Below are 115343 nucleotides of genomic sequence, written 5' to 3'. Positions count from 1 at the left end.
CCCGATCTGCTGCAAAAGCTGCACGACAGCACCGACAAGATCGAGCGCAAGCTGTCGCCGGAAGCCAGCAAGAACGCCGAGATCGCGCGCGTGCCGACGGATGAGCCGTCGTTCCGCTTCCTCGTCAACGAAGACGCGATGGCGACCGAAAAGCTCTCGGAAGGCATCCGCGTGTTCGCAGCGGACGCGATCAAGCTCGAAAAGGTGATCGACGCGCTGCGCTGATCCGCGTCGCATCTTTTCACTGCGCAACAATAGCGCGCGCAGCCCGCAAGGCTGCGCGCGCTTTTTTATGCGCTTTTTGCGCCAGCTTTCTTGCGAGTTCATCGCATACTGTCAGCCCGCTGCGCGCGTTGCTTCGGTCAACACAGTTTCACATTCGACGCTCCCGCGACGACTACAATCGTTGACACGAATGCGTCGCTGCGCGTTCGCATGGAACGACATGTCAATTGAGTGGAGACATCGATGCAAGTCCAACCCTATCTGTTTTTCAATGGCCGCTGTGAAGAAGCGCTGAAGTTCTACGGTGAGAAGCTCGGCGCGCAGGTGCTGTTCCAGATGCGCTTCAAAGATGCGCCGCCGAGCCCCGAGCAGCCGATCCGCCCCGGCACGGAAGAAAAAATCATGCATTCGACGATCAAGATCGGTTCGACGGAACTAATGGCGTCGGATGGCAATTGCGACGGAACGCCCGTCACGCACTCGGGCTACAGCCTGTCGATCACCGTCGACGACCCGTCGCAGGGCGAAAAGACGTTCAAGGCGATTTCGGAAGGCGGCAACGTCGTGATGCCGTGGCAGGCGACGTTCTGGAGCAGCGGCTTCGGGATGGCCATCGACAAGTTCGGCGTGATGTGGATGGTCACGAACCCGCACGAAGGCGACAAGCACCCAAGCTGATACCAACCCCAAAATATCGAGCCGGTAAGCGAATCAGCGCGCGGCGTGCTCGCGATCTCCGCCTTCGATGTTCCAGTTCGGCTCGGCAGCAGCCAGCAACGCGCGCATGCGCTCGACCTGTTCCGCGAAGCGCTGCGCAAGCCAATATGGCCCCTGCAATTCAGGGGCCATTTCTTTGTGCGAAGCCTGCGCGCCTGTCAGATTTTCTGCGCTTTGTGCCGTCTCGTCAGCAGGCGGGCAAGCGAGCGTCTCCGCTGAAACCTCCTCCGGCATCCCGAACTGCGTCGCGCCCGCGAAGCGCAACGCGCGCGCGCTCGCAAGCAGCGTCATGCGCACCGCGTTCGTCTCCTCGCCGCACTCGCGCGCAAACGCTTCGCGTATTTCCGCGTGCGCGAGCGTGCCCGTCGACAGCATTTCCAGCGCGCTCAGCATCGAGCGATGCAGACGCTGGATGTCGTCGAGCCGCGCGATGGGCAAGTCGATTTCCTTCGCCACCGACGGCATCAGCGAGCGCAACTGCACGAGCCGCTTGCCCATGCGGATGAACGCGGCCACCTGCTCGTCGCCGCCGATGGGCACGCACGTCATCATCCGCGTGTAGAGGCGCGCGCACTCGCGCAGGTTGTCGGCGAGCAGATAGCGCCACGAATACGTTGCGTGCAGCGGCAGCGCGAACGAAAACGCGAGCGCGATCACGATGCCGATCAGCACGTTCAGCGTGCGCCACAGGCCCGTATCGATCATGTTGTCGCCGTGGCCCGCGACGATGCACATCGTGATCGCCGTCAGCAGCGCGACGTAACCGGCCGTGCCGATCGCGAACCACGCGCAGACTGCGGCAATCACCGACATCAGCACATACGTGAGCGGCAGCGAGTCGAACAGGTTCTGCTGCAGGATCAGCGCAAGCCCGAGCGCCGCGCCGAGCAGCGTGCCCGCCGCGCGCTCCGCCGCCTTCTTGCGGATATTGCCGTGATGCTGCAGCCCGCCGATCACCACCAGCAGCGTCACCGACGACCAGATGCCATGCGGAATGTCGATGCCCGTCGTCGCGAGAATCGACACGAGCATCGCGAGACCGACGCGCAGACTATGGAAGAACTTCGCGTGCCGGTAGCGATAGTACGGTGACGTGATCGCGCTCGCGATCCGTCCGATGCGCGCGCGGCGCGGCGCAAGGCGCGCGGTGACGGCATCGCTCGAGACGGGCGGCGTGCCGTTGCGCTTGCGTGACGGATTCGAATGCGGGTCTGCGAATGCCATCGGTCATCTCTCGTTGGGTCGAAACCACCAGACGAGCATAAACGATGTGAGCGGCATCGGCAGGAGACCGTCAGACCGCGCCACGCCAATGAAAAAGCCCGCAGCATCGGCTGCGGGCTTCGTGTGATTCAGACCGCGCAAACGGCGCGATCAGCTTTCGACCGGGTGGTCCAGATAGTCTTCCGGACTCGTGCGGTCTTCCGCGTGTTTCATGCCCGCTGCGCGCACGGCGAAGCTGACGACGATCGACACCACGAGGTTGACGATCAGCGACCAGACAGCCGCATAACCCGGAATCGCCATACCGCCGATGTGGATCGTATAGATCGAGCCCGCGAGCTTCAGCGAGATCGCCATCCACGTGCCGACGGCAATGCCCGCCGCCCAGCCGAGCAGCAGACCGCGATAGTCGAGCACACGCGTATAGAGGCCGAGCACGATCGCGGGCAGCGTCTGGATGATCCAGATGCCGCCGAGCAGCTGCAACTGGATCGCGTACGTGAGCGGCAAGCCGAGAATGAACGCGACAGCGCCCACCTTCACGATCAGCGAGACGAGCTTCGCGATGTTCGTTTCCTGCTCGTGCGTCATGTTGCGGTTGACGAACTCCTTGTGGATGTTGCGCGTGTACAGGTTCGCCGCTGCAATCGACATGATCGCGGCAGGCACCAGCGCGCCGATGCCGATCGCCGCGAACGCGACGCCGACGAACCACGACGGGAAGAAGTGCAGGAACAGCGCCGGCACCGCGAAGTTCGGGCCGAAGGCCTTGAAGTACGGCGCGAACTCCGGCATGTCCTTCACGCCCGCCGCGAGCGCCATGAAGCCGAGCAGCGCGAGCAGGCCGAGCACGAGCGAGTACGCCGGCAGCATCGCCATGTTGCGACGGATCGTATTGCCCGACGACGACGACAGAATCGCCGTCACCGAGTGCGGATACAGGAAGAGCGCGAGCGCCGATCCCACTGCCAGTGTCGCGTATGCGCTATAGCCGTTCAGGCTCGCCACGTCCGGCGCCTTCAGCAGCAGCTTGGCGGGCGGCACCGCGCTGAAGATGTGGCCGAAGCCGCCGAGTTGCGGCGGAATCACGATGATCGCGGCGCCGATCGTGATGTAGATCAGCACGTCCTTGACGACGGCGATCATTGCCGGCGCGCGCAGACCCGACGTGTACGTGTAGGCCGCGAGGATCGCGAACGCGATGATCAGCGGCAGATCGCCGACGAAGCCCGTCGTATCGAAGCCGAGTGCGCCGATCACCACTTCGATGCCGACCAGTTGCAGCGCGATGTACGGCATCGTCGCGACGATGCCCGTCACGGCGACGACGAGCGCCAGCATGCGGCTGCCGTAGCGTGCGTTGACGAAGTCGGCGGACGTGACATAGCCATGACGCTTCGCAATGCTCCACAGCTTCGGGAACACGACGAACGCAAACGGATAGATCAGGATCGTATAAGGAAGCGCGAAAAAACCCGTCGCGCCCGCGCCGAACACGAGCGCCGGCACGGCAATGAACGTGTACGCGGTGTACAGGTCGCCGCCCAGCAGGAACCACGTGACGACCGTGCCGAAGCGCCGGCCGCCGAGGCCCCACTCTTCCAGGTGCGCGAGGTCGCCGCGCCGCCAGTGGGCCGCGACGAAGCCGAGAATCGTGACGCCGATGAAGAACAGAACGAAGACGAAGGTTGCGATTGCATTCATCGTGCGCCTCCCTTCGAGCGGGTCTTCGTCTTGAAGTACACCAGCGCGGTGATCACGGCGCTGATCAGCACCCACAGGAGCTGATACCAGTAGAAGAACGGGAAGTCGAACAGTTGCGGTTCGACCTTGTTGTATGACGGCACCCAGATCATCGCGATCCAGGGCAGCAGCAACAGCCAGAGCCAGTGCTTGCTGGCCTTGTTGGCGGCGGCGTCGTGAGCCATGACGTCTCCTCTTTCCTTTTATTGAATTGTGGCCCGAGTTTGGCGGGCAGATGGACCCGGCTGCGGATAACAGCTCAGGCTCCCCGAAAGCATCGAAAGAGTATCGGAGTGGCGAACGACCGGTCAAGCAGGGCTGACCCTAAACGCAACGGTGTTGTCAATAGGAGAATCGTCGGGGAGTGTGGGAAAGGAGACCAAAGCGGATACTTCTGCCGCTTGATTGGACGGGCTGTGCTATGCCCTGTCGATTCGAGTGTGTTTGAGCCAAAGCCGCACTTGCAGCCGCATTGAAGCCGCTTTGATTCCGCCGTGCAGTGTCGATGGCACGGCGATTGCGCGCTGGCGTTGCACCAGCGCGGGGCCCGTGTGGTTACTGATGGCGTCGCTGGTTGCGACGCCTGTCGCGTTTCTTTTAGCGTTCGAACGCCGACGCGCGTCAGACCGCGAACGTGCCGTTCTGCCCCGTCGATTCCTGCAAGCCCTTGACCCACTTGCGCGCCGGCAACGCGAGCTGCGCTTCGAGCAGCTTCGCGCGCGCCTGCAACTGCGTGAACGGCACGTCGATGGCGGGCCCCGAGAACGCGATCGCGATGCGGTTGCCGTCGTGCACTTCCGGCAACGCGACGACGCGTCCGTCGAAGGCTTCGTTCAGCCGCTTCATGTTGCGCACGAAGCTCGGATGATCGCCGAACAGGTTGACGGTGGCCACACCCGCTTGCGCAAGGCATGCACGTGCGGCGCGATAGAACGCGACGCTGTCGAGCACCGGGCCGCGCGCCGTCGCATCGTACAGATCGATTTGCAATGCGCCGACCGTGCCGTGGTTCGCGCGGTCGTTGACGAACTCCCATGCGTCCGTCTCGCGCACGCTGAGACGCGCGTCGTCGGCGGGCAGGCCGAACATCGTGCGCGCCGCGATCACGACAGCGGGATTCAGCTCGACGGCTTCGACCTGCGCGCGCTTCAGGTAGCGGTGCGCGAACTTCGTCAGCGAGCCGGTGCCGAGTCCGAGCTGCACGATGCGCTTCGGCGTTTCGAGGAACAGCAGCCAGGCCATCATCTGCTGCGCGTATTCGAGTTCGATGTGATCGGGCTTCGACAGACGCATCGCGCCCTGCACCCATTCCGTGCCGAAGTGCAGATAGCGCACGCCGCCCTCTTCCGAGAACGTGACGGGCGCAAAGCGCGGCTTGCGCGGCGCTTCGATCATCGAGGCCTTTGCGACGCCGGCGAAGTCGTCTTCGTCACGCGCGGCACGCGTTTTCGCGCGCGAGATTCTTTGCTTCGAGACTGCGGACTCTTTGTTGCGGAAAGCACGCGCCTCGGCCGAAGCGCGCTTGATCAGTTTCGTCATGTAAGGATGTCGCGCCACAGGCGCAATTTTTGGTCGAACGAGAGCATAGCATTCGCGGGACTCGACGACGGCAGCACGAGAGTTTCGTAGCCGGCTGCGGCGATCACGGTCGCAAAGCGGCCCGCCGTCTTGCCATTGAAGCAGACCTTCGCGAGCTTCGGCGCGTACTCGCGCAGCGATGCGAAATCGTTGGGCGTCGCGTTGCGGATCGCCACGTCGAGACTGCCCTCGCGCGTGCACGCGGCAAGCACGTCCCACACGCCGACGCCATGCTTCAACACGTGCTCGAGACGCGTGGGGTAATCGAGTTCGGCCAGCGGTTCGCCGATCACTGCGCCGAGCAAGCGCCAGAACTGATTGCGCGGATGCGCGTAATACTGCGTCGCCGCGAGCGACGCCTCGCCCGGAAAGCTGCCGAGTATCAGCGTATGCGTGCTCTCGGCGACGACGGGAGGAAAGCCGCGCAGCATCAGCGGGCCTCCTCGCGCTTGTCGATGCGCCTGTCGACGCGTTTTGCGTTAACGTCGGCGCGCGACGCCGTGTGATCGAGCGCCTGGCCGTGATCGCGCGGCACGGGCTGTGCGATCTGCCCGAGCGCGCGCCGGTCGCCGCGCATCGCGAGCTTTGCCCACAGCGCGGGCAGCATGCATTCGGTGACCATCAGCGGCTCGCCATAGCGCTCGAACACCGAGCGCCGCGCGACGAGCGCATGCACGCGCACGTCGCCCGTTTCTTTCGACGCGAGCCGATACAGCGGATGCCGCGCCGTCACGCGCCGGCTCGCCAGCGACGAACGCGACACGCTGCTGTCGCTATACAACAGCTCCGCGAGCGGCCGCGTGCGCAGACGCCGCATCGCCTGCCAGACGCCCGTGCTCGGCGTGAGCGGCACGATGCTATGCGCGGCGACAAACGGCGTGCCGTCCACCGACAACGCCACTTCACGCACCCACACGGGCGTGCGCGACGCGATGCCGAGCGCGGCGTACTCGTCTTCATAGGGCAGATCGACTGCTTCGCGTGTCACGCGCACAGCCACCGCGCCGAGCGTGCGCAGATGAGCGGTCAGCGAACCGCCACGCGTGAGCCAGTCTTTTTGATCGGTCGAAAAACCTGGAAGGGGCGCGACGCGCCAATGGGCGTCGGCAGCATCGAAACGAATAGACATGGGCGGCATTATAGGGTCGCCAGAAAAAGCAGGCCTTCGAGACGCCATGTCCGCATGAATTCACCGACCGTTCCGGTACGCGGTTCGGACCGTTCGCCGTTCAAAGCGCCCGCCAAACGATGAAGATAACCGGCGAGCGCCGCGCTCTCATGCACGGCCTTTTATCCACAACCCAGGGAGCTTCAATTGACCGCTCAGGACAAAGCCACGTCGGACCGCGTCGCGCATCTCGCCGCGATCGTGCTCAAGCACTCCGCCGCATCGAAGATCGAGAAGGAACTCGCCGCCTCCGCGCTCGCGCAGCATCACACGACGAAGCACACGGGCGCGGCCATCGGCAAGATCGCCGCGCATGTGCTCAGCGACGCGCATGCATGCGCCGAAGCGAAGGAACTCGCGGGGTCGGTGCTTGCTCAGGTGCGCAAGCTGAATGGCGCGTCGCCACAGCGCTAACCGCACATCGCCGCACGAACGCTGCACAAAAAAATGCGCTGCCAAAGCAGCGCATTTCCTCTCTTCACCCCTTTATCGGGCAACGCGCATCAGCGCGCCAGCAACAGCGTATTCGTGCGCTTCACGAAGCTCGCCGGGTCTTCGAGCGAACCGCCTTCGGCCAGCAACGCCTGATCGAACAACAGGTGGCACCAGTCGTCGAAGTTCGCGTTGTCGGCGCTGAGGTTCTTGACGAGCGCATGTTCCGGATTCACTTCGAGAATCGGGTGCATCGCCGGCGCATTCTGGCCCGCGGCTTTCAGCATGCGCTGCAGGTAGCCGCTCATCTCGCCTTCGTCGGCGACGAGGCACGACGGCGAATCGGTCAGACGGAACGTCAGACGCACGTCCTTCGCCTTGTCCTTGAGCGTCTCCTTCATGCGCTCGACGAGCGGCTTCAACTCTTCGCTGACCTTCTCTTGCGCCTGCTTTTCTTCGTCGTTCAGCTGACCGAGATCGAGGTCGCCGCGCGCGACGCTTTGCAGCGGCTTGCCGTCGAAGTCCTGGAGGAACGACAGCATCCATTCGTCGACGCGATCCGTCAGCAACAGCACTTCGACGCCCTTCTTGCGGAACACTTCGAGATGCGGGCTGTTCTTCGCGGCCTGATACGTATCCGCCGTCACATAGTAGATCTTCGTCTGTTCGGGCTTCATGCGCGCGACGTAATCCGTCAGCGACACGTTCTGCTCGGACGAGTCGTTATGCGTCGACGCAAAACGCGCGAGCTTCGCGATGCGCTCCTTGTTTGAGAAGTCTTCGCCGATGCCTTCCTTCAGCACCTGGCCGAATTCATTCCAGAACGTCGCGTACTTCTCCTTGCCGGCGGCTTCTTCCGAATTCGCGAGTTCTTCGAGCATCGACAGCGCGCGCTTGGTCACGCCTTCGCGGATCGCCTTCACGTCACGGCTTTCCTGCAGCAGTTCACGCGACACGTTCAGCGGCAAATCGCTCGAATCGACGACGCCCTTCACGAAACGCAGATACGTGGGCAGCAATTGCTCGGCGTCTTCCATGATGAAGACGCGCTTCACATACAGCTTCAGGCCGCTGCGATGATCGCGGTTCCACAGATCGAACGGCGCATGCGCCGGCACGTACAGCAGTTGCGTGTACTCGCTGCGGCCTTCGACGCGGTTGTGCGTCCACGTCAGCGGGTCCTGGTGATCGTGCGACAGGTGCTGGTAGAACTGCTTGTACTGCTCGTCGGAAATGTCGTTCTTCGCGCGCGTCCACAGCGCGCTCGCCTGGTTGACGGTCTCGTCCTCGTCCTTCGCGACCATCTCGCTCTTCTCGGCGTCCCACTCTTCCTTCTGCATCAGGATGGGCAGCGCGACGTGATCCGAGTACTTCTGGATGATCGACTTGAGCTTCCACGCGGACAGCAGTTCGTCTTCGTCGGCGCGCAGATGCAGCGTGATCGTCGTGCCGCGCTGTGCGCGCTCGATCGCTTCGACCGAAAAATCGCCCTCGCCCGAGCTCACCCAGCGCACGCCTTCCGAGGCCGGCAAGCCGGCGCGGCGCGTCTCCACTGTGATCTTGTCCGCAACGATGAAGCCCGAGTAGAAGCCGACGCCGAACTGGCCAATCAGCGCCGCATCCTTCTGCTGGTCGCCCGACAGCTTGCCGAAGAATTCCTTCGTGCCCGAGCGCGCGATCGTGCCGAGGTGCGAGATCGTTTCGTCGCGGCTCATGCCGATGCCGTTGTCGTCGATGCTGACGGTGCGCGCCGCCTTGTCGAACGACACGCGGATGCGCAGGTTCGGATCGTTTTCATACAGCGCGTTGTTCGCGATCGCTTCGAAGCGCAGCTTGTCGGCCGCGTCCGATGCGTTCGAGATCAGTTCGCGCAGGAAAATTTCCTTGTTGCTGTACAGCGAGTGAATCATCAGGTGCAGAAGCTGTTTCACTTCTGCCTGGAAGCTCATGGTTTCTTGTGCCATGGTCGTTTTCCCTTTCTGTTGCTGGTTGATTCGAAGCAGACGATGCCCGTGCCGGCGGCGCTCGAAACGGGCGTTGCGCGCTCAGATGGGGTCGCGCGCCGCCGATTCAAGAGGCTCCATGTCATGAAGCGCGGCGCGCGACGCTGTCCAGATAGCCGCACAAAAACGCCGGCAGTGCCGGATCGCCGCAATTCGCGACGTTGAAGCGCATCCACGTGGTCGGCGACTGCTGCGGCGAGAACAGGCTTCCCGGTGTCAGCAAGAAGCCTTCCTCGTGGCCGGCGGCCGCGAGCGCATCGGCGTCGACGCCCGTATCCGCCCACACGAACATGCCCGCCGCCGGTGTCTGAAACATCCGCAGCCCCGTTTTTTCGAGCATCCGCACAGATTTGTCGCGCACGCCGTCGAGCCGCGCGCGAAGCCGCTCGACGTGCCGCCGGTAGTGCCCTTCCGTCAGGATCTTGTACAGCACGCGCTCGTTCAGTTCGGGCGTCGTCATGCCGACGAGCATTTTCTGGTCCGTGACGGCCTTCGCCACGTCCAGCGACGACGCCATGAAGCCGACCCGCAGATTCGCCGCGAGCGTCTTCGAAAAGCTGCCGAGATAAATGACGCGCCGCAGCTGGTCGAGGCTCGCGAGGCGCGTCGCCGCAAAGCCGGGCGGGCACAGGTCGCCGTAGATGTCGTCTTCGACGACGATGAAGTCGTACTCCTCCGCGAGCCGCAATATACGGAACGCCTGCGCCGCCGTCAGCGACGTGCCCGTCGGATTTTGCAGCACCGAGTTGATTACGAGCATTTTCGGGCGCCAGGTCTGCACGAGCGTTTCGAGCGCGTCGAGATCGGGGCCGTCCGGCGTGTACGGCATGCCGACGAGGCGCGCGCCCTGCGACGCGAAGCGCCCGAACATCTGGAACCACGCCGGATCGCCAACGATCACGGTATCGCCGGGTTGCACGTAGAGCCGCGCAATCAGGTCGATCGCCTGCGTGATGCCGGACACGAGCACGATCTGTTCCGGCGACGCGCCGATCTCCAGCTCTTCGAGCCGCGTCTGCAACTGCTGGCGCAGCGGCAGGAAGCCTTGCGGCGTGCCGAAGCCGAGCATCTGCGCGCCGCTTTGCCGGCCGAGCGTGCGCAGCGCGCCCGTGATCAGCTCGCCGTCGAGCCAGCGCGACGGCAGATAGCCGAGGCCCGGACCGCGCTCGGGCCGCGTCGACGTATGCAGCATGTTGCGCAACAGCCAGACGACGTCGATCGTGCTGGGCGCGGGCGCCGCATCGGGAGCGGCATTGGAAAGACGGCGCTCGACGGACACCGGCCCCGCGAGACGCTCACGCACGTAGAAGCCGGAGCCGCGGCGCGAATCCAGATAGCCCTGCGCGACGAGCCGCTCGTACGCCTCGACGACCGTGAAGCGCGACACGCCCTTGTCGAGCGCGAGCTTGCGGATCGACGGCATGCGCATGCCGGGGCGGAACACGCGCTCTTCGATGCGTCGGCGCGCCCACTGGACGAGCTGATCGACGAGCGTGAGCGCCGACGCGTCGTGGGGTGCGGGAATCAGATCGAGCGGGACGGACATGGCGGACTCCAGCTATGCGCTGCAAGGGCAACGTCGGAAACGACAACGGAAACAGGCTTGGCGGCCGTCGCGGAACGCGCGAAACCAGCGGAACAGGCCGCCGCCGCCGAACGGCATGCACGGTCGAACGGACGGCGATGTGACCGGACAACTGTACCGAACAGTATCGAGCCGATTGTACCGTTACTGTGCCGGTCACTGCCGGTACATTTGATTCGACGCTGCTGCTGTTTTCCCATTGCCCGCTTTATCAGACGGCGGCGCAAAGCCCGCCGATACCGGCCTTGCCGCACTGTGCATGGTCTGGCCGCGCCGAACGGTTACTCTTACAGATTAACCCTGGTGGCCCGGCATCCGGCAGACAGTTGCCTGCCGTAGCGGCTTCCAGCCGACCGACCGTTCCCTTGCAGCCATGACCGCACACACGCTACGACTCGACCATCTCGTTGTTTCCGCCCGCACGCTCGACGAAGGCACGGAGTACGTCGCCGATACGCTCGGCGTCGCGCCGTCGGGCGGCGGCGCGCATCCGTCGATGCGCACGCACAACCGGCTGCTCAATCTGTGGGGCGGCGTGTATCTGGAAGTCATCGCGATCGATCCGGACGCGCAGGAAACCGCGAACGCTCGGCCACGCCTGTTCGCGCTCGACGATCCCGCGACGCACGCGCGGCTCGCGAACGGTCCGTATCTGTCGCACTGGGCCGCGCGCGTCGAGCGGCCGAAGAATCTCGCGCTGTGGCAACAACAGTATCCGCAGCGCATCCCGACCGTCGTGCCGATGACGCGCGGCGATTTCACGTGGAGCCTCACGGTCGCCGACGACGGCGCGTTCCCCGCGTGGCAAGGCGCGGGCGATGGCATCGTGCCGTCGCTGATCCAATGGGACACGGCGCGCCATCCGTCGATGGTGCTGCCGGAAACCGGCCTGCTGCTCAAGTCGCTGAAGGGCTGGCATCCGCGAGTGGATCTCGTCGCGCAGCAACTGCAGTGGCTCGGCGCGCAAACGCTGATCGCGCTCGAAAGCACGGACGGCGCGCCTGCGCTCGCCGCCGAAATCGAAACCCCGAGCGGCCTGCGCACGCTCAAATAACCACACGCATGGAGAGACAGACGCAATGAAGCGCGAAACCCAAGGCATGCTGCTCGGCCTGATCGGCGTAATGATCTTCAGCCTGACGCTGCCGATGACCCGCATCGTCGTCGCCGAATTCAGCCCGCTGCTGAACGGCCTGGGGCGCGCGCTCGCCGCTTCCGTTCCCGCCGCCGCGCTGCTCGCGATCCGCCGCGAAAAGCTGCCGACCTGGCCGCAGCTCAAGGCCCTCGCTGTCGTGTCGCTCGGCGTGATCATCGCGTTTCCCGTGTTCTCGGCGTGGGCGATGAAGAGCGTGCCTGCGTCGCATGGCGCCGTCGTCAACGGCTTGCAGCCGCTGTGCGTCGCGATCTACGCGGCGTGGCTGTCGCACGAGCGGCCGTCGAAGGCGTTCTGGGCGAGCGCCGTCGCGGGCAGCGCGATCGTCGTCGCGTTCGCGTTGCAGGCGGGCGGCGGCGCATTCCAGGCAGGCGACCTGCTGATGCTCGTCGCCGTCGGCATCGGCGCGCTCGGCTACGCGGAAGGCGCGCGGCTTGCGCGGCAGATGGGCGGCTGGCAGGTGATCTGCTGGGCGCTCGTCGTGTCCGCGCCGTTCCTGCTGATTCCCGTTGCGTGGCTCGGCTGGGAGCAGCACGTCACGCATCCCGGCCCCGTCGCGTTGAAGACCTGGCTCGCGTTCGGCTACGTGACGCTGTTCTCGCAGTTCATCGGCTTTTTCGCGTGGTACGCGGGCCTCGCGATGGGCGGCATCGCGCGCGTCGGCCAGGTTCAGCTAATGCAAATCTTCTTCACGATGGCCTTTTCGGCCCTCTTCTTCGGCGAGGACGTCGCGGCCATCACGTGGATCTTCGCCGCCGCTGTGATCGCCACCGTAATGCTCGGCCGCAAGACTGCCGTGCACACGGCCGCGCGGCCCGTTCGCGCCGCCTGACAAGTTCGCGCGATAATCGCTTTTTTGACCGACCACCTGTTCAAGCCATACCGACGAGGAGACCATGAATCAAAGCGACCTCAATGCCCCGACCTGGCAATTGTCCGAACGCGCTCGCAAGCTGACCAGCTCGGCGATCCGCGAAATCCTGAAGGTCACCGAGCGGCCCGAGGTCATTTCGTTCGCGGGTGGTCTGCCTTCGCCGGCCACGTTCCCGGCCGAGGAAATGCGCGCGGCGTCCGACCGCATCCTGCGCGACTCGCCCGCCGCCGCGCTTCAGTACAGCGCAACGGAAGGCTACATGCCGCTGCGCGAGTGGGTTGCGCAACGCTACTCGGTGAACGGCGCGCAAATCCGTCCGTCGCAGGTGCTGATCACGACGGGCTCGCAACAGGCGCTCGACCTGCTCGGCAAAGTGCTGGTGTGCCCGGAAAGCCCCGTGCTCGTCGAAACGCCGACGTATCTCGGCGCGCTGCAATCGTTCTCGATGTACGAGCCGCGCTATGTGCAGGTGCCGACCGACGGCAACGGCCTGATCCCCGAAGGTCTCACGCCGGAACTGACGAAGGGCGCGCGCCTTCTGTACGCGCAGCCGAACTTCCAGAATCCGACGGGTCGGCGCCTGCCCGTCGAGCGTCGCCGCGCGCTCGCGGAGTTCGCGAAATCGGCGCCCTTCCCCGTCATCGAAGACGATCCGTATGGCGCGCTCGACTACAAGGGCGAGCCGCTGCCGACGATGCTGTCGATGGCGCCCGATCACATCGTGCATCTCGGTTCGTTCTCCAAGGTGCTGGCGCCGGGTCTGCGCATCGGCTACATCATTGCGCCCGAAGAACTGCACTTCAAGCTCGTGCAGGCCAAGCAGGCCACCGACCTGCACACGCCCAGCTTCACGCAGCGCATCGTGCATGAAGTCGTGAAGGACGGCTTCCTCGATACGCACGTGCCGAAGATCCGCGCGCTGTATCGCGACCAGTGCGAGGCGATGCTCGGTTCGCTCGAACGCTACATGCCGGACGGCGTTGCGTGGAACCGTCCGGAAGGCGGCATGTTTATCTGGGTGTCGCTGCCGAAGCACATCGACTCGATGAAGCTGCTCGAAGAAGCCGTCGCGCAAAACGTCGCGTTCGTGCCGGGCGGTCCGTTCTTCGCGAACGAGGCGCAGCAGAACACGTTGCGCCTGTCGTTCGTGACCGTGCCACCCGCGAAGATCGACGAGGGCATTGCGCGTCTCGCTGAACTGATTCGCGCGCGCGTGTAGGCGCATCGCGAACCACTCTTTCCATTCACCGACAAGGACACGTCATGGCTCAATCAAATGTGTATGACAAGCTGAAGGAACTGGGCATCGAACTGCCCGTAGCAGGCGCGCCCGCTGCCGCTTACGTGATGAGCGCGCAAAGCGGCAACACGGTGTATCTGTCCGGACACATCGCGAAGAAGGACGGCAAGGTGTGGGCCGGCAAGCTCGGCGACACGCTGAAGACCGAAGAAGGCAAGGCCGCGGCGCGCTCGATCGCAATCGATCTGCTCGCGACGCTGCACGCGCACGTCGGCGACCTGAACCGCGTGACGCGCATCGTCAAGCTGATGAGCCTCGTCAACTCGACGCTCGATTTCACCGAGCAGCACATCGTGACGAACGGCGCATCGGAACTGATCGCCGATGTGTTCGGCGAGCGCGGCAAGCACGCGCGCTCGGCATTCGGCGTCGCGCAGATTCCGCTCGGCGCGTGCGTCGAGATCGAGTTGATCGCCGAGGTGCAATAAGCGGCGCGTATTGCATGTATAGGCGCTCGTTGCGAGCGCCTTCATCGCCCGTTCGACGCCGACACGCCGTCGATGACGTGAACGCGTCATCGGCGGCGTGTTTTTTGTGCCTCTACTGTCGCGCGGGCTGGTCACAGTTGAAGTTGTGCCGACACACATGGAACGGTCCCACGTCGCTGCACACGCAACCAGGAAAAACACACCGAACAGGAAACAGACGATGCAAGAGAAAACCGTTCGCTTCAAACAGGTCGACGTGTTCACGTCGGTGCCGTTCAAAGGCAATCCGCTTGCCGTGATTTTCGACGCGGACGGACTCGACGCCGAACAGATGCAGGCAATCGCACGCTGGACGAATCTGTCGGAAACGACCTTCCTGCTAAAGCCGACCGACTCGTCGGCCGATTATCGCGTGCGCATCTTCACGACGCGCGGCGAGTTGCCGTTCGCCGGCCATCCGACGCTCGGCACCGCGCACGCGTGGCGCGAGGCCGGCAATCACGCGAAGCAGCCGGGACGTATGGTCCAGCAATGCGCTGCGGGCCTGATCGAATTGACGGAAGAAGATAGCCAACGCAACGTGTGGGCTTTCGCCGCACCGCCCGCGCGCGTGACGCCGCTCGCCGAAAGCGAATACCCGGCGCTCGCTCAAGCCTTGCGCAGCGATGCAATCGATTACACGGCGCAGCCCTGCGGCGTCGACAACGGTCCGCAATGGCTCGTCGTCCGTATGAATTCGGCCCGTGCGTGTCTCGCGCTCGAACCCGATGCCGCGCTGTTCGAGCGTGTCGCGAAGACGGTCGGCGCGCATGGCATCGCAGCCTACGGTCCGCACGATCCGAACGGACCCGCGACCTTCGAGTTGCGCTGCCTGATGATGGGCGGCGGCCTCGGCATTGGGGAAGACCCTGTGACGGGTAGTGCAAACGCCGCGCTGGCAGGATTGCTCACGCAGCAGAACCGCCGGCCCGGCGCGCAATACACGGTGCGCCAGGGTACGGCGCTTGGCCGTGCGGGCGATGTCTCCATCCGTTACGACGATGCGGCGGGCAAGACATGGATTGGCGGCGCATCCGTGACTGTCGTCGACGGCACTTTCAGGCTGCCATAGACGCCGCAAGCGTTCGCGTCGTTGCCGGAACTGACATTCACGCGTCACCTGGATGTTCTAAGAGTCGGCCGGATGCGCCGACACAAAAAAGCTAATTACACGTTCGAGGCCATTCATGCAGCCTGCATGAATGGCCTCGTTGCCATAATGGCTGTTGCCGATCCATTCACGCGATTCCTGACACACCGGATATTTTCGACTCAGTCTTTCAAACGCCCGCCTGGCGCGCCTGTCAGGCCAGCGGCGGCAACGCGCGCATGATTCGTTCGCATGCCCGCCGAGCCCAGCGTATACCCGATGCGCGAAACCTTTCTTAATTATTGGTCATTCAGTAATATCAAAATCGTAACCGTTGACCAACCGGGTGGTCTGGCTCGCCACCACGCCCCTGCTTCCCGCAGCAGTTGCGGCATATCAACCATTCGATACAGCCGGTTTTAACATTCGCGCAGTCGTTCGCAACGCAAGCACCGAAACGCAAGCACAGCCGCAACGCACAGGGTCACGGTCTATCCGATGAATCAGTTCCGCCTCTCTTCCGCGCGCGACGTCAGGCACCGTCTCGATCCGGCCGGTACGCGCCGACGCGCGCTGCTCGCGATTCCCGCGCTCGGCGTGCTGGTGCTCGTGCTGCTGTGGACGGTGATCTTCGCGCGTCTGTCGGTTGAGAAGGACACGACTTATCGCGAGGCGATGGCGTCGGCCGCTATTTTGTCGGCGGCGCTCGAACAGCACACGGTGAAGGCCATTCACCAGGTCGATCAGATTACGCGCTTCGTCAAATACGAATTCGAAAAATCGCCGGGCCGTTTCGATCTCACCAGCACGGTCGAAAAGGGCGTCGTGCAAAGCGAAACGCTCGTACAGGTGTCGCTGATCGACGAGCGCGGCAAGCTCATCGCGAACACATCGGAAACCAATCCGAAGCCGATCGATCTGTCCGACCGCGAGCACTTCAAGGTTCACGAGCACGAGAACGACGATCAGCTCTTCATCAGCAAGCCCGTGCTCGGCCGCGTCTCGGGCCACTGGACCTTGCAGATGACGCGCCGCCTGAATCATCCCGACGGCACGTTCGCGGGTGTCGTGGTCGTGTCGGAAGACCCGAGCTATTTCACGACCGACTTCTACAACAACGCTGCCATCGGTCGCGAAGGCGTGATCGCGGTGATCTCCGATAGCGGTGCCGTGCTCGCGCGCCGTACGGGCAACACAGAAAGCTCGCCAGGCGTGTTCACGGCGACGGGCGTCTATCCGACTTCGGAGCACGTGTCGGGCACCTACGTCGATTCGATCGACAACGTCACGCGCATCGTGTCGTACCGGCATATCGACGGCTATCCGCTCGGCGTGCTGGTCGGTCTGTCGCAGGCCGAAGAGTTCGCGGACTACAACCACACGCGCAACGTCTATCTGCTGATGGCGAGCTTCATCTCGCTCGCGATGCTCGGCTTCTTCGCGGTCGCCACGGGTCTGATCGGCAAGCTGCTCGGACGCGAGCGCGAGATGACGCATCTCGTCGAGTTCGATCTGCTCACGGGCCTGCGCAACCGCTACTCGACGCTGCAAAGCCTGCGTCACGACGTGGCGCAGCCGATGAACGTCGGCCACCTGGCGATCCTCTTCATCGACCTCGACAACTTCAAGACCGTCAATGACACGCTCGGCCACAACGCGGGCGACATCGTGCTGCAAATGACGGCCGCGCGTCTCGCCGATGCCGTCGCCGATGCGGGCGCCCTCTCGCGCATCGGCGGCGACGAGTTCGTCGTCGTGCTCAAGGGCGACGATGTCGAGAAGCGCTCGGTGATGCTCGCGGAAGTGATCTCCGACGTGTTCGCAAAGCCGTTCGAAGTGCGCGGCAGTTCGTTCGTGCTGCATGCGAGCATCGGCATCGCGCTCTACTCGGTGGCCAACGAAAGCGAAATCGATCTGCTGAAGAAGGCCGACCTCGCGATGTACAGCGCGAAGGACGCGGGCAAGAACTGCTATCAGTTCTACTCGCCGCATCTGTCGCATCGCGCGGACCATCTGATGAAGTGGGAACAGCAACTGCGCGTCGCGCTCGCCGACCAGCAGCTGTTCCTTGCGTATCAGCCGAAGATCGACCTGTCGCGCCGCTGCATCACCGGCTTCGAAGCGCTCGTGCGCTGGAATCATCCGCAGCACGGTGTGATTCCCGCGAACGAGTTCATCCCTGTCGCCGAGTCGACGGGCCTGATCGTGCCCATCGGCGATTTCGTGATCCGCACCGCGTGCCGGCAGCTCGCGCAGTGGCAGCAGCAGGGCTATGACACGCTGTCGCTGGCCGTAAACATTTCGGCCGTGCAGTTCTGGCGCGGCGATCTGTACGAAACGATTTCGCAGGCCATCGAGGAATCGGGCATCAGCGCGCGCCGCCTCGAACTCGAAATCACCGAGACGGCGATGATGGAGTATCCCGATCTCGTCTCCGAAAAGATCTTCGCGTTGAAGCGGCTCGGCGTGCGCATCGCGCTCGACGACTTCGGCACCGGCTATTCGTCGCTGTCGTATCTGAACCGCTTCTCGGTCGACACGCTGAAGGTCGACCGCTCGTTCGTGCAGGCGATTCCCGGCGACCGTAGCGTCTGCGTGATGGTGTCGGCCATCGTCAATCTCGCGCGTTCGCTCGGGCTGACAGTGGTGGTCGAAGGCACGGAGACGGAAGAGCAGATCGCGTGGCTCGCGGCACTCGGACATATCGAGGCGCAGGGCTTTCTGTTTTCACGGCCCGTGCCCGTCGAGGGCATCCCCGCGCTGCTCGAACGCTTCGGCGTGTGCGGCACGCACGGCATGCGGGTCGCGCACAGCAGCGACGCGGACAGCACCAGCGACGCTTCGAGCACCAGCGACGAATCGGCCTGAGGAACAACGCCGCATCGACGCGGCTTCGTTCCCGTCAGCCCATCCGGCGTCACCCAGGCAAGACATACAGGCAGGACATGAACGTTACCGGCGCGTATCGGGCGGTTTCGTCTAGACGCGCATGGCATCGACGCACGCCGGCGCGGGCATCGACGGCGCGCACCGCACAAGAAACTAACCCGACAGGTGTTCGCATGCGGCCAGCCCGGCACATGTCGGCGCTACGCGCGCCAACCACAGACGAAGCTGCACGAAGCAACGAGCGGGAGCCGCTCTGGGCGCTCTTTCGTGTCGTGTTCGGATTGTCCGCGCTGTCGTGGGGCGGACTCGCGCTGATGGCGCAGCTGGAGAATCACTACGTTGAGCGCGAAGAACGCCTGACGCACCTCGCGTTCTCCGACATCGTCGCGCTCGCGTGGATGGTGCCGGGGCCCGTCGGCTGCAATGTCGCGGTCCAGCTCGGCCATGTGTTGCGCGGACGCTCGGGCGCATGGGTCGCGGGCCTCGCGAGCGTTCTGCCCTTCTTCACGCTGATGACGGCATTCGCGATCTTCTACCGGACGCCGATCGTGCGTGAAGTCGCGTCGCAGACGTTGCTCGATCACTTCAGCGTCGTGCTTGCGACGCTGATCGGCGTGACCTGGTACAAGCAGACGCGCGCGCTCGTGCGCGGATGGCTCGAATGGACGGCAGCCGTGCTCGGGTGCATCGCGCTCGTCGGCGCGCATACACCCGCCGCCTACATCGGCCTGCTGGGCGTTGCGTTCATGTCGGGGTGGCTGCGCAGCGACGCGCGCGGCGAGCGCCTCGCGACGACGCTCAGCACGGGCGACTGGCGTCTTCTGATCGGCCTGGGTGTGCTGCTGCTGACGTTCGCGCTGCCCTTGCCGCATCGCTACGAACTCGCGCTGTTATGGCCGCGTCTCGCGGGCGCCGGACTGACGCTGTTCGGCGGCGGCTTCTCCGCGCTGCCCGTGCTGAAGACGCTGCTGGTCACACCGACAATCGGCGTCACGGACAACGAATTCACGCTGGCCTTCTCGCTGTCGCCGTTATCGCCGGGACCGCTTCTGAACGTGGTGCCGTTCTTCGGCTATCTGGTCGAAGGATGGCACGGCGCCCTGATCGCGACGATCGCGCTCTTCGTGCCGTCGGGTTGTCTCGTCGTGCTCGCGCAGCGCCATCTGCATCGACTGAAGACGAACCCGCGCTTCGAGCATGGGATGCGCGTGCTGCGCGCGGTGACGACGGCATTTCTCGCCGTCGCAGTGTTGCGCATCGTGCGCCATGTGCCGCTCGAACCATCCTGTCTCGTGACGGCCTTGTTCTCGGGCCTGTGCTTCGCGAAGCTAAAGCTGCCCGTGTATGCCGTGTATGGGACGGTCGCCGTCGCGTGCGGCGTGTGGCTGTATATCGGGCACGTGGCCTGACGCAGCGCTTCACCGACGCCGATGCAAGAAGCGCCGCCCATGTCGATGCATAAGCGGCGCTTTTGGGTGGAACGGCCGGGCGCTACAACCGCGCGGAAGCGAACATCAGAAACCGCGCGACAGCACCGCCACGCCGATCGTCACGATGCCGAGCACCAGGTTCACGATGACGAGACGCCGCACGGTTGCCACCGCCCGCGCGCCGTCGGGCCACTTCTGCGCCTGCACCGCGCGGCGGATGCGCGGGAACACCGCAAAACGGATATGCCCGAAGATCAGCATCATGATGATGCCGAGACCGGCCATCGCGTGCAGTTGCCAGGTGGCGTGGCCGCCGCCGAACTGCATCAGCAGAAAACCGCCCGACAGCAGAATGACCAGAACGGACACGCCCACCCAGTTGAAGAAGCGGCCGAACACCGATTCCCACAGCGGCAGCCGCAATTGCGGCGAGAGATCTTCGAGCGCCGGGCGCAAGCAGAAATGCGCGAACACCATGCCGCCGATCCACACGGCGACGCCCAGCAAATGCAGAAAGAGCGCGACTTCGATCGCCTTGTTCATATTTGTTTTCCTTTCCCGATGATGGCGCGCTGCCGTTGTGTCCTGTCGGTCGTGTCGATAACGTGTCGGCTCCGACATGAGCCAACGACCGCGTTCGACCCGCGACGTTATGCGCAGTTCATTCTCTGCGCTGATTTCTTTTGTATTGCGCCGTGAGAGACCCCGCTCACGGTTTTCGCCAAGGCGCGCGTCAGCAAAGCACACTGCAATGACGCGTGCCGCAGCGAAGATAGTACGGCCAGACGATCATGCCGTGCGCGGTGAATGAAGCCTGCACATTCCCCGCGCTCACACGGCTTACTCCTTATTCGCCCAGCACCGGACGCAGCGACGTCACCTTCAGCTTCGTGTCCGGCGCGCGTCCCTTGCGGGCGCGCTTGCCGACATGCGGGGCGAGCGCCTTGCTCGACAGCTGTTCCTCGGAAGGCTTGTTGCGGTAGATGCCTTGCAGCACGACGCCCGCATCGTTGATCGCGAGCGCCTGCGTCAGCGCTTCGTTCGGATCGAGCGCCACCAGCGTCACGCCGCGTCCGCCGCCCGACAGCGTCTTCATCTCGTCGAGACCGAACACGAGCAGACGCCCGCCGCCCGACAGACACGCGACCTGCGTAGCGTCCGGCAGCATCGGCATCGGCACGAGCGGCGTCGCGCCTTCGTCGATCGTCATGAACGCCTTGCCCGCCTTCACGCGGCTCACCATGTCGCCGACCTTCGCGATGAAGCCGAAGCCGTTCGACGATGCCAGCAGCAACGCCTGGTCCGCCGATGCCGCGAAGTAATGCATCAGGTGCGTGCCCGATTCGAGCTCGATCAGCGACGTGACGGGAACGCCGTCGCCGCGTCCGCCCGGCAGCTGCGAGACGGCCACCGAATACACGCGACCCTTGCTGCCCCACGCGATCAGCGTATCGGGCGTGCGGCACTGGAACGCGGCATAGAGACCGTCGCCCGCCTTGAACGTGAAGCCGGCCGGGTCGAGCCCATGACCCTTCAATGCGCGCACCCAGCCCTTCTGCGACACGACGACCGTCACCGGCTCGTCGACCACGCGCGCTTCGAACGTCGCGCGCTTTTCCTGCTGGATCAGCGTGCGGCGGTCGTCGCCGAATTGCTTCGCGTCCGCTTCGATTTCCTTGATCAGCAGGCGCTTCATCGCCGGTTCGCTGCCGAGCAGTTCTTCAAGCTTCGCTTTTTCGTCGCGCAGCTCGGACAGTTCCTTCTCGATCTTGATCTTCTCCAGGCGTGCCAACTGACGCAGCCGGATTTCAAGGATGTCCTCGGCCTGACGATCAGACAGACCGAACGCCTGGATCAGCGCTGCCTTCGGCTCTTCGGATTCGCGGATGATGCGGATGACTTCGTCGATGTTCAGAAAGACGATCATCCGGCCTTCGAGGATGTGAATCCGGTCGTTGACCTTACCCAGACGATGCTGCGAACGGCGCGTGACGGTCGTGAAGCGGAAGCCGACCCACTCGTGCAGCATCTCGGCAATGCCCTTCTGACGCGGACGGCCATCCGAGCCAACCATCACGAGGTTCAGCGTCGCGTTCGATTCGAGGCTCGTATGGGCGAGCAGCGTGTTCACGAACTCCGTCTGATCGATCGTGCGCGACTTCGGCTCGAACACGAGACGCACGGGCGCATCCTTGCCCGACTCGTCGCGCACGGCATCGAGCAGGCCAAGAAGCGTCTGTTTCGTCTGCAACTGTTCGGGCGTCAGCGACTTCTTGCCGAGCTTGATCTTCGGATTGGTCTGCTCTTCGATCTCTTCGAGCACCTTCTGGCCGGACGTGTTCGGCGGCAGTTCGGTGATCACGAGCTGCCATTGGCCGCGCGCGAGGTCTTCGATCTTCCAGCGCGCGCGTACCTTAAGACTGCCGCGCCCCGTCTCATACGCCTGCGAGATTTCCGCTTCGCTCGAAATGATCTGGCCGCCGCCCGGGAAGTCCGGGCCAGGGATGTACTGCATCAGTTCGGCGTGCGTGATCTTCGGATGGCGGATCATCGCAACGGCGGCCGCCGCAACCTCGCGCAGATTGTGCGACGGAATTTCCGTCGCGAGACCGACCGCGATACCCGACGCGCCGTTCAGCAACACGAACGGCAAACGCGCGGGCAACAGCTTCGGCTCTTCGAACGAGCCGTCGTAGTTCGGCATGAAATCGACGGTGCCCTGGTCGATTTCATCGAGCAGCAGTTTTGCGATCGGCGTCAGACGCGCTTCTGTGTAGCGCATCGCCGCCGCGCCGTCGCCATCGCGCGAGCCGAAATTGCCCTGGCCGTCGATCAGCGGATAGCGCATCGAGAAGTCCTGCGCGAGACGCACGAGCGCGTCGTACGCCGACTGGTCGCCGTGCGGGTGATACTTGCCCAGCACGTCGCCGACGACGCGCGCCGACTTGACGGGCTTCGCGTTGTCGCCGAGACCCATCTCGTTCATCGCATACAGGATGCGACGCTGCACGGGCTTCTGGCCATCGCTGACATCGGGCAGCGCGCGGCCCTTCACCACGCTCACCGCATAGTCGAGATACGCGCGTTCCGCGTAGTTGCCAAGCGTCAGGACATCGCCCTCGGGCGCTGCCGGCTCGGCAAAAAGATCGGGAGTGTTGTCGTCCATCTAGATTCCGTGTCCTTGTTCGGCGGCGCGCGCTTCGTGCTTCACATGCATTCGCTGGCACGAAGCGCAGCGGCGCTCAGATATCCGCTTCGACCTGGTTGCCCTTCTCTTCGAGCCAGCTACGGCGCGACGCCGCTTCGCCCTTGCCCATCAGCATCGTCATGCGCGCGACGGTCGCGTCGAAGTCGAGTTCGCCGAGCGCGACGGGCGACAGGCGCCGCGTGTCCGGGTTCATCGTCGTGTCCCATAGCTGCTCGGCGCTCATTTCGCCGAGGCCCTTGAAGCGGCTGATCGTCCATTGCGATTCGCGCAGGCCGTCCTTGCGCAGCTTGTCGAGAATCGCTTCGAGTTCGCCTTCGTCGAGCGCGTACAGCTTCTGCGCCGGCTTCTTGCCGCGCGCGGGCGCATCGACGCGAAACAGCGGCGGACGCGCGACATGCACGTGCCCGCGCTCGATCAGCTGCGGGAAGTGCTTGAAGAACAATGTGAGCAGCAGCACCTGAATGTGCGAACCGTCGACGTCGGCATCGGACAAGATACAGATCTTGCCGTAGCGCAGATTGGACAGATCGACGACGTCATCCGGGTTGTGTGGATCGACACCGATCGCCACAGAAATGTCGTGCACTTCGTTGTTGGCGAACAGACGATCGCGCTCCGTTTCCCAGGTGTTCAGCACCTTGCCGCGCAGCGGCAGAATGGCCTGATATTCCTTGTCGCGGCCCATCTTCGCGGAGCCGCCCGCCGAATCGCCCTCGACGAGGAACAGCTCGTTGCGGCCGATTTCCGTCGATTCGCAATCGGTCAGCTTGCCCGGCAGCACGGCGACGCCCGAACTCTTGCGCTTCTCGACTTTCTGGCCCGCGCGCGTGCGGGCCTGCGCCTGTTTGATGACGAGATCGGCGAGCTTCTTGCCGTGCTCGACGTGCTGGTTCAGCCACAGTTCGAGCGCGGGACGCGCGAACGACGACACCAGCTTCACGGCATCGCGGCTATTCAGGCGCTCCTTGATTTGCCCCTGGAACTGCGGGTCGAGCACCTTGGCCGAGAGCACGAACGAAACGCGCGCGAACACGTCTTCCGCGAGCAGCTTCACGCCTTTCGGCTGCAGGTTGTGCAACTCGACAAAGCTCTTCACGGCCTGGAAGAGGCCGTCGCGCAGACCCGCTTCGTGCGTGCCGCCCGCCGGCGTCGGAATCAGATTGACATAGGACTCGCGCGTGAGGGGGCCTTCTTCGCTCCACGCGACGACCCACGCCGCGCCCTCGCCCTCCGCGAACGTCTCTTCGTTCGAGCGCGAGCTTTCCGCGTAGCGCTCGCCTTCGAAGAGAGGAATCAGCAGGTCGCTGCCCGCCATGCCTTCCATCAGATAGCCGCGCAGACCGTCTTCGTATTTCCAGCTTTGGCGCTCGCCCGTTTTCTCGTTGACGAGGATGACCTCGACGCCCGGCAGCAGCACGGCTTTCGAGCGCAGCAGGCGTTGCAGTTCGCCAAGCGGCAAGTTAGGCGAATCGAAGTATTTCGGATCGGCCCACGCGGTCACGCGCGTGCCGGATTTCTTGTCGGTCCTGGCCGCGGCGCGCACCTGCAGCGGCTTGATGACGTCGCCGTGCGAGAAAGTGAGTTCGGCGACCTTGCCGTCGCGCCACACGGTAACGTCGAGGCGCGTGGACAGCGCGTTCGTCACCGACACGCCGACGCCGTGCAGACCGCCCGAGAACGTATAGGCGCCGCCCGCAGCCTTGTCGAACTTGCCGCCTGCGTGCAGGCGCGTGAAAACGATCTCGACGACGGGGACGCCTTCTTCCGGATGCAGGCCGAACGGAATGCCGCGGCCGTCGTCTTCGACGGACACGGAATGGTCGGCGTGCAGCGTGACGGTGATCTGACGGCCGTAGCCGCCGAGCGCCTCGTCGGACGCGTTGTCGATGACTTCCTGAATGATGTGCAGCGGGTTTTCGGTGCGCGTGTACATGCCGGGCCGCTGCTTGACCGGCTCCAGGCCCTTGAGCACCTTGATCGATGCTTCGCTATAAGCGGCGTTAGGCTTTTTCGTTGACATGGCTCGTTCGGGTCCGTCGGTTCATCGTTGTCCACATGTCTTGTGGACATGTGCGTGGACAATGCGTTGAGTTTTCAAAAAAAGCGAAACGAAACAACGGAGTGTGTGCGCTGCGCGACTTGCGTGCAGCGGCAGGTTGCTTTGCCTTTCTGCTTTCCGCGATTTTCCATCATGCCCGGTTACGGACGATACGCTGAAACGACCGTAGGAAGCAGGTTCGCGGGTATTTTACTGATTTCGATGCGCGGGGCAATTTAGACGGAAGATGTAGGACGGTTGGCAGGGGCGATTTGTTTGTATGTACACAAAGATTGCACGCCACTGTTGTCACCAAAATCTGCATATTGGTGTCAACCTGAGTCCCTGGAGCGTCAACGTGAGACCTTCCAATGCAATGCGCCAACATCGAACCGAGATCAGAAGCATCGTCGCGGAAAACCACGCCTGCAATGCACGCGTGTTCGGTTCAGCCGTCACAGGCGACGACCGCGAGGACAGCGATCTGGATCTGCTCGTCGATCCAACGCCCGAAATGACGCTGTTCGACATCGCACGCATTCAGCGGCAGCTTGAAGCGGTGCTTGGCGTGTCGGTCGACGTGTTGACGCCATTGGCGCTGCCTGAGTCATTTCGCGCACAAGTTATCAGTGAGGCGGTGCCGGTGTGAAGAAAAATGACTTGCGCATCGCCGACTACCTTGACCATATGCTGGAAGCGATCACCAAAATCCAGCGTTACACACATGGCATGGATGTCGATGCCTTTCATGCCAATTCACTCGTCCAGGACGGCGTGAGATGCAATCTGCAGATTATCGGGGAAGCGGCCCGCAACGTTGAGCGAGACCACGCCCATTTCGCCGCAGCACATCCAGACATGCCATGGGAGTTGATGTACCTGATGCGCAACCGCATTTCGCATGGCTACTATTCGGTCGATGTGGGCGTCCTCTGGCAACGGTGGTGCGCGATCTGCCGGGTCTGAAGCAGCAACTTGCCCAAATCCGGCGGCCGACGCCCTGGCTTTTTTCCGGGCGCGGCCACCTCGCGTTCACTTCCCCTTGCTCTCCAGCTCATCCCATCTTTCAATCGCCACAAGCAGTTCGTCTTCGATCACCGCATAGCGCTCCGTCAGACGCGCGCCTTCCTGCGCGTCCTTCACGAAGATCGAGCCATCCTCGATTTGCGCGGCGATCGTCTTCTGTTCGGCTTCGAGCGCCGCAATCCGGTCGGGCAATGCTTCCAGCTCGCGTTGTTCCTTGAACGAAAGCTTCACCGTGCGCTGCGCGTTGCGGCCCGCCGCGCTTTCCTTCGGCGCGGCCTCCTTCTGCGGCTCTTTGGGCGCGTCCTGCTGCGCGATCCGCTCGGAACGCTCGCTTTGAATCTGCCAGTCGGTGAAGCCGCCGACGTATTCGCGCCACTTGCCCTCGCCTTCCGACGCAATCACCGACGTCACGACGTTGTCCAGAAACGCGCGGTCGTGACTGACCAGCAGTACGGTGCCTTCGTAGTCCGTCAGCAGTTCTTCGAGCAGCTCCAGGGTTGGAATGTCGAGGTCGTTGGTCGGCTCGTCGAGCACCAGCACGTTCGCGGGACGCGCGAAGAGACGCGCGAGCAGCAGCCGGTTGCGCTCGCCGCCCGACAGCGACTTCACAGGCGAACGCGCGCGCTCCGGCGCAAACAGGAAGTCGCCGAGATAGCTCATCACATGCTTTTTCTGGCCGTTGATCTCGACCCAGTCGCTACCTGGGCTGATCGTATCGGCGAGACTCTTTTCGGGGTCGAGCTGCGCGCGCATCTGGTCGAAGTACGCGACCTGCAGATTGGTGCCGACGCGCACCTCGCCCTCGTCCGGCTGCAGGTCGCCGAGAATCAGCTTGAGCAGCGTTGTCTTGCCAGCGCCGTTCGGACCGACAAAGCCGATCTTGTCGCCGCGCATGACCGTCGTCGAGAAGCGGTCGACCACCGCGCGCGCGCCGTAGCGTTTCGTCACGTCCGTGAGTTCGGCGACGATCTTGCCGGACTTCTCGCCCTGCCCGACGTCGAGCTTCACGTTGCCCTGCACGTTGCGGCGTTCCGCCTGCTCCTTGCGCATCTGCACGAGCCGTGCGATGCGGCCGACGCTGCGCGTGCGCCGCGCCTCCACGCCCTTGCGAATCCACACTTCTTCCTGGGCAAGCAGCTTGTCGAATTTCTCGTTTTCGACTCGCTCGACTTCGAGCTGCTGCGCCTTGCGCGTCTGATACGCGGAGAAATTGCCCGGATACGACAGCAGCCGCCCGCGATCCAGTTCGACGATGCGCGTCGCGACGCGATCGAGAAACGCGCGGTCGTGCGTGATGAACAGCAGACCCGCGCGCTGCGCGATCAGCAGTTCTTCGAGCCAGCGAATGCCGTCGAAATCCAGGTGATTGGTCGGTTCGTCGAGCAGCAGCACATCCGGCTGCACGACGAGCGCGCGGGCCAGCGCGACGCGCTTCTGCATGCCACCCGACAGCGAGCCGACGCGCGCGTCGCCGTCGAGCCCGATCTGCGCGAGCGTCGTCGCGACGCGCGTGCGCCAGTTCCACGCGTCCGTCGCATCCAGCGACGATTGCAGCGCGTTCATCCGCGCGAGCAGCGCGTCGTGCTGCGCGCCTTCCGGCGTTTCTGCAAGCTCGTGCGCGACCGCGTTGTATTCGTCGAGCAGCGCGCTTGCGTGCGCGAGGCCCGCCGCGACCGTGTCGAACACCGACACGTCGGCGTCGAACTCGGGTTCCTGCGGCACGTAGACCGTCACGAGATCTTGCTGGCGCGTGATCAGGCCGTCGTCCGGCTTGGCCAGTTCGGCGACGATCTTCAGCAGCGACGACTTGCCCGCGCCGTTACGGCCGATCAGCCCGACGCGCTCGCCGGCTTCGAGTGAGAAATCCGCGTGATCGAGCAGCGCGACGTGGCCGAACGCCAGTTGCGCGCCCGTAATGGTGTAAAGCGACATGGAAAAATGAGGAAACCAGCGATGAGTCGGAAGCGCTCATTGTACCGGTCGATGGCGCCGACACTGAGGCGATACGGCCCGGCACGATGGCATAGGACGAATCGCATGGGCGTCGGCTGCGGCAACGCACGGACCACGAGGTCCGCGTCTTGCTCGAAGGCTCGAGACGCACGAATGCAGCGGCAAGCGCCAACCCGAGGCTGGCGTCGCAAGTGCGAGCGCTGCATTCGCGCCGATGCTTACTTCACGTCAATCGTGATGGTCTTGCTCATCTCCGGACCGTACGAACGATGCGCGCCGTCGCCGAAATCGAGCGTCAGCGTATGGTCGCCCGGCGGCAGCGTGAGTTCCGTTTCCGTCTGGCCCTTGCCGAAGTGGAGCGACTTGTCGTTGGCGGGAATGACCGCACCCTTCGGCAGCGGCTGGCCGTCGACGATCAGATGGTGGTGCCCCGTGCCCTCCGTCATCGTGCCGGCGGGCGCGACCTTCATGCCGTCGACGGCAAACTTCACGTGGACGGGATTGCTCACGGTCGCGCCGTCCTTCGGCTCGACGAAGGAGACGCTTGCAGCATGCGCCACGCCCGACACGACCAGCATGCCCGCGCACGCCGCGCCGGCCAGCCATCTGTAGTTCAGCATCGTTTTCCTCCTTGTTGAAAGTGACTCGAGAGGCGCGAGGCGCACCGACGTGTGCCCGCCGCGCAAAGCGGCGCCGCAACCGAAGGATAGTCATTCGCACCGGTCCGCACACAAGCCTGTTAGTCCGCCGCCTGCGCCTTCGCATTGATTTAGAACGATAAACGGAACGGGAGGCTCAAGCCTTCCAGCGAATTCCGGTAATATTGCGGATCGCCGCCGGGCGCCCAATAAAGGGGCAGAGCTGTGCGGATATTGCGTTGAATCGATGAAGAGTGTGTGTCGTGAGTGAAGTGATCGAATATAAGAGCTGGGTCTGCCTGATTTGCGGCTGGATCTACAACGAGGAAGAAGGTTTGCCCGAAGAAGGCATTGCGGCCGGTACGCGTTTTGCCGACATCCCGGATGACTGGCGCTGCCCGCTGTGCGACGTGGGCAAGGCGGAATTCGCAGTCGTCGAGTTCTGAGCGGATCGACGGGCATCGATATCGCGCCGATGTGGCGCTGATCCGCGAACGCCCCCGCCAGTCTCCGAAGCGTTCCGTCGTGCGTTATACTCTGCGCTCGTCGGCGGCTCCTCCCCGTAGTTCAATGGATAGAACGAGTGCCTCCTAAGCGCTAGATACAGGTTCGATTCCTGTCGGGGGGACCAGACACCAGTTCGGTGACGGAAAACGCGCCAATAAAAAACCCGCAACGGCTCACGCTGTGCGGGTTTTTTTTATTGGCTGCAATGCCTGCGTCGCATCGGACGCCGAGACTTCGACAGCGATGCGCCGTCTAGCGTCGGCGCGAGATCCGAACCGTCGCCAGTTGCTGTTGGTCCCGACGATCGAAGAATCGGGCCAGCGCGAACAGCGACGCAGCCGCCAGCGGCCAAAGCACAAAGAAAGTAACGAGCATGATCGGCTCCAAAAGCGAAATATCTGGCTTGAGTCTACCGGCTCGCGGCGCGGAGAGAATTACCGGAATTGCCAAAACACTGTTCCCTTTTTGATAGCAAAAGGGGCGCGTCGCTGCAGACGACGGCGTGGCGCGGATCGTGCGGCGGTTTCGCGGGCCGCACGCGTTCGGTCGGCCTCGACCGCACGTGACAAAATCACGCACCTTGCGCAACGCGCGCCAGGACTACGAAGGACACTTTCCATGGACATCAACAAGCAAGTCGCCGCCCTCACCGCTTCCGAACTGCAAACAGCGGGCGCAAGCCAGGCGACGGCCATCGCCGTCAGCGTGCTGCTGCGCCATCTGAGTTCGCCCGAGTTGTCGAAGCTGCTGAACTCGGCGTTCGAGAATCATCAGGCGGTGATGCTGCAAACGCCGTGGCCGGAACAGATGCTGCAAGCGTTCGAAGCGACACGACGGTTCCTCGAAGGCGCTGCCGCCCAGCCACCCGCCAGCCCGACGAATCCAGCCAATCCCGACGCGCCGGCCTGACACACCGCCCAGCGGCGTGCTGCCCCGGTTGCACCGCTCAGACGCGCCGGCAGCCTGTAACGCAGCGAACCAGCTAACCCGCCCGAGCCGCCTCCGGCGCGAGGCGGCATGAATTGCCACGCGCGCCATCCTGCGCCCGACGCCCGTCTGCCCCAGCCTCAAATCCCTGCGCTGCCGACCAGTGTGCGCTGTCCCACCCAACCCGCCATTTGTCTGACGACGAGCGGGCGGCATCCTCATATTATTTCGTCACTCCTCCGATACGTCAGGTTGAAGCGATGCGCTACCCATACAACCTCGCTGTCGCTGCTGGCCTGATGATCGTCGTGCTCACGTGCAGCCTCGCGCTGGCGCTGACTTGAGTCGACCAGGCAGCGCAGGCGAATGCCGCCCACAACGGCGCGCTGGCTGGACCGAAAAAAATATTTCCACAGAACCCTAAAGTTTTCCTGGCCCCTGCCGTAGAGCGGGCATGGACAACTTCCTCACTTCATCGGCGGGATCGTTCAAATCGACTCTGATCGATCAGGACATCGCGCACATTGCCCGCGTCATGCGGCCTTCAATGCACGGTGACCTGGGTGGGGCAATTCTCCCAGCCGCCTATTGGCGAAAGCGGCTCTTCGAGCTGCTCGATGCCGAGCATCTGACCAACTCGCAACTTTGCGCAGTCGACGACTTGCTGCTGCAACTCGACGACCTCTGCGCGAAGGAACTGGCGCCCCTGCCGGTGGCGACCGCGCAGCCCGCGGCCTCGCGCGACGCGAACCGGCATCGCGTGCGCCGTCGGCGCTGAGCGCGCGAGTGCGACGACGAGTGTGGCCACAAGCGGCTGGCAGCCCAGCCGCAGGGTGAACGCGCCCCGCGCATTTGACATTGGTTGACCCGCCACGCGCGTCCATCCACGATGCTGCTCGCGGCAGCGCGAACACCCGGCGGCACGGCGACAGCGTGAGCTGGCGCGCCGCCGGGGCTGCCCCTTCCCGTGTCATCGTGTCATCGCCGCTGTCAAAACATCCAAGCTGGGTATTTTCTCCGCCGACCGCGCCACGACCGCAAATTGGGGACATTAATAGGTCATAATGTCCGCAAAAATACCCAGCAAAGGACTCCTGTGACCCAGGCTTCGCCGCTTGACCTGCTAAAGCAGGCGCGCACCCGCTTCACACAAAAAGAAATCGCCGCGCATGTCGGCAAGGACATCAAGACGGTGCGCCGCTGGGAAAAGGGCGAAACGCCTTGTCCCGCGATGCTCGAACCGTCACTGCGGGCACTGCTGTATTCCACGGCTGGGCAAGGCATCTCGCCATCAACGGGCGATCATTCGTGCCTGCGCTTCATCGACCTGTTCGCGGGCATCGGCGGAATCCGCATGGGCTTCGAGACACACGGCGCACAGTGCGTGTTCACGAGCGAGTGGAACGATTTCTCGCAGAAGACGTATCGCGAGAATTTCCGCGACGAGCCCGCGCAACGAGAGGGCGCCGGGCAACACACGCTGATCGGCGACATCGTCACCTTTCCCGCCGACGACGTCCCCGCACACGACATCCTGCTCGGCGGCTTTCCGTGCCAGCCGTTTTCGATCGCGGGCGTCAGCAAGAAGAACGCGCTCGGCCGCCCGCACGGCTTCGAGTGCGCGACGCAGGGCACGCTATTTTTCGACGTCGCGCGCATCATCGCCACGCGCCGCCCGGCCGCGTTTCTGCTCGAAAATGTTAAGAACCTGCTGTCGCACGACAAAGGCCGCACGTTCGACGTAATCCTGCAGACGCTGCGCGACGAGCTCGGCTACGAAGTGCACTATCGCGTGATCGACGGCGCGCATTTCACGCCGCAGCATCGCGAACGGATCATCATCGTCGGCTTTCGCGGCAAGACGTCGTTCACCTGGGACGATCTGCGCCTGCCTGAAGAAGGTCCGCGTCTCGCGTCGATCCTGCACAGGACGGACGGCACGGAGCCCGTTCTGCCATGGGATAGCGAGCGTTTCTTCGATCACGCCGCCCGCCACGTTCAACCGAAGTACACGCTGACGCCCAAGCTCTGGACCTACCTGAAGAACTACGCGGACAAGCATCGCGCTGCCGGCAACGGCTTCGGCTACGGGATGGCGTATCCGCAAAGCGTGACGCGCACGCTGTCGGCGCGGTATCACAAGGACGGCTCGGAAATTCTCGTCTATCAGGGCGAGCGGCAGCGCCCGCGCCGTCTGACACCGCGCGAATGCGCGCGCCTGATGGGCTTTCCCGACACATACCGCATTCCCGTCAGCGACACGCAGGCGTATCGCCAGTTCGGCAACAGCGTCGTGGTGCCCGTGATGCGCGAAGTCGCGCGGATCATGCTGCCGCACGTGCTGGCGCTCACGCGCGCGGCGCACGCCGATGCCGCGGTGGAGCTGGCCGCCTGATGATCGATATCGTCGATGCCGCCACGCGCAGCCGGATGATGTCCGGCATTCGCGGACGCAACACGAAGCCCGAGGTCCTGATCCGCAGCCTGCTGCATCGGCGCGGCTTCCGCTTCCGGCTCGACGCGCGCGATCTGCCCGGCCGTCCCGACATCGTGCTGCCGCGCTACCGCGCCGTGATCTTCGTGCATGGCTGCTTCTGGCACGGTCACGACTGTCATCTATTCAAATGGCCGCAGACGCGCCCGGACTTCTGGCGCGAAAAAATCGGCCGCAACCGCGCCAACGATGCGAAAGCCCAAACCGCGCTGCTCGACGGCGGCTGGCGCGTCGCGACGGTGTGGGAATGCGCCTTGCGCGGAGCGAACCGGGATATCGACGGCGTTCTGCAACGGCTCATCGACTGGCTGCATGGCGACGCGCCGCTGCACGAGGAACGCGCCTGACGCACCGTTTGTTACGGCATTTGCCGCGCCACTTGCCGCATCGCCAGCGAGACCGACCGGCGCGCGTTTGCCGGCGAACATTGCAAGGCGCCGGTGCTACACTCGATTGGCCCCGCTGAAGTCTCTCCAGCGGTCTCTCAGCGGCTTCCATCCATCCTGGAACCACCCTTTGAAGGAGGCACACGATGGCTGATTTCCGAATCTGGTCGGACGACTTCCCCACCAACGGCTTCATGCCGAAAGCGCAGGAGATGAACGACAAGTCGTTCGGCGTCGACGGCGACGGCGAGAACGTCTCTCCGGCGTTGCAATGGGAGTCGCCGCCCGCCGACACCCAGAGCTTCGCGCTGACCGTCTACGATCCCGATGCACCCACGGGCAGCGGCTTCTGGCACTGGGTCGTCGTCAACATTCCCGCCGACACGCGCTCGCTGCCGCGCAACGCAGGCAAGGCCGACGGCAGCCTGCTGCCGCAAGGCGCGCTGCAGTTCCACAACGATTACGGCACGGTCGGCTTCGGCGGCGCTGCGCCGCCGCGCGGCGACAAGCCGCATCGTTACATCTACCGCATTCACGCGCTGAAAGTGGCGGACCTGCCCCTTTCCGCCGATACGACGAACGCGGTTGCGCGCTTCATGACGCACCTGAACGAAATCGATTCGGCGACATACACGGGCCTGTACGAGCTGAAGTAACGATGCGCGCCGGCAAGGCGAGCGCGTGGCCGCGCTTTGCCTCGCCCGCGCTTTCGCTGCGCAGCCCGCATGATCCGGCGTGAAGGCCTAGAGCAACGAGGCTTCACGCCGGGTCAGCACGGCCGTGCACCGTCCCATCGACGACAGGAATCACAATCCTGGACGCTACCGGCGGCCACGCATGGCCGCCCCGCCGTCCATCACAACAACACGATGCAAGCATCTTCTTCGAGGGACAACGGCAACACTTCCGGCGCGCCCGTCTCTGCTGCCGCGCCGCCCGCACCGGACGCCGAACTCGGCTTGCCGCTGCCGCAACGCTACTGGGCGATTCTCGTCGTCGCGCTCGGCATCACGCTCGCCGTGCTCGACAGCGCGATCGCCAACGTCGCGCTGCCGACCATCGCGCGCAATCTGCATGCAAGCGCCGCGAGTTCGATCTGGATCGTCAACGCTTACCAGCTGTCGGTGACGATCTCGCTGCTGCCGCTGTCGTCGCTCGGCGATCGGATCGGCTACCGGCGCGTCTATCTGAGCGGGATGGTGCTGTTCACGGTTGCATCGCTCGGCTGCGCGCTTTCCGGCTCGCTGCCGATGCTCGCGCTCGCCCGCGTGATCCAGGGCTTCGGCGCGGCGGGCATCATGAGCGTGAACACGGCGCTCGTGCGGATGATCTATCCGCCCGCGCGCCTCGGGCGCGGCATCGCGATCAACGCGATGGTCGTGGCGATTTCGTCGGCGGTCGGGCCGACCGTGGCATCGGGCGTGCTGTCCGTCGCGCCGTGGCCGTGGCTGTTCGCGATCAACGTGCCGATCGGCATTGCGGCGCTCGCGGTGGGCCTGCGCTCGCTGCCGCGCAACGAACGCCATCCGTCGCCATATGACTATCCGAGCGCGGTCATGAACGCGTTCGTGTTCGGCCTGCTGATCTTCGCCGTCGACGGGCTCGGCCACGGCGAACGGCATGGTTTCGTCGCCGTCGAGCTGATCGCCGCAGTCGTGATCGGCTACTTCTTCGTGCGGCGGCAACTCACGCAGCCCGCGCCGCTTCTTCCCGTCGATCTGCTGAAAATTCCGATCTTCGCGTTGTCGGTCGGCACGTCGGTGTGCTCGTTCTGCGCGCAGATGCTGGCGTTCGTGTCGCTGCCCTTCCTGCTGCAGAACCATCTCGGCATGTCGCAAGTGGAAACCGGCTTGCTGATGACGCCGTGGCCGCTCGTGATCGTCGGCGCGGCGCCGCTGTCGGGCGTGCTGTCGGACCGGATTTCGGCGGGCTGGCTGGGCGGCGCCGGACTCGCGACGCTCGCCTTCGGCCTGGTGCTGCTCGCGACGCTCGGCGCACACCCGACACCCGTCGACATCGTGTGGCGCATGGCGCTGTGCGGCGCGGGCTTCGGCCTCTTCCAGTCGCCCAACAACCGGACGATGTTGTCGGCCGCGCCGCGCCATCGCAGCGGCGGCGCGAGCGGCATGCTCGGCACGGCGCGCCTGACGGGGCAAACGCTCGGCTCGGCGCTCGTCGCCCTCGTGTTCGGTGTCGCGCCGGAGCATGGTCCCGTCATCTCGCTCTATCTGGCGGCGGGCTTTTCGGCGGTGGCGTCCGTCGTCAGCACGATGCGCGTGACGCAGCATGGCGCTGCGACGGCCGCGCGATAGTTTCAGCGCGTCAGTCACATCGCGCCCTTTCAGCCGCCGGCCCGCCTCATCCAGCCGTTTGCGCGCGAGCGGCTTCCGTCCCCGCACTTTGCGCCTATTCTGTAGTCGAAAGTTACGACCCGCCGCCGCTCTTCGCGACGGCCAGCGAGTCTTTCATTCTGGCCTTTGAACGATAGGGGGCGCCATGTCACTCATCGTCGCTGGACGTTTCACCACGTTCCCCGCCGCCGAAGACGCAGCACAGAAGCTCTTCGACAACGGGTTCCTCGGGGAAGACGTCACGCTGTTCTTCGTCAATCCGCGCGGCCAGCACGCACGCCATCCGCTCGACGAACACGCGGGCGCACCACCCACGATCTCGAGCGCGCTGCCGCCGACGCTGCATCTCCATCACCACGCGGTGACGATCGGCGCAGTCGCGGGCGCTGTAATCGGCGTAGCGGTGTTCTCGGCGTTTGCGGCGTCGATGCCCGTCGTCGTGATCGCGGCGGGTACGGGCGCGTATCTGGGCGCGCTGGTCGGCAGGATGGTGCACGCGCGCAGCCGTCCGCACGAGCATCACGACGTCGTGCATCACGAGTTGCGCAATTCGGGGGTGCTCGTGGCCGTGCACGTGTGCCCGGAGAATCAGATGGAAGCCGCGCGCATCCTGCGTGAAGCAGGCGGCGCGGACATCGAGCGCGCGACGGGCCGCTGGCAGCGCGGCAAATGGGCGGATTTCGATCCGCGTCAGACGCCCGTGCCGCTGACCGACCTCAACCAGCAGCAAGCCTGAGCCCGCCCGGCTGGAAACGAAAACGGCAGCCGTTACAGGCTGCCGCTCCGGGGTGCGCACCTCGCAGGCGCCCCACTACGCGCACGCGCTCATGTCGCGCGACCACGTCATGCCGTGACGTCGGCGCGCTTGACCGCCTTCTCCGTCACCGATGAAGCCGTCGCGACGTGCCGCAAGTCCGCGAGGAACGTATCGCGCCACACCGACAGGTTGTTCTCGCGCAGCGGCGCCATCATGTCCGCGTGACGCGCCTGGCGCTCGGCGAGCGGCATCGACAGCGCGCGCTCCAGCGCCTCGGCCATCTGCGACAGGTCGAACGGATTGACGACCAGCGCGCCCGGCAACTGCTCGGCCGCGCCCGCGAACTGCGACAGCACCAGCACGCCAGGATCGGCGGGGTCCTGCGACGCGACATACTCCTTCGCGACGAGATTCATCCCGTCGCGCAGCGGCGTCACGTAGCCGACCTGCGACTGGCGGAACAGCGCCATCAGCAGATTGCGTTCGTACTTGCGGTTCAGGTACTGGATCGGCGTCCAGTCGAGCTGCGCGAAACGGCCGTTGATGCGCCCCGCCTCGCCTTCCAGGTTCTGGCGAATGCGCTGATAAGTCTGCACGTCGGAGCGCGTCGGCGGCGCGATCTGCACGAGCGACACGCGGCCGTGCCAGCCTGGCGCGTTCAGCAGAAGACGCTCGAACGCCTGGAAACGCTCGACGAGTCCCTTCGAATAGTCGAGCCGGTCGACGCTCATGATCAGCTTGCGGCCGCGCATCGCGTCGCGCAGGCTGCGGACCTGCTTGCGGTCGCTGAACTGCTCGGAGGCTTTCGCAATCGCGTCGGGATAGATGCCGATCGGATAGGCGGCGACCTTCAGGAAACGACCGTACGCGTGGACCATGTTCTCGTCGCTCGACGTGCCGTGATTGCCGCGTTCGATGTAATCAACGAACGACTGCCGGTCCGCGTCCGTCTGAAACCCGACCACGTCATAGCTGCACATGCACTTCACCAGCTCTTCGTGCGGCGGCACCGTGCGCATCACTTCGGGCACGGGAAACGGAATATGCAGGAAAAAGCCGATCGGGTTTTTCACGCCGAGATCGCGCAGGCACCGCGCGAACGGCAGCAGGTGATAGTCGTGGACCCAGATGATGTCGTCGGGCCTCACCAGTTCCTTCAGTTGCTGCGCGAGCGACGCGTTGACGCGCAGGTAGCCCGCGTATTCCTGGCGGTCATATCGCGACAGGTCGTTGCGATAGTGAAAAGTCGGCCACAGCGTCGCATTCGAGAAGCCGCGGTAGTACTGGTCGTAGTCGCGCTTGGTCAGCCCCACCGTCGCATAGGTCACGTTGCCCTGCTTTTCGATGACGGGCGACGACGGCTCGGCGGCAATCTCGCCGCTCCAGCCGAACCACACACCTCCCGTTTCCTTCAAGGCATCCAGCACCCCGATCGCCAGACCGCCCGCTGCGGGGCGTCCTTCCTGAGTCGGCGCGACGCGGTTTGAAACTACGATCAATCTGCTCATTGCGGCTCCACCTCATTCAGTTGACTTACATGCGGTGATACACCGACTGACGGCACGCAAATCTCATGCCGTGTTGCGCAAAATCACGGAATAAAAATGTATGTAAATGTGACAGACAAGAAAAAACTCGCTGCGCACATGGTTGCGCGCAGCAAATTATTCGCCTGTCGAATGAGCCCGGACCGGCTGGAAAACGCAGCTCAAGCGTCCTGCTCGGAGCCCAGGTCGCGCTGGTAATCCAGCCCTTCCTGGCGCGTGCCGCCCTGGTTGTGTTCCCCGTCAGGCGGAGCGTCGGGCGCGGCGCGGTTCTCGTGCGCCGGATCGGGTGTCGCTGGTTGATTGCCCGTGCCGCTGGCTGGGCGCTGATCGCGCTTCGAATGGCGCGCGGAGCGCCGCAATGCGGGATGTCTCATGATGGACGCCTCCAGGGAAGGCCACTGCCCGAACGTGGGGTCGCTCGGGCTGCATCACATTAGTCTAGGCCGATGAACGTAATTTGCCGGTAAAAAGTTCGCCGGTTTTGTAACCGATACATCTCCCAGGCCCGGCAATTGCACTCGCGAGGCGCATGCCCCACGAACGGCCGTAACGGCATTGAATTTCATGACCCGCCGCCTCGCAGCGCGGCGCCGGGGCGCGTATGCGGCGTCTGCGAGGGTTGCGGCGGCGGATCGCCGATGGGTGGCGTATCCGGTTCGACGGGTTCGCGCGTCGGATCGGGCACCGTGTCGGGCTGGTCCGGCTCGGGCGGTTGGCCGGGGTCGGGTGTGTCGGGTGTGTCGGGTGTGTCGGGTGTGTCGGGTGTGTCGGGTGTGTCGGGTATGGTGGGATCGGGGCGATGCGCGTGCAGATCGTGGACAGCGTCGTAATCCGGCATGTTGGACTCCCAGTTTTCGTTCGCTGTCGTCTCGCTTGCGCGATGCAACTGTCGAACTGAATTCAGCAAAGCCTGTGCCGTTCGGACGCCGTCCGATGTGGCGGTGAGGATGGGCGGCCGATTGATCGCGCTGACTGATCGGGCCGCCCCTCAGACGCCGCTCAGGCGTCCGCCTTGCCGAGCGCCTGGGGTTCGTCGCTGACGTCGTCGCCGTCGGCGCGGCCGGCGTCGTTGCCGTACTCGACGAGCCGGTTGTACAGCGTCTTCAGGCTGATGCCGAGAATCTCGGCGGCGCGCGTCTTGACGCCGCTGCACTGCTCGAGCGTGGCGAGAATCAGCTGACGGTCGGCTTCGGCCAGCGACGTGCCGAACGGAATCGTGATCGCCGTGCCCGCCGTCGGCTTCGACAGCGAAATCTGCAGCGGCACGGTGGCCGTGCTGTCCGAATCGGCGCTCGACATGATGTGCGCGCGCTGCACGTAATTCTTCAGCTCGCGCACGTTGCCCGGCCACGGATACGACAGCAGCATCTCACGCACGGCGGGCGGAAAGTGCTTCTTCGTGCCGTGCTGCTCGTTGAGGTCGTCGAGGAATGATTGCGCGAGCAGTTCGACGTCCTTGCCGCGCTCGCGCAGCGGCGGCAGGCTGATCGGAAACACATTGAGCCGGTGATACAGGTCGAGCCGCAGCTTGCCTTCCAGCACCGCCTGCTCGGGATCGCGGTTCGTCGCGGCGATCAGGCGCACATCCGTTTCGATCTCCTTCGTCGTGCCGACGCGCATGAACATGCCCGTCTCCAGCACGCGCAGCAGCTTCACCTGCAATTCGATCGGCATTTCGGTGATTTCGTCGAGGAACAGCGTGCCGCCGTTCGCGCGCTCGAAATAGCCCTTGTGCTGCCGGTCCGCGCCCGTGAACGCGCCGCGCTCGTGGCCGAACATCTCCGATTCGATCAGGTTCGGCGAGATCGCGCCGCAATTCACCGCGAGAAACGCATGCTTGCGGCGCAGGCTCAGCTGGTGCAGCGTCTGCGCGGCCACTTCCTTGCCCGTGCCCGATTCGCCGACGAGCATCACCGAGGCCGCCGTCGGCGCGACGCGGCTGATCTGGTCGTACACCTGCTGCATGACGGACGAGTTGCCGAGCATCAGGCCGAAGCGGCCCATGCGGCGCAGCTCGCCGCGCAGCGTGCCGATCTCGGCTTTCAGATCGCCGGCGCGCGGCAGGCGGCTCAGAATCGCCTTCACGCGCTGCATGTTGATCGGCTTCACCAGATAGTCGGCGGCGCCCATCTTCAGCGCGCTCACTGCCGATTCGACCGTCGCATGACCCGTGATCACGACGAACTCGACGCCCGAGCGCGGATCGAGATCTTCGAACAGATCGACGCCCGTACCGTCGGGCAGCTTCAGATCGGTGAATACGACATCGGGCATCTGTCGCACGAGCTGGATGCGCGCCTCGCGCAGATCGCTCGCCGTGGCCGTCGTCAGCCCGTCTTCCGCGATGATCGCCGCAAGCGCATCGCGGGTACCCGGATCGTCATCGACAATCAATACATGTGGCATCGCGTGTGGAAAGCTCGAAAGTACTGGTAGTGAACACGCACAGCCTGCGTTCGCCAGAAAGTTGCGACGACGAAAACGCCCGCGCGCTGCGATTCCAGGCCTGGGCCTGCGTCGCGACGCCGGACGCCTGAATCGGAAAAACTTTCCGACTTACCGCATCTGCGCAACAATTTCCGTAAATTTTGCCGTAAAACTCATATATTGTTGTGGTTTTTGATCATTATACGGCTTTGTACCGAAAAAATATCGGCAGTTGGCCGACAGGCGCGTGCCGTGTGCGCGACTGGCCGCAGCCGTGACGACAGCAGCATCATCCGCGCGGAAACGGCCATGCGTCGCCGCTCGCGCTGTGATCCGCGCCATTGCCGCCACGCGGATGCGCCGCGGGCGCCATGTGCGCGCCGGGCGGCTGCTCAGGGTCCGTCACCGAGCCGCCCTCGCCTTCCCAGCGCGTCAGATCGCGCGCGAGCGGCTGTTGCGCGCCGCGCTGCCGTTGCACCCAGCGCCAGGCCAGTACGCTGCCCACTGCGAACAGAGCGCCGAATATGCCGATTGTGGGTCGTGCCATCTTGAACTCCTTGTTGTCGTGAATGGGGACTGGGCGTCGTCAGCGCGCCCGACAGCGTCCACGAACGCCGATCACCGCGCCGCGAGCAAGCCGAGCGCGAAGCCGACGCTCGCCGCGATGCCGAGCGACTGCCACGGGTTCTGGCGCACGTAGCGTTCGGTCTGAACCGTCGCGCTGCGGTAGCGCCGCTGCGCCGACGTCTGCGCATCGCCGAGCGCCGCCTGCAACGTATCGACATGCGTGCGCAGCCGATCGCGCAAGGCATCGAGGCCCTCGCCCGGAACGGTCGCCGCAAGCCGCAGCATTTCTTCCGAGTCGGTCAACAGCACCCTGAGATCCTCGACAATTTTCTGCCTGCCCAACGCGAGCTGCTCGGTTGTTCCTGTCATTGCAATCTCCTTTCCGGCGCGGGACCGGTCTGTCTCATTGGCCGACGGCCGGTTCCGGTGGAGGCGAGCGCCGCGTCCTGGATTTTTCTTTGCGCCGTCTATTTACCCACTCACCGCCACGCATGGCGCGCGTCACCCGTTCGGCCTCCGGCGCTCGTCTATCCGCCCTTTCCGGTATCTTGCAACGGCCGTACCCGGCCACCCCTATGCGATCCACGCCTGCCCGCCGAGTTCCGCCTCGCGGCCGATTTCGAGATACATGCAAGGCGCGCAGAGTAGAGACAAAGTTGCCGGGGCGATTGCGCAACGGATGCAACTTTTTCCGCCATCTCGTGCCGATCGGACGTCAAAGTTTGCGCATTTCCAGCGAATGCCAAATTTACGCATGCCTTGCCGGATATGGCGCGCCAATGGTTAAATTGCCCTTTATGAGATAGTGGACTCACTAACAGAGCAGTCCACGCACTCGATACTGGCCTGCGCCATTCAGACACTCACCCGAAATTGCACAGGACACCCTTGGTTATGCCGTCAACCGATCTGGACTCGCCCGCCGCGGAAGCCGGTGGCAGCGCTCCCGCGCCACAGGGCAAGCAACGCACGGTGGAAGGCGTCCCCGGACTGAAGTCGTACGGCGTGCTGTACGGCTCGTCGCCGGTGATGCTGGATCTCTACGAGCAGATCGACCGCGTGGCCGCAACCGATGCGACCGCGCTCATCATCGGCGAATCGGGCACGGGCAAGGAACTGATCGCCCGCTCGATCCACGAGCACAGCGCGCGCAAGGACGGCGCGTTCGTCGCCGTCAATTGCGGCGCGATTCCCGACGAACTGATCGAAGCCGAACTGTTCGGCCACGAGAAAGGCAGCTTCACGGGCGCGGTGCAAGGCCGCATCGGTTACTTCGAGCACGCGAATGGCGGCACGCTGTTCCTCGACGAAGTGACGGAAATGGCGCCCGTGCGCCAGGTCAAGCTGTTGCGCGCGCTGGAAACGGGCACGTTCTATCGCGTCGGCGGCACCGAGCTGATTCGCGGCGACGTGCGCGTGATCGCCGCGACCAATCGTGACCCCGCCGTCGCCGTGAAGGAAAACGGCCTGCGCGAGGACCTGATGTACCGGCTTGCCGTGTTTCCGCTGCGCGCGCCGCCGCTGCGCGAACGCGAAGGCGACCGCGAGCTGCTCGCGCTGCATTTCCTCGATGAGCTCAACCGCCAGGAAAGCACGAACAAGGTCTTCAGCAAGCGGTCGATGGAAACGCTGCGCACGTGGTCATGGCCGGGCAACGTGCGCGAGCTGAAGAACGCCGTGTATCGCGCGTTCATTCTCGCCGAGAAGGCCGTCGAGTTGCCGCATCCGCATCTGATGTCGCGCGTGAAGAAGCCCGTCACGCTCGGCGATTCGATGAGCGTGTGGATCGGCACGCCACTCGCCGATGCGCAGAAGCAGATCATCCTCGGCACGCTCAAGTACTGCGGCGGCGACAAGCGGCGCGCGGCGAAGGCGCTCGGCGTGAGTCTCAAGACGCTGTACAACCGACTCAGCGCATACGGCGACGAAGATTCGAATTCCGACGAATCGTGACACGCGGCGCGCGATGCGTCGCGTGCCGTGTCACGCTCGTGCGCTTCGTTGCACGCTCATCTATCGCGCCTGAGGCAGCATCTCCTGCCGCTCATTACAGTCGATACTTCCAACGCGCCGCCACGCACGATGCGCACGTCCGCCCATAGCGGCGACGCTGCGCGGCCCGTCCGGGCATGCGGACTGCTAGCAAAATCAAACAGAAAGACAGCGGCCCTGCAGCATCTTTTGCAATTACTTGCACTTTCCCTATGCCAATTACAAAAGGCATCCTGCACAATGCCGCTGCGTAAAAATCAGACGCAGTCCGTCCTTCGTGCCGGCGCGGTCCGCGCATCGAAGGCACGAGCAGGAGCAATGACCAACAAATGCTAAAAGCCATGCACCGCAAAGCGCTCACGGCGCGGCCCGCAACGATGCGGCGTTCAATCTTTCCGGGCGCCACGCTGGCCGTAGCCGTCACGACGGCACTGAGCGGCTGCAGTTCGCTCTACTCGGAAGGCGCGACGGCGGGCGCCGGTATCGCCGGCGCGGCCATCGCCGGCAAAGTCACCAACAACGCGGCCGTCGCAACGGGTATCGGCCTTGGCGCCGTCGCCGCGGCGCGGGCGGGCGTCCAGTACTCCGAGCGCATCATCCATCGCAATACTCAGGACAGCATCGCAATCGCGGCGGGGCCGCTCGCGGTGGGCGCCGTCGCGCCGTGGAGCATCACCCATTCGGTGCCGCTCGAAGACGACGAGCATGGCCGCGTGACCGTGAGCCGGACGATCAGCATGGGCGAGCTCGACTGCAAGGAGATCGTGTTCTCCGTCGACAAGACGGCGACGAAGAACGTGCCCGCTTCGAGCGCGTTCTATGTCGCATCGATCTGCCGCGACGGCAATGCGTGGAAGTGGGCATCGGCCGAACCTGCAACCGAACGATGGGGCTCGCTGCAATGATCGCGTGCTCGACACACAAGCGGGCCTTGGATCGGCTGCGCTCGACGGCGTCCGCGCGGCTCGCGCTCGCCGGTGCGTTGTGCGTCGGCGCGCTGACGCTCATAAGCGGTTGCAGCTCGTCGTCCGTCGGCGCAGCGGCGGGCGCGGGCGCAGGCGCGGCGACGGGGCTCGTCACAGCGAATCCCGCCGTGGGCATCGGCGTCGGAATCGCGGTGCAGGCAGCCACCGACGAAGCCGTCGCGCGATATATGCGAGTCATGCATTCGGATCAGCAGAATGTGATCGCGGCGCTCGCGGGCGCGATGCCCGTCGGCGAAACGCGCGACTGGAGCGTCAAGCACGCGCTGCCCATCGAGAACGGCCACGGCCAGGTGCGCGTGACGCGCGCATTCGCTTCGTCGCTCGCGATCTGCAAGGAGTTCGTGTTCTCCGTCGTCGATGGCGACAAGCCCGACTCGAAGGTCTTCTGGTACACGGCTGCCGCATGCCAGCAGGACAACAAGTACTGGAAGTGGGCATCGGCGGAACCGGCTGTCGAGCGCTGGGGCAATCTGCAGTAACCAGAGCGCTGACTCGTCCCGTCGCACGATACGACGCAGACGCGTCGCATAAACACGAGGGGAGCCGCACGGCTCCCCTTCTGCATTTGCGCGCCCGAATCGATCGAGAGCGCAGGTCAGCAAGATCAGGACTCGACGTCCTCGAGACTGAAGATTTCCGTCTGGTCGTTGTACGAGAAGATCTCGGCATAACGGCCCCAGTTGATGACGGCATCGAGCGTCTCTTCCGCCGCGCTGTCGGACAGGAAGTCTTCCAGCTCCTGCTCGAAGCGCACTCGCGGCGCGCGATGTCCCGGGCGCTCGTTCAGCACCTTCTTGATCCGCGCCGCGAGCGGCACATGACGCAGCAGATGCTCGGCGAACATCATCTTGCGCTCCTGGGTGCCGAACTCGGCGAACACGCGCGCGGGCGGCGTCAGGAAAATATCGCCCTCGCGCACGTCCGCGAAGCCCAGGTGCTGCAGCACTTCGGCGACGGGGAACAGGTCGTCCACTTCCAGGTGCAGCGAGCGCGCGATTTCCGGCATATCCGCGCGGCCGTGGTAAGGCGCGGCCGCCAGCATTTCGATCAGACCCGCCATCAGGTTGGTCGACACGTGCGGCAGCCAGCTGTGCAGCTCCAGCCCCTTCTTCGTCGTTTCGTCCTTCTGACGCGCGGTCATCTTCGCGTAGATGTCGTCGACGAGGCGGCGGAACGCCGGGTCCAGACGATTGCGCGGATGCTTGAACGGCACCTTGATCTCGGCGATCACGCGGCCCGGATTCGACGAGAGCACAAGAATGCGGTCGCACATGAACACCGCTTCTTCGATGTTGTGCGTAACAATCAGCACCGATTTGATCGGCATGCGGCCCTGCGTCCACAGGTCGAGCAGATCGGTACGCAGCGTTTCGGCCGTCAGCACGTCGAGCGCGGAGAACGGCTCGTCCATCAGCAGCAGCGTCGGATCGACGACCAGCGCGCGCGCAAAGCCGACGCGCTGGCGCATGCCGCCCGACAGCTCGCGCGGATACGCGTTCTCGAAGCCGTCGAGACCGATCAGGTCGATCGCGGCCAGCGCGCGCTCGCGGCGCTCGCGCGCGCCGACGCCCAGCGCTTCGAGACCCGCTTCCACGTTCTGCAGCACGGTGAGCCACGGAAACAGCGCGAACGTCTGGAACACCATCGCGACGCCTTCGGCGGGACCTTTGAGCGGCTTGCCCATATAGGTCACTTCGCCGTCCGTCGGTTCGATCAGCCCGGCGATGATGCGCAAGAGCGTCGACTTGCCCGAGCCCGAACGCCCGAGCAGACCGACGATCTCGCCTTCGCGCAGCGACAGGTTGGCGTCGTCGAGGACGAGCAGTTCGCCCTGCGTCTTGTTGAACCCGCGGCACACGTCCTTGACGCGCAGAATTTCTTCGCCGAGACGCGGCGGCATCGGCGGCGTCTGGATCGGCGTGGCGGTAACGGCTTTAGGGTTTTGCATCGCGTTTTGCCTTCAATGAATCTCAATCGAGCCGCAGACGGCTTTCGGCATAGGCGTACATCGGACGCCACAACAGACGATTGAACAGGGACACGAACAGGGACATCACCGCGATACCCAGAATGATCTTCGGATAGTCGCCGGCGGCCGTGTACTGCGCGATATACGCGCCGAGTCCATGCGCCGCGACCTTCGTATCGCCCCACTGGACGGCCTCCGCAACGATGCTCGCGTTCCACGCGCCACCCGAGGCCGTGATCGCGCCCGTCACGTAGTACGGGAACACGCCCGGCAGCATCGCCTGGCGCCACCACTGCCAGCCGCGGATGCGGAAGTTCTTCGCGGCTTCCTTATAGTCGTTCGGATAGGCGCTCGCGCCTGCAATCACGTTGAACAGGATATACCACTGCGTTCCGAGCACTATCAGCGGCGAGAGCCAGATGTCCGGATTCAGATGGAACCTGACGATCACGATCACGAACACCGGGAACAGCAGGTTCGCCGGGAACGCCGCGAGGAACTGCGCGAGCGGCTGGACCTTTTCGGCGAGCGCCGGACGCAGCCCGATCAGCACGCCGAGAGGCAGCCACACCACCGATGCGAGCGCGATCAGCAGCGTCACGCGCAACAGCGTGAAGAGGCCGAGCACGAACACATGGCCGACCTCGTCGAGCGTCACGCCCGAGCGCACATACTCGATGACGCGATATACGACATACAGCGTGACCACGACGACGATCACGGCCCACACGATGTCGCCGGCCTTCGACGACTTCTCGCTCGCCGGCTTCGCGAACTTCACGTGACCAACGCTCGGCCAGCGGATCGGAATGCGCGCGGCCCTCGCGAACATCCAGCCGATAGGCACGAGCAGACGGTGAATCAGCCGCGTGCGGCGGATCAGGTCGAGCAGCCACGACTCGGGCGCGTCGCCGGAACTCGTGGTCTCCATGCGGAACTTGTCGGTCCACGCGACGAGCGGCCGGAACAGGAACTGGTCGTACGCGAGGATCACGACCGTCATCGTGAGAATCACCCAGCCGATCGCGTGCAGGTTGCGCCCGGAGATCGCCTGCGCGAGGTACGCGCCGATGCCCGGCAACGTGATCGTGTGATTGCCGACCGTGATCGCTTCCGATGCGACGACGAAGAACCAACCGCCCGACATCGACATCATCATGTTCCAGATGAGGCCCGGCATCGAGAACGGCACTTCGAGCTTCCAGAAGCGCTGCCATGAAGTCAGATGGAAGCCCTTTGACACTTCGTCCAGATCGCGCGGCACCGTGCGCAGCGACTGATAGAAGCTGAAGGTCATGTTCCACGCCTGGCTCGTGAAGATTGCGAAGATCGCGGCCAGCTCGGCGCCCAGTACGCGCGACGGAAAGAGCGCGAGGAAGAACGTCACCGTGAACGAGATGTAGCCGAGTACGGGCACCGACTGCAGGATGTCGAGAATCGGCACCAGTACCTGGCCCGCGCGGCGGCTCTTGGCGGCGAGCGTGCCGTAGACCAGCGTGAAGACGAGCGACGCGACCATCGCGGCGAGCATGCGCAGCGTCGTGCGCAACGCGTACTCGGGCAGGTTCGACGGATCGAGCGAGATCGGCTTCGCTTCGAGCGTCGAAATGGGCGCCATCGTCTGATGGAAGCCGATGAACGCCATCGCGATCAGGCAGATGATCAACGGAAACGCAATGAAGTCCCAGCGGTTGGGCAGTACCCGCCACGCCGACGCGTTGGCGGTACGGTTCAGGCTGAAGCCGAACACATCCATCAGGCGGCCCTCCCGTTGCACGGGAGCGCGAGCTCGCCGCAAGCCATCATGGCTACACCCGCAGGGCGCGCGGCGCGGCGGTCCGAGTTTCGATCCGGAAAGCGGAAATCAGGCATGACAAAACGCTAATGCGCGGTAGATCGTTGGCGTTGATACGCATTGGCCGGCAACGAAGACGTTGCGCGGCGCCCCGTGCCGGCCTGCGCACACGGCCGGCGCATTCGTCCGCGCGGCCGCCGCCGGCAGAACGGCGAGCTTTCCTCGTTTTGGACGGCACGACACTACTACAACCCGTGTGACAGAAACAACCGTTGACATTCAAATGTCACGCTGAATGGTTCTCGGAATGCATCTGTAAGCAGCGAGCCGCGCGGCGCCTCGCACCCAAGCCCGCGGACCGTCGCGCGCGAGCCACATTGGAATCGCGCCGCGCTATTCAGAAAGTCCCTTCCCAGGCCGTTAAAGACCACACGGGACTTTCAAGCGAGCAAATCCTGACTGGCGCCTTGCCGCGCGACGGTTAAAATCTGGAAGCGGCGTATCCAGCAGGCTGCCAGCAACGAGGACGGCGGACCGGCGCATCTATCCTGGGTCCGTGCGGCACACGGCGAAGATCGACAGGAACGGCCCAACGCCGGCGCGTTGCAACGAAAGGCTTTGTTGCATGAATCAGTCAGACGGATCAGAGGGTCGATGAAAAGGACAATCTTGCGCCAGGCATCGGGACCGGCCAGTTTCATACTGGTCGTGATCGCATGCTGGTTCGCATCCGGCCTGGTCGCGGACCGGATGGTACAGCAAGAACTGGATGCCGCCTTGCGCCAGCAGCGGCAGATGTCCGGCTCGATCGTCTACAACATGGCCGAAGTGATCGCGAGCGACCTGGCGATGTCGCGTGCCATACCCGCCACCATGGCCGAACTCGGCGTGATCCAGCAGGCGCTGACGCACTCGCAGAATTATGCCGTTTCAGGCGTCGACGGGGAACCCGCTCATCGGGAAGAATTGCTGAAATCGCCCGAGCTGGCGGGCATCGACGGCTTTCTGCGCGACGCTCAGGGCTTCTCCGGCCTCGACATCATCTGGCTCGTCAACGCGAACGGACTATGCGTGGCCGCGAGCAACGCGCAGAACGCGCAGTCGTTCGTCGGCATCGACATGCGCTCGCGCAGCTATCTGACCAACGCGCTGCTCGGCGCATTCGGCGAGGCGTACGGCGTGGGCCGCATGAGCGGCGAGCCGGGCATTTTCATTTCCGCGCCCGTCTACGACGATGGGCTGCTGGTCGGCGCGATCGTCGCGAAGGTCGGCATCGCGCGGCTGCGTCACTGGGTCGCGCACGCAGGCACCTTCGTCACCGACGACAACGGCGTGATCATCATGGCGCACAACGCCGCGCTCGAAGGTGAGGCGCTGCCGAACTCGCGCGTCACGCAGATGCGCGAGGCCGAGCGCATGAGCACCTATCACCGCGACCACTTCCAGCCCGTGCAGATCCGGGCCGTCAAGGGGCAGGTGCGCCGCGATGCGCCGTGGGTGCCGCCTGAGATCGCCGAGCAACTGTTCGACATGCCCGGCCAGCCGGTCCCGACGCTCTACCAGTCCCGCGAAGGATTGAATTCGGGGCTCTCCGCGCATCTCGTCGATCCTCTCGCCGCCTGGCCCGAACTGATGCGCAATCACAAGCGCGATCACCTGCTGGTGTTCCTGACGCTCGCGGGTACGGTCGCGCTGGCCTGGGTGATCACCGTGTCGTACCTGCGCGAGCGGCGCCACCACCGCGCGACGCGCGTGCTCGCCGAGCAGTTGCAGTCGGCCAATACGCTGCTGTCCGCCGAGGCCCGCCACGACGCCCTGACAGGCGCGCTGTCGCGGCGCTATTTCCTCGACCTGTTGCGCCATGAGATCGACCGTGCGCATGCGGCGGGCGAGCCGCTCTGCATGGCGATCGCCGACCTCGATCACTTCAAGCAGATCAACGATCGCTTCGGCCACGCGGCGGGCGACCGCGCGCTCGAACATTTCGTCGACACGTGCCGCAGCGAGCTGCGCGGCAGCGACGCGATCGGGCGGCTGGGCGGCGAGGAGTTCGGCATTCTGCTGCCCGCGACGGCACTCGGCGCGGGGCTCGAAGTAGTCGAGCGCCTGCGCGTGAGGCTCAAGTCGATGCCGTCGACGAAGCTGCCTCCGTCGGTGGGCTTGAGCGTAAGCATCGGCATCACGGAATTGTCGCAGGAGGATTTGCCGGAGCGCATCGTCAGCCGCGCCGACCAGGCGCTCTATACGGCAAAACAGGGCGGCCGCGATCGCAGCGAAGCCGTTCCGCCCGACGACACCGCGCCGCCCACGCGCGCGTCCGCCAGCGTCTGGTGATCCTCTGAAATGCGCGGTCAGGTACGCGCATGGTGTTTGCGGGCCATGCAGCCTGCATCCCTGTGCCGAAGCCGCCGGGCAAGCGAAGCGCAAGCAGGTATCATCGACTTTCGAACGAAGGTTGTGATCACCGCTATACGCTCCCCGGAGGTTCGCATGAAGGGAAATCTGGTCATCGTCTGCCGCGATCAGGACGCTGACGCTTTCGATCATCTGCTTGCAGAGTACGGCGCGTTTCAGACACGCCTGTCGTCGACCGCGTGGTATCTGAAACTCGAAGTGGCGCCGGAAGTGATCCAGGAAGAAATCCTGGCGCGTCTTGGCAAGTACACGACGCACTACATCTTCGAGGCGGACACGGTCACGTGGAATACCGTCGACAGCGAAGCGGCCGCCGCGCTCAACTCGCTCTTCACCGAATAGGCGCGACCCTCTCGCCTCGCGCGCAGCGCGCATGAAAGGGAATGACGGGCGTCACTGCCCGTCGATACTCATCAAGTTCCGTCGATCCTTCTCACCCCGCGCAGCGGATCACCAGGCGCTTTCCGAGGTCGCCGCCGCGCGCGACTCTAATTCCAATGGGAACGTCATCTGCACGCGCAGCCCTCGCCCGCCGTTGGTTGCGGCGTCGTTGTTGCCGATCTGCCATTCGCCGCCCGCGCGGCGCACGAGCCGCTCGACGATTGCGAGCCCCAGGCCGCTATGGCCGTTGCCGCCGCGCGCGGGATCGAGCCGCACGAACGGACGGCTTGCGTTGATCAGGTCCTGCGCGGCAATGCCACTGCCGTTGTCGCTGATGGTCAGCGTGAAGCCGCGCGGCGTGCGCGCCGTGGAAACGACAACGGGCGGCGCGCCATACGCATGCGCGTTATCGAGCAGATTCGACAGGATGCGGTCGAGCGTCGCCGCGGGCAGCCTGAATCCGGGACCGGCGCACAAATCCGTCTGCACCGTCGGCGCGCCCGACGATACCGCACGATAGCTGCGCACCACGCGCTCGCACTGCGCATCCACTTCGACGGGCTCGCTGCGATCCGCGCCGTCATGCGCGAACACCAGAAACTGCTCGACGATATGCGTCATCGAATCGACGTCGCGCACGACGCCGTCGCGCATCTTCGGTTCGTCCATCATTTCGGCGCGCAGCCGCAGACGCGCAAGCGGCGTCTTCAGATCGTGCGCGACACCCGCGAGCATCACGGCGCGGTCGTGCTCCGTGCGCTCGACTTCCTGGACCATCTGATTGAAGCCGTGCGTCAGCTGACGCAACTCGCGCGGCCCGCGTTCGCGCAACGGCGGCACGGGCAGGCCGCGCCCGAAGCGCGCGACAGCCTGCGCGAGCGAGCGCAGCGGCTGCTGCAACTGCCACGCCGCGAAGAGCGCCGCCATCACGCCCGCCGAGAAAATGATGCCGAGCCACAGCACCATCCGGTCGAGCGGCCGCGGCGGCCGCAATGGCTGCACGGGCACGACGATCCAGCTCGCGTCGCTCGCCGAGCGCACCCATAACGTGGGCGGCTTGCCGGGCGCGCCGATGCGCACCTGCGTCGAGGTCGGCATGCGGTCGCGCACGTCGTCAAGGAAGCGGTTGAGCGGCATGGGCAGGTTTGGCGCATCGGGCGGCACGTCGTTGCTGGCGGGATCGACGAGACGCACGCGCGACGGTAGCGGCTGGTCGGGCTCGCGCCTCACGTGATCGCGCACGGCATCGACGAGAAACACCGCTTCTTCGACGGCGTAGCGCGTCTGCAACTGGTTGCGCTCGAAACGTACCAGCAGATACCACGCGAAATGCGACAGCAGCAGCACGCAGACGACCAGCAGCGCCAGCCGTCCGAACAGCGAATCAATTGGACGACGCATGTTGCTCGCCATCGGGGACGAACACATATCCGCGCCCGCGCACGGTCTGGATGAAGCGCGGAACGGACGGATCGGTTTCGAGGATGCGGCGCAGGCGCCACACCTGCACGTCAATGCCGCGGTCGGTGCCGTCGTATTCGGGACCGTGCAGCAGTTCGAGCAGGCGCTCGCGGGTGAGCGTGCGCATCGGGTGATTAACGAAGATCTTCAGCAGCGCGAATTCGCTGCCGGACAGCGTGAGCGGCTTGCCTTCCTGATGCAGCGTGCGCGACTGGAAATCGAGCGTGAAGCGGCCGAACGAAAACGGCTCGCGCTGCTCGGGCGCGGCCGCCGACGGCTGCGTCTTGCGGCGTCGCAACACTGCCTGCACGCGAGCGAGCAGCTCACGCGGATTGAACGGCTTGCCGAGGTAATCGTCCGCGCCGAGTTCCAGGCCAACGATACGGTCCACATCGTCGGCGCGCGCCGTGAGCATGATGACGGGGATATCGTCACCCGACGCGCGCAGCTTGCGCAGCGCCGTCAGCCCGTCGACACCCGGCATCATCAGGTCCAGCACGATCAGGTCGGGACGTTCGCGCTCGATGCGGCGTTCCAGAGAGCTGGCGTCATGCAGCACCGAAACCTCGATGCCTTGCCGGGCCAGGTAATCGCGCAGCAGGTCGCGCAGTTCGACGTCGTCATCGACGACAAGAATTTGAGTAGCCATGGCTTGAAGTGTAACGCGCGCCCCGACGGCTATTCGACCCAACTGACCCCCGAAAGGGTTACGGGGTGTTACCGCGAAAGGCACACGTAATGTCGCGTAACTTCCGCAAGGATACGCGTAACACGCCCCTCGTTCGATCCCTCTACGCTGTGCCTTACCGAATGCACGCCCGTCCACCTTCGAGACAGGCGGCATCGTCGGCTAGTCATCAAGGAGCACTGTAATGTCCAAAAAAACATCACGCTTTCTCGCCGTCGCCGCTGCATCGCTCGCACTGAGTCTCGGGTCCGCGTTCGCCGCGCAGCCCCAAGGTGGCCCCGGTGGTCCCGGTGGCATGGGCCCCGGCGGTCCCGGCTGGCACCACGGCCACTTTATGAAGGAGCTGAACCAGTTGCACGGGCAGCTCAAGCTGAACGCGGATCAGGAAAAGCAATGGCAGGCCGCGCTCGACACGATGAAGCAAAGCCATGAAGCGGAACGCGCGAACCACGAGCAGATGCGTCAGCAGTTCAAGCAGATGCAGCAGCAGCCGATCCTCGACCTGAACGCGATGCACGCCGCGCATCAGCAGATCGAGCAGAAGGACGCGCAACTGCGCGAACAGACGGCGACGGCGTGGCTCAACTTCTATAACGGCCTGAACGACCAGCAGAAGACCACCGTCAGCACCTCGCTCAAGCAGCACTTCGCGAAGATGGAGCAGCGTCACGAGAAGATGCGCGAGCGTTGGGAAAAGCATCGCGGCGACGCGGCGGCTTCGGCGGTGAAGCCGTAAGCGGCGATCGCACGTGACGCGTCGCGCAGGGCGGCGCGGTCGGCCGCCCTTGCCTCGCGCCGATCATCGCGTGCTACACGTAGAAGAAAACGCCACGGGAACGACATCCCGTGGCGTTTCTCATCGATGGTCCGGCGAAAGCGCGAACGCCCGGACGACAGCCTGACGGCTGGCGGCTTAACGCAACCGCCCCAGGTCGAACAGCAGCACTTCGGCGCCCTCGCCGTTCTCGAGCGTGACCGCGGACGCATCGGTGATCATCGCGGCGTCGCCTGCCTTCAGCGCTTCGCCGTTCACCGTCAGCGCGCCACGCGCGATGTGCACATACGCCTCGCGCCCAGCCGCTAGCGCATACTCGGCGCGCTCCGCGCCGTCGAAAAGACCCGCGTGGATCGACGCGTCGGCGTGAATCGTCACCGAGCCGTCGCGCCCATCCGGCGACACGACGACGCGCAGACGGCCGCGCTTGTCCGCATCGCTGAAGCGCTTTTCCTCGTAGCCGGGTTGATCGCCCGCGCGCTTCGGGATGATCCAGATCTGCAGCAGATGTAGCAGGTCTTCCTGCGACGCATTGAACTCGCTATGCATCACGCCCGTGCCGGCGCTCATGCGCTGCACGTCGCCAGGGCGGATCGTCGAGCCGTTGCCCATGCTATCGCGATGCGACAGCGCGCCGTCGAGCACATACGTGACGATTTCCATGTCGCGATGCCCGTGCGTGCCGAAGCCCTGCCCGCCCGCAATGCGATCCTCGTTGATCACGCGCAGCGGGCCGAAATGCATGTGCTCCGGATCGTAGTAATCGGCAAACGAGAAGCTGTGCTTCGAGTCTAGCCAGCCGTGGTTGGCGTGGCCCCGTTCGTCGGAGCGGCGAATCGTGATCATGTGACTCTCCCGTGAAAATTGGTGATGACGGGAAGAATGTATGGGCCGCGCGCGCCCGGAACAACCGCCGCCACTGCACCGGATCGTTCCGCAAATGACGGCAATGGCGACGGCCGTGCAATGCGCGCCGCATCGGTCGTGACGACATCCGCACGCATGCCGGGATATCGCGCCGCGCACGCATGTCTCTGGCGGCAAAGGGCTTTTTCCGCACGGCTGCCACACGACTGCCACTGGCACCGCGCCCGGGTTCGGGTAAAATACCGCGCTTTTTGGAAAGGGTCGACGCGCGTGCCGCGTCCGGACGGATCGCCGCTCACAGCGCGCGCCCCCGGACAGCAAGGGGAGCACGCCTCGCGGCCGCCTGGGTGGGGAAAGAGGCCGGCAAGCAGCAGGCCGCTTGGGTCAATGAATCGGCGGCAAATCGGTCAATTCGCCTTTAACCCGGGCAGCATAATTTTGTCCGCCTAGAATGGCGACGGCCGGCCACCAGCCGGCGGTCGCCGGCGCGGGACGGCACCGCGGCGATCGGGAAGTCAGGAGAAACATGAAGAAGCTCGCACTGTGCGTAGCGCTCGCAGTCATGGCCACGGGGGCTATGGCAAAAGAATGGAAAACCGTGCGCATCGGGGTCGACGCCAGTTATCCGCCGTTCGAATCGATGGCGCCGAATGGCCAGATGATCGGTTTCGACGTCGATCTGACGAAGGCGCTCTGCGCGAAGATGAACGTCAAGTGCGTGTGGATTCCGCAGGATTTCGACGGCATCATCCCGGCGCTGAAGGGCAAGAAGTTCGACATCATCGTGTCGTCGCTGACCGTCACCGACAAGCGCCGCGAGCAGATCGACTTCTCCGACAAGCTGTTCGACGCGCCCGCGCGCATGATCGCGAAGGCGGGCTCGCCGCTTCTGCCGACGGCTGAATTGCTGAAGGGCAAGCACGTCGGCGTCGAGCAGGGCACGACGCAGGAAGCGTACGCGAAGGCGTACTGGGAGCCCAAGGGCGTGACGATCGTGCCGTACCAGAACCAGGATCAGGTGTACGCCGATCTCGCGACGGGGCGTCTCGACGCGTCGCTGCAAGATGAACTGCAGGCTGACGCCGGCTTTCTGAAGACGCCGCGCGGCAAGGGCTTCGCGTGGGCCGGCCCGGAAGTGAAGGACCCGAAGACGATCGGCGAAGGCACGGCCATCGGCGTGCGAAAGGAAGACGGCGAGCTGAAAGCGAAGCTCAACAAGGCGCTCGCCGACATCCACCAGGACGGCACGTTCAAGCGGCTCGAGAAGCAGTACTTCGACGTCGATATTTATCAGAGCCGCTAGCCTCTGATGGGCGTGGGCGGGCCGCCTGCGCCGGCGTCGCGCAGCAAAGGCTCGGGACAGGCCCGGATGGGCTTGTCGCCGGGCTTCGTAATACAGTCGCACACGAAGTAACGAACAAGCAGTAGCAAACAAGCTGGAAAACGCGCTGCCGGCCGGCAATGGTCAGGCAGTCATGATTCGCACAGCGGCATGCTGTGCGCCGCACGGGAGACATCGAAGGCGATACCGCATCGGCCTTCGCGCGACCCGCCGCAGCGCACGCGTTCCGCGTCTTTCGCGGCGCGCGGGAGCGTCGTCAAGGACTCACTATGTTCTTTCAAGGCTACGGCCCGCTCATCTTTGCCGGCACGGTGCAGACCGTCAAGCTGGCGATCCTGTCGCTTGCGCTGGCGTTTCTGCTCGGTCTGCTCGGCGCGGCGGCGAAGCTGTCGAAAAACCGCTTGTCGTATGGCATCGGCACGCTCTACACGACACTCGTGCGCGGCGTCCCCGATCTCGTGCTGATGCTGCTGCTCTTCTACAGCATCCAGATCTGGCTGAACAATCTCACCGACATGCTCGGCTGGGACCAGATCGACATCGATCCGTTCGTCGCCGGCGTCGCCGTGCTCGGCTTCATCTACGGCGCGTATTTCACGGAGACTTTCCGCGGCGCGTTCCTCGCGGTGCCGCGCGGCCAGCTCGAAGCGGGCGCCGCGTACGGCATGACGGCCTGGCAAGTGTTCTCGAGGATCATGTTCCCGCAGATGATGCGCTTCGCGCTGCCCGGCATCGGCAACAACTGGCAGGTGATGGTCAAGGCGACGGCGCTCGTGTCGATCATCGGCCTCGCGGACGTCGTCAAGGCATCGCAGGATGCCGGCAAAGGCACGCTGCGTTTCTTCTTCTTCACGCTGATGGCCGGCGCGATCTATCTGGCGATCACGACAGTGTCGAACTTCGTGCTGATGTACCTCGAAAAACGCTACTCGACTGGCGTGCGCAAGGCGGAACTATGATCGAGCTGATCCAGGAATACTGGCGCAACTATCTCTATACGGACGGCTACCGCTTCACGGGCGTCGTCATCACGCTGTGGCTGCTCGTCGTGTCGATCGGCCTGGGCTTCTGTCTGTCGATACCGCTCGCTGTCGCGCGCGTGTCGAAGAAGAAATGGCTCGCGGGCGCGGTGTGGCTGTATACCTACATCTTCCGCGGCACGCCGTTGTACGTGCAACTGCTGCTCTGCTATACGGGCCTCTACAGCCTCGAAATGATTCGCTCGAACGCGCTGACCAACGCGTTCTTTCGCGACGGCATGCATTGCACGCTGCTCGCGTTTACGCTGAACACCTGCGCGTACACGACGGAGATTTTCGCGGGCGCGATCAAGGCGACGCCGTACGGCGAAATCGAAGCCGCGCGCGCCTATGGCATGTCGCAGTTCACGCTGTATCGCCGTGTGATCCTGCCGTCGGCGCTGCGCCGCGCCTTGCCGTACTACAGCAACGAAGTGATCCTGATGCTGCACGCGACCACCGTCGCCTTCACCGCGACCGTGCCGGACATCCTGAAGATTGCACGCGACGTCAACTCGGCGACCTACCGTTCGTTCGACGCTTTCGGCATCGCCGCCCTGCTCTATCTGATCGTCTCTTTTGCGCTCGTCTGGCTCTTCCGCCGCGCCGAGCGCCGCTGGCTCGCTTATCTGCGCCCGCAAGGCAAGTAACGACGGCGAATAAGCAAGTCAAGGAACCCGATGAACACTCAAGCCACACAGCAAATGCTTTTCGTCGACAACCTGCACAAGCAGTACGGCGACAATGAAGTTCTCAAAGGCGTCACGCTGCGCGCGAACCGCGGCGACGTGATCAGCGTGATCGGTTCGTCCGGCTCGGGCAAGAGCACGATGCTCCGCTGCATCAACTTCCTCGAGCAGCCGAACGCTGGGCGCATCTTCGTCGACGGCCAGGAGATCCGCACGCAGAAGGACAAGCACGGCGCACTGCGCGTGTCGGACCAGAAGCAGTTGCAACGGATGCGTACGAAACTTTCGATGGTGTTCCAGCACTTCAACCTGTGGACGCACATGACGGTGCTCGAAAACGTCATCGAAGCGCCGCTGCACGTGCTGGGCATGTCGCGCAAGGATGCCGAGGAGCGCGCCCGCACGTATCTGGAGAAAGTGGGCCTCGCGCCGCGCGTCGAGAAGCAGTACCCGTCGCATCTGTCAGGCGGCCAGCAGCAGCGCGTGGCGATCGCCCGCGCGCTGACGATGAACCCCGACGTGATGCTGTTCGACGAGCCCACTTCCGCGCTCGACCCCGAGCTGGTCGGCGAAGTGCTGAAGGTCATGCAGACGCTCGCGGAAGAAGGCCGCACGATGATCGTCGTCACGCACGAGATGGCGTTCGCGCGCAACGTGTCGAATCACGTGATGTTCCTGCATCAGGGGCGCGTCGAAGAGGAAGGCCATCCGGATGAAGTGTTCAGGAACACGAAGAGTGACCGCCTCAAGCAGTTCCTGTCGGGCAGCCTGAAATAATTCCGTGATGTAGTTTATGTAGCATTACAGGGCGCTTACCGGCGCCCTTTTTCATTGCCCTCGCGACGCCTCCCTGTCCCTCCTGCGCCACATCAAAGCTTCGGCATCCCAACATCTGCACCACCAACGGACCGGAACGCCCCTACTCCCGACGATTTATCGCGTCAATAGAGGCAATCCTTGACACCACTCGTTAACAACCGTGCTTCCCTTGTCGGACAAGGCCCGGAGCTCTATTCAAAGCCCTCCGCACGCCACTTGTCTCACAGTGGTATTGCAATTTAGAGACATCTTTACCGAGCATCGCTAATTTATTCGCCAACCGAGGGGTATTTTGCTAAATTAGTAACGAAAGTAGCAAAACAAAGTTCAAGAAAAGTAGTTTCACTTCAAAACAAACGTATAGGAGATACCGGTCGCGAGAGAGATCGGCGTGACGATCAGACAGCCTCGAAGCTGCATCGACAAACAACCGATCACCCGCCCATCTCCCTGAAAGGGATTCCTGCTCGGCGCCGCTGGCGTCCGGGCACCACTCGCAGTACTGGCTTTACTTTTTGACAGGGTATGGAGGAGAAGATGAAGAAAGCTTTGGCTGCCGCAGCGCTGCTGACTTTCGGCGTTGCAGCACACGCACAGAGCAGCGTGACGCTGTACGGGCGTCTGGACGCTGGTCTGGAGTACATGTCGGGTGTGCCGACGAACCCGAACGCAGCGGGTGCCGCGCAAAGCAGCACGCACCGTTTCCGTGCGGAGAGCGGCGACTGGGGTACCAGCCTGTGGGGCTTGAAGGGCGCTGAAGATCTGGGCGGCGGCACCAAGGCCGTGTTCCAGTTGGAAGGCTCGTTCAACACGATGACGGGCGCAGGCCCTGGCGGCGGCGGTCTTTTCAATCGTTGGGCGACGGTCGGCTTCGCGAACAACCAATACGGTACGTTCACGATGGGCCGCATGCTGTTCATCTCGAACGGCGTGTGGGACTTCGATCCGTTCGGTCAGTCGAACTGGTCGTCGGCATCGCTGGTGCGTGGCCGCAACTGGCCGCAATCGAGTAACAACGTCGCTTACCAGTCACCGAAGATAGCGGGCTTTGACTTCTACGGCCAATACGCGCTGTCGAACGCGACGAACTGGAACGGTAACGGCACGACGCCGCAAGGCCGCGAAGCCGGTGCGCAGGTCACCTACACCTCGTCGCTGTTCCAGGTTCGCGGCATGTACGACGAAATCCGCAACCCGGGCAACGGTGTGCTGTACGGCCCGCAGACGGGCCTGATCAACACGGCTAACGCGCCGGGCGGCGTGTACTCAGCGTCGCGCGAATACTCGGCGATGGTCAACGTGTTCCTGGGCCAGTTCAAGGTTCAGGCTGCCTACCAGGCTGTCCGTACGTCGGGTGCAACGGGCGTTCTGCCTGGCCAGCCGACAACGCTCGATCACGAATGGGGCGGCGTGACGTGGCAAGCAACGCCGGCAGCGGCGCTGATCGCAGCCGTCTACCACGTGAACGGCAACAACGGCGCAGGCAACGCGACGATCTACACGATCGGCGGCTCGTACAACCTGTCGAAGCGCACGCTGCTGGACATCCAGATCGCAACGGTCCAGAACAGCAAGACGGCTAACTACGGCCTGAACGCGAACAACCCGGGTACGGCAGTCGCAACCGACAACCCGCTGCCGGGTCATAGCCAGTCGGGCGTGTATGCAGGTATCCAGCACTCGTTCTAATCGAACGGTGCAAACAGAAGAGCTTTAACGGAAACAGTTTTCACGCTGCTGCGAGAGGCGCGTATCGGTGCGATGTCCGAAAGGGTGTCGCACCTTTTTTTATTTGCGCGGACGGCGAAGTTCAAAACCGAAGTTCAAAGCACTCCGCTTGTGCATCGAAGCACCGGCGCAGTGCAACGCCGGCGCGTAATCCGACGCGATGCGCGACCCCGCGAAGCGGGACGCGCAAGTAGACCGCTTATACGGCCGCTTCGTTCTCCTCACCCGTGCGAATGCGGATCACGCGCTCGACATCCGCGACAAAGATCTTGCCGTCGCCGATCTTGCCCGTGCGCGCCGCGCCGATGATCGCATCGATCACCTGATCGGTCTGGTTGTTCGCGACCACGACTTCGATCTTCACTTTCGGCAGAAAATCGACCACGTATTCGGCGCCGCGATAGAGCTCGGTGTGCCCTTTCTGACGGCCGAAGCCTTTGACCTCGGTGACGGTCAGCCCCGTCAGGCCGACTTCGGCGAGCGCTTCGCGGACTTCGTCGAGCTTGAACGGTTTGATGATGGCGGTGATGCGTTTCATGGCAGGCCTCGTCTCGGTTCGAAAAAGGAAGGTTCAGATGCGTTAGATTCTACGCCGCACTGCACACCTTGCCAGCATGGGCACGACGCCGCGTGCAGCGGCGTACACGCGGCAGCAGATAAAGACGGGGCTCAGGCGGCTTTGTCCGGAACCGTTGCAAGATCATCGGTCCAGACAGTCGCTTCCGAATCGCTCGGCGCACGCCAGTCGCCGCGCGGCGACAGCGATCCGCCCGAGCCCACCTTCGGCGCATTCGGCACGCAGCTCCGCTTGAACTGGCTCGTCTTGAAGAAGCGCCACAAAAAGATGCCGAGATTGCGCTTGATCGCGGCGAGGTCGTACTCGTTGCGCGCGACGTGCGCGCCTTCCGGCCAGCCGCCCCTCTCCTTGTCGCGCCATGCGTGCAGCGCGAGGTACGCTACCTTCGAAGGCGCAAAGCCGTAGCGCAGGATGTAGTACAGGTTGAAGTCCTGCAACTCGTAGGGCCCGATGAACGACTCGGTCTTCTGTTCAATCGCCCCCGCCGCCTTGCCGGGCACCAGTTCCGGGCTGATCTCGGTGGCGAGAATATTGAGCAGCGTGCCGGAACCGCTCTTGCCGATCGCGCCCGTCTCCGCAACCCAGCGCACGAGGTGCGTGATCAGCGTCTTCGGCACGCTCGCGTTCACGCTGTAGTGCGACATGTGATCGCCGACGCCATACGTGCACCAGCCGAGTGCCAGTTCGCTCAGATCGCCCGTGCCGATCACGATGCCGTTGTGGAAATTGGCGAGACGGAACAGATGGTTCGTGCGCTCGCCCGCCTGCACGTTCTCGAACGTGATGTCGTACTTCGCCTCGCCCGCCGAATACGGATGGTCGAGGTCCTTGAGCATCTGCTCGCAGCTCGGCCGGATGTCGATTTCCATCGACGTGCAGCCGACCACTTCCATCAGCTCGCGCGCCTGCTTCAGCGTGCGGTCGCTGGTCGCGAAGCCCGGCATCGTCACGCCGATGATGTTCGTGCGCGGCAGCTTCAGACGGTCCATTGCCTTCGCGCAGACGAGCAGCGCATGCGTCGAGTCGAGCCCGCCCGACACACCGATCACGACCTTCTGGATATTCGACGCCGACAGCCGCTGCACGAGCGCCTGCACCTGGATGTTGTAGACCTCGTTGCAGCGTTCGTCGCGGCGCCGCGTATCGGCGGGCACGTACGGGAAGCGCTCGACCTTGCGCTCGATCGGCAACGCGCGCGACGTATCGTGATCGATCGCGATGCGCACGATCCGGAACTTCGCCACTTCTTCCTTGTGACGCTGCACCGACATGCCGAAAGTCGTCTGCCGCATGCGTTCGTGCGAGAGCCGCTCGAGATCGACGTCCGCGAAGATCAGGTGCGAGTCGTCGAGAAAGCGCTCGGACTCGGCGAGCATCTCGCCGTTTTCGCAGATCAACGCCTGGCCGTCCCACGCCATGTCGGTCGACGATTCTCCGCGGCCCGCCGACGTGTACAGATACGCCGCGAGACAGCGCGCCGACTGCTGGCCGACGAGTTGATGCCGGTAGCCCGACTTGCCCACCACGATGTTCGACGCCGACAGGTTCACGAGCACCGTCGCGCCCGCAAGCGCCGCGAACGACGACGGCGGAATGGGCACCCACACGTCCTCGCAGATCTCGACGTGAAAGCGGAAGTCGGGCACGTCCGTCAGTTCGAACAGCAGCGACGCGCCGAACGGCACGCGCTCGCCGAGCAGATCGATCTCGCGCGCGACGGCGCTGTCGGCGGGCGTGTACTGGCGCGCTTCGTAGAACTCGCCGTAGTTCGGCAGATAGCTCTTCGGCACCACGCCGAGCACGGCGCCGCGCGCGACGACCACCGCACAGTTGAACAGGCTGTGGTCCACCTGCAGTGGCATGCCGACGATCAGCGCGGCGGACAGCTTCTTCGACGCATCGACGATCTTTGCCAGCGCGGTCTTGCATGCATCGAGCAGCGCGCCCTGATGAAAGAGATCGTCACAGGTATAGGCGGGCAGGCCAAGCTCGGGAAACGCGACGAGCGCCGCACCCTTCGCGGCGGCTTCGCGCGCGAGCTTGAGCGTCTCGTCGGCGTTGAAGGCGGGGTCGGCCACCCGGCAGCGCGGCACACCCACCGCGACGCGCGCAAAGCGATGCGAATACAGGTTAAAGAAATTGCCTTTCATGTCAGAGATTCCTTCGGGCGCGTGCGTCGGCCAATCGAACGGATCGAACCAATCGAACGACAGGCGGTCACGCGAAACGGCTGCTATCGAACAGCGTAGATGATAAGCGGTAAGCGTATTCCAGGTCTCGATCACGTGCGCGCAAGCCTTCACGCAATCGCCGCGCCCGCCTCGGAAACCACGCTGCGCACTTCGCGCGCGCATTTGCATTAACATGGCCGTTCGTCGCGCCGCGATGGAGTTAGCGCCTTGCCATCGAATCGTCGTTGCATCGAGGCGAACTGGTCCCGCGCGCAGCGTCCGTATATCCGCATCATTCAGTCCTGTCGGGTCGCGAGCCCACGCGAGCGCGCCAACAGTACCGCCAACGGTCGAACAGATTGAACCAGGAACGTTTTGATTACAGCGCGGGCATTCTCGCTTCGCCGCTCGAAGTGGATGCCGTCGAGTGGAACGCGCTGCTCAGCCAGCAGGCGCAACCGACGCCTTTCTTGCGCCACGAATTCCTGAGCGCGCTGCACGCGACGCAATGCGCCGTCGCCGATACGGGCTGGGCGCCGCAGTTCGTCACGCTGACCGATCCGCGCACGGGCAAGCTGGCCGCGGCCGCGCCCGTCTATGCGAAAGGCCACTCGTACGGCGAGTATGTGTTCGACTGGGCATGGGCGGACGCGTACAAGCGCAACGGACTGCCCTACTATCCGAAGCTGCTGTGCGCGGTGCCCTTCACACCCGTGCAGGGCACGCGCCTCATCGCCGCCGACGAGCACGCTCTGCGCCATCTCGCCGCCACGCTGGTCGCATTCGCCGAGCAGGCCGACGTGTCGTCGCTGCATGTGCTCTTCCCCACCGAAACGGAAGCGCAGGTGTTGACGGACCTCGGCATGATGCAGCGCGAAGGCGTGCAGTTCCACTGGATCAACGAAGGCTACCGCGATTTCGACGAGTTCCTGTCGACGCTCGAACAGAAGAAGCGCAAGAACATCCGCGCCGAACGACGCAAGATGCGCGAGGCGGGTATCACGTTTCGCCGCGTGCCGGGCGAAGACATCAGCGACGCCGAATGGCGCTTCTTCAGCAAGTGCTATCGGCAGACGTACCGCGAGCACTTTTCGAGTCCGTATCTGAATCTCGACTTCTTCCGGATGATCGGCGCGTCGATGCCCGAGAATCTGATGCTGGTGATCGCAGAATACGAGGGCAAGCCGATCGCGAGCTCGCTCGTCGTCTATCAGCGAGACGGCGCGAATGCGGGCGGCACGCTGTACGGGCGCTACTGGGGCGCGCTCGAACACGTGCCCTGCCTGCACTTCGAGACCGCGTACTATCAGCCGCTCGAATTCTGCATCGAGCAGAAGCTCGGCGTGTTCGAAGGCGGCGCGCAGGGCGAACACAAGATGGCGCGCGGCTTCATGCCGACCGTCACGCGCTCGGCGCACTGGCTCGCGCATCCGGCATTCTCGGATGCCGTCGCGCGGTTTCTCGACAGCGAGAAGAATCACATCCACGCGTACGTCGACGAACTGCGCGAACACAACCCGTTCAAGGACTAGGCGCGCGCGATGCCGTGGTTTCTGTATCTGATCGAATGCTCGGACGGCAGCGTCTACACGGGCATCGCCACCGACGTCGCGGCGCGCTTCGACAAGCACTGCAACGGCACGGGCGCGCGCTACACGCGCTCGCGCAAGCCCGTGCGCCTGCTCGCGACGTTCGAACTCGCCGACCGGTCGAGCGCATTGCGGGCCGAGTACCGCGTCAAGCAGCTCGCGCCCGCGCAGAAGCGGGAGCTGGCGTCGGGAACGCGGACGCTCGAATCCGTGCTGCCTGCGCTGAGCGAAGCAGAGGCGCCGGACACCGGGGAAGCCTGATCCGGACTCGTGATCCGCGCCGCGCCGTTGTCCGCGCAGCAACAGTGTTTTCAATAATCGCACCTCGACGCGCCCTTGGCCCGAAAGCATACTTCCCCACACCGAATCGATACCGACGCAGTGCCTTTACCTGGCAGGAACCTCAAGGGGAAAGCAAATGGACGAGCGTAAGCGTGACAGCATGATTGCGTATCTGCGCAGCCGCATGGCGCAGGTCGGCATCAAGATCACCGATCTCGCGGCTGCACTGGCCGAAGAGCGCACGCGCCAGAAGTCGGCGCGCTTTCGCAGCGCTTCCGGCGATACGTGGGACGGTAAAGGAAATCTGCCGCAGTGGCTGAGCCAGGCCGTGAGCGCCGGTCAGTCGATGGAGCACTTCGTCGTCGAGAAGCGCGCCACGCGGTCCAAACCAGCGGCACGCCCGACCGTCGACTGGCGCCGGGACCCGTTCGCCGGCACGCGGCTCGCGACAGCGCGCCCGCAGTAAGGGCGCGCAGCGTCGACGCCCAAAAAACAAAACGCTCCCGAAGGAGCGTTCTGCCAGCAGACTTTCAGCGTACCGATTACTTCTTGTAGTTCGCGACGCCTTCGCTGATTTCCTTGTGGGCGGCATCGACGCCCGCCCAGCCCTCGACCTTCACCCACTTGCCCTTCTCGAGCGCCTTGTATTGCTCGAAGAAGTGCTTGATCTGATCCTTCAGGTATTGCGGCACGTCGTCGATCGACTTCAGGTCTGCCGTCATCGGGCAGATCTTGTCGTGCGGCACGGCGATCAGCTTCGCATCGACGCCCGATTCGTCCGTCATCTGCAGCATGCCGAGCGCGCGTGCGCGTACCACGGAGCCTGCCAGCAGCGGGAACGGCGTGATCACCAGCACGTCGACGGGGTCGCCGTCGCCCGACAGCGTCTGCGGAATGAAGCCGTAGTTCGCGGGATAACGCATGCCCGTGCCGATGAAGCGATCGACGACGAGCATGCCCAGTTCCTTGTCCGCCTCGTACTTCACCGGATCGCTTTGCGCCGGAATTTCGATGATGACGTTGAAGTCTTGCGGGAGGTCTTTACCAGGGGGGACGTGATTGAAGCTCATGGCACTCTCTGATCAGGATGAAATGTGAAAGATGGCGCGCGGCGCGCGCTGCGTTCGCGATACGGAACGCGGCGCCGCAACCCGGACACTGCGGAATGCGCCATTATAGCCAATCGGCCAATGACATCCTCGTGGCGATCGGCGCGATAATCGTCGTACGACGGGCGGCTCCCGTTCGCTGCGGTGCCTGTTGTGCCGGCATCCTTCGCCGGCATCCGTCTTTAGCCGCCGAGCATCGCGCGCGCTGCCAGTCCTTATCGACGGTTCCGTTGTGCCCGTCATGCGCGCGCAAGGCCATCGTCGTCCGCTGTCCCGTTTTTTCGTTGATCGTCCTCTGTCGCCTCAGGCAAGGAGCATGTGTGGAAGAAGCGAAACACTTCATCGGCGGTGAATGGGCCGCGTCATCGGGCTGGGAGACGATCCCCGTCGTCGATCCCTCCGACGGCCAGCCGTTCACGACGCTCGCACGCGGTACGGCCGCCGACATCGATACCGCGGTCCAGTCCGCGCGCCGCGCGTACGACGGCGCATGGGGCGCCGCCAGCGCGGCCGAGCGCGGCCGTCTGCTGTACCGGCTGTCGATGCTCGTCGCCGCCTGCCACGAAGAACTGGCGCAGATCGAAGCACGCGACACGGGCAAGCCGCTCAAACAGGCGCGCGGCGACGCGGCCGCGCTCGCGCGTTACTTCGAGTTCTATGCGGGCGCCGCCGACAAGCTGCATGGCGAAACGCTGCCCTACCAGAACGGCTACACCGTCTTCACGATTCGCGAGCCGCACGGCGTCACGGGCCACATCGTGCCGTGGAACTATCCGATGCAGATCTTCGGGCGCAGCGTGGGCGCAGCGCTTGCGGCGGGGAACGCGTGCGTCGTGAAGCCCGCCGAGGACGCGTGCCTCTCGGTGCTGCGCGTCGCCGAACTCGCGGCCGAAGCGGGCCTGCCGGCGGGCGCGCTCAATGTCGTCACGGGCTACGGACACGAAGCGGGCGCGGCGCTCGCGCGCCATCCCGGCATCGATCACATTTCGTTCACCGGCTCGCCCGAAACGGGCAAGCTCGTCACGCAGATGGCCGCCGAAAACCACGTGCCCGTCACGCTGGAGCTGGGTGGCAAGTCGCCGCAAATCGTCTTTGCGGATGCCGACCTCGACGCCGCGCTGCCGACGCTCGTCAACGCGATCGTGCAGAACGCCGGGCAGACCTGCTCGGCGGGCAGCCGCGTGCTGATCGAGCGGAGCATCTACGAGCCGCTGCTTGACCGGCTCACGACCGCGTTCAACGCGCTGCGTGTCGGCCCGGCGCACGCGGATCTCGACTGCGGTCCGCTGATCAGCGCGAAGCAGCAGCGCCGCGTATGGGACTTCCTGTCGGATGCGCAGCACGACGGCATCCCAATGGCGGCGCACGGCGAAGTCATCGCAGAAGCGCCGGAAGACGGCTTCTATCAGGCGCCGACGCTGCTGCGCGACGTGCCGCCCACGCACCGCCTCGCGCGCGAAGAAGTGTTCGGCCCGGTGCTCGCCGCGCTGCCTTTCGCCGACGAAGGCGAAGCGCTGGCGCTGGCCAACGGCACGCAGTACGGGCTTGTCGCGGGCATCTGGACGCGCGACGGCGCACGCCAGCTGCGCATCGCGAGACGCGTGCGCTCGGGGCAGGTGTTCATCAACAACTATGGCGCGGGCGGCGGCGTCGAGCTGCCGTTCGGCGGCGTCAAGCATTCGGGCCACGGCCGCGAGAAGGGCTTCGAAGCGCTGTACGGCTTCACGGTGCTGAAGACCATCGCGATCAAACACGGCTGACGCATAACTCCAAGCAACGCGAAACCATTCGCGCAACAACAGCAACCATCTTTCATGGACCGGGAGCAAGGACCGAGGCACCGACTCCCATTGACATAGGAGACATCATGCGGCTGACAGGCAAAACGGCCATCGTCACAGGCGGCGGCTCGGGCTTTGGCGAAGGCATCGCGAAAACCTACGCGCGCGAAGGCGCGAACGTCGTCGTCAACGATCTGAACGGCCCGGCGGCCGAACGGGTCGCGAGCGAGATCGCGCTGGCGGGCGGCAAGGCAATTGCCGTCGCGGGCGACGTCACGCGCGCGGACGACTGGAGCGCGTTGCGCGCCGCCGCCATCGAAGACTTCGGCAGCGTGCAGATCGTCGTCAACAACGCGGGCACCACGCATCGGAACAAGCCGGTGCTCGAAGTCACGGAAGCCGAGTTCGACCGCGTGTACGCCGTCAACGTGAAGAGCATCTACTGGAGCGTGCGCGAATTCGTCCCGTACTTCCGCGAGCGAGGCGGCGGTGTGTTCGTCAATATCGCATCGACGGCGGGCGTGCGGCCGCGCCCTGGGCTCGTCTGGTACAACGGCAGCAAGGGCGCCGTGATCGTCGCGAGCAAGGCGCTTGCCGTCGAGCTCGGGCCGGACCGCATTCGCGTGAATTGCGTGAACCCGGTGATCGGCGAGACGGGACTGCTGACGGAGTTCATGGGCGTCGAAGATACACCTGAGAACCGGCAGAAGTTTCTGGCGGGCATTCCGCTCGGCCGCTTCTCGACGCCGCAGGACATCGCGAATGCCGCGCTTTATCTGGCGTCTGACGAGGCCGAGTTCATCACGGGCGTGTGCCTCGAAGTGGACGGCGGACGCTGCGTGTAGCGGCACGTGCAGTGTGCTTCCGCGCAGGGCGTTCCGCCCATGCGCGCAAGCACGCCGCGCGCCGTACCGCGTGACTCGCGTCAATCGCTGAAAACTCGGTGTTTTCCCCGACGTCAAGCGGCTTTTCAGCGCGTATTGAACGTTTAGAATCGCGAACGGCGGTACGTCATTTCCACAATAACGAGCTTTACATAGGACCGGCGTAAGGCGTCAAAACGCCAACGCTGGTCGATAGGAGACACGCGTGTCCAGTCCTGCGAATCCGCTTCACCATCCCGGCGCAGGCGCGCCTTCCACTTTCGAAGAGGCGACCTACAGGAAAGTCGCCTGGCGTCTGACGCCGCTTCTGATGCTCAGCTATGTCGTCGCGTATCTGGATCGCGTGAACGTCGGCTTCGCGAAGCTCGGCATGAGCGCCGATCTGGGTCTCTCCGACGCCGTCTATGGCTTCGGCGCGGGCATCTTCTTCATCGGCTATTTCATCTTCGAAGTGCCGAGCAACATCATCCTGCACCGCGTCGGCGCGCGGGTGTGGATCGCGCGGATCATGGTGTCGTGGGGCATCATCTCGATGCTGACGATGTTCGTCACCACGCCCACCATGTTCTACGTGATGCGCTTTCTGCTCGGTCTCGCGGAAGCGGGCTTCTTCCCCGGCATCATCCTGTACCTGACTTACTGGTATCCGGCGCACCGGCGTGGCCGCATGACGACCTGGTTCATGACGGCCATCGCGATTTCGGGCGTCGTCGGCGGGCCGATCTCGGGCTACATCCTGAAGGCATTCAATGGCGCGAACGGCTGGCATGGCTGGCAGTGGCTGTTTCTGCTCGAAGGCATACCGTCTGTGATCGTCGGCATTCTGGTGTTCGTCGTGCTCGACGACCGCATCTCGAAGGCGAAGTGGCTGACGGACCAGGAGCGCGAACTGCTCGAGCGCAATATCGCCGCGGAAGAGGCGACGAAGGAAGATCACTCGATCGGCAAGGTGATGATGAGCCCGCGCGTGCTGCTGATGAGCCTGATCTACTTCTCGTTCGTGATGGGCCTGTACGGCGTGAGCTTCTGGCTGCCGACCATCATCAAGTCGACGGGCGTCACCGATGCGTTCATGATCGGCCTGCTTTCGGCGATCCCGTTCGCTGCCGCCGTGATCGCGATGGTGCTCGTCGCGCGCAGCGCCGACCGCACGCGCGAGCGCCGCTGGCACGTCGCGCTGCCGGGCTTCGCGGGCGCGCTCGGCCTCGTGTTGTCCGTGGTCTGGGCGCACGATACGACGCTCGCGATGGCCGCGCTCACACTCGCGACGATGGGCATCATCACGACGCTGCCGCTCTTCTGGAGCCTGCCGACGTCCTTCCTCGCGGGCACGGGCGCAGCGGCGGGCATCGCGATGATCAACTCGATCGGCAATCTCGCGGGCTTCCTGAGCCCGTACGCGGTGGGCTGGCTCAAGCAGATCACCTCCACCACCGACTCGGGCATGTACATGCTCGCCGCGTTCATGATCCTCGGCGGACTGCTCGCGATCAGCGTGCCCGCGCGGCTCGTGAACAAATAACCGCCTACCGGTCGTCCGGCTTCGCGCAAGAAAAAACCCTCGGTGACTACCCAGTCACCGAGGGTTTTTCACTTGAGGCCCGAGCCGTTCAGCGCATCAGACGATATTCATCGCCAGCGCGCTCTCGCGATAGTGCTCGCTCGCCTTCGATGCATCGCCCAGCTGTTCGTGCAGCCGCGCGAGCGCGCGGTGCGAGCGGATCTTGAGCGTCTCGTTGTCGGCTTGCTTCAGCGCCTGTTCGAGGAACGATTGCGCCTTGCCCCACAACTGCTGATGCAGACACAGACGGCCCAGCGTGAACAGCAGATCGGCGTCGTCGGGGCGCTCCTTGCGCCAGCCTTCGGCCTTCTGGATCAAGGGCAGCGCATCGCCGCCCGTCGTATCCGGATAGCGGCGCAAGAGGCGCGCGTCCCAGTTCTGCGCAAGCGCGTCCTCGACGATCTTGCGCGCCTCCTGCGGACGGTTCAGCGCGACCAGCAACTCGGCTGCGAGATCGGCGAGGCGCGGCGAATGGCGCTCGGTCGGCGTCAGCGAATGCCACAGTTCGAGCAGCGCGTCGGCATTGTGCCGGCGATCGCGCAACAGGTTTTCCGCCGCCAGTTGACGTAGACGCACGGCCACGGCGGGATGAATCGCCTCACGCTTTTCGAGCGTCTTGACGAGCTTGAGCACTTCGCCCCAGTTCTTCAACTGCTGCTGCGCGCGCAGCGCGATCTGCTGCGCGTGAATGCGGCGGCCGCCCTGCGACTGCATTTCGGTGAGCGCGAGCAGCGCGCCATCGGCATCGCGGCCATCGGCGCGCATGTCGGCCGTCGCCATCAGACGCGCATCCTGCCAGTCGGCTGCATCGATCTGCGCGAGATATTCGTCGCGGCGCGCGTACTCGTGCATCCGGTGCGCGGCGTTCGCCGCGATCAGGCCCGCCGCGCCCTTGTTGGCCGGATTCGCGAGCGAATCGCGTGCGGCCTTTTCGGCGCGCGAGAAACGCCCGGCATATAGATTCGCGATCGCGTCACGCAACGCCGAATGCGCCTTCGCGACGCGCTGACGCGCGCGGTACGCGGCCACGCGACGCGGCATGTCCCAGATGTTGCGCACGATGCGCAGCAGCACATACATCACGATGAACGTGACGATGAGGCCGACGACGAACAGGTTCAACGAAATATCGACGCGATACGGCGGATAGACGAGCAGCACCTGGCCGGTGTCGAAGCGCCCGACGAGCGCGAGCACGACGGCGATCGCGAACAGGAATGCGAGCCAGAGAAGTCCACGCAGCGCCATGATTAGCCCCGGTTCCGGTATTGATGCACGGCCTGCAGGCTCGTATTCAGGTTCGGCACTTCGACGGCCCCCGAGCCCTGGTCGACCTCCTTCACGAGATCGCGCGCGGTCTGCACTTTCTTCGACGACGCGTCGAAGTAACGCGCTAGCGCCTCATCCGCGGCGTTGAGATCGGACTTGAGCGTGGTCTGGTTTCGCGCGAGCAGCGCCAGTCGCGCCGACAGCAGACGCAGCTTCAGGTTCTCGCGCAGGAAGTAGCCCTGATCGGGGGACACGAGCATCGTATCGGCGTGATCGAGGCGGCGCACCTGCACGAGACTGGTCAGCTGCTGGCCGACGCCCGTCACGAACTGGTTCCACCACACCTTCCACTTCGGCTCGCCCGTGGCGGCCGCGACGCGGTCGACGTCCTTCGGCTCGGCCGCGCGCGGCGTCGCGTGCGCGATGGGCGCCTCGCCTGAAAGCGGCAGCTGGTCGACCTGGTCGATCGCGTCGTCGAGCTTGATCGCGAGGCCTGTCAGATCCGTCGAAGGCGCCGACTTCAGCTTGTCGATGTCCTGCGCGATCGCCTTGCGCACGGCCAGCACCTGCGCGCCGTCCGAGGCGGCGAGGCGCGTGTCGGCGCTTTGCAGCGCGAAGAGCGCGAGCTGCGTGTTGCCCGTCAGCTGCAACTGCTCGCTGGCGCTTGACAGCATCTGGCCGACTTCGGCCATCGTCCAGTCGTCGCGGTTGCGCGCGAGATCCGCGTATTGCTGCTGCAGCGCCTGTTGCGCGTTCTGCGCATCGGCGAGCTTGCCTTCGAGCTGCGCAATCTGCGCGTTGGCGGCTTGCACGGTCGCGACGGCCTGCTCCGTCTTCACGCGCAGCTCGGCCGTCGATGCGTCGTTGGCCTGCTGGCGATGCGACAGTTGCTGATCGAGCTTGATCACCCTGCGGTTCAGCGCGAGGCCGCCCGCGACCGCCACGATGAGCACCAGTGCGATGACGATCCAGAGCAACCCCGTGCCCTTGCCGCGTTTCGGTTGCTGCATTTCGTAAGGCGTAAAGGGCTGATTCGGCGGCAGCGTGGTGGCGGGCCGCGGCGCGGCATTGGGCGTGGGATTCGTGGATGCGTTGGTATCAGTCATGCGTTCTTGTGCCGGGTTGGACTGGACCGGTTGAACTTCGGAAGGAACAGCGAGGGACAACAGCGTGCGCGCGATACGTTCATCGCCCGCACCGGACACCGTAATGCTATCAAAACCCAATCCCCGCGCGGTTTCCGCGATGCGCGGATGGGGCGCGACGAACATCGCGCGTTTCAGTTGCGCCTGCTCGCCGACGGTCAGATGGTCATTCGCGAGTTCGCCGAGATTGCGCACGCCTTCGGAGCTGGTGACGAGCCACGCGTGCGGCGTCTTCGATTCGCCGGACAGCAGCGCATGAACGCGCGACCATGCGCCGATCGACGGCTCGGGCACGAGCCGCCGGTAAGCCGCGACGGTCTCCACTTCGGCGCCCGCTTCGCGCAGACGGTCGGCGAGCCATTCGCGGCCGCCGTCGCCGCGCACGATCAGCACGCGCTTGCCTTCGAACGCGTTCTCGCCCAGCGACGCTTCGAGCGCCGCGTACAGCGCTTCGGAGTCGAAGCGCGCGCCGTCGTTGTCGTCGGCGGGAGCGCCCGGGCTGATCACCGTGTAAGCGGGCGCTTCGACGCCGTGCTTCGCGAGCGCCGCGACGCTGCCCGGGCCGACGACGCCGACGGGCAGCGCATGCGGCCAGATCGCGTCATGGCGCGCGAATGCGTAATCGACGGCGTTCGGCGACACGAACACGACGAGCGCGTACCGGTCGAGCGACGCGAGCGCCGCGCGCAGCGGGCCTTCGTCGTCCGCGGGCGCGATCTCGATCAGCGGAAATTCGACGGTCGCGACACTCGCGTCGTGCAGCAGCTTGGCGAGCGCGTCCGACTGTCCCGCCGGCCTCGTCAGCACGACGGTCAGGTGCGCGCCGCGCGACGGGCCTGCGCCGTCCGTCGACGGGGAATCAGCGGATGTCGTGTTCGAGCCGGCCGCCATCACGGGGCATTCGCCGGCCCGCTCGCCGTGCTGAGCGCGCGGACGATGTCCATCGCGCCTTGCGCTTCGAGCTGGCTCGCGACTTCGCGGCCGAGTTCGAGCGCGGCGCCCGTGGTCGGCGCGGGCGCCGAGGCCTGGGCGGAGAGCACGCGCTGCCCGTCGGGCGTCGCGACGATGCCACGCAGATGCAGCGCGCCGTCATGCCAGATCGCGTAGGCCGCGAGCGGCACTTCGCAACTGCCGCCGAGCGCGCGCGACACCATGCGCTCCGCTTCGACAGCGGCGGCCGTGTGCTCGTGATGCAGCGGCGCGAGCCACGCGGCGAGGTCCGCGCGGTCCGCGCGAATCTCGATGCCGAGCGCGCCCTGGCCCGCGGCGGGCAGGCTGTCGGCGGGATCGAGCAGCGAACGGATGCGCCCGGCGAGACCGAGACGCTTCAGCCCGGCGGCGGCAAGAATGATGGCCGCGTAGTCGCCGCGATCGAGCTTGGCCAGCCGCGTATCGAGATTGCCGCGCAGCGGCTTCACGACGAGTTGCGGATAGCGCGCGCGCAGCATCGCTTCGCGGCGCAGGCTCGACGTGCCGATCACGCTGCCGGGCGGCAGCGCGGCAAGCGTGTCGTACTGGTTCGAGACGAATGCATCGCGCGGGTCTTCGCGCTCCATGATGGTGGACAGCGCAAAGCCTTCGGGCAGTTCCATCGGCACGTCTTTCAGCGAATGAACGGCGAGATCGGCGCGGCCGTCGGCGAGCGCGTTCTCCAGCTCCTTCACGAACAGCCCCTTGCCACCGACCTTCGACAGCGTGCGATCGAGAATCTGATCGCCGCGAGTCGTCATTCCGAGGATTTTTACGTCACAAGATGGATATAATTTGTGCAGCGCACACTGCACGTGCTCGGCCTGCCACATTGCGAGGCGGCTTTCCCGCGACGCGATGACAAGCGTAGTGGGCGGCGTGAGCGAAAGCGTCTCGGAATTCATTGTTTGAGTCATTGAACGACGGGATGTAATAACAAACAATGTTAGCACGCGCTTCGGCAACCTCTCGCTGGCCGCACGGCCATGCCGAAGCAGTTCGATGGAGGAGACGGGTTCGCGCACGGTGTCGGCGCCGATTGCTCCATGAGCCGTATCGATTCGTGACTTGCGTGGCCGCCAGAAGCCCGAGCACGGTCGTTCGCGCGTCGAGGCGCCGCATGCGCGATCATCTAATGCGGCGCAGCACGCGCAACCGGCCCTTCCTCCATCGCGCGCCGCATCGTTGACAGGCTTTTAGCGCAGTTCCCCGCAGTAACCGAAGTTGCAGTCCACATTCTTTAGACCCTGGCTTTCCTGAGGAAACATCGTGACGTCTTCCGGATCGGCGCGCCCTGCCCGCCGCAACACTGCCTCGCCCGACGCTGCAAACACCGCATCGGCCGCTTCCGCCGCCAAGGCTGTCAAGGCCGCGAAGGCACTGAAAGCAACGCAAGCCCTCGAATCCGGCAAAACCGGCAAATCCACGAAGACCAAGGCGGCCAAAGCGGCCGCCAACAGCCTGTCGAAACGAATCAAGAACAACAGCGCCAGCAAGCAGCAGGCCGCGCCGCTGAAAGACAACGCCCGCACGCGCGAGGACAAGGATCAGCCGCTCTTCGAGGACATCCGCTATCTGGGGCGGCTGCTCGGCGACGTGGTGCGCGAGCAGGAAGGCGACGAGGTATTTGACGTGGTCGAGACGATTCGCCAGCACGCGGTGCGCTTTCGGCGCGAAGACGACAGCGTCGCCGCGCAGACGCTCGAAAAGAAATTGCGCGCGCTGTCGCCCGAGCAGACGGTGAGCGTCGTGCGCGCGTTCAGCTACTTCTCGCATCTCGCGAACATCGCCGAAGACCGCCATCGCAACCGCCGGCACCGCATTCACGATCTGGCCGGCTCGACGTCGCAGCCTGGCACGGTCGCGCACGCGCTCGACCGTCTCGTCGAAGCGAACGCCGCCGCGACGCCCGTTTTGCAGCAGTTCTTCAACGACGCGCTGATCGTCCCCGTGCTGACGGCGCACCCGACGGAAGTGCAGCGCAAGAGCATTCTCGACGCGCAGCACGACATCGCGCGGCTGCTCGCCGAACGTGACCAGCCGCTGACGGCGCGCGAGCACCTGCAGAACGACTTGCTGCTGCGCGCGCGCGTGACGTCGCTGTGGCAGACGCGCATGCTGCGCGATTCGCGCCTCACCGTCGCCGATGAAATCGAGAACGCGCTGTCGTACTACCGCGCGACCTTCCTCGAAGAAATTCCCGCGCTCTACGCCGATATCGAAGAAGCGCTGGTCGAGCATGGCCTCGACGCGCGCCTGCCGTCCTTCTTCCAGATGGGCAGCTGGATCGGCGGCGACCGCGACGGCAATCCGAACGTCACGGGCGAAACGCTTGAAAACGCGATCACGCGCCAGGCCGCGGTGATCTTCGAGCACTATCTGGAGCAGGTGCACAAGCTCGGTGCGGAGCTGTCGGTGTCGAACCTGCTGGCGGGTGCAAGCGAAGCGGTGAAGGCGCTCGCGGACGCCTCGCCCGATCACTCGCCGCACCGCACCGACGAGCCGTACCGGCGCGCGCTGATCGGCATCTATACGCGACTTGCCGCGAGCGCGCGCGTGCGCCTCGGCGAAGGCGTCGTGCCCGTGCGCAGCGCGGGCCCCGGCGTGCCGAAGATTCGCGCAATTCCGTATGGCGACGCTTCCGAGTTCGTACACGATCTGCATGTGCTGATCGAGTCGCTTGCCGAGCATCACGGCGCGTCGCTCGCGACGCCGCGCCTGTCGCCGTTGACGCGCGCGGCCGAAGTGTTCGGCTTCCATCTCGCGAGCATCGATCTGCGCCAAAGCTCGGACATTCACGAAGCGGTGATCGCCGAGCTGCTGCGCCGCGCGGGCGTCGAAAGCGACTACGCCGCGCTGCCCGAAGCGGACAAGCTCCGCGTTCTGCTCGCGGAGCTGTCGCAGCCGCGCCTGTTGCGCTCGCCGTACGTCGAATACTCGGATCTCGTGAAGAGCGAACTCGGCGTGCTCGAACAGGCGCGCGTGACGCGCGAGAAGTTCGGCGCGCGCGCGGTGCGCAACTACATCATTTCGCACACGGAGACGGTCAGCGATCTCGTCGAAGTGATGTTGCTGCAGAAGGAAGCGGGCCTGCTGCAAGGCTCGCTCGGCAATCCCGTCGATCCGGCGCGCGCCGGCCTGATGGTGATCCCGCTCTTCGAGACGATTCCCGACTTGCGCAACGCGCCGCACATCATGCGCGACCTGCTCGCGCTGCCGGGCGTCGATGCCATCATTGAGAACCAGGGCAAAGAGCAGGAAGTAATGCTCGGTTATTCGGACAGCAACAAGGACGGCGGCTTCCTGACGTCGAACTGGGAGCTGTATCGCGCGGAGCTGGCACTCGTGTCGCTCTTCAACGAGCGCAACATCACGATGCGTCTGTTCCATGGCCGCGGCGGCACGGTCGGACGCGGCGGCGGCCCGACGTATCAGGCGATCCTGTCGCAGCCGCCGGGCACCGTCGACGGCCAGATCCGCTTGACGGAACAGGGCGAAGTGATCGCGAGCAAGTTCGGCAACCCCGAGATCGGCCGGCGCAATCTGGAGACGGTCGTCGCCGCGACGCTCGAAGCCTCGCTGCTGCCGCACGGCAATGCGCCCGCGCAACTGCCCGACTTCGAGGAGACGATGCAGACGCTCTCCGACGCGGCGATGGCATCGTACCGCGCGCTGGTCTATGAAACGCCCGGCTTCACCGACTACTTCTTCTCGTCGACGCCGATCGCGGAAATCGCCGAGCTGAACATCGGCAGCCGGCCGGCGTCGCGCAAGCTGCAGGACCCGAAGCAACGCAAGATCGAAGACCTGCGCGCGATTCCGTGGGGCTTTTCATGGGGCCAATGCCGGTTGCTGCTGACAGGCTGGTATGGCTTCGGCAGCGCCGTGGCCGGATGGCTCGATGCGTCGGACTCGAATGTGGAGCGTGAGCGGCGGTTGAACCTGCTGCGCAAGATGCACAAGACGTGGCCGTTCTTCTCGAATCTGCTGTCCAACATGGACATGGTGCTCGCGAAGACGGACCTCGCGGTGGCGTCGCGCTACGCGGCGCTCGTCACGGACAAGAAGCTGCGCAAGCATGTGTTCGAGCGGATCGTCGCCGAGTGGGAGCGGACGTCGAATGTGCTTTCCGAGATCACGGGCAGGAAGGAACGGCTTTCCGATAATCCGTTGCTCGCGCGCTCGATCAAGAACCGCTTCCCTTATCTCGATCCGTTGAACCACCTGCAGGTGGAGCTGTTGAAGCGGCACCGCGGCGGGGATACCAACCTGCGCGTTCGACGCGGGATTCATTTGACGATCAACGGGATCGCGGCAGGGTTGAGGAATACTGGTTAATCGTTTTTTTGTTGTTTGCCCTGCGGGCGGCGGGTCTTTTTTGATTCGCCGCTTTTTTCTTTTTTGTCTGCGACGGCTTTTTTTGTGGTCGTTTCAGCGTGCCGCTGGCATTCGCGATTACGCCCCGCGGATGCCGGCAGCAAGCCATGAAAACCAAAACCTAAAAGCCGTCGCAGACAAACACCCTCAATACCCCTCGATCATCAACGCATCGAGCTTGAACGACCCATCGTCCTGCACATCGAAATAATCGCGGACTTCATCGGGCGCCGAAGCCCAGACAGAACGGATCGCAGCGATGCGCGCCTCGGGTGTCCTCATCCGCGCAACCCACGATGCGAACTCGATCGGCAGGCGCCACCTCTCGCGTACGACCGCGGAAAACCCGGTGGCGGCGAAAAACGCGAGCCACTCGTCAACGCGGTAGTCGCGGATATGCGAAGCGTCGCGCAGAACTTCGACTGCCTGAAGATGCGTATCGAGCAACGGATGATCGCTGCCGGCAATGTCGATGAACAGCACACGCCCGCCTCGCTTCAACACCCGCCGCACTTCGGCGAGCGCCAGCGGCACGTCGTGCCAATGATGCGCGCTCATCCGGCTGATCACCCAGTCGAACGACGCATCGGCGAACGGCAGCTTCTCGGCCGCGCCCTGCGAGGTCCGGATGTTCGACAGCCCGCGCTCCTGCGCGGCGGCGTCGACGGTGGCCAGCATCTGCGGCGCGATATCGTAGGTGACGACGGATCCGGCGTGCGGCGCAACGGCGAAACTCGCGTGTCCCGCCCCACACCCCATGTCGAGCACGGCCGCGCCCGGCGTCGCCGCGACGGCCGTCGCCAGCGCCTGCAAGTCCGCGCCCGTCGCGTGCACCTGGCTCGTCAGATACGCGGCCGCTGTCGAGCCGAACGCGTCGGCCACCTGATCGTGATGCTTCATCGTGTGCTCCTGTCGACCGGAGTTGGCGCTTTAGCGCCTTACTCCGATCCCGTACAAAGTTGTCGAGCCGAGCCGGCGCTTTAGCGCCCTACCCGTCCCGTGCAAATGGTTGCGGTTGCGGCCCTTTCAGGGTCGTCTGTGAGGCTCATGTCCCAAGACCCGAACGGGTCCGCGTATTCGCACGCCCCGTTCCAGTCGCTACAATAGAGCCCGTCCTGTACCGGTACAAGTCAAGCAATTATTCTGGTATCGAGATTACCAGCCACCGCCGTCCGCAACATGATCACGCCGTCTTCCGCCGATTCCGTCCCGCCCCTCGATGCATCGCCTGCCCGCGCGCTCGGCGAGTTTATCCGCGCGCATCGCGAGCGCCTGTCGCCGCAAGCCGTCGGCCTGCCGCCCGGCCCGCGCCGCCGCACGCCCGGCCTGCGCCGCGAGGAAGTCGCCCAGCTATGCGGCGTGAGCCCCACCTGGTACACATGGATCGAACAGGGACGGCCCGTGTCCGCGTCCGCCGATGCGCTCGCGCGCATCGCCGTCGCGTTGCAGCTGTCGCGGGCCGAGCGCGCGTATCTGTTCGAACTGGCCGCTCAGCGCGATCCCGCCGAGCCCGACCCCGCCGCCGCGGACACCCCCGCGATGCTACTCAAGACCGTCCAGCTCGTGAACGCGCCGGCCTACGTGCTCGACCGCCAGTTCACGGCGCTCGCGTGGAACGCGCCGGCGGCCGATCTTTTCGTCGGTTGGCTCGACGGCGAACATGATCGCAATCTGCTGCGCTACACGTTCCTGTCCCCGGATGCGCGCAGCCTGATCGTCGACTGGGAAATCCGCGCGCGGCGTCTAGCCGCCGAATATCGCGCCGATTCGATCCGCCATCAAAACGATGCGCCCACGCGCTCGCTGATCGATTCGCTGTCCGCGGCGAGCGATGCGTTCGCGCGCTTCTGGGCGTCGCAGGACGTCAACGAACGCGAAGGCGGCCAGCGCCAGTTCAACCATCCGCGCGACGGCCATGTCGTCTACAACCAGATCACGTTCAAGCCCGCGCATCGCGAAGATTTGAAACTCGTCGTGCTCGTGCGCGAAGAATGATATCTGCGCCGTTCGTGCTATCGGCCTCATCCGGTCTTCCCGCCGCGCCGCAAGGTTCGGCGCGCGACGGGTGTTAAAATCGACGTCTTCCCCGAGGCGGCGCAGCGATGCCGCGCCGTCCGCGTCTTCACCTCGCACACTGCCCATCACCATGACGTCCCAACTGCATAAAAAAGGCGAAGCCTGGTCGGCTCGCTTCTCCGAGCCGATGTCGGAACTCGTCAAGCGCTATACGTCGTCGGTTTTCTTCGACAAGCGTCTTGCGTTCGTCGACATCGAAGGCTCGCTCGCGCACGCGTCGATGCTGGCCGCGCAAAAGATCATCAGCGCCGACGACCTCGCGGCGATCCAGCGCGGCATGGCGCAGATCAAGGGTGAAATCGAGCGCGGCGAGTTCGAATGGCAACTCGATCTCGAAGACGTGCACCTGAACATCGAAGCGCGCCTCACAGCCCTGATCGGCGATGCGGGCAAGCGTCTGCACACGGGCCGCTCGCGCAACGACCAGGTCGCGACGGACATCCGCCTGTGGCTGCGCGGCGAAATCGACCGCATCGGCGATCTGCTGAAGGAGCTGCGCGTCGCGCTGCTGGACCTCGCGGACAAGAACGCCGCCACGATCATGCCGGGCTTCACGCACCTGCAGGTCGCGCAGCCGGTCACGTTCGGCCATCACCTGCTCGCTTACGTCGAAATGTTCTCGCGCGACGCCGAGCGCATGCGCGATTGCCGCGCGCGCGTGAACCGTCTGCCGCTCGGCGCGGCGGCGCTCGCGGGCACGAGCTATCCGATCGACCGCCATGCCGTCGCGAAGACGCTCGGCTTCGACGGCATCTGCGCGAACTCGCTCGACGCCGTCTCCGACCGCGACTTCGCGATCGAATTCACGGCTGCGTCGGCGCTCGTGATGACGCACATATCGCGCTTCTCGGAAGAACTCGTGCTGTGGATGAGCCCGCGCGTCGGCTTCATCGATATCGCCGATCGCTTCTGCACCGGCTCGTCGATCATGCCGCAGAAGAAGAACCCCGATGTGCCCGAGCTCGCGCGGGGCAAGACGGGGCGCGTGAACGGCCATCTGATGGCGCTGCTCACGCTGATGAAGGGCCAGCCGCTCGCGTACAACAAGGACAACCAGGAAGACAAGGAGCCGCTGTTCGATACCGTCGATACGGTTGCCGATACGCTGCGCATCTTCGCCGAGATGGTCGCGGGCATCACGGTCAAGCCCGACGCGATGCGCTCGGCTGCGCTGCAAGGCTTTTCGACGGCGACCGATCTCGCCGACTATCTCGTCAAGCGCGGTCTGCCGTTCCGTGACGCGCACGAAGCGGTGGCGCACGCGGTACGCATCTGCGATCAGCGCGGCTGCGATCTCGCCGATCTGTCACTCGATGAGATGAAGGCCGAGTTGCCGAACGTCGCATCGCTGCTCGGCGACGATGTGTTCGGCTATCTGACGCTGGAAGGCTCGGTGGCAAGCCGCAATCACCCTGGCGGCACTGCGCCCGATCAGGTGCGTGCGGCAATTGCGGCTGCGCGGGCGGCGATGAACTGATCGCTCGTTTGCTTGCACTTTTGCTTCACGCCAAAGGCGGATTCTCTTGCGAGAATTCGCCTTTTCGTTTCTCATGAGCGCGCGCCACGCACAGCAAAGGCCGGCACCATTCGATACCATCACGATGCAATTGCCCGCACAGGACTCCCATCGTCATGATCATTCGCCCGCAACTCCACTGGTTCCGCATGCTGCTCGCGTGGCGCGGCTCCGTCCTGCCCGAACTGCTGCCACGCCTCGCTCTCATTCTGCTGATCTCGATCGTCGCGCTCGCCGTGCACGTCCACGTGCTGCATATCAACGTGAACGTCAGCACCACGCCGTTCTCGCTGATCGGCATTGCGCTCGCGATCTTTCTCGGCTTTCGGAACAGCGCGAGCTATGACCGCTATTGGGAAGCGCGCAAGCTCTGGGGACAACTGCTCAACGAAACGCGCTCGCTCACGCGTCAGGTGCTGACGCTGTCATCCGCGCAGATCTCCGCGAACGACACGCATGAATTCGTGCAGATGCTGGGCGCGTTTGCGCATGCGCTGCGTCATCAACTGAGGGGTACCGATCCGTCGCAGGATCTGTCGTCAAGACTCGACAAAGCGCTCCTTGAACGCGTCATGATGTCGCGCTATCGGCCCGCGACGATCATGCTCTGGCTCGGCGAATGGGTGCAGCGTCAGGCGCGCGATAACAAGCTCGACGCATGGACGGTTCACGCGATCGACCGCAACCTCAACGGACTGTCGGATGTGATCGGCGGCTGCGAGCGGATCGTGTCGACGCCGCTGCCGTTTGCGTATTCGGTGATGATCCACCGCACCGTGTACTTCTTCTGTGCGGCGCTGCCGTTCGGCCTCGTGGAGAGCGTCGGCGCGTTTACGCCGATCTTCTCGGTGTTCGTCGCGTACACTTTCATGGCGCTCGACGCGATCGCATCGCAGATCGAAGAACCCTTCGGCACCGATGACAACGACCTGGCACTCGATGCGCTCTCCGCCAGCATCGAAGACGCAGCCCGCGATTTGCTCGCACAGCCTTCGCTGCACAGGGCGGAGTTGAAGGACGATTATCTGCTCACGTAACGCGCGAGCGTGCTTCATGAAACGCGCGCGCCGGCGACACCAGGCGCGCGCATTTGTCACGACAACTTTAGTCCGTCCCGCACTTCGGCGAACGCGGACCATACAACAGGCCGTTCGGGCCACCGCTCGACAGCAGCTTGCGGCTCGTCAGTCCGGCTACATCATGCGATTCGTCCGCCAGCGAATGCGCGACCTGCTTGACGGCCGCCTGCGCCAGCGCGCCGATCAGGCCACCCGTATTCACACTGAAGTTGTTGCCCAGTTCCTTGCCCGTCGCGCTTGCCGTGCCTTGCCAGAGCGTATCGCCCGAGCGCAGGTCGACGAGCTGTGACTTTAAAAACTGTCATTCGACGCATGAAGCGATTTGCGCGTCGTCACAATACGCGCATGCCACGCGAAGCCGCGCGGCATGGGCGAACGTCAGCAGGCGCAAGGCAATTGCGCCTGCCGGATGAACAGGAGACTTGAAGGAATGCGAGGCTGACGAACAGCCGGACTCAATCGTTGCCGGCCGTATCGCCCATGCGCTTCAACAGCGCAACGCGTGCGCCGATGATGTCGATTTGCGTGCGCGCGTCCATCAGCGGGACGGTTGCATCGCGATACGCGGTCCACGCGCGTTGCGCACGCGTCAATGTCGGGCGTGCGTGCGCGGGCAGCTTCGCATGCAGGCGCCGGTAATAGCGGTTCAGATCGAACATCGCGTGCTCGCATTGCGCGTCGAACGAACAGGCGCGCGGGCGCGTCTTCGGGTCCTGCTTGCCCGCGTTCGCCGCCACGCTGCGCAGCGCAAGCGCGCGGTCGCGCACGGGCTGCAACTGCATGTCCGCGCCGGCGATCTGATACGACGTGCCCTGCGTCGTGGCGAGCACGGCCGCGAGCAGCTTGCCGTCGGCGTCGCGCCACGCCTGCCAGCGGCGCTGGCTCTCTTGCCACTTCTTGCGCTGCGCGTCGGGCACCTTCGCGAGCACCTGCTGGAACGACTGGTCCATCGACGCCTGCCACGCGAGCCGCGCCGTGTCCGTGCAATGCACCTGCCCCGCCGCCGACGACATGTCCGCGCGCGCGAGACACATGCGCATCGATGCGTCGATGGGGTCGGCCGCTGCCGCTTCCGCGCGCGCCGCAGCGGGGGCGAACGTCAGCGCGGCGAGCGGCGCGAGCACGCCCAGCAGCGCCGCGTACGCAGCCGCGCGCGCACGACGCCGAAGTCCGAAGCGCGGTGCCTGTTTCATGATCACGAGTCGCGTACGCAGTCGACGAAGTACTCGATGCGCCCGTTGATCGTTTCGCCCACGAGGCCGTGGATATCCGTATGGAAGCCCGGAAAGCGCTCGTTGAACTCGCGCGCGAAACGCAGATAGCTGACGATGGTCTTGTTGAAGCGCTCGCCCGGAATCAGCAGCGGAATGCCCGGCGGATACGGCGTCAACAGGATCGACGTGACGCGGCCCTCGAGTTCGTCAATAGGCACGCGGTCGATCTCGCGGTGCGCGAGCTTCGCGAATGCATCGGACGGTTTCATCGCCGGCTCCATGCTCGACAGGTACATCTCGGTCGTCAGGCGCGCGATGTTGTTCGCGCGATAGACGCTGTGGATCTGCTCGCACAGATCGCGCAAGCCGATGCGCTCGTACGCCGGATGCTGCGCGACGAACTCGGGCAACACGCGCCACAGCGGCTGGTTGTTGTCGTAGTCGTCCTTGAACTGCTGAAGCTCCGTGACCATCGAGTTCCAGCGGCCCTTCGTAATGCCGATCGTGAACATGATGAAGAACGAGTACAGGCCCGTCTTCTCGACGATGATGCCGTGCTCGGCCAGGTACTTCGTGACGATCGCGGCGGGAATGCCCGTCTCGCCGAACTCGCCGTCCACGTCCAGGCCCGGCGTGATGATCGTCGCCTTGATCGGGTCGAGCATGTTGAAGCCGTCCGCGAGCGCGCCGAAGCCGTGCCAGCGGTCGTTCGGGCGCAGCATCCAGTCGTCGCGCGAGCCGATGCCCTCTTCCGCGAGTTCTTCCGGGCCCCATACCTTGAAGAACCAGTCGTCGCCATATTCGGCATCGACCTTGCGCATCGCGCGGCGGAAGTCGAGCGCTTCCGCGATCGATTCTTCGACCAGCGCCGTGCCGCCCGGCGGCTCCATCATCGCCGCAGCCACGTCGCACGACGCGATGATCGCGTACTGCGGGCTCGTCGACGTATGCATCAGATACGCCTCGTTGAAACGGTGGCGGTCGAACGTGCTGTTCTCGGAGTCCTGCACGACGATCTGCGAGGCCTGCGAAATGCCTGCGAGCAGCTTGTGCGTGGAGTGCGTCGCGAACACGAGCGCGCCCGTGCGCGGGCGACCCGCGCCGATCGCATGCATGTCCTGATAGAACTCGTGGAACTCGGCGTGCGGCAACCACGCTTCGTCGAAGTGCAGCGTGTCGAGCATGTCGCCGAGCAGGTCCTTGATCATCTCGACGTTGTAGATCACGCCGTCATACGTGCTCTGCGTGATCGTCAGGATGCGCGGCTTGAGGTTCGGGTTCTTCGCGAGCGCCTCGCGTGCGAACGGATTCGCTTCGATCTTCTTGCGGATGTTTTCCGGCTTGAACTCGTCGCGCGGAATCGGCCCGATGATGCCGAAGTGATTGCGTGTCGGCGTGAGGAACACGGGAATCGCGCCCGTCATCGTGATCGCGTGCAGGATCGACTTGTGGCAGTTGCGGTCGACGAGCACGATGTCGCCGGGCGCGACGGTCGCGTGCCAGACGATCTTGTTCGACGTGGATGTGCCGTTGGTCACGAAGAACAGATGGTCCGCGCTGAAGATGCGCGCCGCGTTGCGCTCGGAAGCAGCAACAGGCCCCGTGTGATCGAGCAGTTGGCCAAGTTCGTCGACGGCATTGCAGACGTCCGCGCGCAGCATGTTCTCGCCGAAGAACTGATGGAACATCTGGCCAAGCGGATTCTTCAGGAATGCGACGCCGCCCGAGTGGCCCGGGCAGTGCCACGAGTACGAGCCTTCGTCCGCGTACTGCACCAGTTCCTTGAAGAACGGCGGCGCAAGCGAATCCAGATACACCTTCGCCTCGCGGATGATGTGCCGCGCGACGAACTCCGGCGTGTCCTCGAACATGTGGATGAAGCCGTGCAGCTCGCGCAGGATGTCGTTCGGCAGATGGCGCGACGTGCGCGTTTCGCCGTACAGGAAGATCGGGATGTCCGCGTTGCGGCGGCGCACGGCGGCGACGAACGCGCGCAGGTCGATGATCGCGGGCGCCAGTTCGGGCACCTGGTCGTCGCCGTTCTCGACGTACGGCAGCAGCTCGTCGTCGTCGATCGACAGGATGAAGCACGACGCGCGGCTCGACTGCTGCGCGAACGAGGTCAGATCGCCATAGCTCGTGAGACCCAGCACTTCCGCGCCTTCTTTCTCGATGGCCTCGGCAAGCGCCCGGATGCCGGAACCGGAGATGTTCTCGGAGCGGAAATCTTCATCGATGATGACGACGGGAAAACGAAACTTCATGGGCGATTCTCCAAAAAGAACGACCGCTGCTTAGGGTCTGTTCGCATATGAAACGTGCATGCGTTGCCTCGGGAAGGGCCGCCCGCAAGGACTGCGACGCAGCGAATACCGGACGTCCCCCAAGGGGATTTCCTTCGGGGCATATTCGCAAGGAGCATGACGCAGCGGGCGGCCCTTCCCGGGGCAACCCCCGACATGAATTTCATTCTAGGGGAACACCCGATCCGGGCCGCAGGGCAAGGAGCAGAGGAGCGCCGTTTGGCCATGCCAAACAAGCGACGATCGACGCCGCCCTGCGGCCCGGATCGGGCGTTCGCATGTACGTTTCATATGCGAACAGACCCTGCTGCGCAGCGGTCACCTGGATAGCGGGTGATTCAATGCGCGTTATCGTTACGTCTTCGGCAACGTTACGCCATGCTGACCTTGGTACTTGCCGCCGCGATCCGCGTAGGATACGTCGCAAATCTCGTCGCTTTCGAAGAACAGCACCTGCGCAACGCCTTCATTCGCGTAGATTTTCGCAGGCAATGGTGTCGTATTTGAGAATTCGAGCGTGACGTGCCCTTCCCATTCCGGCTCGAACGGCGTCACGTTGACGATGATGCCGCAACGCGCGTACGTCGACTTGCCGAGGCACACCGTCAGCACGCTGCGCGGAATGCGGAAATATTCGACCGTCCGGGCGAGCGCGAACGAGTTGGGCGGGATGATGCAGACGTCGCCCTTGAAATCGACAAACGACTTCTCGTCGAAGTTCTTCGGGTCGACGATCGTCGAATTGATGTTCGTGAAGATCTTGAATTCGTCGGCGCAGCGAATGTCGTAGCCGTAGCTCGACGTGCCATAGCTGACGATCTTGCGACCGTCTTCCGTCGCGCGCACCTGATTCGGCGCGAACGGCTCGATCATCTTGTGCTCTTCGGCCATGCGCCGGATCCACTTGTCGGATTTGATGCTCATAGGTGAACGCTGCTGACGGGTTGTGTCGGGCCGGCGGACGCTTGCGCGCCGCTCACGGAGCGCGCGCCGCCAGACGAAAGGCGCTTATTTTACGCGATCACGGCACGCGTGCCCGATGCGGCGTGTATCGCCTCCACCCACGCGCCTTGCATCGTGCTTTCGCCGGAAAAACGGCCGCGGAAGGTGCCAGATAAATGGCCAGGGAAAGACGGACGGAGAACGATGTATTCGCGCGCTGCGCAAACGATTGGCCGACGCGGCGCAACGGCGTGCGATGCGCAACCCCATCTGGTGAACGACAGGAAGTTACGGGCGGATCAGCCCGCATGCAATGGCGGGGCCAGCGCTGTGCTGCGGATACGCATAGGGATCGGACGCGTCGCGATGCAGCAGCACGGCACGCTGCATCACGGAACGCACGCCATCGAGCGATACGTCCGGCGCGACGACGAAGCCTGCCGCCACACCCGCTGCGTCCGCGTGAATATTGCCGAGATCGCCTTCGACGCGCGCGCCGATCTTCAGGCGCTCCGCCGCCGGCGCAAATATGGCGCCCGCGCCCGAGCCGTCGGCGGAATTGCAGTCGCCGCGCTCGTGGACCTGTAGCGCGTGATCGCTGTTCGGCGGCAGGCCCGTCAGGTTGTAAGTCACCTGCACGCCGTCCGAGTGCTCGATGAACGTGACCATGCCGCGCGCGTTGTTGCCGAGCGTCGGCAGCAACTGCGCGTCTGCGCGTTTCTCCTGCGGCCTCAGGAAGCTGCACCCCGATAACAGGACACAGGTCGCAGCCAGGACGATGCTTGTCTTGATCGCCTCGCCGCCGATTCGTTTTCTCATGCGATCCTCTTGTCGAGCGCCGGCCGTCCCCGCGACCGCGTTGCCGGACCTGATGAAGCCGACATGATACCGCGAGCGGGCCCGCATTCAGACCCCTTTCAACCCGCCTCCTGAATGCCTGTCCGGCCGGCTGGCCTGGCCGGCCAGCCGGGTTGTGCCGCGAGCCACCGCCGCTGCGCGACGTCCCAATCGCGCAACGTGCGGCGCAGTGCGCCTTACGTGTTCTGCACGACGATGGTCGGGAACTTCGAGCTCATGTCACGCGAACGTTCGGCGATATGAATCGCGACCTTGCGGGCAATCGTCCGATAGATCTCGGCAACGCGGCCATCCGGGTCCGCGACCACCGTCGGATGACCCGAATCGGCCTGCTCGCGGATCGCGATGTCGAGCGGCAGGCTGCCGAGCACATCGACGCCGTACTCCTTCGACATCCGCTCGGCGCCGCCCGAGCCGAAGATGTGCTCTTCGTGGCCGCAGTTCGAGCAGATATGCAGACCCATGTTCTCGACGATGCCGAGAATCGGAATGCCGACCTTCTCGAACATTTTCAGACCCTTCTTCGCGTCGAGCAGCGCGATGTCCTGCGGTGTCGTGACGATCACGGCGCCCGTCACGGGCACGCGCTGCGACAGCGTCAGCTGAATGTCGCCCGTGCCCGGCGGCATGTCGACGATCAGATAGTCGAGATCCTTCCAGTTGGTCTGCCGCAGCAGCTGCTCGAGCGCGGACGTGGCCATCGGGCCGCGCCACACCATCGGGTTGTCCTGCTCGATCAGAAAGCCGATCGAGTTAGCCTGCAGGCCGTGGCCCGTCAGCGGGTTCATCGACTGGCCGTCGGGCGACTCGGGACGGCCTTCGATGCCCAGCATCATCGGCAGCGACGGGCCGTAGATATCGGCATCGAGAATGCCCACCGATGCGCCTTCGCTCGCGAGCGCCAGCGCCAGATTGACGGCCGTCGTGCTCTTGCCGACGCCGCCCTTGCCGGACGCGACGGCCACGATGTTCTTGACGTTGGGCAACAGTTTCACGCCGCGCTGCACGGTATGCGCGGCGATGTCCTGCGACACCTGCACCCGCGCTTCGGCAACGCCCGGCACGCCGCGCAGCGCATCGGCGACGAGCGCGCGGATCGTGTCGAACTGGCGCCTGGCCGGATAGCCGACTACCACGTCGACGCTGACCATGGCACCATCGACGGTGACGTTCTTGAAATTTTTAGCCGCGGCGAAAGGACGCTGCGTGTTGGGGTCGGTGATGGCTGCGAGGGCCGCGTCTATCAAAGCCCGATCGATGCTCATTGAGTCTCCGTGGGAACGCTCGGCGCGGCGCGCGATCGAAGGATGCGCGACACGCCTGAAATATTGAAAGAAATTGTTAGCCGGCATTGCCTAAAACCTGTCTCATTGGCACGCTTGCCGCGCAAGTTTCCTATAGGGCCGAATCGTCGCTGACTCAGTCGTCATTGTAGTGGCTGGCGTCGGGGCTTGCCGGAAGACCCTTTCCGGCTATCGGCGCGATCGCGTGCCCTGCATCTGTGTGTCGACCGTCTTACTCAAGAGGACTCAAGAATGAACGCAAAAATCATGACACGCCTGTCGGCATTGGCTATCGTTGGCGCGCTGCTCGGCGGCTGTGCAACCGAGCAAGGCACCAACACGGCCGTCGGCACAGGCGTCGGCGCCGGCACGGGCGCCGCGCTCGGCGCGATCTTCGGCGGCGGTAAGGGCGCGGCGATCGGTGCGGGCGTCGGCGCCGCGGTCGGCGGCGTCACCGGCTACAACTGGCAGAACATCAAGAACAAGCTGTCGGGCGCGACCAAGGGCACGGGCACGCAGATCTCCGAGCAGCCGGATGGCTCGCTCAAGCTGAACATCCCGAGCTCGGTCACGTTCGATACGAACAGCTACGCGATCAAGCCGTCGTTCGCGCCTGTCCTCACGCAGGTCGCGCAAACGCTGAACCAGAATCCGGAAGTGGTTGCGCAAGTCGTGGGCCACACCGACAGCACGGGCCAGGCCACCTATAACCAGACGCTCTCCGTCAATCGCGCACAAAGCGTGACGAACGCGCTGGCGCAGGACGGCGTCGCGCCGCAGCGTCTGTCGGCTTCGGGCATGGGCGCGAACCAGCCGATCGCCGACAACAACACGGAAGCGGGCCGCGCGCAAAACCGCCGCGTCGAAATCTATCTGCGCGCAATGGCGCAGCACGCGCAATAAGGACTGTGGGGAAAGGACGGGGGTCTGCCTAGCAGAGCCCCGTCCAGACAGGCTCGTACGGGAACGCAAAGGCAACGGCGTAGGACCAGGCCGAAGCGCCCTTAGAGCCTCGCAGCGGACCGCACAAGCGAATCGAAAAAATTTTCGAACTCTTCTGAAATTCCGCGGTCTGTCTTTACGGTACGCGTGCGGCGATGCCGCCGCGTCACCATTCTCCTCTTGTCGTTGTTGCTCCGGGGCCCATAGCCCCGGTTTTTTTTGCCTGCTCTCCGTCCCGCTCCGCAACGCGCCGCGCACTGCAAACGGGGCATCGCGACCTCTCGTCACATACGCTCAACTACGCGATGCATTCAATGTGAACGCAACGCGACTTCGCTCTGCGCGCCCAATCGAGCGGGACACGCATCGCCGCCACCTCGCAGCGAAATGACTGCTGAATGCCCGCGCTCACCTGCGCGCTGCCTCCATGGGTCCACGCTGGTAAAATCGACGATTCGGGCCGGTTTTACGCGCGACGACCATCCGCGAAGCCGCGTTCGACAACCCGAGCTGCACGAGCGGACACCCCGCCCGTGTGGTCCTGGGCGCAGCGCCGTCCGCGTTGACGTAGTGACGGCCGCCCGTACCTTCCGCCAGTCCATAGAACCCACATGTCAGCAACCGACGCCACCGCGGTTCAGTCCGCGGACCTCACCGCCGCCGGCGCGCCCGAGAGCCGCCGCCAGATCCTCGTCACGTCTGCCCTGCCGTACGCGAACGGGCAAATCCATATCGGCCACCTGGTCGAATATATCCAGACGGACATCTGGGTCCGCGCGCTGCGAATGCACGGGCACGAGGTCTACTACGTCGGCGCCGACGACACGCACGGCACCCCGATCATGCTGAAGGCGGAGCAGGAAGGCATTACGCCGAAGCAGCTGATCGACCGCGTGTGGCAGGAGCACAAGCGCGACTTCGACAACTTCGGCATTTCGTTCGACAACTACTACTCGACCGATTCCGAAGAGAACCGCGTGCTGTCCGAGTCGATCTACACGGCGCTGCAGGCGGCCGGCCTGATCGAAGCACGCGACATCGAGCAGGCATACGACCCCGTCAAGGAAATGTTCCTGCCGGACCGCTTCATCAAGGGCGAGTGCCCGAAGTGCCACGCGAAGGACCAGTACGGCGACAACTGCGAAGTGTGCGGCTCGACGTATCAGCCGACCGAGCTGATCAACCCGTACTCGGTCGTGTCGGGTGCAACGCCGATCAAGAAGACTTCGACGCACTACTTCTTCAAGCTGTCGGACCCGCGCTGCGAGTCGTTCCTGCGCGGCTGGGTCGGCGGCCTCGCGCAGCAGGAAGCGACCAACAAGATGCGCGAATGGCTCGGCGACGCGGGCGAAGCGAAGCTCGCCGACTGGGACATCTCGCGCGACGCGCCCTACTTCGGCTTCGAGATTCCGGGCGCGCCGGGCAAGTACTTCTACGTGTGGCTGGATGCGCCCGTCGGCTACTACGCGAGCTTCCGCAATCTCGCGCAAAAGCGCGGCATCGATTTCGACGCGTGGGTGAAGAAGGGCTCGACGACCGAACAGTATCACTTCATCGGCAAGGACATCCTGTACTTCCACACGCTGTTCTGGCCCGCGATGCTCGAATTCTCCGGCCATCGCACGCCGACCAACGTGTTCGCGCACGGCTTCCTGACCGTCGACGGCGCGAAGATGTCGAAGTCGCGCGGCACGTTCATCACGGCCAACAGCGTGATCGAAACGGGCATGAACCCGGAATGGCTGCGCTACTACTTCGCGGCCAAGCTGAACAGCACGATGGAAGACATCGACCTTAACCTCGAAGACTTCCAGGCACGCGTGAACAGCGATCTCGTCGGCAAGTACGTGAACATCGCGAGCCGCGCCGCCGGCTTCCTGATCAAACGCTTCGACGGCCGCGTGCAGGACAGCGCGATGCAGCATCCGCTGCTCGGGTCGCTGCGCGCCGCGATCCCGCAGATCGCCGCTCACTACGAGGCGCGTGACTACGGCCGCGCGCTGCGCCTGACGATGGAGCTGGCCGATTCCGTGAACGCGTACGTCGACACGGCCAAGCCGTGGGATCAGGCGAAGGACCCGGCGAACGCTGTCGCGCTGCATGAGACGTGCAGCGTGTCGCTCGAAGCGTTCCGTCTGCTGTCGCTGGCTCTCAAGCCGGTGCTGCCGAAGGTCGTCGAGGCAGGCGAGGCGTTCCTCGGCGTCGAGCCGCTGACGTGGACGGATGCGGACAAGCCGTTGAGCTCCGCGCGCGCGATCAACGCGTACAAGCACCTGATGACGCGCGTCGATCCGAAGCAGATCGAGGCGCTGCTCGCCGCGAACCGCAGCACGCTGCAGCCGGCCGCTGGCGCGGCAGCCGAAGCCGACAAGACTCAGGCGCAGGCCAAAGCCAAGGCGCACGCGAAAGCAACGGCGGCCGCCCACGGCGACGCGCACGCAAAGCCCGACGACAGCGGCATCATCACGATCGACGACTTCGCGAAGATCGATCTGCGCATTGCGAAGATCGTCGATTGCCGCGCAGTCGAAGGGTCGGACAAGCTGTTGCAACTCACGCTCGACGTCGGCGAAGAAAAGACGCGCAATGTGTTCTCGGGCATCAAGTCGGCGTATCAGCCCGAGCAGCTGGTCGGCAAGCTGACGGTGATGGTCGCGAACCTCGCGCCGCGCAAGATGAAGTTCGGCTTGTCCGAGGGCATGGTGCTCGCGGCATCGGCCGCCGATGAGAAGGCCGAGCCGGGCATCTACGTACTCGAGCCGGACAGCGGCGCGAAGCCCGGCATGCGCGTCAAGTAACGCGAGCGCATCGCGCTTTTGGCGCGATCAGACGCCGTACACGAAAGCACGTCTTCGGACGTGCTTTTTTTCGTCCTGGCTCCGGCATCTGTGATGGGGCAACGCAAAACGAGACGGAATAGCTTCCGCAGCCAAATCCTTTCTCAATCGATCTTGCCGATCTGGCGAAGAGCGAGCCGGCGCTCGCGACGAGCCTGGGCATGTCGATCGTGGGTTCGGCCGTCGTGATCTCGCCGGCAGCGCACGCAAAGCGCGAGCGCCTGATCGAATGGCTGCCCGGCGCGCTCGAAACCATCGACGACCTCGACGATTTGCCGGGCGCGGCCGTCTGCGGCGCGTACATGCATTGCAGCTACTCCGACCTGCCGACCCGCCATGCGATGAAGCGCGGCATCAGCCAGCTCGTGCGCAAGAAACTCGACTCGCTCGGTCTGCTCGCCCACGAGGCGGAAGTCGCACGCGCCCCCGCGTCGCAAGAACAGGCCGACCGCAAGCCGCTGATGATCGTCGTGCTCGAATGGTTCAACGGGGGCCATTCGATCTATCGCACGCATTCGCGCACGATGCTCGCGGCGCGCGAGCGCTTCGAAGTCGTCGCATTCGGCGAGGCGCAGCACGTGGACGAAGCAGGTCGCGCCGTGTTCGATCGCTTCATCCCGTTCGAGCATCCGGAGTATGTCGGCGAGATCGTCCGGCAGGTGCAGAACTTCGCGCGCGACAATCCGCCCGCCGTGCTGTACATGCCGAGCGTCGGCATGTTCCCGCACACGATCTTCATGACCAACGTACGCGTCGCGCCACTGCAGATCGCGGCGCTCGGCCATCCTGCGACGATGCACGCGTCGTGCATCGACTATGTGAGCGTCGAAGAAGATTTCGTCGGCGATCCTGCGTGCTTCAGCGAAAAGCTGATGCGCCTGCCGAAAGACGGCCAACCGTATGTGCCGTCGAAACTGCTCACCGACATCACGCCTGGCATTCCCGAGCGCGGCGCGTTCATCGACATCGCTGTGACCGCGAGCGCGATGAAGCTCAATCCGCGCTTTCTCGGCGCGTGCCGGCGGATCATCGAAACGGCCGGCATTCCCGTGCGCTTCCACTTCATGACGTCGTGGGCCGAAGGTCTCGATATCGCCTACGTGCGCCGGCTGATACAAGCGGCACTGCCGCGCGAAAACGTGCTGGTGTACGGCGGGATGAGCTACCCGGCCTATCTCAAGGTCATGAACACGATGGACATGTTCGTGAGCCCGTTTCCATTCGGCAATACGAACGGCATCGTCGATGCGCTCACGCTCGGTCTACCCGGCGTCAACCTGTGCGGCGCCGAAGTCTTCGAGCATATCGACAGCGGGCTTTTCGGACGCGCGGGCATGCCCGCCTGGTTGACCACGTATTCGATCGACGAATACGTGCGCGCCGCCGTGCGGCTCGCCACGCGGCATCCCGAGCGCGAGATGCTGCGGCGGCGGTTGATCGACGAAAAGGCCGTCGAACGGATCTTCGAGGGACGGCCCGAAGCGTTCGGCCGGATCGTGCAGGCGCTGGTGAATACGCAACGAGAGGCAGCATCGCGCTAACGCATCACGCGGCAATTTCCCACTTCGCAGCCAGCAGGCCGGCCGCTCGCGCAGCACGCCGGCCTTTTTTGATCACCGCCACAGCCGGTCGAAGCGCCGCGTGTACTGCAAGTCCATCCCCTGGAACGTGCCGCCGTACGCGGCCACCGACCAGTAGCGCGTCAGGTTCACGGTTGCCTTGATCGCGTTGCTCGCCGACTGCAGGCCCTGTTCATAGCCGATCACGAGCCACTCGCTCATCGCCTTCGACACCATCACGACCTGCGGATCGGTCAGCCCCACTTCGCTTCGGCCGATCGAGAATTCGTCGAGCCCGAACTCCTGTGCGATCCGCTTGCCGCTGGCACTGCCGAGCAGCGCGAGCGCCGTCGTCATCGTGCTCTGCTGGCCGACGTTGTTGCCCTGGTCGGTGCCGTGTCCGAACAGCAGCCACGAGAGCTTTTCGTTGTCGGGCACGGACGGCTCCGACACCAGCTTCGCGACGGGCGACTGGATCGTGCCCGTCACCTGCACGCCCGCCTCGACCTGCTGGTTGCGGCGCATCGCGAGAATGTTGATGCCGGGATTCGCGACCGGCCCGTTGAACGTGAAGAAGCCGTTTTCGATGCCGAGCTTGCGGCCGAACGCCGTATAGGTCGAACCTTCCGTCACGCGCACGTTGCCGACCGCGCGCAGCGGCATATTCGGCGCGCTCAACGCGGTGATCGTGCCGCGCAGGCCGACGTCCGCGCCCTGGCCGCGGAAGCGGAATTTCTGGCCGAGATCGATATCGATGTTCGCGCGCGGCGCCAACGCGCCGACCGGCTTGTTGGAATTGCCGGTTTCCTGCGGCTTGCCGCCCGCCACCGATCCGTCCGGGCGCACGACCACGACGTCGTCGCCGAGACGCGGCTCGCCCTTCTCGGGCATGTCGAACATCGCATGATCGATGACGAACTTGCCGTTGATCGCGAGCCCGCCCTGAGCGCCGGCGTTCGCCATGCTCGCGCTGCCCGACATCGTCAGCTGCCGGTCCGGCGCTGCGAAGAGTTCGAGCTTGTCGGCGACGATGTTCGCGGTCAAATCGGGCTCGGCGTTGTCGAGCCGCACGCGGCCCGTCGCGCGCAGCGTGCCCGATGCGCCGTGAAACTCGACCTGCTGGAAATCGACGAGGTTTTCGGAGAGTGCGATGTGCACCACGCCGTCCTTCAACTGCACGCCCTGATCGACGAGCGTCGCCGACAGTCCGTCGCCAAGCAGCGAGCCCGACAGGTTCGGCTTCGCGACGGTGCCGCCGAGCGCGAGCTTCAGCGCCAGATGGCCGTCGAGCAGATAGCTCGGCCCGAACAGGCCGCCCGTCGTCTTCAGCGATGGCACGTTCGCATTGATGCTGCCCGTGAGCGGCCCTTCCTGGTTGAGCGTCAGCACGCCGTCGCGTGGCACGAGCGCCGTATGCGCCGACGCGTCTATCACACCGATGCGGCTTGCCTGCGCGTGCACGGTCGCGTTCAGCTGATTGCCGCCGCTGAAGTCCGCGCGCGCGGCGATGTCGCTGATGCCGACGGGCGCATAGCCGCGCCCCACTTCGAGCGTGATGTCGCCGCCGCGCCGCTTCAGCTCGATATGGCCCGTCGCCGTGTCGGCGAGCGCGAAGTCCCAGTTGCCGTCGAAGACGAGATCGGTCTTGAGCGTCGACGGCACGCCCGTGAACTCCTGGCGCAATTCGAGCATCCGCGCGACCGACACGCCCGTCAGCGTGCCCGCCGACCGGATGCGCCCGTGATCGAGCGCGAACGACTTCAGATCGAGCACCGCGCCTTCGAGCGTCAGCCGCGTCGCGCCGAGCGTCACGCGCTGGCCGCCCGCGCTGACGGTGAGCGGCGATTCCATGTTCAGCGCGGGCGTGCCTTTGTTCGACAGGCGCGTGACGGTGCCATCCCAGTGCGTGCCGTCGCGCGCGTCGGTCAGCTTGCCGTTCGCGGCCAGCGCCAGGTCGAGCGGCCGGCCTTGCAGCGTCCCCTTCGCGGCGGCGTCGAGCGTATGTTTCGCGCGCGTGCCGTTCAGGCGCGCGGTGAGCGTGTTCAGCTCGACGCCCGCCGTGCCGACATCGCGCGCGTCGGTCGTGAAGACCATCGCGCCGTTCGCGCCGTCGCGCAGCTCGACGTGCCCTTCCGCATGCCCGAGCTTGTTCGACGCGAACACGACGTTTTCCGCCTTGTAGTCGAGCGCGACATTCGGATGCTCGAACGTGCCCGTCACGTCGCCCTGCGCCGCGACGAGACCGGCGAGACCGAAGCCGAGCCGTTCGAGACCGGGGGCGTCGACGTGAAAGCGCAGCCGGTCGCCGCGCGCGCCGAAGCTGCCTTGCAGGTCGACCTGATTGCCCGCGACGGAAAGATTCGCGCGGCTCGGCAGGATGCGCGAGCCGGCCAGTTGCACGGTGCCGCTGCCCGTCATCGGCAGGCCGTCGTAGACGCTTTCTCCGAGGCGGAATTCGGCTTTCGTCGTGAACACGGGGCCCAGCACGCCCGCCGCCGACAGCGTGCCGTTCACGCGCGCTTCGATCTTGCGCGACGCGGGGGCTCTCGTCGGTGAATTCGCCGGTGAATTCGCCGCTGTTTTCGTGGGCGCCTTCGTAGGCGAATCAGGCGCGCCCGTCGCGGAGTTCCGGCTCTTGCCCGACTTGCCCTTTGCTGAGCCGCCCTTGCCCGCCGATGCCGCCGCGCGCGACGGCGTTTGCGTGGTCAGCGTCAGCGGATCGAAATCGGTCAGCGTCGCCTTGAGGTTGTACGTGGAGTGCTCGTCGCGCTTGATCGCGCCGTTCAGGTCGATGCGGCCTTTGCCGGACGTGATGCGCACGTCGTTGAAGCTTGTGCGCGCCGGGTCCAGCGTGATCTTGCCTTGCGCGCGCAACGCCGACTTCGGATCGTTCAGATCGAGCGTGACGCTTTGTATATCGTCGTTCAGCCGGATCGAGACGGGCCCGGCGAACTGCGTCGCGAGCACGCTCGCTTGCAACGCGTTCAGGTCCAGCTTCGCGACCTGAAGATCGAACTGCCCGCGCTTGCCCGTCAGCGTGCCGGCGCCCGTTACGGCCGCGTCCTTCACGAGCCGCACGTTGAGGTTGGAGAGGCGCTGCGCCTGCGCGTCGAGCCGCACGTCGACATGCGCGTCGATCAGCGGCAGCAGGTGCTGGTCGATCGAGCCGGGCTTCGCGTTCACGATCGACACCGCGCCTTGCACAGCGAAAGCGCGCGCGCCGCCAGCTGAGCCAGGCCGCGATGCCGGCGTAGGGGCGCTCGCTACGCTTGCTGGATGGGCGGAACTGGCGACGCTGGCCGGGCTCGCGGCCTTGGCCGGACTTGCGGCAGCCACCGAATCCGCCGCGCTCGCCGCACCCACGCTGCTGGCGCCGCTCGCCGCGTCATGCATCACCTCATGCCCCGCCGCGTCGCGCTGCACGGGCTGCAATTCGGCGCGCACAGCGAGATCGGCAAGCGGCGCGCCGGGCGCGAAAGCCTGCGGATTCACGTGATCGAAAGTGAGCGTCGCGCGCTGCAAAGGCACGTCGGCGAACGGCGTCGCCTCGACGCGCGCATGGCCCGCCAGCTTCATCCCCGTCGCGTCGAGTTCGGCGACCAGCGTTTCGAGGGTGCCGGACAGATGCGCGCGCACCTGCACCGGCTCGTCGTTGACCTTGCCGGAATAACTGGCGTCGCCCGTCAGCGGAAACGGCCGCGCACCGTCGAGCTTCGCCGCCGCCGTCACCGCGCCGAACGGCGTGTCGAGCCGGTCGACGGACGCCTCGTGATGCCGGCCGTCGCTGCGCCCGTGGAATAGCAGCCGCGCGTATTCGGACGTCGATCCGCCTTCGTGCAGGATCAGCCTGTCGACGCTCAGATCGCGCACGGCCAGTTGCAGCGGCACGCGCAAGTCTTTGGGCAGGCTCATCGGCTCGGACTTCGAGGGGGACGGCGCGATGCGCGCGTCGACCGTGCCCACGTGCAGATAGTCGACGACGAAGCGCCAGGGCTTGTCGGACAGCGCCCATCGCGCGTCGATGCGGTCGATGCGGATATCGGTGCCGCTGCCGTCCAGACTGCGCCAGCGCACATCGCGCAGGTGCAGGCCCGTCGCGATCGCGCCGCCGTCAAGTTTGCCTTCGAGCTGCCCATGCAGCAGCTTCACGGCTGCCTGCCACGCGTAAGCGGTACCGCGCTCGGTGACGAACACGCCATACAGCGCGCCGCCGATCAACGCGACGAGCACGACGGGCACGGTGATCCCCCAGACGATCGCCGTCCACAGCCGCCTGCCGCCGCACGGCTTTTTCCCGGGCGGCGGCGTGCCGGACCCATCCGGGCCGCGAGGCGGCTCGCCGCCAGGCGGGTTGCCGCCTTGCGGGTTCTCTGATGGATTCGCGGATGTGTCCGTCGTCATGCTTGGGAATGGCTATCGGGTTCGGTGTGGGTTCAGTGAAAATCAGAAGGCGATGCCGAGCGTCAGATAAGGCCGCACGCTCTTGTTGCGAATGCCATAGGCGAGATCGACGTTCACGGGACCGACGGGGCTGCGCCAGCGCGCACCCATGCCGACGCCCGGATAGAAGACCTTTTCGCCCCAGGTATCGGTAGCCGTGCCGATGTCGAAGAACACCGCCGCGCCCCAGTCGCGGTTGAACCAGTGCTGATACTCGGACGAGCCCGTCATCAGATACTTGGTCGGCAGAATCGAGCCGCCAACGTTGTTACCGATACTCTGATACCCGTAGCCGCGCACCGAATTCGAGCCGCCCGCGCGGAACAGCAGAGACGCCGGCACGCCGCTCGACGGGCCGCTCGTGAATACGCCGCCCAGCTCCGCGCGGAACACGATCAGGTCGCGCGCGCCGACGGGCACGTACTGCTGGCCACGCGCATAGCCGCGAATGAAGGTCTGGTCGGTCAGGAAGCCCTTCACCGCGAAGCCCGCCTCGACGTGCAGCAGGTTGCCCGAGCGCGGGAACAGCGGATCGTCGGTATTGCGGCGCGTCCACGACCAGGCGGGCACGAGCGCGCGGCTCGTCGTCGGCGCCTGGGTGTTCTGGTCCAGCCGGTCCTGGTAGTACAGGATCGAGTACGCGTAGTCGATGTACTGCGATGTGCGCGTTCGCTGCACGCCCGCGCGCATACTGTAGATGCGCGTATCGGACACGTCCGTGCTGGTGTACGACGCGATCGCGCTATTGGTCCAGCCACGGCGTCCCGGCGGCATCGCGAGCTTCACCTCGCCGTACTGCTGGATCTGGTCGAGCCGCCCGGCGACGGAAAACGGCCACGCCGCGCCGAATGTATCGAGATACGAATACGAGCCCTGAATGTGCGCGCCCGTGTCCGTCGAATAGCCGACGCCGCCGCGCACGCTGTTGTACGGGTACTCGCTGACCTTCACATGCACGGGCGTTTCGAGCGGCTTTTCCGTATCGTTGCCGACGTCGATCGCGACGCTCGCGTAGTACGGCGTGTTCTGCAACTGGCGCTGCAGCTCCGTCACGCGCTGCACGTCGTAGACTTCGCCCGGCGAAATCGGATTGACGTTCTCGACGATGCGCTCCGGATAGCGCCGCGGCCCCGACACGTCGAGCTTGCCCATCGTGAACGTCGGGCCGCTGTCGAAGGTGACGGACAGTTTTGCTTCGTGCGTGCGCGGGTCGACGCGCGCCTCGGAGCGCGCGATCTTCGCGCCCAGATAGCGGCGCGCCTGAAGCGCCTTCAGCGCCGCGTCCTTCGCGTCGTCCCAGTCCGACTGCGTGAACGGATCGCCCTCGTGCAGCGAGAACGCAAAGCGCGTCGCGTTTTCCTGCGTGGGGTCTTCCGTCAGCACCGGGCCGCGAAACGACAGAGAAATCGACGAAATCGTCGTGCGCGGGCCCGGATCGACGAAAACGTGCACCTCTTTTTTATCGTCCACCGTGCGCACGTCGGTCCGCACGACGGGCGTGAAATAGCCTTGCGTCGACGCGAGATCGCGCACCTGCTGCGGCGTCGCCGTCACGAGGAAATCGAACTGCTCGGGGGAGATGTCGTCGCGTTTCGCGAAGCGGGAAATGTCGAGATGCTCTTCGAGCAGCTTGCGCAGCGAACGCGGCTCCGCCTCGACTTCCACCTTGAACGACGGCTTCGCGCGCGCGGCGTGGGCGTGCGACGCCGTCATCAGCAGCAGCACGCAGAGCCCGCACGACAGGCACGCGCGCAGCAACGCCGCCGCATACGATGCACGATGCATCGCGGGACGGTTGTTCACCAGGATTTCGTTGCGGCGTTTGCATGACCGCTCGATGGCCCACCCCGCCAAACACGACCTCCGGCTCTTATTGACGATTTGTTGAACAATGCCGACACCCCGCCAGTCAAGGCGCAGGGGAACCCCCGCTATTTGACCACATCGGCGCTCGCGCGCAATTTATCGAACGCGCCACGTCAGCCCGTGCGAACGCACATTGACGCATGCCCGACGCATGTCACGGGTGCCCGCCTTGGACGCCACAGGCCGCTCAGCGGTTCCGCTGACTTTTCGCTTGGCCTGCCCGGGCTTGCGGTAAAATCCTGCTCTGCACCGGCGGCCCCGCCTTCCAGGCCATCTTTCGGGCGCCGTCACCTTCATTCACGGACGTCGAGCCATGTATCAATCGGATATCACGCAGTTCCTGAACCAACTGAAGCAGCAAAAGCCCACCCTGGAGGAAGAGCAGCGTCGCGGCCGCGCGCTCCTGTGGGACAAGCAGCCGATCGACCTCGACGAACGCGCGTCCAATCAGGCTGCGCGCGTGAGGCAGACGCCGTACGTCTACTACCAGAACTTCTAAGTGACCACCGCCGACGAGGCCCGCGCCGCAACGGAAAAGTCCGATACAGCGCTCGCCACGCCCGCTACCGACTCGACGCCCGACACCGTCGACGGCATCGCTTTCGCTCGCCTGTACGGCGAGCCGCTCTTCAAGCTGCCGCAGGACCTGTACATCCCGCCGGACGCCCTCGAAGTCTTTCTCGAGACCTTCGAAGGCCCGCTGGATCTGCTGCTGTACCTGATCCGCAAGCAGAACTTCAACGTGCTGGACATTCCGATGGCCGAAGTGACGGCCCAGTACCTCGGCTATGTCGAACAGCTGCGCAAGACCAATCTCGAACTCGCGTCCGAATATCTGTTGATGGCGGCGATGCTGATCGAGATCAAGTCGCGCATGCTGCTGCCCGTGAAGAAGGCGGACACGGGCGAGGAAGCGGAAGACCCGCGCGCCGAACTGGTGCGCCGCCTGCTCGAATACGAGCAGATGAAGCTTGCGGCGCAGCGCCTCGACCAGTTGCCGCAGCTCGGCCGCGACTTCCTGCGCGCCGAGGTGTACATCGAACAGAGCATCACGCCGCGCTTCCCTGACGTGAACACGGACGACCTGCGCGCCGCCTGGGCCGACGTGATCAAGCGGGCGAAGCTCGTCCAGCATCACAAGATTTCGCGCGAAGAGCTGTCCGTGCGCGAGCACATGAGCGTAATCCTGCGCAAGCTGCAGAATGCGCGCTTCATGGAGTTTTCGGAGTTGTTCGACACGACGCGCGGCGTACCCGTCGTTGTCGTGAACTTTATCGCGATGCTCGAGCTGTCGCGTGAGTCGTTGATCGAAATCACGCAGGCCGAGCCGTTCGCGCCGATTTACGTGCGGCTGGCTTACCTGCCGGCCTGACAGACGGCGGCGTCGACGCGGGGGACAATCGTTGCGTCATACTCCCGCCTTAGCCGTCCGCGCACTCGCAGCAGAGCCTTCCGGGCGCTCCAGCAGATGCGCTCCCGGCAATGGCTGCGGCCCCAAAACCAGGGGCGAGACCCGGCGCCAGGCCAGGCGTTTACCCGCCGCCTCGATTTGGTGCACCACAACAACAAATCCACTACAATCCCGCGCTTCGAAGGCTTCAAAGCCGGCCCGGCCGGCTCTGCGTGGATATCACGAAAGCGCGCGACATTTCGCGCAAACGAGACAACCGCGAGCTATCCAGCGCCGCCGTTAGCGGCCCGAATGGCTCACAACACCGCCCGATCATGAAAGTCATCAGCTCGATCCAGGAATTGCGCGACCAGTTGCGCGGCCAGAACCGCACCGCCTTTGTGCCGACGATGGGCAACCTGCACGAAGGCCATCTGTCGCTGATGCGCCTCGCGCGCCAGCACGGCGACCCGGTCGTGGCGAGCATCTTCGTGAACCGCCTGCAATTCGGCCCGAACGAAGACTTCGACAAGTATCCGCGCACGCTCGAAGCGGACATCGACAAGCTGCAGAAGGAAAACGTCTACGTGCTGTTCGCGCCGACGGAACGGGACATGTATCCGCAGCCGCAGGAATACCGCGTGCATCCGCCGCACGACCTGGGCGATATCCTCGAAGGCGAGTTCCGGCCCGGCTTCTTCACGGGCGTCTGCACGGTCGTGATGAAGCTGATGTCGTGCGTGCAGCCGCGCGTCGCGGTGTTCGGCAAGAAGGACTATCAGCAGCTGATGATCGTGCGCGCGATGACCGAGCAGTTCGCGCTACCCACCGACATCATCGCCGCCGAAACCGTGCGCGACACCGACGGCCTCGCGCTCAGTTCGCGCAACCGCTATCTGAGCGAAGCCGAGCGCGCCGAAGCGCCAATGCTCGCGGTCACGCTCGGGCGTGTGCGCGAAGCCGTGCTGTCGGGTAGCCGCGATTTCGCGAAGCTGGAGCAGAAGGCGATGGCGTCGCTCGCCGCGCGCGGCTGGAAGCCGGATTACGTCGCGATCCGCAAGCGCTCGAACCTTGTCGCGCCCGCCGCGCACGAACTGGACGCGCCGCTCGTCGTGCTCACGGCCGCGAAGCTCGGCGTGACGCGTCTCATCGACAACCTGGAAATCTGAACTCAACCGCGGCGCCGGCACGGCGCCAATTCGCGCCCGGGCCAGGCCCAACGCGGGCCCAAGCTGCCAAAGCAGTAGCAACGCCAAAGGATTAGCCATGCAACGCAACATGCTGAAGTCGAAGATTCACCGCGCAGTGGTCACGCACTGCGAGCTGCACTACGAAGGCTCGTGCGCGATCGACGAAAACCTGCTGGAAGCGGCGAACATTGTCGAGAACGAGCGCATCGACATCTGGAACATCAACAACGGCGAGCGCTTTTCGACGTATGCGATCAAGGGCGAGCGCGGCAGCGGCATGATTTCGCTGAACGGCTCGGCGGCGCGGCGCGCGCAACTGGGCGATCTCGTGATCATCGCGGCGTTCGCGAACGTCGACGAAGAAGAGCTGAAGGCGGGCTGGAAGCCGGATCTCGTGTTCGTCGACGAAAACAACGTGATCAAGGGCAGCCGCGATCACGTGCCGACGCAAAGCTGGACCTGATCTGATCGCCAGCCACGGTCACTGGCAACAAAGGCTGAAGCGGCTATCCGATCGAAAAGCCGCGTTCAGCCTTTCTTCCCGCTCCCCTTCCCGCCCGAGCCTTTCCCGTTGAGCCACGCGGTAATCGACTCCCACTGCTCCAGATCCTTCTCGACGCGGCTTTTCGCGACGTCCCACAGCGTCAGGCCGTGCGCCGCCAGTTGCACGTAGTTCTGCGTATCGCGCAGGTAGCCGAGCACGGGCAGATCCAGGCCGTCGACAAAGCGATGCAACTGGTCCGCCGACTTCGTGCGCGCATCCACGCGCATGCCGACCACGCCGATCTCGATCGCGCCTTTGCGCACCGCCTTTTCCTTCGCGAGCCGCTCGAGAAATTCCTTGGTCGCGAGAATATCGAAGATGGATGGCTGCAGCGGCACGATCACCTTGTCCGCGAGCGATAGCGCCACGTTCAGCCGGTTGCCGTGCAGACCGGCGGGCGTATCGACGACGGCCTGCTCGAGACCCTTGGGCGGCTTGGAAGGCGCGTCCGGATCGACGTGCCACGTTTCGATGGCCGGCAGCGTTTCCGGACGCAGATCGAGCCACGCGTGCGCGGACTGCTGCCGGTCGAGATCCGCGAGCGCGACCCATTGGCCCTCAGCCGCGAAATAGCCAGCCAGATTGGTCGACAGTGTGCTCTTGCCCACACCGCCTTTTGGATTCGCCACCACGATCACCGTCATGAATTCTCCCGGGAAGATGGCTGGCGCTGCCAGCCGGTTTGCCGCTCGACTTCCGGCCCGCCCGCGCTCCGCGGCCCGCCGATACGGCCTGGGCGTTTTGGCACGGCGTGGGCCGATTATTCCAGCCGTTGATAATATCGGCAAAACCTGTTGCGTCGAAGTCCCTACGCTCCCGAGTGACGCTTCCAGCCCTTTTTTTCGAGAGTACGAGGATTATGAGCAAGCTGCGCAGCGATTACACGATCGACCGGCTCCACGAACGCCAGAAAGGCTCACTGCCTGGCTTGCTGGGCGTGCGCGTGATCGACCTCGCCGAAGGCACACTGACGGCCGAGCTGACCGTTCGCAGCGAGCTTCTCGCGCCGAACGGCTTTCTGCACGCAGCGACCGTGATCGCTCTCGCCGATACCGCGTGCGGCTACGCGTGCCTCGCGCATCTGCCCGACAGCGCACGCAATTTCACGACAATCGAATTGAAGAGTAATTTTCTCGGGACGTCGACGGAAGGGACGATCCGCGCGGTCGCGAAAGGCGTGCATCTGGGGCGCAGCACCCAGGTGTGGGACGCGACGGTGACCGATCCGACCGGCAAGACGATGGCTCTGTTCCGGTGTACGCAGATGGTGCTGTACTAACCACCGCAAGCCATCAACGACAAAAACGGCACGAGGCTCACGCCCGCGTGCCGTTTTTCGTTGCGAAGCTGGCAGCGCACCAGCCCCGGATCGCTGCATCAAGCGGGCTTGCGCGCCTGCCCGAGCGACTCCGCCTTCGCGCCGCCGACAGCAAAAAGACCATTGCCGAGCAGCGACTGCACGACGAGCGTGACGGCCCAGAACGCCGGATACTCCCAGCCGCCGTGCGGAGACGCAAAGCCCCAGCCGTTCGGCAGATGCACGGACAGCGCGCCGAGCATGAACGGCAGCAGCACGAGCGCGACCCAGCGGACCTGCACGCCGAGCAGCAATGCAATCCCACCAAACAGTTCGACGAACGTCGTCACGTAGGCGAGCCAGCCCGGAAAGCCGATCGACACGAAGAATTGCGCCGCGCCCGGCAGCGTGAAGACGAAGATCTTCTGCAGGCTGTGCGCCAGATACAGCACGCCCAGCGCGACGCGCAGGATCGTGGCGGCGAGATCGGCTTTGTTGCTCGCGGTCAGGTTCATGTCGGTTCCTTGGTGATGATGGTTTGACGGCGCGGGTTGCGCCGTCGATGGAACGGACTTTATTCGAACCGATGCATCAGAAAAACCGCCTTGCCGACTTAGATTAATTCGCGTCGAGAACGAATCAACCGACGGCCGCCCACAGGCGCTTCAGGTCGAGGTGCGCGGCGAGCGTATCGGCGAGCCGCTCCAGCGACGCCTCGCGCAGCGCCGGATAGTCGACGGGCTCGGCGTCCGCAAGCCCCGCCCACGCGAGCAGCGACGCGCACGCGGCGGGCGTATCGAAGAGACCGTGCACATAAGTCGCGAGAATCTGGCCATCGGCGGAGCGGGCGCCGTCGGGACGCGAGCGGCCGTCCGCGTCGCCGAGCAGCAGCGCGGGCGCGTCGAGCGCGGGGCCATACGTCTCACCCATGTGGATTTCATAGCCGGCGATATCGGCGGCATCGAAAGCGAGGCTCCCCGTCACGTTCGTGAGCGTCTTGTCGCGCGTAAGCGTCGTCGAGAAGTCGAGCCAGCCGAGGCCGGCGACCGTCGCGGGCGGCCCTTCGACGCCATGTGGGTCCGCGACTTCGCGCCCGAGCATCTGCATGCCGCCGCAAACGCCGATCACGCGCCCGCCGTAGCGCAGATGACGCTGCAACACGGCGTCCCAGCCCTGCGCGCGCAGAAACGCCAGATCGCCCTGCACGTTCTTCGAGCCGGGCAGGATGATCAGATCGGCGGGCGGCGGCGCGCTGCCCGCGCGCACGTAGTGAAAGTCGACTTGCGGATGCGCGCGCAGCGCATCGAAATCCGTGTGATTGCTGATGTGCGGCAGCGCGGGCACGACGACGCGCAACGTCCGCGCGGCGTCGCCGGCGTGCGTGGCGCGCAGCTCGCGCGGCAGCATGTCTTCGGCGTCGAGCGTGAGGCCGTGCAGATACGGAACGACGCCGAGCACGGGTTTGCCCGTCTTCGCTTCGAGCCATTCGAGCCCAGGCTTGAGCAGGCCGACGTCGCCGCGAAAGCGGTTGATGACGAAGCCACGCACGCGCGCTTGCTCGCTTTCGGAGAGACAGGCGAGCGTGCCCGTCAGATGAGCGAACACGCCGCCGCGATCGATGTCGGCGACGAGCACGACGGGGCAATCGACGGCTTCCGCAAAGCCCATGTTCGCGATGTCGCGCTCGCGCAGATTGATTTCGGCGGGACTGCCCGCGCCTTCGACGAAGATCGTGTCGTACGACGCCTTCAGCCGCGCATACGACTCGAGCACCGCTTCGAACGCGACGGGCTTGTAGTCGTGATACGCGCGAGCATCAAGATTCATGCGCGCCTTGCCGTGGATAATCACCTGCGCGCCGCGGTCGCTCGTCGGCTTGAGCAGCACGGGGTTCAGATCAGTGTGCGCATCGATGCCCGCGGCCACGGCCTGCAGCGCCTGCGCGCGGCCGATCTCGCCGCCGTCGACGGTCACTGCGCTATTGAGCGCCATGTTCTGTGGCTTGAACGGCGCGACCCGCGCGCCCGCGCGCCGCGCGAGACGGCACAGTCCGGCGACGAGCGTGCTCTTGCCCGCGTCGGACGTCGTGCCCTGGATCATCAGCGTGCCGCGGGGCACGTTCGAGGGCACATCGAGGGGCACGTCGGGCGCTTCAGTCAAAGCGGAAGAAAAAGCGGACACGGTGGCCATGTGCGCAGTCGGAGGAAGGGAAGCCCGCATTATCCCATCGCACTTGCGAGCGCGCGCTTTCGTCACGGCACATGCAGACACTGTCGGTACAATTACGCGATGATTTCCCGCGACCTCACCTTCGTCCTCGGCGGCGCGCGCTCGGGCAAGAGCCTGCACGCCGAAGGCCTCGCGACCGCGAGCGCGCTGCCCGTCACCTATGTCGCGACCGCGCGGATCGGCGACGACGAGTTCGCCGCGCGCGTCGCGCGCCATCGCGAGCGGCGGCCTGTGCACTGGTCGCTGCTCGAAGCGCCGCTCGACTTGCCGCAAGCGCTCGCGTCCATCGATCAGCCGGGGCAGTGCGTGCTGATCGACTGCCTGACCCTGTGGCTCGCGAACCTGCTGTGCCCCGCCGACGGCTCACAGCCTGTCGTCGATTACCTCGCGCGTTTCGCGATGCTCGAAGAAGCGCTTGCGCAGGCGCGCGCGAAGATCATCGTCGTCAGCAACGAAATCGGGCTCGGCGTCGTGCCGCTCGGCGCGGCGACGCGTCTTTATGTCGACGAGTTGGGTCGGCTCAATCAGCGCATTGCCGCGATCAGCACGCAGGTCACGATGATGGTCGCGGGCCTGCCTCTGCATCTGAAAACGGCGGACCGCTCATGATGCTGCTGTCATTGCCTCTCGTCGCAACGCTGGCGACGGCATCCGTCGCTATCGACCGATGGTTCGGCGAACCGCGCCGCGCGCATCCGCTCGTCGGCTTCGGCAAGCTCGCGGCGAAACTCGAAGCCGCGCTCAACACGGGACGGCGCGGCCGGCTGCTCGGCATTCTCGCGTGGCTGCTGGCCGTCGTGCCGCCCGTTCTCGTCGCGACATGGCTGGTGCTGGCGCTGCCGTTCGTGTTGGCGTGCGCGGTGCACATCGCGCTGCTTTATTTCGCGCTCGGCGCGCGCAGCCTGCACGATCACATCGCGCCCATCGGCCGCGCGCTCGCGAGCCGCGATCTCACGCAGGCGCGCGTGCTGACGTCGCGCATCGTCTCGCGCGAAACATCGCACGCGGACGAAGGCGCGCTGTCGCGCGCTGCCGTCGAATCAGCGCTGGAAAACGGCAACGACGCGATCTTCGGCGCGCTCTTCTGGTTCGCGATTTTCGGCGGGCCGGGCGCGCTCGCGTTTCGCCTCGCGAATACGCTCGATGCGATGTGGGGTTATCGGACGCCGCGCTATCTGAGTTTCGGCTGGGCGGCCGCGCGTTTCGACGATGTGCTGAACTGGCTGCCCGCGCGCCTCACCGCATTCAGTTACGCGTTGCTCGGCGACACGCGCACCGCGCTGCAATGTTGGCGCGAGCAGGCGCCGCGCTGGGACAGTCCGAACGCCGGGCCCGTGATGGCCTCCGGCGCGGGTAGCCTCAACGTGCTGCTGGGCGGCGCGGCCGTGTATCACGGCGTGATAGAACAGCGCCCCGTGCTCGGCGCGGGCCACACGGCGAGCGCGCGGCACGTCGAGGCAGCGCTGATGCTCGTCGAGCGGACCGTCATTCTGTGGCTCGCCGTCTTCATCGCGTTCGCGCTTTTAAGCGTGCCGTTTCAGGGCTAGCCGATGACACGATCCGTTCAGCACGGCGGCAACCTGCACGAAGCGGCACGCCGTTACGCGATCCCCTACGAAGCCTGGCTCGATCTGTCGACGGGCATCAATCCGCATGGCTACCCGGTGCCACCCGTTCCCGCCGATGCCTGGCGGCGTCTGCCCGATAGCGGCGACGGCTTCACTGAGCGCGCGGCGCGCTACTACGGCGCGCCCGATGCATCGCACGTGCTGCCCGTCGCGGGGAGCCAGGCGGCGATCCGCATGCTGCCGCGCGTGCTCGGGCGGGGCACTGTCGGCATTGCGCCATTGACGTACGGTGAATACGCGCCCGCATTCGCGCGCGCGGGGCATCGCGTGACGACGCTCGACATCGCGCGTTCGACGTTGCCCGATGACATCACGCATGCCGTCGTCGTGAATCCGAACAACCCGACAGCCGAGCATGTGAGCGCTTCGCTGCTGCTGCAATGGCATGAAGCGTTGCGCGCACGCGGTGGCACGCTGATCGTCGACGAGGCGTTTGCCGATTCGATGCCCGCGCGGTCGCTTGCTGCATGCACCGATCGCGAAGGACTTGTCGTGCTGCGCTCTCCGGGCAAGTTCTTCGGTCTTGCCGGCGTGCGCGCGGGTTTCGTGCTCGGCTGCCCCCGCCTGCTCGAAGCGCTCGACGAAGCGTTGGGCGCGTGGACCGTCAGCGGTCCTGCGCGTCATGCCGTGAGCGCCGCATTCGCCGATACAACATGGCAGCAAGCGATGCGTGAACGGCTCACGCAGGACAGCGCACGTCTCGTTGCGCTTCTCGACTCACAGGAATTCGACGTGCATGCGACGCCGCTCTTCGCATGGATCGCTGACCCGCGCGCCGAGCAACTGCATCGCGCGCTCGCGCAACAAGGCGTATGGACGCGGTTCTTCCTCGAACCCGCGAGCGTGCGCTTCGGGCTGCCCGCAACGGAAGCGCAATGGCTGCGCTTCGAAGAGAGCCTTCGGACGAGCATGGCAGCGCTATAAAAACGATGCGATCAAAACGATGCAACCAGCCCGACGATTCCGAGCACTGAGCGCAGCATTCGTGCTCGCTTCAATGCTGCTATATGCGAATGCAAACGCAAGCACACCGATAACCGTCACCGACGACACCAATACGCCCGTCACGCTTGCGCAACCCGCGCAACGCGTGATCAGCCTCGCGCCGCATGTGACCGAGATGATCTACGCGGCGGGCGGTGGAGCAAAGCTCGTCGGCGCGGTGAGCTATAGCGACTATCCGCCCGAAGCAAAACAGCTGCCGCGCGTCGGCGACAACAAGTCGCTCGACCTCGAACGCATCATCGCGTTGAAGCCCGATCTGATCGTCGTATGGCGGCATGGCAATGCGCAGCGCCAGATCGACCGCTTGCGCGAAATGCACATCCCCCTCTATGTCAGCGAGCCGCATCACCTCGACGATATCGCCGTCACGCTGACGAAGCTCGGCCAGTTGCTCGGCATATCGCAATCTGCCGATGCGGCAGCGCGCGCCTGGCGCGACGACATTGCCAGCCTGCGCGCACGCTATTCGACGCAGCCGAGTGTCAGCGTGTTCTATCAGGTATGGGACGAGCCGCTGATGACGCTCAACGGCGAGCACATGATCAGCGACGTAATCGCGCTATGCGGCGGCCGCAATGTATTCGCGAAGCTGGAACCGCTGGTGCCGACGGTCTCGACGGAAGCCGTGCTGGCCGCGAATCCGGAAGTCATCGTCACGGCCGCGCCCGGCGAGACGAAACCCGACCGGCCGCTGCCTTCGCTCGACAGATGGAAAGCGTGGCCGGGCATGACGGCCGTCGCGCGCAACAACCTCTTTGCAATCGACGGCGATCTGATCAACCGCCCCGCCCCGCGTCTCGCGCAAGGCGCGGCGCAACTGTGCAAAGACCTGGATATCGCGCGCTCGCGCCGACCGAATCGCTGAAGCAGAACTCAAAGAGAAACGTCAGGCGTTCCAGCGCACCATCGACCAGTCGTGCGTGACGTCGTCGCGGCGCAACCAGACGCAGCCCGACATATCGAGCGACCATTTGAGGCAGCGCTCGACGGGCAACCCGAGCACCGTCGCCGCGATCACGCGCATCACGCCCGCATGCGTGACGACATAGGCAGGCGACAGTTCGCGCGTCTGCTGGAGCGCGTCGAACCATGTGCGCACGCGGCTCACGAACTGCTCGACGCTTTCGCCGCCATGCGCACGCGCGCCTTCGAAGTCGTTCGCCCATGCGTCGATCAGCGCGCGATCGATATCGTTCCAGCGCTGTAGCTCCCACGTGCCGAAGTCCATTTCCTTCAGGCTGTCGTCGCAGCTATACGCGCAGCCGAAGTTCGCGGCGAGCGCGGCGGCCACCGACGCGCAGCGCGTGAGCGGACTCGACAGCAGCACGCGCGGCGCGGGCACCTGCAAGGTCGCGAGACGCACGGCCAGCGCGGCCGCCGATGCTTCCGGCGCATCGGCGAGCGCCACGTCGCTGTGGCCATAGCAGACGCCTTCTTCGACGTCGACAGCCGGGTGACGGATCAGAACGATATCCATGCGAGCCCCACCAGGTAAATGGCCAGTTCGAAGATCTGCTGGGCGAAGCCCAGACAGTCACCCGTATATCCGCCGATGCGCCTGACGAAATAACGGCCCAATGCAATACGCAACACGACCAGCACGAGCAGCGTGACACAACCGGCACGCCATTGCGGCCAGAAGAGCCACGGCACACCCAGTAAGATAGCGCAGCCAAACGCATTGCGAGACATGCGCTGCGCGACGGGTTTCGCCTTGCCTTCCGCGCGCACGTAATCGAGCGTGACGAGATAGCTGATCGCACATGCGCGGCTTGCCGCATGTGCCGCGATCATCAGCCACGCCGCGCGCAGCGGCGGCAGTGACGCGAGCGCTTGCCACTTCAGCGCGAGCGCGATCATCAACGCAATCGCGCCGAATGCGCCGATGCGCGAGTCGTGCATGATGCGCAGCGTATCTTCGCGCGCATAAGCGCCGCCGAACGCATCGACGCAATCGGCCAGTCCGTCTTCGTGGAATGCGCCTGTCACGAGCAGCGTCGTCGCCATCGAAAGCAGCACGGCCACGCCCGCCGGAAAGATGCGCAGTGCGGCCATGTACACGACCGCGCCCGCCGCGCCGACCAATGCGCCGACGAGCGGAAAGTAGCGCGCCGCCGCGTTCAGATAATGCGGCTCATAGCCGACCCAGCGCGGCACGGGCACGCGCGTGAAGTAGCCGAGCGCCGTGAAGAAATAGCGCAGTTCATTCATCGATGGCCGTCGCTTGCGGTTCGCTCTTCACGATTTAACCCTTCACGGTTCATCCGGACGCCCCTGTTCTTGCGCGCGCCTGGCATCACGCGTCGCGTTGCGCGACACCCGCCGATTCGAAGCTCGCCATCTCGTTGATGAACGCAACGGCCGCGCGCAGCAGCGGCATCGCCAGCGCCGCGCCCGTGCCTTCGCCAAGACGCAGATCGAGCGTGAGCAGCGGCGCGGCGCCGAAGTGATCGAGCATGCGCCGGTGCCCCGCCTCGTTCGATGCATGCGCGAACACGCAGTAGTCGCGCACGGCGGGCGCGAATGCATCGGCGACCAGCAACGCCGACGACGCGATGAAGCCGTCGACGACGATCGTCATACGCGCTTGCGCCGCCGCGAGATACGCGCCCGCCATCATCGCGATCTCGAAGCCGCCGAACGTCGCGAGCACGTCGAGCGGATCGTCGGGCGCAGCGTGATACGCGAGCGCCGCTGCCAGCACGTCGCGCTTCTTCGCGAGGCCGGCGTCGTCGAGACCCGTGCCGCGTCCGACGCATTCGTCGATTGAAATGCTGCACAGCCGGCTCATCAAACACGCAGCCGACGACGTGTTCGCGATCCCCATCTCGCCGAAGCCGATCACGTTGGTACCCAGCGCCGCATGATGACGCACGCGCTCCACCCCCGCGCGCATCGCGGCGAGCGCTTCGTCGCGCGTCATCGCCGGTTCTTGCGCGAAGTTGCGCGTGCCCTTGCCGATGGGTATGTCGACGAGTCTTTCATGCGGCGCGAAATCGTAGGCGACGCCCGCGTTCACCACTTCGAGCTCGAGGCCCGCGACGCGGCTGAACGCGTTGATCGCCGCGCCGCCCGCGAGAAAGTTCAGCACCATCTGCGCCGTCACGGCTTGCGGATAAGGACTCACGCCCGCGTTCGCGATGCCGTGGTCGGCGGCGAAGACGATCATCGCGGGACGCACGATCGCGGGCTGTGTCGTCCGCTGGATCATGCCCATCTGCAACGCGAGCGCTTCGAGTTGGCCGAGGCTGCCGGGCGGCTTGGTCTTCAGATCGATGACGCGTTGCATTTCGGCGCGCAGCGTCTGTTCGAGCGGCTCGACAACAGGCAGGGCGGACAAAGCGGGCAGTGAGGGCGAAGTGGTCATGTTCGTATCTGCGTAAGGTGTCTGCGTAAAAAACGCGGTTCATGCAGGGCCGGTGCGAGCCGATGGACGCGTTGCCGGAATCAGCGCTTCGTCGTCGCCATCGCGGATCAGCACGAGCGGATAGCCGAATGCGCGGCTCGCGAGCGGCGGCGTCAACACATCGTGCACGGGCCCCGCATGCGCGGCGCCATTGCCTTCGAGCAGCAGCGCATGCGTTGCGAAACGCCGCGCGAGATTCAGATCGTGACACGAGAACATCACTGTACGCCCGGCGCCGCGCGTCCATGCGTTCAATGCTTCGAGGCAATCGATCTGATGATGCAGGTCCAGATGCGCGAGCGGCTCGTCGAGCAGCAGCAACGGCGCGTCCTGGCACAGCACGGCCGCGAGCGCGACGCGCTGTCGCTCGCCGCCCGACAGCGACAGCACATCGCGCGAAGCGAAATCGGCGAGACCGAGCGTATCGAGCGCCGCATGCGCAGCCGCGCGGTCCTCGTCGCGCTCCCAGCCCCAGCCGGCCAGATGCGGAAAGCGGTTCAGCAGGACGATATCGAGCACGCTCGCGCTGAACGCATCGTGCGACGCTTGCGGCATCAGCGCGCGGCGCTGCGCGAGCCGCGCGAGCGGCCAATCGTTCACGCGCATGCCGTCGAGCTCGACATGACCTTTTGCCGGATGCAGCAGACCGGCGAGCGTCGAGATCAATGTGGTCTTGCCCGCGCCGTTCGGCCCGGCGATGCACCAGACCTCGCCCGGATGGAACGTATGCGTGAAATCGTCGAGCAGCGTGCGCGTGCCCGCGCGCAACGTCAGCCGGTCGGCGCGCAGCGTGAGTTCGATCGCGGCGCGGGCGTTCATGCGCGCCTCCGCCGCAACAGCATCCACAGAAACACGGGCACGCCCGTCAATGCCGTGATCACGCCGACGGGCAACTGAGCGGGCGCGATCACGATGCGCGCGATCAGATCGGCGCCCATCACGGCGACGCCGCCGCCGAGCGCGGCCGCGGGCAACAGCATCCGCTGGTCGTTGCCGAACGCGAGACGCAGCATGTGCGGCACGACGAGCCCGACGAAGCCGATCGTGCCGCCCGTCGTCACGGCCGCCGCGGCCGCCAGCGATGCGACGAGATACACGCGCAGCCGCGCGCGCATCACGGGCACGCCGAGCGCCTGCGCCGCTGCATCTCCGCGCAGCAGCACATTGAGCTGCGGAGCGGCGGGCACGATTGCGATCAACGCCACGCACAACGCGGCAAGCGCGAGCCACGGCATGCCGCCGCCGTTCAGATCGCCGGTGAGCCAGAACAGCATGCCGCGCAAACGGCTGTCGGGTGCAACGGTCAGCAGCAGCGTGATGATGGCGCCCCACCCCGCTGCGATCACGGCGCCCGTCAGCAGAAGACGCGGCGACGCGTCCTGCGGCTCCCCGCGCCACAATGCGCCGCGCGCGAGGCCGAGCACGAGCAGGATCGATGCGAACGCGCCGGCGAACGCGGATACATCGACGAGCCACCATGCGCAGCCCGTGATCATCGCGACGAGCGCGAAGCTCGCCGCGCCGCCCGACACGCCGAGGACATACGGCTCGGCGAGCGGATTGCGCAACAGCACCTGTAGCAACGCGCCCGCGAGCGCGAGCAGCGCGCCGCATCCGAAGCCCGCGAGCGCGCGCGGCAGGCGCAGCGTGCGAACGATCTCGACAGCGAGATCGCCCGCTGCATCATGCGACGGCAGCAACGCAGCGAACACGCGAAGCGGCGCAACGCTCACGCTGCCCAACGCGAGCGACGCCACGAACACGACGAGCGCGGCAACGGCGAGCGCGGCCCAGATCGCGAGCGCGCGCTTCGCGCTCATGCTTCGCGCGACATGAATGGGCTGACGTTGCACGGCGCCGTTCATCGCGTGTTACTGCTGCTGCCAGCCAAGCGTGATGTACGCGCCGCGCCGCGGCGTGTTGTACGTGTAGGCGAGTTCATAGTCCTTGTCGAAGAGATTCTGGATCTGCGCGGCCACATACCATGCCTTCGTGATACGGTAGCGCGCGGCCAGATTCACGATGCCATAACCGCCGAGCGGCGTGCCGCCATCGACGCGCTCGCCGCTCAGAATCCATTCCCCGCCCACGCGCCAGCTGCCGATATTGCGGTTCGCGGTGAACGACGCGAAGTGACGCGCGCGCCGGTTCAGATCGGTGTGCGTGTCTTCGTCGACGGGATTCTGGAACGTCACGGCCACGCGCACATCGGTCCTGCCGACATGTCCCGCCCACGATCCTTCGATGCCCTGCACCTTCGCATGACCGACGTTCTCTGCAACGTAGATGCCCGGCATCGTCTGCACATAGTCGATCAGGTTCGTATAGCGCGTCTCGAATGCAGTGAGCTTCATCAGGCCCAGCGCATCCGATGCGTACTGCAAGGCCGCCTCGA

Annotated in this window: 100 protein-coding genes, 1 tRNA gene and 1 pseudogene (2 of these 102 running past the window's edge); 54 read left to right on the top strand and 48 right to left on the bottom strand. The window is 64.8% G+C overall.

What is annotated here, in order from left to right:
* Together tal and GCT13_RS11805 are read left to right on the top strand one after the other, a co-directional pair.
* Window positions 1-225, top strand: the 3' portion of a protein-coding gene (gene tal / locus GCT13_RS11810; protein WP_152758062.1) for a transaldolase. Its footprint begins 729 nt before the window's first position; the window shows 225 of its 954 coding nt (coding positions 730-954); the start codon falls outside the window, past its left edge; its stop codon occupies window positions 223-225.
* Between the two features lie 243 nt (window positions 226-468).
* Window positions 469-903, top strand: coding sequence for a VOC family protein (locus GCT13_RS11805; RefSeq protein WP_087734493.1), 435 nt, complete (start codon window positions 469-471; stop codon window positions 901-903).
* Window positions 904-936: 33 nt separating this feature from the next.
* Here GCT13_RS11805 and GCT13_RS11800 read toward each other — a convergent pair whose 3' ends face one another.
* From GCT13_RS11800 to GCT13_RS11775, 6 genes are all read right to left on the bottom strand, one after another.
* Window positions 937-2166: an FUSC family protein gene (locus GCT13_RS11800; protein WP_152758059.1), complete on the bottom strand. Its 1230-nt coding sequence runs from the start codon at window positions 2164-2166 to the stop codon at window positions 937-939.
* A gap of 150 nt (window positions 2167-2316) precedes the next feature.
* Window positions 2317-3870, bottom strand: a complete 1554-nt coding sequence (mctP, locus tag GCT13_RS11795; protein ID WP_152758057.1) for a monocarboxylate uptake permease MctP — start codon at window positions 3868-3870, stop codon at window positions 2317-2319.
* Window positions 3867-4094 (bottom strand): DUF3311 domain-containing protein, encoded by a 228-nt coding sequence (locus tag GCT13_RS11790; protein WP_087734490.1) that lies wholly within the window; start codon window positions 4092-4094, stop codon window positions 3867-3869. Before GCT13_RS11790 ends, mctP begins: the two co-directional genes overlap by 4 nt.
* 436 nt (window positions 4095-4530) lie before the next feature.
* Complete coding sequence (locus GCT13_RS11785) at window positions 4531-5448, bottom strand: class I SAM-dependent methyltransferase (RefSeq protein ID WP_152758055.1); 918 nt, start codon at window positions 5446-5448, stop codon at window positions 4531-4533.
* Window positions 5445-5918, bottom strand: coding sequence for a DNA-deoxyinosine glycosylase (locus tag GCT13_RS11780; protein WP_087734488.1), 474 nt, complete (start codon window positions 5916-5918; stop codon window positions 5445-5447). The genes GCT13_RS11785 and GCT13_RS11780 overlap by 4 nt, the downstream gene beginning before the upstream one ends.
* Entirely contained in the window at window positions 5918-6616 is a 699-nt protein-coding gene (locus GCT13_RS11775; RefSeq protein WP_152758053.1) for a chorismate--pyruvate lyase family protein, read from the bottom strand. The genes GCT13_RS11780 and GCT13_RS11775 overlap by 1 nt, the downstream gene beginning before the upstream one ends.
* A 186-nt stretch (window positions 6617-6802) precedes the next feature.
* Between GCT13_RS11775 and GCT13_RS11770 the strand changes: the two genes are divergently transcribed.
* The gene (locus GCT13_RS11770; protein ID WP_152758050.1) at window positions 6803-7069 is read left to right on the top strand and encodes a hypothetical protein; all 267 of its coding nucleotides are present in this window, start codon (window positions 6803-6805) and stop codon (window positions 7067-7069) included.
* A gap of 89 nt (window positions 7070-7158) precedes the next feature.
* On the opposite strand, the gene htpG is transcribed toward GCT13_RS11770, so the two are convergent.
* The gene (gene htpG / locus GCT13_RS11765) at window positions 7159-9051 is read right to left on the bottom strand and encodes a molecular chaperone HtpG (protein WP_152758048.1); all 1893 of its coding nucleotides are present in this window, start codon (window positions 9049-9051) and stop codon (window positions 7159-7161) included.
* A 121-nt stretch (window positions 9052-9172) separates the two neighbouring features.
* A complete protein-coding gene (locus tag GCT13_RS11760; protein WP_152758046.1) occupies window positions 9173-10636 on the bottom strand; it encodes an aminotransferase-like domain-containing protein in 1464 nt (487 codons plus the stop codon).
* Between the two features lie 412 nt (window positions 10637-11048).
* Here GCT13_RS11760 and GCT13_RS11755 point away from each other — a divergent pair, with 412 nt between their 5' ends.
* The 7 genes from GCT13_RS11755 to GCT13_RS11725 all read left to right on the top strand — a co-directional run bounded on the left by GCT13_RS11755 (window position 11049) and on the right by GCT13_RS11725 (window position 19857).
* Entirely contained in the window at window positions 11049-11729 is a 681-nt protein-coding gene (locus GCT13_RS11755) for a VOC family protein (RefSeq protein WP_152758044.1), read from the top strand.
* Window positions 11730-11754: 25 nt separating this feature from the next.
* A complete protein-coding gene (locus GCT13_RS11750; RefSeq protein WP_152758042.1) occupies window positions 11755-12660 on the top strand; it encodes a DMT family transporter in 906 nt (301 codons plus the stop codon).
* A 64-nt stretch (window positions 12661-12724) separates the two neighbouring features.
* Window positions 12725-13921: an aminotransferase-like domain-containing protein gene (locus tag GCT13_RS11745; RefSeq protein WP_152758040.1), complete on the top strand. Its 1197-nt coding sequence runs from the start codon at window positions 12725-12727 to the stop codon at window positions 13919-13921.
* A gap of 44 nt (window positions 13922-13965) precedes the next feature.
* On the top strand, window positions 13966-14430 hold the full coding sequence (locus tag GCT13_RS11740; RefSeq protein ID WP_090864494.1) for a RidA family protein: 465 nt from the start codon (window positions 13966-13968) through the stop codon (window positions 14428-14430).
* A gap of 220 nt (window positions 14431-14650) precedes the next feature.
* Window positions 14651-15541, top strand: coding sequence for a PhzF family phenazine biosynthesis protein (locus tag GCT13_RS11735; protein ID WP_152758038.1), 891 nt, complete (start codon window positions 14651-14653; stop codon window positions 15539-15541).
* 516 nt (window positions 15542-16057) lie between these two features.
* On the top strand, window positions 16058-18427 hold the full coding sequence (locus GCT13_RS11730; RefSeq protein WP_152758036.1) for a bifunctional diguanylate cyclase/phosphodiesterase: 2370 nt from the start codon (window positions 16058-16060) through the stop codon (window positions 18425-18427).
* 194 nt (window positions 18428-18621) lie between these two features.
* On the top strand, window positions 18622-19857 hold the full coding sequence (locus GCT13_RS11725; protein ID WP_152758034.1) for a chromate transporter: 1236 nt from the start codon (window positions 18622-18624) through the stop codon (window positions 19855-19857).
* A 105-nt stretch (window positions 19858-19962) separates the two neighbouring features.
* On the opposite strand, the gene GCT13_RS11720 is transcribed toward GCT13_RS11725, so the two are convergent.
* The 3 genes from GCT13_RS11720 to GCT13_RS11710 form a co-directional block, all read right to left on the bottom strand.
* On the bottom strand, window positions 19963-20421 hold the full coding sequence (locus GCT13_RS11720) for a CopD family protein (RefSeq protein WP_087734477.1): 459 nt from the start codon (window positions 20419-20421) through the stop codon (window positions 19963-19965).
* Window positions 20422-20725: 304 nt separating this feature from the next.
* Window positions 20726-23044: a DNA topoisomerase IV subunit A gene (gene parC, locus GCT13_RS11715; RefSeq protein ID WP_152758032.1), complete on the bottom strand. Its 2319-nt coding sequence runs from the start codon at window positions 23042-23044 to the stop codon at window positions 20726-20728.
* A 76-nt stretch (window positions 23045-23120) separates the two neighbouring features.
* Entirely contained in the window at window positions 23121-25106 is a 1986-nt protein-coding gene (locus GCT13_RS11710) for a DNA topoisomerase IV subunit B (RefSeq protein WP_152758029.1), read from the bottom strand.
* 298 nt (window positions 25107-25404) lie between these two features.
* Here GCT13_RS11710 and GCT13_RS11705 point away from each other — a divergent pair, with 298 nt between their 5' ends.
* On the top strand, window positions 25405-25773 hold the full coding sequence (locus GCT13_RS11705) for a nucleotidyltransferase family protein (protein ID WP_152758027.1): 369 nt from the start codon (window positions 25405-25407) through the stop codon (window positions 25771-25773).
* Window positions 25770-26090: a HepT-like ribonuclease domain-containing protein gene (locus GCT13_RS11700; RefSeq protein ID WP_321574292.1), complete on the top strand. Its 321-nt coding sequence runs from the start codon at window positions 25770-25772 to the stop codon at window positions 26088-26090. The genes GCT13_RS11705 and GCT13_RS11700 overlap by 4 nt, the downstream gene beginning before the upstream one ends.
* 66 nt (window positions 26091-26156) lie before the next feature.
* Here GCT13_RS11700 and GCT13_RS11695 read toward each other — a convergent pair whose 3' ends face one another.
* Window positions 26157-28082, bottom strand: a complete 1926-nt coding sequence (locus GCT13_RS11695) for an ATP-binding cassette domain-containing protein (protein ID WP_152758025.1) — start codon at window positions 28080-28082, stop codon at window positions 26157-26159.
* 239 nt (window positions 28083-28321) lie between these two features.
* Window positions 28322-28723, bottom strand: coding sequence for a DUF4399 domain-containing protein (locus tag GCT13_RS11690; RefSeq protein ID WP_152758023.1), 402 nt, complete (start codon window positions 28721-28723; stop codon window positions 28322-28324).
* A gap of 272 nt (window positions 28724-28995) precedes the next feature.
* On the opposite strand from GCT13_RS11690, the gene GCT13_RS11685 reads away from it, so the two are divergent.
* The 9 genes from GCT13_RS11685 (at window position 28996) to GCT13_RS11640 (ending at window position 36142) form a co-directional block, all read left to right on the top strand.
* Complete coding sequence (locus GCT13_RS11685) at window positions 28996-29187, top strand: rubredoxin (protein ID WP_407670772.1); 192 nt, start codon at window positions 28996-28998, stop codon at window positions 29185-29187.
* Between the two features lie 110 nt (window positions 29188-29297).
* Window positions 29298-29372 (top strand) — tRNA-Arg (locus GCT13_RS11680).
* Between the two features lie 494 nt (window positions 29373-29866).
* On the top strand, window positions 29867-30157 hold the full coding sequence (locus GCT13_RS11670; protein WP_152758018.1) for a hypothetical protein: 291 nt from the start codon (window positions 29867-29869) through the stop codon (window positions 30155-30157).
* Between the two features lie 472 nt (window positions 30158-30629).
* The gene (locus GCT13_RS11665; protein WP_152758016.1) at window positions 30630-30953 is read left to right on the top strand and encodes a hypothetical protein; all 324 of its coding nucleotides are present in this window, start codon (window positions 30630-30632) and stop codon (window positions 30951-30953) included.
* A 318-nt stretch (window positions 30954-31271) separates the two neighbouring features.
* Entirely contained in the window at window positions 31272-32570 is a 1299-nt protein-coding gene (gene dcm, locus GCT13_RS11660; protein ID WP_321574290.1) for a DNA (cytosine-5-)-methyltransferase, read from the top strand.
* Window positions 32570-33016 carry a very short patch repair endonuclease gene (locus tag GCT13_RS11655; protein ID WP_152758012.1) on the top strand — a complete coding sequence of 149 codons (447 nt, stop codon included), beginning with the start codon at window positions 32570-32572 and terminating at the stop codon, window positions 33014-33016. Before dcm ends, GCT13_RS11655 begins: the two co-directional genes overlap by 1 nt.
* Window positions 33017-33201: 185 nt before the next feature.
* Window positions 33202-33711, top strand: a complete 510-nt coding sequence (locus GCT13_RS11650) for a YbhB/YbcL family Raf kinase inhibitor-like protein (protein WP_152758010.1) — start codon at window positions 33202-33204, stop codon at window positions 33709-33711.
* Between the two features lie 213 nt (window positions 33712-33924).
* A complete protein-coding gene (locus tag GCT13_RS11645) occupies window positions 33925-35367 on the top strand; it encodes an MFS transporter (RefSeq protein ID WP_152758008.1) in 1443 nt (480 codons plus the stop codon).
* Between the two features lie 184 nt (window positions 35368-35551).
* Complete coding sequence (locus GCT13_RS11640) at window positions 35552-36142, top strand: glycine zipper domain-containing protein (RefSeq protein ID WP_152758006.1); 591 nt, start codon at window positions 35552-35554, stop codon at window positions 36140-36142.
* A gap of 107 nt (window positions 36143-36249) precedes the next feature.
* Here the strand turns inward: GCT13_RS11640 and otsA are convergent, their stop codons facing one another.
* The 6 genes from otsA to GCT13_RS11610 form a co-directional block, all read right to left on the bottom strand.
* Complete coding sequence (gene otsA, locus GCT13_RS11635) at window positions 36250-37671, bottom strand: alpha,alpha-trehalose-phosphate synthase (UDP-forming) (protein WP_152758004.1); 1422 nt, start codon at window positions 37669-37671, stop codon at window positions 36250-36252.
* Window positions 37672-37871: 200 nt separating this feature from the next.
* On the bottom strand, window positions 37872-38084 hold the full coding sequence (locus GCT13_RS11630) for a hypothetical protein (RefSeq protein ID WP_152758002.1): 213 nt from the start codon (window positions 38082-38084) through the stop codon (window positions 37872-37874).
* 188 nt (window positions 38085-38272) lie between these two features.
* On the bottom strand, window positions 38273-38548 hold the full coding sequence (locus tag GCT13_RS48290; protein WP_193727638.1) for a hypothetical protein: 276 nt from the start codon (window positions 38546-38548) through the stop codon (window positions 38273-38275).
* A gap of 161 nt (window positions 38549-38709) precedes the next feature.
* Entirely contained in the window at window positions 38710-40116 is a 1407-nt protein-coding gene (locus tag GCT13_RS11620) for a sigma-54-dependent transcriptional regulator (RefSeq protein WP_152758000.1), read from the bottom strand.
* Window positions 40117-40426: 310 nt separating this feature from the next.
* On the bottom strand, window positions 40427-40684 hold the full coding sequence (locus tag GCT13_RS11615; RefSeq protein ID WP_152757998.1) for a hypothetical protein: 258 nt from the start codon (window positions 40682-40684) through the stop codon (window positions 40427-40429).
* Between the two features lie 71 nt (window positions 40685-40755).
* Complete coding sequence (locus tag GCT13_RS11610) at window positions 40756-41073, bottom strand: DUF883 family protein (protein ID WP_152757996.1); 318 nt, start codon at window positions 41071-41073, stop codon at window positions 40756-40758.
* 525 nt (window positions 41074-41598) lie between these two features.
* Between GCT13_RS11610 and GCT13_RS11605 the strand changes: the two genes are divergently transcribed.
* The 3 genes from GCT13_RS11605 to GCT13_RS11595 all read left to right on the top strand — a co-directional run bounded on the left by GCT13_RS11605 (window position 41599) and on the right by GCT13_RS11595 (window position 44161).
* Window positions 41599-42657 carry a sigma-54 interaction domain-containing protein gene (locus GCT13_RS11605; RefSeq protein ID WP_152757994.1) on the top strand — a complete coding sequence of 353 codons (1059 nt, stop codon included), beginning with the start codon at window positions 41599-41601 and terminating at the stop codon, window positions 42655-42657.
* 416 nt (window positions 42658-43073) lie between these two features.
* Window positions 43074-43601 carry a hypothetical protein gene (locus GCT13_RS11600; protein ID WP_227746791.1) on the top strand — a complete coding sequence of 176 codons (528 nt, stop codon included), beginning with the start codon at window positions 43074-43076 and terminating at the stop codon, window positions 43599-43601.
* Window positions 43602-43627: 26 nt separating this feature from the next.
* Window positions 43628-44161: a hypothetical protein gene (locus GCT13_RS11595; protein WP_193727637.1), complete on the top strand. Its 534-nt coding sequence runs from the start codon at window positions 43628-43630 to the stop codon at window positions 44159-44161.
* 125 nt (window positions 44162-44286) lie between these two features.
* Here the strand turns inward: GCT13_RS11595 and GCT13_RS11590 are convergent, their stop codons facing one another.
* Complete coding sequence (locus GCT13_RS11590) at window positions 44287-45630, bottom strand: ABC transporter ATP-binding protein (RefSeq protein ID WP_087734456.1); 1344 nt, start codon at window positions 45628-45630, stop codon at window positions 44287-44289.
* 22 nt (window positions 45631-45652) lie between these two features.
* Window positions 45653-47407, bottom strand: coding sequence for an ABC transporter permease (locus tag GCT13_RS11585; protein WP_152757992.1), 1755 nt, complete (start codon window positions 47405-47407; stop codon window positions 45653-45655).
* 693 nt (window positions 47408-48100) lie between these two features.
* Here GCT13_RS11585 and GCT13_RS11580 point away from each other — a divergent pair.
* Window positions 48101-49780, top strand: a complete 1680-nt coding sequence (locus tag GCT13_RS11580) for a sensor domain-containing diguanylate cyclase (RefSeq protein WP_152757990.1) — start codon at window positions 48101-48103, stop codon at window positions 49778-49780.
* Between the two features lie 156 nt (window positions 49781-49936).
* Window positions 49937-50203: a double-stranded DNA-specific endonuclease gene (locus tag GCT13_RS11575; protein ID WP_087734453.1), complete on the top strand. Its 267-nt coding sequence runs from the start codon at window positions 49937-49939 to the stop codon at window positions 50201-50203.
* Between the two features lie 108 nt (window positions 50204-50311).
* Here GCT13_RS11575 and GCT13_RS11570 read toward each other — a convergent pair whose 3' ends face one another.
* Together GCT13_RS11570 and GCT13_RS11565 are read right to left on the bottom strand one after the other, a co-directional pair.
* Complete coding sequence (locus GCT13_RS11570) at window positions 50312-51643, bottom strand: ATP-binding protein (RefSeq protein ID WP_152757988.1); 1332 nt, start codon at window positions 51641-51643, stop codon at window positions 50312-50314.
* Window positions 51627-52352, bottom strand: coding sequence for a response regulator (locus tag GCT13_RS11565; protein ID WP_087734452.1), 726 nt, complete (start codon window positions 52350-52352; stop codon window positions 51627-51629). The genes GCT13_RS11570 and GCT13_RS11565 overlap by 17 nt, the downstream gene beginning before the upstream one ends.
* 223 nt (window positions 52353-52575) lie before the next feature.
* Here GCT13_RS11565 and GCT13_RS11560 point away from each other — a divergent pair, with 223 nt between their 5' ends.
* Window positions 52576-53127, top strand: coding sequence for a periplasmic heavy metal sensor (locus tag GCT13_RS11560; protein ID WP_152757986.1), 552 nt, complete (start codon window positions 52576-52578; stop codon window positions 53125-53127).
* A gap of 177 nt (window positions 53128-53304) precedes the next feature.
* On the opposite strand, the gene GCT13_RS11555 is transcribed toward GCT13_RS11560, so the two are convergent.
* The gene (locus GCT13_RS11555; protein ID WP_152757983.1) at window positions 53305-54012 is read right to left on the bottom strand and encodes a pirin family protein; all 708 of its coding nucleotides are present in this window, start codon (window positions 54010-54012) and stop codon (window positions 53305-53307) included.
* 547 nt (window positions 54013-54559) lie between these two features.
* Here GCT13_RS11555 and GCT13_RS11550 point away from each other — a divergent pair.
* The 5 genes from GCT13_RS11550 to GCT13_RS11530 all read left to right on the top strand — a co-directional run bounded on the left by GCT13_RS11550 (window position 54560) and on the right by GCT13_RS11530 (window position 59591).
* Window positions 54560-55336, top strand: a complete 777-nt coding sequence (locus GCT13_RS11550; protein WP_152757981.1) for an ABC transporter substrate-binding protein — start codon at window positions 54560-54562, stop codon at window positions 55334-55336.
* A gap of 308 nt (window positions 55337-55644) precedes the next feature.
* Window positions 55645-56334, top strand: coding sequence for an ABC transporter permease (locus GCT13_RS11545; protein ID WP_152757979.1), 690 nt, complete (start codon window positions 55645-55647; stop codon window positions 56332-56334).
* Window positions 56331-57044: an ABC transporter permease gene (locus GCT13_RS11540; RefSeq protein ID WP_152757976.1), complete on the top strand. Its 714-nt coding sequence runs from the start codon at window positions 56331-56333 to the stop codon at window positions 57042-57044. The genes GCT13_RS11545 and GCT13_RS11540 overlap by 4 nt, the downstream gene beginning before the upstream one ends.
* Before the next feature lie 30 nt (window positions 57045-57074).
* A complete protein-coding gene (locus tag GCT13_RS11535) occupies window positions 57075-57860 on the top strand; it encodes an ABC transporter ATP-binding protein (RefSeq protein ID WP_152757974.1) in 786 nt (261 codons plus the stop codon).
* A gap of 579 nt (window positions 57861-58439) precedes the next feature.
* Entirely contained in the window at window positions 58440-59591 is a 1152-nt protein-coding gene (locus tag GCT13_RS11530) for a porin (protein ID WP_152757972.1), read from the top strand.
* A 238-nt stretch (window positions 59592-59829) separates the two neighbouring features.
* Here the strand turns inward: GCT13_RS11530 and GCT13_RS11525 are convergent, their stop codons facing one another.
* Together GCT13_RS11525 and GCT13_RS11520 are read right to left on the bottom strand one after the other, a co-directional pair.
* On the bottom strand, window positions 59830-60168 hold the full coding sequence (locus GCT13_RS11525) for a P-II family nitrogen regulator (protein WP_087734445.1): 339 nt from the start codon (window positions 60166-60168) through the stop codon (window positions 59830-59832).
* Window positions 60169-60299: 131 nt separating this feature from the next.
* Window positions 60300-62357 carry an NAD(+) synthase gene (locus GCT13_RS11520; protein ID WP_152757970.1) on the bottom strand — a complete coding sequence of 686 codons (2058 nt, stop codon included), beginning with the start codon at window positions 62355-62357 and terminating at the stop codon, window positions 60300-60302.
* Between the two features lie 380 nt (window positions 62358-62737).
* Here GCT13_RS11520 and GCT13_RS11515 point away from each other — a divergent pair, with 380 nt between their 5' ends.
* The 3 genes from GCT13_RS11515 to GCT13_RS11505 all read left to right on the top strand — a co-directional run bounded on the left by GCT13_RS11515 (window position 62738) and on the right by GCT13_RS11505 (window position 64715).
* The gene (locus tag GCT13_RS11515; protein ID WP_152757968.1) at window positions 62738-63910 is read left to right on the top strand and encodes a GNAT family N-acetyltransferase; all 1173 of its coding nucleotides are present in this window, start codon (window positions 62738-62740) and stop codon (window positions 63908-63910) included.
* Window positions 63911-63919: 9 nt separating this feature from the next.
* The gene (locus GCT13_RS11510; RefSeq protein ID WP_152757966.1) at window positions 63920-64228 is read left to right on the top strand and encodes a GIY-YIG nuclease family protein; all 309 of its coding nucleotides are present in this window, start codon (window positions 63920-63922) and stop codon (window positions 64226-64228) included.
* Between the two features lie 157 nt (window positions 64229-64385).
* Window positions 64386-64715 carry an H-NS family nucleoid-associated regulatory protein gene (locus GCT13_RS11505; protein WP_152757963.1) on the top strand — a complete coding sequence of 110 codons (330 nt, stop codon included), beginning with the start codon at window positions 64386-64388 and terminating at the stop codon, window positions 64713-64715.
* Window positions 64716-64791: 76 nt separating this feature from the next.
* Here GCT13_RS11505 and ppa read toward each other — a convergent pair whose 3' ends face one another.
* Window positions 64792-65319, bottom strand: a complete 528-nt coding sequence (gene ppa, locus GCT13_RS11500; RefSeq protein ID WP_087734441.1) for an inorganic diphosphatase — start codon at window positions 65317-65319, stop codon at window positions 64792-64794.
* Window positions 65320-65678: 359 nt separating this feature from the next.
* On the opposite strand from ppa, the gene GCT13_RS11495 reads away from it, so the two are divergent.
* The 3 genes from GCT13_RS11495 to GCT13_RS11485 all read left to right on the top strand — a co-directional run bounded on the left by GCT13_RS11495 (window position 65679) and on the right by GCT13_RS11485 (window position 69545).
* Complete coding sequence (locus GCT13_RS11495) at window positions 65679-67118, top strand: aldehyde dehydrogenase family protein (RefSeq protein WP_321574289.1); 1440 nt, start codon at window positions 65679-65681, stop codon at window positions 67116-67118.
* 107 nt (window positions 67119-67225) lie between these two features.
* Window positions 67226-67984: an SDR family oxidoreductase gene (locus tag GCT13_RS11490; protein ID WP_152757959.1), complete on the top strand. Its 759-nt coding sequence runs from the start codon at window positions 67226-67228 to the stop codon at window positions 67982-67984.
* A 244-nt stretch (window positions 67985-68228) separates the two neighbouring features.
* Window positions 68229-69545: an MFS transporter gene (locus GCT13_RS11485; RefSeq protein WP_321574288.1), complete on the top strand. Its 1317-nt coding sequence runs from the start codon at window positions 68229-68231 to the stop codon at window positions 69543-69545.
* Between the two features lie 96 nt (window positions 69546-69641).
* On the opposite strand, the gene GCT13_RS11480 is transcribed toward GCT13_RS11485, so the two are convergent.
* The 3 genes from GCT13_RS11480 to hemC are packed head-to-tail and all read right to left on the bottom strand — an operon-like array spanning window position 69642 to window position 73872.
* Window positions 69642-70832: a heme biosynthesis protein HemY gene (locus GCT13_RS11480; RefSeq protein WP_152757957.1), complete on the bottom strand. Its 1191-nt coding sequence runs from the start codon at window positions 70830-70832 to the stop codon at window positions 69642-69644.
* Window positions 70833-70834: 2 nt separating this feature from the next.
* On the bottom strand, window positions 70835-72889 hold the full coding sequence (gene hemDX, locus GCT13_RS11475) for a fused uroporphyrinogen-III synthase HemD/membrane protein HemX (RefSeq protein WP_152758097.1): 2055 nt from the start codon (window positions 72887-72889) through the stop codon (window positions 70835-70837).
* Window positions 72889-73872: a hydroxymethylbilane synthase gene (hemC, locus tag GCT13_RS11470; protein ID WP_152757955.1), complete on the bottom strand. Its 984-nt coding sequence runs from the start codon at window positions 73870-73872 to the stop codon at window positions 72889-72891. Before hemC ends, hemDX begins: the two co-directional genes overlap by 1 nt.
* Before the next feature lie 364 nt (window positions 73873-74236).
* Here hemC and ppc point away from each other — a divergent pair, with 364 nt between their 5' ends.
* Complete coding sequence (ppc, locus tag GCT13_RS11460; protein WP_321574287.1) at window positions 74237-77305, top strand: phosphoenolpyruvate carboxylase; 3069 nt, start codon at window positions 74237-74239, stop codon at window positions 77303-77305.
* Window positions 77306-77491: 186 nt separating this feature from the next.
* Here the strand turns inward: ppc and GCT13_RS11455 are convergent, their stop codons facing one another.
* Complete coding sequence (locus GCT13_RS11455; RefSeq protein ID WP_152757953.1) at window positions 77492-78244, bottom strand: class I SAM-dependent methyltransferase; 753 nt, start codon at window positions 78242-78244, stop codon at window positions 77492-77494.
* A 279-nt stretch (window positions 78245-78523) separates the two neighbouring features.
* Between GCT13_RS11455 and GCT13_RS11450 the strand changes: the two genes are divergently transcribed.
* The 3 genes from GCT13_RS11450 to GCT13_RS11440 all read left to right on the top strand — a co-directional run bounded on the left by GCT13_RS11450 (window position 78524) and on the right by GCT13_RS11440 (window position 81973).
* The gene (locus GCT13_RS11450; RefSeq protein ID WP_152757951.1) at window positions 78524-79339 is read left to right on the top strand and encodes a helix-turn-helix transcriptional regulator; all 816 of its coding nucleotides are present in this window, start codon (window positions 78524-78526) and stop codon (window positions 79337-79339) included.
* Window positions 79340-79490: 151 nt separating this feature from the next.
* Window positions 79491-80897, top strand: coding sequence for an argininosuccinate lyase (gene argH / locus GCT13_RS11445; protein WP_152757949.1), 1407 nt, complete (start codon window positions 79491-79493; stop codon window positions 80895-80897).
* 155 nt (window positions 80898-81052) lie between these two features.
* Entirely contained in the window at window positions 81053-81973 is a 921-nt protein-coding gene (locus tag GCT13_RS11440) for a bestrophin family protein (protein ID WP_152757947.1), read from the top strand.
* A gap of 67 nt (window positions 81974-82040) precedes the next feature.
* Here the strand turns inward: GCT13_RS11440 and GCT13_RS11435 are convergent.
* The 6 genes and pseudogenes from GCT13_RS11435 to apbC form a co-directional block, all read right to left on the bottom strand.
* Window positions 82041-82304, bottom strand: a pseudogene (locus GCT13_RS11435) (GNA1162 family protein); the annotation flags it as partial.
* Window positions 82305-82470: 166 nt separating this feature from the next.
* Entirely contained in the window at window positions 82471-83208 is a 738-nt protein-coding gene (locus GCT13_RS11430; protein ID WP_152757945.1) for a lysozyme inhibitor LprI family protein, read from the bottom strand.
* A 2-nt stretch (window positions 83209-83210) separates the two neighbouring features.
* Window positions 83211-85493 carry an arginine/lysine/ornithine decarboxylase gene (locus tag GCT13_RS11425; RefSeq protein WP_152757943.1) on the bottom strand — a complete coding sequence of 761 codons (2283 nt, stop codon included), beginning with the start codon at window positions 85491-85493 and terminating at the stop codon, window positions 83211-83213.
* Window positions 85494-85886: 393 nt separating this feature from the next.
* Window positions 85887-86456: a dCTP deaminase gene (dcd, locus tag GCT13_RS11420; RefSeq protein WP_087734426.1), complete on the bottom strand. Its 570-nt coding sequence runs from the start codon at window positions 86454-86456 to the stop codon at window positions 85887-85889.
* A gap of 306 nt (window positions 86457-86762) precedes the next feature.
* Window positions 86763-87293: a superoxide dismutase family protein gene (locus tag GCT13_RS11415; protein ID WP_152757941.1), complete on the bottom strand. Its 531-nt coding sequence runs from the start codon at window positions 87291-87293 to the stop codon at window positions 86763-86765.
* Between the two features lie 215 nt (window positions 87294-87508).
* Window positions 87509-88597 (bottom strand): iron-sulfur cluster carrier protein ApbC, encoded by a 1089-nt coding sequence (gene apbC, locus GCT13_RS11410; protein ID WP_152757940.1) that lies wholly within the window; start codon window positions 88595-88597, stop codon window positions 87509-87511.
* A 270-nt stretch (window positions 88598-88867) separates the two neighbouring features.
* On the opposite strand from apbC, the gene GCT13_RS11405 reads away from it, so the two are divergent.
* The 3 genes from GCT13_RS11405 to GCT13_RS11395 all read left to right on the top strand — a co-directional run bounded on the left by GCT13_RS11405 (window position 88868) and on the right by GCT13_RS11395 (window position 93935).
* On the top strand, window positions 88868-89518 hold the full coding sequence (locus GCT13_RS11405; RefSeq protein WP_152757938.1) for an OmpA family protein: 651 nt from the start codon (window positions 88868-88870) through the stop codon (window positions 89516-89518).
* A 650-nt stretch (window positions 89519-90168) separates the two neighbouring features.
* Complete coding sequence (gene metG, locus GCT13_RS11400; protein ID WP_152757936.1) at window positions 90169-92355, top strand: methionine--tRNA ligase; 2187 nt, start codon at window positions 90169-90171, stop codon at window positions 92353-92355.
* Window positions 92356-92501: 146 nt separating this feature from the next.
* Window positions 92502-93935 (top strand): adhesin, encoded by a 1434-nt coding sequence (locus tag GCT13_RS11395; RefSeq protein WP_407670776.1) that lies wholly within the window; start codon window positions 92502-92504, stop codon window positions 93933-93935.
* Window positions 93936-94007: 72 nt separating this feature from the next.
* On the opposite strand, the gene GCT13_RS11390 is transcribed toward GCT13_RS11395, so the two are convergent.
* Window positions 94008-98354, bottom strand: a complete 4347-nt coding sequence (locus tag GCT13_RS11390; protein ID WP_152757933.1) for a translocation/assembly module TamB domain-containing protein — start codon at window positions 98352-98354, stop codon at window positions 94008-94010.
* Window positions 98355-98396: 42 nt separating this feature from the next.
* Window positions 98397-100178 carry an autotransporter assembly complex protein TamA gene (locus GCT13_RS11385; protein ID WP_407670775.1) on the bottom strand — a complete coding sequence of 594 codons (1782 nt, stop codon included), beginning with the start codon at window positions 100176-100178 and terminating at the stop codon, window positions 98397-98399.
* 394 nt (window positions 100179-100572) lie between these two features.
* Here GCT13_RS11385 and GCT13_RS11380 point away from each other — a divergent pair, with 394 nt between their 5' ends.
* The 4 genes from GCT13_RS11380 (at window position 100573) to panD (ending at window position 103302) form a co-directional block, all read left to right on the top strand.
* The gene (locus tag GCT13_RS11380; RefSeq protein WP_087734419.1) at window positions 100573-100758 is read left to right on the top strand and encodes a DUF3460 family protein; all 186 of its coding nucleotides are present in this window, start codon (window positions 100573-100575) and stop codon (window positions 100756-100758) included.
* On the top strand, window positions 100759-101631 hold the full coding sequence (locus tag GCT13_RS11375) for a segregation and condensation protein A (RefSeq protein ID WP_321574286.1): 873 nt from the start codon (window positions 100759-100761) through the stop codon (window positions 101629-101631).
* Window positions 101632-101984: 353 nt separating this feature from the next.
* Window positions 101985-102818: a pantoate--beta-alanine ligase gene (gene panC, locus GCT13_RS11370; RefSeq protein WP_152757929.1), complete on the top strand. Its 834-nt coding sequence runs from the start codon at window positions 101985-101987 to the stop codon at window positions 102816-102818.
* A 97-nt stretch (window positions 102819-102915) separates the two neighbouring features.
* Complete coding sequence (gene panD / locus GCT13_RS11365; protein WP_028369329.1) at window positions 102916-103302, top strand: aspartate 1-decarboxylase; 387 nt, start codon at window positions 102916-102918, stop codon at window positions 103300-103302.
* 65 nt (window positions 103303-103367) lie between these two features.
* On the opposite strand, the gene GCT13_RS11360 is transcribed toward panD, so the two are convergent.
* Entirely contained in the window at window positions 103368-104027 is a 660-nt protein-coding gene (locus tag GCT13_RS11360; RefSeq protein ID WP_152757927.1) for a ParA family protein, read from the bottom strand.
* Window positions 104028-104242: 215 nt separating this feature from the next.
* Here GCT13_RS11360 and GCT13_RS11355 point away from each other — a divergent pair, with 215 nt between their 5' ends.
* On the top strand, window positions 104243-104662 hold the full coding sequence (locus GCT13_RS11355; protein ID WP_152757925.1) for a PaaI family thioesterase: 420 nt from the start codon (window positions 104243-104245) through the stop codon (window positions 104660-104662).
* Between the two features lie 98 nt (window positions 104663-104760).
* On the opposite strand, the gene GCT13_RS11350 is transcribed toward GCT13_RS11355, so the two are convergent.
* Window positions 104761-105195 carry a DoxX family protein gene (locus GCT13_RS11350; protein WP_152757923.1) on the bottom strand — a complete coding sequence of 145 codons (435 nt, stop codon included), beginning with the start codon at window positions 105193-105195 and terminating at the stop codon, window positions 104761-104763.
* Between the two features lie 124 nt (window positions 105196-105319).
* Complete coding sequence (locus GCT13_RS11345) at window positions 105320-106870, bottom strand: cobyric acid synthase (RefSeq protein WP_407670770.1); 1551 nt, start codon at window positions 106868-106870, stop codon at window positions 105320-105322.
* 99 nt (window positions 106871-106969) lie between these two features.
* On the opposite strand from GCT13_RS11345, the gene cobU reads away from it, so the two are divergent.
* The 4 genes from cobU to GCT13_RS11325 are packed head-to-tail and all read left to right on the top strand — an operon-like array spanning window position 106970 to window position 110407.
* Complete coding sequence (gene cobU / locus GCT13_RS11340; protein ID WP_152757921.1) at window positions 106970-107518, top strand: bifunctional adenosylcobinamide kinase/adenosylcobinamide-phosphate guanylyltransferase; 549 nt, start codon at window positions 106970-106972, stop codon at window positions 107516-107518.
* Window positions 107515-108456, top strand: coding sequence for an adenosylcobinamide-phosphate synthase CbiB (gene cbiB, locus GCT13_RS11335; protein WP_152757919.1), 942 nt, complete (start codon window positions 107515-107517; stop codon window positions 108454-108456). Before cobU ends, cbiB begins: the two co-directional genes overlap by 4 nt.
* Window positions 108457-108459: 3 nt before the next feature.
* Window positions 108460-109461 (top strand): threonine-phosphate decarboxylase CobD, encoded by a 1002-nt coding sequence (cobD, locus tag GCT13_RS11330; RefSeq protein ID WP_152757917.1) that lies wholly within the window; start codon window positions 108460-108462, stop codon window positions 109459-109461.
* A 19-nt stretch (window positions 109462-109480) separates the two neighbouring features.
* Window positions 109481-110407, top strand: coding sequence for a cobalamin-binding protein (locus tag GCT13_RS11325; RefSeq protein WP_152757915.1), 927 nt, complete (start codon window positions 109481-109483; stop codon window positions 110405-110407).
* Between the two features lie 21 nt (window positions 110408-110428).
* Here GCT13_RS11325 and cobC read toward each other — a convergent pair whose 3' ends face one another.
* From cobC to GCT13_RS11295, 6 genes are all read right to left on the bottom strand, one after another.
* Window positions 110429-111019, bottom strand: coding sequence for an alpha-ribazole phosphatase (gene cobC / locus GCT13_RS11320; protein ID WP_152757913.1), 591 nt, complete (start codon window positions 111017-111019; stop codon window positions 110429-110431).
* Window positions 111004-111753, bottom strand: coding sequence for an adenosylcobinamide-GDP ribazoletransferase (locus GCT13_RS11315; protein ID WP_152757911.1), 750 nt, complete (start codon window positions 111751-111753; stop codon window positions 111004-111006). Before GCT13_RS11315 ends, cobC begins: the two co-directional genes overlap by 16 nt.
* Window positions 111754-111838: 85 nt before the next feature.
* Window positions 111839-112909, bottom strand: a complete 1071-nt coding sequence (cobT, locus tag GCT13_RS11310) for a nicotinate-nucleotide--dimethylbenzimidazole phosphoribosyltransferase (protein WP_152757909.1) — start codon at window positions 112907-112909, stop codon at window positions 111839-111841.
* A 39-nt stretch (window positions 112910-112948) separates the two neighbouring features.
* Window positions 112949-113767, bottom strand: coding sequence for an ABC transporter ATP-binding protein (locus tag GCT13_RS11305; RefSeq protein ID WP_152757906.1), 819 nt, complete (start codon window positions 113765-113767; stop codon window positions 112949-112951).
* Window positions 113764-114813: a FecCD family ABC transporter permease gene (locus GCT13_RS11300; protein WP_152757904.1), complete on the bottom strand. Its 1050-nt coding sequence runs from the start codon at window positions 114811-114813 to the stop codon at window positions 113764-113766. Before GCT13_RS11300 ends, GCT13_RS11305 begins: the two co-directional genes overlap by 4 nt.
* Before the next feature lie 6 nt (window positions 114814-114819).
* Window positions 114820-115343, bottom strand: partial view of a TonB-dependent receptor domain-containing protein gene (locus tag GCT13_RS11295; protein WP_152757902.1) — the 3' portion only. Its footprint extends 1480 nt past the window's final position; the window shows 524 of its 2004 coding nt (coding positions 1481-2004); the start codon falls outside the window, past its right edge; it ends in the stop codon at window positions 114820-114822.

The sequence above is a fragment of the Paraburkholderia franconis genome (assembly GCF_009362735.1).
In the GTDB taxonomy this organism is placed as follows: Bacteria; Pseudomonadota; Gammaproteobacteria; order Burkholderiales; family Burkholderiaceae; genus Paraburkholderia; species Paraburkholderia franconis.
This window is presented reverse-complemented; position numbering and strand designations above follow the sequence as displayed.

What these genes read in the sequence shown, in the direction of transcription:
- GCT13_RS11585 (WP_152757992.1), bottom strand. Translation starts at nt 47,407, where the DNA reads ATGGATGTGTTCGGCTTCAGCCTGAACCGTACCGCCAACGCGTCGGCG.
- GCT13_RS11555 (WP_152757983.1), bottom strand. Translation starts at nt 54,012, where the DNA reads ATGATCACGATTCGCCGCTCCGACGAACGGGGCCACGCCAACCACGGC.
- GCT13_RS11740 (WP_090864494.1), top strand. Translation starts at nt 13,966, where the DNA reads ATGGCTCAATCAAATGTGTATGACAAGCTGAAGGAACTGGGCATCGAA.
- GCT13_RS11575 (WP_087734453.1), top strand. Translation starts at nt 49,937, where the DNA reads ATGAAGGGAAATCTGGTCATCGTCTGCCGCGATCAGGACGCTGACGCT.
- GCT13_RS11640 (WP_152758006.1), top strand. Translation starts at nt 35,552, where the DNA reads ATGTCACTCATCGTCGCTGGACGTTTCACCACGTTCCCCGCCGCCGAA.
- GCT13_RS11670 (WP_152758018.1), top strand. Translation starts at nt 29,867, where the DNA reads ATGGACATCAACAAGCAAGTCGCCGCCCTCACCGCTTCCGAACTGCAA.
- GCT13_RS11415 (WP_152757941.1), bottom strand. Translation starts at nt 87,293, where the DNA reads ATGAGAAAACGAATCGGCGGCGAGGCGATCAAGACAAGCATCGTCCTG.
- cbiB (WP_152757919.1), top strand. Translation starts at nt 107,515, where the DNA reads ATGATGCTGCTGTCATTGCCTCTCGTCGCAACGCTGGCGACGGCATCC.
- GCT13_RS11450 (WP_152757951.1), top strand. Translation starts at nt 78,524, where the DNA reads ATGATCACGCCGTCTTCCGCCGATTCCGTCCCGCCCCTCGATGCATCG.
- GCT13_RS11570 (WP_152757988.1), bottom strand. Translation starts at nt 51,643, where the DNA reads ATGCGTCGTCCAATTGATTCGCTGTTCGGACGGCTGGCGCTGCTGGTC.
- GCT13_RS11705 (WP_152758027.1), top strand. Translation starts at nt 25,405, where the DNA reads ATGTACACAAAGATTGCACGCCACTGTTGTCACCAAAATCTGCATATT.
- apbC (WP_152757940.1), bottom strand. Translation starts at nt 88,597, where the DNA reads ATGAGCATCGATCGGGCTTTGATAGACGCGGCCCTCGCAGCCATCACC.
- GCT13_RS11360 (WP_152757927.1), bottom strand. Translation starts at nt 104,027, where the DNA reads ATGACGGTGATCGTGGTGGCGAATCCAAAAGGCGGTGTGGGCAAGAGC.
- GCT13_RS11385 (WP_407670775.1), bottom strand. Translation starts at nt 100,178, where the DNA reads ATGCATCGTGCATCGTATGCGGCGGCGTTGCTGCGCGCGTGCCTGTCG.
- GCT13_RS11455 (WP_152757953.1), bottom strand. Translation starts at nt 78,244, where the DNA reads ATGAAGCATCACGATCAGGTGGCCGACGCGTTCGGCTCGACAGCGGCC.
- GCT13_RS11745 (WP_152758040.1), top strand. Translation starts at nt 12,725, where the DNA reads ATGAATCAAAGCGACCTCAATGCCCCGACCTGGCAATTGTCCGAACGC.
- GCT13_RS11735 (WP_152758038.1), top strand. Translation starts at nt 14,651, where the DNA reads ATGCAAGAGAAAACCGTTCGCTTCAAACAGGTCGACGTGTTCACGTCG.
- GCT13_RS11535 (WP_152757974.1), top strand. Translation starts at nt 57,075, where the DNA reads ATGAACACTCAAGCCACACAGCAAATGCTTTTCGTCGACAACCTGCAC.
- GCT13_RS11345 (WP_407670770.1), bottom strand. Translation starts at nt 106,870, where the DNA reads ATGGCCACCGTGTCCGCTTTTTCTTCCGCTTTGACTGAAGCGCCCGAC.
- GCT13_RS11405 (WP_152757938.1), top strand. Translation starts at nt 88,868, where the DNA reads ATGAACGCAAAAATCATGACACGCCTGTCGGCATTGGCTATCGTTGGC.
- GCT13_RS11440 (WP_152757947.1), top strand. Translation starts at nt 81,053, where the DNA reads ATGATCATTCGCCCGCAACTCCACTGGTTCCGCATGCTGCTCGCGTGG.
- GCT13_RS11730 (WP_152758036.1), top strand. Translation starts at nt 16,058, where the DNA reads ATGAATCAGTTCCGCCTCTCTTCCGCGCGCGACGTCAGGCACCGTCTC.
- GCT13_RS11720 (WP_087734477.1), bottom strand. Translation starts at nt 20,421, where the DNA reads ATGAACAAGGCGATCGAAGTCGCGCTCTTTCTGCATTTGCTGGGCGTC.
- GCT13_RS11490 (WP_152757959.1), top strand. Translation starts at nt 67,226, where the DNA reads ATGCGGCTGACAGGCAAAACGGCCATCGTCACAGGCGGCGGCTCGGGC.
- GCT13_RS11665 (WP_152758016.1), top strand. Translation starts at nt 30,630, where the DNA reads ATGGACAACTTCCTCACTTCATCGGCGGGATCGTTCAAATCGACTCTG.
- cobD (WP_152757917.1), top strand. Translation starts at nt 108,460, where the DNA reads ATGACACGATCCGTTCAGCACGGCGGCAACCTGCACGAAGCGGCACGC.
- GCT13_RS11630 (WP_152758002.1), bottom strand. Translation starts at nt 38,084, where the DNA reads ATGAGACATCCCGCATTGCGGCGCTCCGCGCGCCATTCGAAGCGCGAT.
- GCT13_RS11710 (WP_152758029.1), bottom strand. Translation starts at nt 25,106, where the DNA reads ATGTCAACGAAAAAGCCTAACGCCGCTTATAGCGAAGCATCGATCAAG.
- GCT13_RS11760 (WP_152758046.1), bottom strand. Translation starts at nt 10,636, where the DNA reads ATGTCCGTCCCGCTCGATCTGATTCCCGCACCCCACGACGCGTCGGCG.
- GCT13_RS11355 (WP_152757925.1), top strand. Translation starts at nt 104,243, where the DNA reads ATGAGCAAGCTGCGCAGCGATTACACGATCGACCGGCTCCACGAACGC.
- GCT13_RS11650 (WP_152758010.1), top strand. Translation starts at nt 33,202, where the DNA reads ATGGCTGATTTCCGAATCTGGTCGGACGACTTCCCCACCAACGGCTTC.
- GCT13_RS11380 (WP_087734419.1), top strand. Translation starts at nt 100,573, where the DNA reads ATGTATCAATCGGATATCACGCAGTTCCTGAACCAACTGAAGCAGCAA.
- GCT13_RS11305 (WP_152757906.1), bottom strand. Translation starts at nt 113,767, where the DNA reads ATGAACGCCCGCGCCGCGATCGAACTCACGCTGCGCGCCGACCGGCTG.
- GCT13_RS11550 (WP_152757981.1), top strand. Translation starts at nt 54,560, where the DNA reads ATGAAGAAGCTCGCACTGTGCGTAGCGCTCGCAGTCATGGCCACGGGG.
- GCT13_RS11545 (WP_152757979.1), top strand. Translation starts at nt 55,645, where the DNA reads ATGTTCTTTCAAGGCTACGGCCCGCTCATCTTTGCCGGCACGGTGCAG.
- GCT13_RS11790 (WP_087734490.1), bottom strand. Translation starts at nt 4,094, where the DNA reads ATGGCTCACGACGCCGCCGCCAACAAGGCCAGCAAGCACTGGCTCTGG.
- GCT13_RS11755 (WP_152758044.1), top strand. Translation starts at nt 11,049, where the DNA reads ATGACCGCACACACGCTACGACTCGACCATCTCGTTGTTTCCGCCCGC.
- GCT13_RS11480 (WP_152757957.1), bottom strand. Translation starts at nt 70,832, where the DNA reads ATGGCGCTGCGTGGACTTCTCTGGCTCGCATTCCTGTTCGCGATCGCC.
- hemDX (WP_152758097.1), bottom strand. Translation starts at nt 72,889, where the DNA reads ATGGCGGCCGGCTCGAACACGACATCCGCTGATTCCCCGTCGACGGAC.
- GCT13_RS11520 (WP_152757970.1), bottom strand. Translation starts at nt 62,357, where the DNA reads ATGAAAGGCAATTTCTTTAACCTGTATTCGCATCGCTTTGCGCGCGTC.
- GCT13_RS11655 (WP_152758012.1), top strand. Translation starts at nt 32,570, where the DNA reads ATGATCGATATCGTCGATGCCGCCACGCGCAGCCGGATGATGTCCGGC.
- GCT13_RS11725 (WP_152758034.1), top strand. Translation starts at nt 18,622, where the DNA reads ATGCGGCCAGCCCGGCACATGTCGGCGCTACGCGCGCCAACCACAGAC.
- panC (WP_152757929.1), top strand. Translation starts at nt 101,985, where the DNA reads ATGAAAGTCATCAGCTCGATCCAGGAATTGCGCGACCAGTTGCGCGGC.
- GCT13_RS11605 (WP_152757994.1), top strand. Translation starts at nt 41,599, where the DNA reads ATGCCGTCAACCGATCTGGACTCGCCCGCCGCGGAAGCCGGTGGCAGC.
- otsA (WP_152758004.1), bottom strand. Translation starts at nt 37,671, where the DNA reads ATGAGCAGATTGATCGTAGTTTCAAACCGCGTCGCGCCGACTCAGGAA.
- GCT13_RS11580 (WP_152757990.1), top strand. Translation starts at nt 48,101, where the DNA reads ATGAAAAGGACAATCTTGCGCCAGGCATCGGGACCGGCCAGTTTCATA.
- GCT13_RS11505 (WP_152757963.1), top strand. Translation starts at nt 64,386, where the DNA reads ATGGACGAGCGTAAGCGTGACAGCATGATTGCGTATCTGCGCAGCCGC.
- GCT13_RS11530 (WP_152757972.1), top strand. Translation starts at nt 58,440, where the DNA reads ATGAAGAAAGCTTTGGCTGCCGCAGCGCTGCTGACTTTCGGCGTTGCA.
- GCT13_RS11785 (WP_152758055.1), bottom strand. Translation starts at nt 5,448, where the DNA reads ATGACGAAACTGATCAAGCGCGCTTCGGCCGAGGCGCGTGCTTTCCGC.
- GCT13_RS11390 (WP_152757933.1), bottom strand. Translation starts at nt 98,354, where the DNA reads ATGACGACGGACACATCCGCGAATCCATCAGAGAACCCGCAAGGCGGC.
- GCT13_RS11600 (WP_227746791.1), top strand. Translation starts at nt 43,074, where the DNA reads ATGCGGCGTTCAATCTTTCCGGGCGCCACGCTGGCCGTAGCCGTCACG.
- GCT13_RS11315 (WP_152757911.1), bottom strand. Translation starts at nt 111,753, where the DNA reads ATGAATGAACTGCGCTATTTCTTCACGGCGCTCGGCTACTTCACGCGC.
- GCT13_RS11690 (WP_152758023.1), bottom strand. Translation starts at nt 28,723, where the DNA reads ATGCTGAACTACAGATGGCTGGCCGGCGCGGCGTGCGCGGGCATGCTG.
- metG (WP_152757936.1), top strand. Translation starts at nt 90,169, where the DNA reads ATGTCAGCAACCGACGCCACCGCGGTTCAGTCCGCGGACCTCACCGCC.
- GCT13_RS11510 (WP_152757966.1), top strand. Translation starts at nt 63,920, where the DNA reads ATGCCGTGGTTTCTGTATCTGATCGAATGCTCGGACGGCAGCGTCTAC.
- GCT13_RS11525 (WP_087734445.1), bottom strand. Translation starts at nt 60,168, where the DNA reads ATGAAACGCATCACCGCCATCATCAAACCGTTCAAGCTCGACGAAGTC.
- mctP (WP_152758057.1), bottom strand. Translation starts at nt 3,870, where the DNA reads ATGAATGCAATCGCAACCTTCGTCTTCGTTCTGTTCTTCATCGGCGTC.
- GCT13_RS11540 (WP_152757976.1), top strand. Translation starts at nt 56,331, where the DNA reads ATGATCGAGCTGATCCAGGAATACTGGCGCAACTATCTCTATACGGAC.
- GCT13_RS11780 (WP_087734488.1), bottom strand. Translation starts at nt 5,918, where the DNA reads ATGCTGCGCGGCTTTCCTCCCGTCGTCGCCGAGAGCACGCATACGCTG.
- GCT13_RS11430 (WP_152757945.1), bottom strand. Translation starts at nt 83,208, where the DNA reads ATGAAACAGGCACCGCGCTTCGGACTTCGGCGTCGTGCGCGCGCGGCT.
- GCT13_RS11800 (WP_152758059.1), bottom strand. Translation starts at nt 2,166, where the DNA reads ATGGCATTCGCAGACCCGCATTCGAATCCGTCACGCAAGCGCAACGGC.
- GCT13_RS11645 (WP_152758008.1), top strand. Translation starts at nt 33,925, where the DNA reads ATGCAAGCATCTTCTTCGAGGGACAACGGCAACACTTCCGGCGCGCCC.
- cobU (WP_152757921.1), top strand. Translation starts at nt 106,970, where the DNA reads ATGATTTCCCGCGACCTCACCTTCGTCCTCGGCGGCGCGCGCTCGGGC.
- GCT13_RS48290 (WP_193727638.1), bottom strand. Translation starts at nt 38,548, where the DNA reads ATGCCGGATTACGACGCTGTCCACGATCTGCACGCGCATCGCCCCGAT.
- GCT13_RS11805 (WP_087734493.1), top strand. Translation starts at nt 469, where the DNA reads ATGCAAGTCCAACCCTATCTGTTTTTCAATGGCCGCTGTGAAGAAGCG.
- parC (WP_152758032.1), bottom strand. Translation starts at nt 23,044, where the DNA reads ATGGACGACAACACTCCCGATCTTTTTGCCGAGCCGGCAGCGCCCGAG.
- GCT13_RS11425 (WP_152757943.1), bottom strand. Translation starts at nt 85,493, where the DNA reads ATGAAGTTTCGTTTTCCCGTCGTCATCATCGATGAAGATTTCCGCTCC.
- cobT (WP_152757909.1), bottom strand. Translation starts at nt 112,909, where the DNA reads ATGACCACTTCGCCCTCACTGCCCGCTTTGTCCGCCCTGCCTGTTGTC.
- GCT13_RS11300 (WP_152757904.1), bottom strand. Translation starts at nt 114,813, where the DNA reads ATGAACGGCGCCGTGCAACGTCAGCCCATTCATGTCGCGCGAAGCATG.
- GCT13_RS11590 (WP_087734456.1), bottom strand. Translation starts at nt 45,630, where the DNA reads ATGCAAAACCCTAAAGCCGTTACCGCCACGCCGATCCAGACGCCGCCG.
- panD (WP_028369329.1), top strand. Translation starts at nt 102,916, where the DNA reads ATGCAACGCAACATGCTGAAGTCGAAGATTCACCGCGCAGTGGTCACG.
- hemC (WP_152757955.1), bottom strand. Translation starts at nt 73,872, where the DNA reads ATGAATTCCGAGACGCTTTCGCTCACGCCGCCCACTACGCTTGTCATC.
- GCT13_RS11615 (WP_152757998.1), bottom strand. Translation starts at nt 40,684, where the DNA reads ATGGCACGACCCACAATCGGCATATTCGGCGCTCTGTTCGCAGTGGGC.
- GCT13_RS11325 (WP_152757915.1), top strand. Translation starts at nt 109,481, where the DNA reads ATGCAACCAGCCCGACGATTCCGAGCACTGAGCGCAGCATTCGTGCTC.
- GCT13_RS11610 (WP_152757996.1), bottom strand. Translation starts at nt 41,073, where the DNA reads ATGACAGGAACAACCGAGCAGCTCGCGTTGGGCAGGCAGAAAATTGTC.
- argH (WP_152757949.1), top strand. Translation starts at nt 79,491, where the DNA reads ATGACGTCCCAACTGCATAAAAAAGGCGAAGCCTGGTCGGCTCGCTTC.
- GCT13_RS11750 (WP_152758042.1), top strand. Translation starts at nt 11,755, where the DNA reads ATGAAGCGCGAAACCCAAGGCATGCTGCTCGGCCTGATCGGCGTAATG.
- ppa (WP_087734441.1), bottom strand. Translation starts at nt 65,319, where the DNA reads ATGAGCTTCAATCACGTCCCCCCTGGTAAAGACCTCCCGCAAGACTTC.
- GCT13_RS11350 (WP_152757923.1), bottom strand. Translation starts at nt 105,195, where the DNA reads ATGAACCTGACCGCGAGCAACAAAGCCGATCTCGCCGCCACGATCCTG.
- cobC (WP_152757913.1), bottom strand. Translation starts at nt 111,019, where the DNA reads ATGGATATCGTTCTGATCCGTCACCCGGCTGTCGACGTCGAAGAAGGC.
- htpG (WP_152758048.1), bottom strand. Translation starts at nt 9,051, where the DNA reads ATGGCACAAGAAACCATGAGCTTCCAGGCAGAAGTGAAACAGCTTCTG.
- GCT13_RS11565 (WP_087734452.1), bottom strand. Translation starts at nt 52,352, where the DNA reads ATGGCTACTCAAATTCTTGTCGTCGATGACGACGTCGAACTGCGCGAC.
- GCT13_RS11560 (WP_152757986.1), top strand. Translation starts at nt 52,576, where the DNA reads ATGTCCAAAAAAACATCACGCTTTCTCGCCGTCGCCGCTGCATCGCTC.
- GCT13_RS11620 (WP_152758000.1), bottom strand. Translation starts at nt 40,116, where the DNA reads ATGCCACATGTATTGATTGTCGATGACGATCCGGGTACCCGCGATGCG.
- GCT13_RS11775 (WP_152758053.1), bottom strand. Translation starts at nt 6,616, where the DNA reads ATGTCTATTCGTTTCGATGCTGCCGACGCCCATTGGCGCGTCGCGCCC.
- dcd (WP_087734426.1), bottom strand. Translation starts at nt 86,456, where the DNA reads ATGAGCATCAAATCCGACAAGTGGATCCGGCGCATGGCCGAAGAGCAC.
- GCT13_RS11695 (WP_152758025.1), bottom strand. Translation starts at nt 28,082, where the DNA reads ATGTCGCTTTACACCATTACGGGCGCGCAACTGGCGTTCGGCCACGTC.